The 115,343-nt window shown below is 48.9% G+C and carries 105 protein-coding genes, 1 other RNA gene and 3 pseudogenes (2 of these 109 only partly in view); 41 read left to right on the plus strand and 68 right to left on the minus strand.

Translation table 11 applies throughout. The features are described from left to right. Positions 1-681, minus strand: partial view of a DUF2189 domain-containing protein gene (locus tag ACJJIZ_RS03860; RefSeq protein WP_444915255.1) — the 5' portion only. Its footprint begins 15 nt before the window's first position; only the first 681 of its 696 coding nucleotides appear in the window; its start codon is at positions 679-681; its stop codon lies off the left edge, out of view. A 222-nt stretch (positions 682-903) separates the two neighbouring features. Between ACJJIZ_RS03860 and ACJJIZ_RS03865 the strand changes: the two genes are divergently transcribed. Together ACJJIZ_RS03865 and ACJJIZ_RS03870 are read left to right on the plus strand one after the other, a co-directional pair. Continuing rightward, complete coding sequence (locus ACJJIZ_RS03865) at positions 904-1,527, plus strand: DUF2939 domain-containing protein (RefSeq protein WP_413663689.1); 624 nt, start codon at positions 904-906, stop codon at positions 1,525-1,527. Then, the gene (locus tag ACJJIZ_RS03870; protein WP_413663688.1) at positions 1,518-1,895 is read left to right on the plus strand and encodes a DUF2237 family protein; all 378 of its coding nucleotides are present in this window, start codon (positions 1,518-1,520) and stop codon (positions 1,893-1,895) included. The genes ACJJIZ_RS03865 and ACJJIZ_RS03870 overlap by 10 nt, the downstream gene beginning before the upstream one ends. A 98-nt stretch (positions 1,896-1,993) precedes the next feature. Here ACJJIZ_RS03870 and ACJJIZ_RS03875 read toward each other — a convergent pair whose 3' ends face one another. The 13 genes from ACJJIZ_RS03875 to ACJJIZ_RS03935 all read right to left on the minus strand — a co-directional run bounded on the left by ACJJIZ_RS03875 (position 1,994) and on the right by ACJJIZ_RS03935 (position 17,718). After that, the gene (locus ACJJIZ_RS03875) at positions 1,994-2,986 is read right to left on the minus strand and encodes an AgmX/PglI C-terminal domain-containing protein (protein ID WP_413663687.1); all 993 of its coding nucleotides are present in this window, start codon (positions 2,984-2,986) and stop codon (positions 1,994-1,996) included. A gap of 1 nt (position 2,987) precedes the next feature. Further along, positions 2,988-3,509: an ExbD/TolR family protein gene (locus ACJJIZ_RS03880; RefSeq protein WP_413663686.1), complete on the minus strand. Its 522-nt coding sequence runs from the start codon at positions 3,507-3,509 to the stop codon at positions 2,988-2,990. Positions 3,510-3,521: 12 nt separating this feature from the next. Beyond that, positions 3,522-4,034 (minus strand): biopolymer transporter ExbD, encoded by a 513-nt coding sequence (locus tag ACJJIZ_RS03885; RefSeq protein ID WP_444915256.1) that lies wholly within the window; start codon positions 4,032-4,034, stop codon positions 3,522-3,524. Between the two features lie 11 nt (positions 4,035-4,045). Then, positions 4,046-4,711, minus strand: a complete 666-nt coding sequence (locus ACJJIZ_RS03890) for a MotA/TolQ/ExbB proton channel family protein (RefSeq protein WP_108734861.1) — start codon at positions 4,709-4,711, stop codon at positions 4,046-4,048. Positions 4,712-4,904: 193 nt separating this feature from the next. Beyond that, positions 4,905-5,174: a hypothetical protein gene (locus tag ACJJIZ_RS03895; RefSeq protein WP_444915257.1), complete on the minus strand. Its 270-nt coding sequence runs from the start codon at positions 5,172-5,174 to the stop codon at positions 4,905-4,907. Positions 5,175-5,176: 2 nt separating this feature from the next. Further along, positions 5,177-5,824 (minus strand): tetratricopeptide repeat protein, encoded by a 648-nt coding sequence (locus tag ACJJIZ_RS03900; protein ID WP_444915258.1) that lies wholly within the window; start codon positions 5,822-5,824, stop codon positions 5,177-5,179. Continuing rightward, on the minus strand, positions 5,811-8,675 hold the full coding sequence (locus ACJJIZ_RS03905; protein WP_444915259.1) for a tetratricopeptide repeat protein: 2,865 nt from the start codon (positions 8,673-8,675) through the stop codon (positions 5,811-5,813). The genes ACJJIZ_RS03900 and ACJJIZ_RS03905 overlap by 14 nt, the downstream gene beginning before the upstream one ends. Further along, positions 8,668-10,638, minus strand: coding sequence for an ATP-binding protein (locus ACJJIZ_RS03910; RefSeq protein ID WP_444906965.1), 1,971 nt, complete (start codon positions 10,636-10,638; stop codon positions 8,668-8,670). The genes ACJJIZ_RS03905 and ACJJIZ_RS03910 overlap by 8 nt, the downstream gene beginning before the upstream one ends. Before the next feature lie 6 nt (positions 10,639-10,644). Beyond that, positions 10,645-11,169 carry an AraC family transcriptional regulator gene (locus ACJJIZ_RS03915; protein ID WP_444915260.1) on the minus strand — a complete coding sequence of 175 codons (525 nt, stop codon included), beginning with the start codon at positions 11,167-11,169 and terminating at the stop codon, positions 10,645-10,647. A 116-nt stretch (positions 11,170-11,285) separates the two neighbouring features. Beyond that, a complete protein-coding gene (locus tag ACJJIZ_RS03920) occupies positions 11,286-12,284 on the minus strand; it encodes an FAD:protein FMN transferase (protein WP_444911732.1) in 999 nt (332 codons plus the stop codon). A gap of 12 nt (positions 12,285-12,296) precedes the next feature. Then, positions 12,297-13,868 (minus strand): hypothetical protein, encoded by a 1,572-nt coding sequence (locus ACJJIZ_RS03925; protein WP_413663678.1) that lies wholly within the window; start codon positions 13,866-13,868, stop codon positions 12,297-12,299. A gap of 100 nt (positions 13,869-13,968) precedes the next feature. Next, the gene (locus ACJJIZ_RS03930; protein WP_444915261.1) at positions 13,969-16,488 is read right to left on the minus strand and encodes a LamG domain-containing protein; all 2,520 of its coding nucleotides are present in this window, start codon (positions 16,486-16,488) and stop codon (positions 13,969-13,971) included. A 3-nt stretch (positions 16,489-16,491) separates the two neighbouring features. Then, a complete protein-coding gene (locus ACJJIZ_RS03935; protein WP_444915262.1) occupies positions 16,492-17,718 on the minus strand; it encodes a hypothetical protein in 1,227 nt (408 codons plus the stop codon). Positions 17,719-17,943: 225 nt separating this feature from the next. Between ACJJIZ_RS03935 and ACJJIZ_RS03940 the strand changes: the two genes are divergently transcribed. From ACJJIZ_RS03940 to ACJJIZ_RS03965, 6 genes are read left to right on the plus strand one after another with little or no spacing between them, the layout of a single operon-like run. Further along, on the plus strand, positions 17,944-20,559 hold the full coding sequence (locus ACJJIZ_RS03940) for an HzsA-related protein (RefSeq protein ID WP_444915263.1): 2,616 nt from the start codon (positions 17,944-17,946) through the stop codon (positions 20,557-20,559). 3 nt (positions 20,560-20,562) lie between these two features. Then, entirely contained in the window at positions 20,563-21,420 is an 858-nt protein-coding gene (locus ACJJIZ_RS03945) for an outer membrane beta-barrel protein (protein WP_444915264.1), read from the plus strand. Next, a complete protein-coding gene (locus ACJJIZ_RS03950) occupies positions 21,390-22,043 on the plus strand; it encodes an outer membrane beta-barrel domain-containing protein (RefSeq protein WP_444915265.1) in 654 nt (217 codons plus the stop codon). Before ACJJIZ_RS03945 ends, ACJJIZ_RS03950 begins: the two co-directional genes overlap by 31 nt. 30 nt (positions 22,044-22,073) lie before the next feature. Further along, positions 22,074-22,550: a TlpA disulfide reductase family protein gene (locus ACJJIZ_RS03955; RefSeq protein WP_413663672.1), complete on the plus strand. Its 477-nt coding sequence runs from the start codon at positions 22,074-22,076 to the stop codon at positions 22,548-22,550. Between the two features lie 4 nt (positions 22,551-22,554). Further along, complete coding sequence (locus ACJJIZ_RS03960; RefSeq protein ID WP_413663671.1) at positions 22,555-22,770, plus strand: DUF4266 domain-containing protein; 216 nt, start codon at positions 22,555-22,557, stop codon at positions 22,768-22,770. Then, positions 22,706-23,917 (plus strand): DUF3570 domain-containing protein, encoded by a 1,212-nt coding sequence (locus tag ACJJIZ_RS03965; protein ID WP_444915266.1) that lies wholly within the window; start codon positions 22,706-22,708, stop codon positions 23,915-23,917. The genes ACJJIZ_RS03960 and ACJJIZ_RS03965 overlap by 65 nt, the downstream gene beginning before the upstream one ends. 73 nt (positions 23,918-23,990) lie before the next feature. Here the strand turns inward: ACJJIZ_RS03965 and ACJJIZ_RS03970 are convergent, their stop codons facing one another. After that, positions 23,991-24,290 carry an antibiotic biosynthesis monooxygenase family protein gene (locus tag ACJJIZ_RS03970; RefSeq protein ID WP_444915267.1) on the minus strand — a complete coding sequence of 100 codons (300 nt, stop codon included), beginning with the start codon at positions 24,288-24,290 and terminating at the stop codon, positions 23,991-23,993. Beyond that, positions 24,290-24,628, minus strand: a complete 339-nt coding sequence (locus ACJJIZ_RS03975; RefSeq protein ID WP_444915268.1) for an NIPSNAP family protein — start codon at positions 24,626-24,628, stop codon at positions 24,290-24,292. Before ACJJIZ_RS03975 ends, ACJJIZ_RS03970 begins: the two co-directional genes overlap by 1 nt. A gap of 89 nt (positions 24,629-24,717) precedes the next feature. Between ACJJIZ_RS03975 and ACJJIZ_RS03980 the strand changes: the two genes are divergently transcribed. Next, complete coding sequence (locus ACJJIZ_RS03980) at positions 24,718-25,410, plus strand: ArsR/SmtB family transcription factor (protein ID WP_444895806.1); 693 nt, start codon at positions 24,718-24,720, stop codon at positions 25,408-25,410. An 8-nt stretch (positions 25,411-25,418) separates the two neighbouring features. Here the strand turns inward: ACJJIZ_RS03980 and ACJJIZ_RS03985 are convergent, their stop codons facing one another. Further along, positions 25,419-25,859 (minus strand): DUF998 domain-containing protein, encoded by a 441-nt coding sequence (locus ACJJIZ_RS03985; RefSeq protein WP_444916184.1) that lies wholly within the window; start codon positions 25,857-25,859, stop codon positions 25,419-25,421. A gap of 407 nt (positions 25,860-26,266) precedes the next feature. Between ACJJIZ_RS03985 and ACJJIZ_RS03990 the strand changes: the two genes are divergently transcribed. Then, entirely contained in the window at positions 26,267-27,655 is a 1,389-nt protein-coding gene (locus ACJJIZ_RS03990; RefSeq protein WP_444915269.1) for a pyridoxal phosphate-dependent decarboxylase family protein, read from the plus strand. Between the two features lie 201 nt (positions 27,656-27,856). Then, positions 27,857-28,873: an alpha/beta fold hydrolase gene (locus ACJJIZ_RS03995; protein ID WP_444915270.1), complete on the plus strand. Its 1,017-nt coding sequence runs from the start codon at positions 27,857-27,859 to the stop codon at positions 28,871-28,873. Positions 28,874-28,943: 70 nt separating this feature from the next. Here the strand turns inward: ACJJIZ_RS03995 and ACJJIZ_RS04000 are convergent, their stop codons facing one another. Next, entirely contained in the window at positions 28,944-29,729 is a 786-nt protein-coding gene (locus tag ACJJIZ_RS04000; protein ID WP_413663664.1) for a DUF2884 family protein, read from the minus strand. Between the two features lie 184 nt (positions 29,730-29,913). Between ACJJIZ_RS04000 and ACJJIZ_RS04005 the strand changes: the two genes are divergently transcribed. Continuing rightward, positions 29,914-32,307 (plus strand): zinc-dependent metalloprotease, encoded by a 2,394-nt coding sequence (locus tag ACJJIZ_RS04005; RefSeq protein ID WP_444915271.1) that lies wholly within the window; start codon positions 29,914-29,916, stop codon positions 32,305-32,307. 51 nt (positions 32,308-32,358) lie between these two features. On the opposite strand, the gene ACJJIZ_RS04010 is transcribed toward ACJJIZ_RS04005, so the two are convergent. From ACJJIZ_RS04010 to ACJJIZ_RS04020, 3 genes are all read right to left on the minus strand, one after another. Beyond that, the gene (locus tag ACJJIZ_RS04010) at positions 32,359-33,195 is read right to left on the minus strand and encodes a transglutaminase domain-containing protein (protein WP_282930871.1); all 837 of its coding nucleotides are present in this window, start codon (positions 33,193-33,195) and stop codon (positions 32,359-32,361) included. Between the two features lie 4 nt (positions 33,196-33,199). Then, positions 33,200-33,430, minus strand: a complete 231-nt coding sequence (locus tag ACJJIZ_RS04015; RefSeq protein WP_108734840.1) for a DUF350 domain-containing protein — start codon at positions 33,428-33,430, stop codon at positions 33,200-33,202. Between the two features lie 317 nt (positions 33,431-33,747). Further along, positions 33,748-34,041 carry a putative quinol monooxygenase gene (locus ACJJIZ_RS04020; protein ID WP_282930872.1) on the minus strand — a complete coding sequence of 98 codons (294 nt, stop codon included), beginning with the start codon at positions 34,039-34,041 and terminating at the stop codon, positions 33,748-33,750. 201 nt (positions 34,042-34,242) lie between these two features. Here ACJJIZ_RS04020 and ACJJIZ_RS04025 point away from each other — a divergent pair, with 201 nt between their 5' ends. Continuing rightward, entirely contained in the window at positions 34,243-35,196 is a 954-nt protein-coding gene (locus tag ACJJIZ_RS04025; protein ID WP_444915272.1) for a LysR family transcriptional regulator, read from the plus strand. A 127-nt stretch (positions 35,197-35,323) separates the two neighbouring features. On the opposite strand, the gene ACJJIZ_RS04030 is transcribed toward ACJJIZ_RS04025, so the two are convergent. Together ACJJIZ_RS04030 and ACJJIZ_RS04035 are read right to left on the minus strand one after the other, a co-directional pair. Continuing rightward, positions 35,324-36,826: a S8 family serine peptidase gene (locus tag ACJJIZ_RS04030; RefSeq protein WP_444915273.1), complete on the minus strand. Its 1,503-nt coding sequence runs from the start codon at positions 36,824-36,826 to the stop codon at positions 35,324-35,326. A 1,857-nt stretch (positions 36,827-38,683) separates the two neighbouring features. Further along, positions 38,684-39,082, minus strand: a complete 399-nt coding sequence (locus ACJJIZ_RS04035) for a globin (protein ID WP_444915274.1) — start codon at positions 39,080-39,082, stop codon at positions 38,684-38,686. 590 nt (positions 39,083-39,672) lie between these two features. Between ACJJIZ_RS04035 and ACJJIZ_RS04040 the strand changes: the two genes are divergently transcribed. The 3 genes from ACJJIZ_RS04040 (at position 39,673) to ACJJIZ_RS04050 (ending at position 43,088) form a co-directional block, all read left to right on the plus strand. Then, positions 39,673-40,836, plus strand: a complete 1,164-nt coding sequence (locus ACJJIZ_RS04040; RefSeq protein ID WP_444906980.1) for a phosphoglycerate kinase — start codon at positions 39,673-39,675, stop codon at positions 40,834-40,836. A gap of 89 nt (positions 40,837-40,925) precedes the next feature. After that, positions 40,926-41,990: a class II fructose-bisphosphate aldolase gene (gene fba, locus ACJJIZ_RS04045; RefSeq protein ID WP_444915275.1), complete on the plus strand. Its 1,065-nt coding sequence runs from the start codon at positions 40,926-40,928 to the stop codon at positions 41,988-41,990. A gap of 114 nt (positions 41,991-42,104) precedes the next feature. Beyond that, positions 42,105-43,088, plus strand: a complete 984-nt coding sequence (locus ACJJIZ_RS04050; protein ID WP_282930879.1) for an alpha/beta hydrolase — start codon at positions 42,105-42,107, stop codon at positions 43,086-43,088. A 468-nt stretch (positions 43,089-43,556) separates the two neighbouring features. Here ACJJIZ_RS04050 and ACJJIZ_RS04055 read toward each other — a convergent pair whose 3' ends face one another. The 8 genes from ACJJIZ_RS04055 to serA form a co-directional block, all read right to left on the minus strand. Continuing rightward, positions 43,557-43,997, minus strand: coding sequence for a DUF6326 family protein (locus ACJJIZ_RS04055; RefSeq protein ID WP_413663655.1), 441 nt, complete (start codon positions 43,995-43,997; stop codon positions 43,557-43,559). Beyond that, positions 43,994-44,725 carry a DUF4386 domain-containing protein gene (locus tag ACJJIZ_RS04060; RefSeq protein WP_444915276.1) on the minus strand — a complete coding sequence of 244 codons (732 nt, stop codon included), beginning with the start codon at positions 44,723-44,725 and terminating at the stop codon, positions 43,994-43,996. The genes ACJJIZ_RS04055 and ACJJIZ_RS04060 overlap by 4 nt, the downstream gene beginning before the upstream one ends. Positions 44,726-45,165: 440 nt before the next feature. After that, positions 45,166-46,392: an MBL fold metallo-hydrolase gene (locus ACJJIZ_RS04065; protein ID WP_444895816.1), complete on the minus strand. Its 1,227-nt coding sequence runs from the start codon at positions 46,390-46,392 to the stop codon at positions 45,166-45,168. Positions 46,393-46,485: 93 nt separating this feature from the next. Further along, positions 46,486-46,935, minus strand: coding sequence for a cupin domain-containing protein (locus ACJJIZ_RS04070; protein WP_444895817.1), 450 nt, complete (start codon positions 46,933-46,935; stop codon positions 46,486-46,488). Positions 46,936-47,073: 138 nt separating this feature from the next. Continuing rightward, entirely contained in the window at positions 47,074-47,856 is a 783-nt protein-coding gene (locus tag ACJJIZ_RS04075; protein ID WP_444915277.1) for a LytR/AlgR family response regulator transcription factor, read from the minus strand. Continuing rightward, positions 47,853-48,929: a sensor histidine kinase gene (locus ACJJIZ_RS04080; protein WP_444915278.1), complete on the minus strand. Its 1,077-nt coding sequence runs from the start codon at positions 48,927-48,929 to the stop codon at positions 47,853-47,855. Before ACJJIZ_RS04080 ends, ACJJIZ_RS04075 begins: the two co-directional genes overlap by 4 nt. A gap of 51 nt (positions 48,930-48,980) precedes the next feature. Beyond that, positions 48,981-49,889, minus strand: coding sequence for an EamA family transporter RarD (rarD, locus tag ACJJIZ_RS04085; RefSeq protein WP_444906985.1), 909 nt, complete (start codon positions 49,887-49,889; stop codon positions 48,981-48,983). Positions 49,890-50,089: 200 nt separating this feature from the next. Then, positions 50,090-51,337, minus strand: a complete 1,248-nt coding sequence (gene serA, locus ACJJIZ_RS04090) for a phosphoglycerate dehydrogenase (RefSeq protein ID WP_444915279.1) — start codon at positions 51,335-51,337, stop codon at positions 50,090-50,092. Positions 51,338-51,487: 150 nt separating this feature from the next. Here serA and ACJJIZ_RS04095 point away from each other — a divergent pair, with 150 nt between their 5' ends. From ACJJIZ_RS04095 to ACJJIZ_RS04125, 7 genes are all read left to right on the plus strand, one after another. Then, positions 51,488-52,150, plus strand: coding sequence for a fumarylacetoacetate hydrolase family protein (locus ACJJIZ_RS04095; RefSeq protein ID WP_444915280.1), 663 nt, complete (start codon positions 51,488-51,490; stop codon positions 52,148-52,150). Between the two features lie 84 nt (positions 52,151-52,234). After that, complete coding sequence (locus ACJJIZ_RS04100; RefSeq protein ID WP_444915281.1) at positions 52,235-53,746, plus strand: aldehyde dehydrogenase; 1,512 nt, start codon at positions 52,235-52,237, stop codon at positions 53,744-53,746. 268 nt (positions 53,747-54,014) lie between these two features. Next, positions 54,015-54,413 (plus strand): hypothetical protein, encoded by a 399-nt coding sequence (locus ACJJIZ_RS04105; protein WP_444895822.1) that lies wholly within the window; start codon positions 54,015-54,017, stop codon positions 54,411-54,413. 96 nt (positions 54,414-54,509) lie between these two features. After that, the gene (locus ACJJIZ_RS04110; protein WP_444895823.1) at positions 54,510-54,821 is read left to right on the plus strand and encodes a putative signal transducing protein; all 312 of its coding nucleotides are present in this window, start codon (positions 54,510-54,512) and stop codon (positions 54,819-54,821) included. Continuing rightward, positions 54,763-55,254, plus strand: a complete 492-nt coding sequence (locus ACJJIZ_RS04115; RefSeq protein ID WP_444915282.1) for a VOC family protein — start codon at positions 54,763-54,765, stop codon at positions 55,252-55,254. The genes ACJJIZ_RS04110 and ACJJIZ_RS04115 overlap by 59 nt, the downstream gene beginning before the upstream one ends. Positions 55,255-55,395: 141 nt before the next feature. Further along, the gene (locus ACJJIZ_RS04120) at positions 55,396-55,782 is read left to right on the plus strand and encodes a SpoIIAA family protein (protein WP_444911712.1); all 387 of its coding nucleotides are present in this window, start codon (positions 55,396-55,398) and stop codon (positions 55,780-55,782) included. An 89-nt stretch (positions 55,783-55,871) separates the two neighbouring features. Continuing rightward, complete coding sequence (locus ACJJIZ_RS04125) at positions 55,872-56,630, plus strand: TerC family protein (RefSeq protein WP_444892256.1); 759 nt, start codon at positions 55,872-55,874, stop codon at positions 56,628-56,630. A gap of 62 nt (positions 56,631-56,692) precedes the next feature. Here the strand turns inward: ACJJIZ_RS04125 and ACJJIZ_RS04130 are convergent, their stop codons facing one another. From ACJJIZ_RS04130 to ACJJIZ_RS04170, 9 genes are all read right to left on the minus strand, one after another. Next, entirely contained in the window at positions 56,693-57,145 is a 453-nt protein-coding gene (locus ACJJIZ_RS04130; protein WP_444915283.1) for a phosphate-starvation-inducible PsiE family protein, read from the minus strand. Between the two features lie 55 nt (positions 57,146-57,200). Then, positions 57,201-57,797 (minus strand): lipase family alpha/beta hydrolase, encoded by a 597-nt coding sequence (locus ACJJIZ_RS04135; protein WP_444911710.1) that lies wholly within the window; start codon positions 57,795-57,797, stop codon positions 57,201-57,203. A 213-nt stretch (positions 57,798-58,010) separates the two neighbouring features. Then, the gene (locus ACJJIZ_RS04140; RefSeq protein WP_444915284.1) at positions 58,011-58,940 is read right to left on the minus strand and encodes an alpha/beta hydrolase; all 930 of its coding nucleotides are present in this window, start codon (positions 58,938-58,940) and stop codon (positions 58,011-58,013) included. Positions 58,941-59,040: 100 nt separating this feature from the next. Beyond that, the gene (locus tag ACJJIZ_RS04145; protein WP_444915285.1) at positions 59,041-59,868 is read right to left on the minus strand and encodes a DUF5694 domain-containing protein; all 828 of its coding nucleotides are present in this window, start codon (positions 59,866-59,868) and stop codon (positions 59,041-59,043) included. A 260-nt stretch (positions 59,869-60,128) separates the two neighbouring features. Next, a complete protein-coding gene (locus tag ACJJIZ_RS04150) occupies positions 60,129-60,590 on the minus strand; it encodes a YccF domain-containing protein (RefSeq protein ID WP_282930898.1) in 462 nt (153 codons plus the stop codon). 214 nt (positions 60,591-60,804) lie between these two features. Further along, positions 60,805-61,329 carry a nuclear transport factor 2 family protein gene (locus ACJJIZ_RS04155; protein ID WP_444915286.1) on the minus strand — a complete coding sequence of 175 codons (525 nt, stop codon included), beginning with the start codon at positions 61,327-61,329 and terminating at the stop codon, positions 60,805-60,807. A 559-nt stretch (positions 61,330-61,888) separates the two neighbouring features. Next, a complete protein-coding gene (locus ACJJIZ_RS04160; protein ID WP_444911706.1) occupies positions 61,889-62,125 on the minus strand; it encodes a hexameric tyrosine-coordinated heme protein in 237 nt (78 codons plus the stop codon). A gap of 82 nt (positions 62,126-62,207) precedes the next feature. Further along, positions 62,208-62,585, minus strand: a complete 378-nt coding sequence (locus tag ACJJIZ_RS04165; RefSeq protein ID WP_282930901.1) for a PH domain-containing protein — start codon at positions 62,583-62,585, stop codon at positions 62,208-62,210. Positions 62,586-62,816: 231 nt separating this feature from the next. Beyond that, the gene (locus tag ACJJIZ_RS04170; protein ID WP_413663635.1) at positions 62,817-63,743 is read right to left on the minus strand and encodes a LysR family transcriptional regulator; all 927 of its coding nucleotides are present in this window, start codon (positions 63,741-63,743) and stop codon (positions 62,817-62,819) included. 160 nt (positions 63,744-63,903) lie between these two features. On the opposite strand from ACJJIZ_RS04170, the gene ACJJIZ_RS04175 reads away from it, so the two are divergent. The 3 genes from ACJJIZ_RS04175 (at position 63,904) to ACJJIZ_RS04185 (ending at position 67,723) form a co-directional block, all read left to right on the plus strand. Then, a complete protein-coding gene (locus tag ACJJIZ_RS04175; protein WP_444915287.1) occupies positions 63,904-65,349 on the plus strand; it encodes an NAD-dependent succinate-semialdehyde dehydrogenase in 1,446 nt (481 codons plus the stop codon). Positions 65,350-65,475: 126 nt separating this feature from the next. After that, the gene (gene aptA / locus ACJJIZ_RS04180) at positions 65,476-66,789 is read left to right on the plus strand and encodes an omega-aminotransferase AptA (protein WP_282930904.1); all 1,314 of its coding nucleotides are present in this window, start codon (positions 65,476-65,478) and stop codon (positions 66,787-66,789) included. Between the two features lie 349 nt (positions 66,790-67,138). Further along, complete coding sequence (locus ACJJIZ_RS04185; RefSeq protein ID WP_444915288.1) at positions 67,139-67,723, plus strand: HdeD family acid-resistance protein; 585 nt, start codon at positions 67,139-67,141, stop codon at positions 67,721-67,723. A 96-nt stretch (positions 67,724-67,819) separates the two neighbouring features. Here ACJJIZ_RS04185 and ACJJIZ_RS04190 read toward each other — a convergent pair whose 3' ends face one another. Beyond that, entirely contained in the window at positions 67,820-70,558 is a 2,739-nt protein-coding gene (locus tag ACJJIZ_RS04190) for a M1 family metallopeptidase (RefSeq protein ID WP_444915289.1), read from the minus strand. A 128-nt stretch (positions 70,559-70,686) separates the two neighbouring features. Further along, on the minus strand, positions 70,687-72,237 hold the full coding sequence (locus ACJJIZ_RS04195) for a CocE/NonD family hydrolase (protein WP_444915290.1): 1,551 nt from the start codon (positions 72,235-72,237) through the stop codon (positions 70,687-70,689). A gap of 326 nt (positions 72,238-72,563) precedes the next feature. Here ACJJIZ_RS04195 and ACJJIZ_RS04200 point away from each other — a divergent pair, with 326 nt between their 5' ends. Then, positions 72,564-74,066 carry a hypothetical protein gene (locus ACJJIZ_RS04200; protein WP_444915291.1) on the plus strand — a complete coding sequence of 501 codons (1,503 nt, stop codon included), beginning with the start codon at positions 72,564-72,566 and terminating at the stop codon, positions 74,064-74,066. A 227-nt stretch (positions 74,067-74,293) separates the two neighbouring features. After that, the gene (locus ACJJIZ_RS04205; protein WP_444915292.1) at positions 74,294-76,501 is read left to right on the plus strand and encodes a transporter substrate-binding domain-containing protein; all 2,208 of its coding nucleotides are present in this window, start codon (positions 74,294-74,296) and stop codon (positions 76,499-76,501) included. Between the two features lie 64 nt (positions 76,502-76,565). Here ACJJIZ_RS04205 and ACJJIZ_RS04210 read toward each other — a convergent pair whose 3' ends face one another. Together ACJJIZ_RS04210 and ACJJIZ_RS04215 are read right to left on the minus strand one after the other, a co-directional pair. Next, the gene (locus ACJJIZ_RS04210) at positions 76,566-77,627 is read right to left on the minus strand and encodes a Kelch repeat-containing protein (RefSeq protein WP_444915293.1); all 1,062 of its coding nucleotides are present in this window, start codon (positions 77,625-77,627) and stop codon (positions 76,566-76,568) included. Between the two features lie 51 nt (positions 77,628-77,678). Continuing rightward, positions 77,679-78,116: a GNAT family N-acetyltransferase gene (locus tag ACJJIZ_RS04215; protein WP_444915294.1), complete on the minus strand. Its 438-nt coding sequence runs from the start codon at positions 78,114-78,116 to the stop codon at positions 77,679-77,681. Between the two features lie 459 nt (positions 78,117-78,575). Between ACJJIZ_RS04215 and ACJJIZ_RS04220 the strand changes: the two are divergent. Continuing rightward, a pseudogene (locus ACJJIZ_RS04220) lies at positions 78,576-78,719 on the plus strand (helix-turn-helix domain-containing protein); the annotation flags it as partial. 67 nt (positions 78,720-78,786) lie between these two features. Then, entirely contained in the window at positions 78,787-79,458 is a 672-nt protein-coding gene (locus ACJJIZ_RS04225; protein ID WP_444916185.1) for an IS630 family transposase, read from the plus strand. Between the two features lie 243 nt (positions 79,459-79,701). Here the strand turns inward: ACJJIZ_RS04225 and ACJJIZ_RS04230 are convergent, their stop codons facing one another. The 8 genes from ACJJIZ_RS04230 to ACJJIZ_RS04265 all read right to left on the minus strand — a co-directional run bounded on the left by ACJJIZ_RS04230 (position 79,702) and on the right by ACJJIZ_RS04265 (position 89,404). Further along, positions 79,702-80,634: a NosD domain-containing protein gene (locus tag ACJJIZ_RS04230; RefSeq protein ID WP_444915295.1), complete on the minus strand. Its 933-nt coding sequence runs from the start codon at positions 80,632-80,634 to the stop codon at positions 79,702-79,704. Between the two features lie 463 nt (positions 80,635-81,097). Then, positions 81,098-81,814: a M1 family aminopeptidase gene (locus ACJJIZ_RS04235; protein WP_444915296.1), complete on the minus strand. Its 717-nt coding sequence runs from the start codon at positions 81,812-81,814 to the stop codon at positions 81,098-81,100. After that, entirely contained in the window at positions 81,814-82,281 is a 468-nt protein-coding gene (locus ACJJIZ_RS04240) for a gluzincin family metallopeptidase (RefSeq protein ID WP_444916186.1), read from the minus strand. Before ACJJIZ_RS04240 ends, ACJJIZ_RS04235 begins: the two co-directional genes overlap by 1 nt. Positions 82,282-82,739: 458 nt before the next feature. Further along, positions 82,740-84,080: an omega-aminotransferase AptA gene (gene aptA, locus ACJJIZ_RS04245; RefSeq protein WP_444915297.1), complete on the minus strand. Its 1,341-nt coding sequence runs from the start codon at positions 84,078-84,080 to the stop codon at positions 82,740-82,742. Positions 84,081-84,314: 234 nt separating this feature from the next. Further along, positions 84,315-84,878: a phosphoribosyltransferase gene (locus ACJJIZ_RS04250; RefSeq protein ID WP_413663623.1), complete on the minus strand. Its 564-nt coding sequence runs from the start codon at positions 84,876-84,878 to the stop codon at positions 84,315-84,317. Between the two features lie 11 nt (positions 84,879-84,889). Then, positions 84,890-86,251 (minus strand): NCS2 family permease, encoded by a 1,362-nt coding sequence (locus ACJJIZ_RS04255; RefSeq protein ID WP_413663622.1) that lies wholly within the window; start codon positions 86,249-86,251, stop codon positions 84,890-84,892. Position 86,252: 1 nt separating this feature from the next. Next, a complete protein-coding gene (locus ACJJIZ_RS04260; protein ID WP_444915298.1) occupies positions 86,253-87,038 on the minus strand; it encodes an outer membrane protein OmpK in 786 nt (261 codons plus the stop codon). A gap of 758 nt (positions 87,039-87,796) precedes the next feature. Beyond that, complete coding sequence (locus ACJJIZ_RS04265) at positions 87,797-89,404, minus strand: ABC-F family ATPase (RefSeq protein ID WP_444915299.1); 1,608 nt, start codon at positions 89,402-89,404, stop codon at positions 87,797-87,799. 502 nt (positions 89,405-89,906) lie between these two features. On the opposite strand from ACJJIZ_RS04265, the gene ACJJIZ_RS04270 reads away from it, so the two are divergent. After that, positions 89,907-90,323 carry a VOC family protein gene (locus ACJJIZ_RS04270; protein ID WP_282930918.1) on the plus strand — a complete coding sequence of 139 codons (417 nt, stop codon included), beginning with the start codon at positions 89,907-89,909 and terminating at the stop codon, positions 90,321-90,323. A gap of 75 nt (positions 90,324-90,398) precedes the next feature. Here ACJJIZ_RS04270 and ACJJIZ_RS04275 read toward each other — a convergent pair whose 3' ends face one another. From ACJJIZ_RS04275 to ACJJIZ_RS04290, 4 genes are all read right to left on the minus strand, one after another. Beyond that, positions 90,399-91,319 carry a DMT family transporter gene (locus ACJJIZ_RS04275; protein ID WP_444915300.1) on the minus strand — a complete coding sequence of 307 codons (921 nt, stop codon included), beginning with the start codon at positions 91,317-91,319 and terminating at the stop codon, positions 90,399-90,401. Continuing rightward, the gene (locus ACJJIZ_RS04280; protein WP_444915301.1) at positions 91,319-91,906 is read right to left on the minus strand and encodes a cysteine hydrolase family protein; all 588 of its coding nucleotides are present in this window, start codon (positions 91,904-91,906) and stop codon (positions 91,319-91,321) included. Before ACJJIZ_RS04280 ends, ACJJIZ_RS04275 begins: the two co-directional genes overlap by 1 nt. An 87-nt stretch (positions 91,907-91,993) precedes the next feature. Further along, a complete protein-coding gene (locus ACJJIZ_RS04285) occupies positions 91,994-93,520 on the minus strand; it encodes a cryptochrome/photolyase family protein (RefSeq protein ID WP_444915302.1) in 1,527 nt (508 codons plus the stop codon). Positions 93,521-93,552: 32 nt separating this feature from the next. Next, positions 93,553-95,112 carry an ATP-binding cassette domain-containing protein gene (locus ACJJIZ_RS04290; RefSeq protein WP_444915303.1) on the minus strand — a complete coding sequence of 520 codons (1,560 nt, stop codon included), beginning with the start codon at positions 95,110-95,112 and terminating at the stop codon, positions 93,553-93,555. A 349-nt stretch (positions 95,113-95,461) separates the two neighbouring features. On the opposite strand from ACJJIZ_RS04290, the gene ACJJIZ_RS04295 reads away from it, so the two are divergent. The 3 genes and pseudogenes from ACJJIZ_RS04295 to ACJJIZ_RS21970 form a co-directional block, all read left to right on the plus strand. Then, a complete protein-coding gene (locus tag ACJJIZ_RS04295) occupies positions 95,462-95,839 on the plus strand; it encodes a glycine-rich domain-containing protein (protein WP_444915304.1) in 378 nt (125 codons plus the stop codon). Positions 95,840-95,889: 50 nt separating this feature from the next. Further along, positions 95,890-97,028 (plus strand): IS3 family transposase gene (locus ACJJIZ_RS04300; RefSeq protein ID WP_444905442.1). Its coding sequence is split into 2 segments (ribosomal slippage): positions 95,890-96,139 and positions 96,139-97,028, totalling 1,140 coding nucleotides; the frame shifts between segments, so codons are not numbered across the junction. A 43-nt stretch (positions 97,029-97,071) separates the two neighbouring features. After that, positions 97,072-97,380 (plus strand): annotated as a pseudogene (locus ACJJIZ_RS21970) (UCP032817 domain-containing protein); the annotation flags it as partial. 39 nt (positions 97,381-97,419) lie between these two features. Here ACJJIZ_RS21970 and ACJJIZ_RS04305 read toward each other — a convergent pair. The 4 genes from ACJJIZ_RS04305 to ACJJIZ_RS04320 all read right to left on the minus strand — a co-directional run bounded on the left by ACJJIZ_RS04305 (position 97,420) and on the right by ACJJIZ_RS04320 (position 103,299). After that, the gene (locus tag ACJJIZ_RS04305) at positions 97,420-98,616 is read right to left on the minus strand and encodes a CaiB/BaiF CoA transferase family protein (protein ID WP_444915305.1); all 1,197 of its coding nucleotides are present in this window, start codon (positions 98,614-98,616) and stop codon (positions 97,420-97,422) included. Positions 98,617-98,669: 53 nt separating this feature from the next. Then, on the minus strand, positions 98,670-99,818 hold the full coding sequence (locus ACJJIZ_RS04310) for an acyl-CoA dehydrogenase family protein (RefSeq protein WP_413663612.1): 1,149 nt from the start codon (positions 99,816-99,818) through the stop codon (positions 98,670-98,672). A gap of 105 nt (positions 99,819-99,923) precedes the next feature. Beyond that, positions 99,924-102,080 carry a 3-hydroxyacyl-CoA dehydrogenase NAD-binding domain-containing protein gene (locus ACJJIZ_RS04315; protein WP_444915306.1) on the minus strand — a complete coding sequence of 719 codons (2,157 nt, stop codon included), beginning with the start codon at positions 102,078-102,080 and terminating at the stop codon, positions 99,924-99,926. Between the two features lie 10 nt (positions 102,081-102,090). Then, the gene (locus tag ACJJIZ_RS04320) at positions 102,091-103,299 is read right to left on the minus strand and encodes an acetyl-CoA C-acetyltransferase (RefSeq protein WP_444915307.1); all 1,209 of its coding nucleotides are present in this window, start codon (positions 103,297-103,299) and stop codon (positions 102,091-102,093) included. A gap of 385 nt (positions 103,300-103,684) precedes the next feature. Here ACJJIZ_RS04320 and ACJJIZ_RS04325 point away from each other — a divergent pair, with 385 nt between their 5' ends. After that, a complete protein-coding gene (locus ACJJIZ_RS04325; protein WP_413663609.1) occupies positions 103,685-104,929 on the plus strand; it encodes an OmpA family protein in 1,245 nt (414 codons plus the stop codon). Positions 104,930-105,022: 93 nt separating this feature from the next. Here ACJJIZ_RS04325 and ACJJIZ_RS04330 read toward each other — a convergent pair whose 3' ends face one another. After that, complete coding sequence (locus ACJJIZ_RS04330) at positions 105,023-106,057, minus strand: AraC family transcriptional regulator (RefSeq protein ID WP_282930930.1); 1,035 nt, start codon at positions 106,055-106,057, stop codon at positions 105,023-105,025. 364 nt (positions 106,058-106,421) lie between these two features. Here ACJJIZ_RS04330 and ACJJIZ_RS04335 point away from each other — a divergent pair, with 364 nt between their 5' ends. Continuing rightward, a complete protein-coding gene (locus ACJJIZ_RS04335) occupies positions 106,422-106,754 on the plus strand; it encodes a helix-turn-helix domain-containing protein (RefSeq protein WP_444915308.1) in 333 nt (110 codons plus the stop codon). A 25-nt stretch (positions 106,755-106,779) separates the two neighbouring features. On the opposite strand, the gene ACJJIZ_RS04340 is transcribed toward ACJJIZ_RS04335, so the two are convergent. From ACJJIZ_RS04340 to rpiA, 3 genes are all read right to left on the minus strand, one after another. Then, complete coding sequence (locus tag ACJJIZ_RS04340; protein WP_282930932.1) at positions 106,780-107,157, minus strand: DUF4168 domain-containing protein; 378 nt, start codon at positions 107,155-107,157, stop codon at positions 106,780-106,782. A gap of 313 nt (positions 107,158-107,470) precedes the next feature. After that, entirely contained in the window at positions 107,471-108,097 is a 627-nt protein-coding gene (locus tag ACJJIZ_RS04345; RefSeq protein ID WP_444915309.1) for a transglycosylase SLT domain-containing protein, read from the minus strand. Positions 108,098-108,114: 17 nt separating this feature from the next. Continuing rightward, entirely contained in the window at positions 108,115-108,786 is a 672-nt protein-coding gene (rpiA, locus tag ACJJIZ_RS04350; RefSeq protein ID WP_282930934.1) for a ribose-5-phosphate isomerase RpiA, read from the minus strand. A gap of 207 nt (positions 108,787-108,993) precedes the next feature. Between rpiA and ilvA the strand changes: the two are divergent. Continuing rightward, positions 108,994-110,511: pseudogene (ilvA, locus tag ACJJIZ_RS04355) on the plus strand (threonine ammonia-lyase, biosynthetic); the annotation flags it as partial. A gap of 244 nt (positions 110,512-110,755) precedes the next feature. Further along, the gene (locus ACJJIZ_RS04360) at positions 110,756-110,893 is read left to right on the plus strand and encodes a hypothetical protein (protein ID WP_192879435.1); all 138 of its coding nucleotides are present in this window, start codon (positions 110,756-110,758) and stop codon (positions 110,891-110,893) included. A gap of 93 nt (positions 110,894-110,986) precedes the next feature. On the opposite strand, the gene ACJJIZ_RS04365 is transcribed toward ACJJIZ_RS04360, so the two are convergent. The 4 genes from ACJJIZ_RS04365 to ACJJIZ_RS04380 form a co-directional block, all read right to left on the minus strand. Beyond that, positions 110,987-111,565 (minus strand): 5-formyltetrahydrofolate cyclo-ligase, encoded by a 579-nt coding sequence (locus tag ACJJIZ_RS04365; RefSeq protein WP_444915310.1) that lies wholly within the window; start codon positions 111,563-111,565, stop codon positions 110,987-110,989. Positions 111,566-111,593: 28 nt separating this feature from the next. After that, a non-coding RNA gene (gene ssrS / locus ACJJIZ_RS04370) (6S RNA) lies at positions 111,594-111,774 on the minus strand. A gap of 85 nt (positions 111,775-111,859) precedes the next feature. Then, on the minus strand, positions 111,860-112,189 hold the full coding sequence (locus ACJJIZ_RS04375) for a cell division protein ZapA (protein WP_413663605.1): 330 nt from the start codon (positions 112,187-112,189) through the stop codon (positions 111,860-111,862). After that, complete coding sequence (locus ACJJIZ_RS04380; protein WP_108734784.1) at positions 112,189-112,392, minus strand: TIGR02449 family protein; 204 nt, start codon at positions 112,390-112,392, stop codon at positions 112,189-112,191. The genes ACJJIZ_RS04375 and ACJJIZ_RS04380 overlap by 1 nt, the downstream gene beginning before the upstream one ends. A 208-nt stretch (positions 112,393-112,600) precedes the next feature. Here ACJJIZ_RS04380 and ACJJIZ_RS04385 point away from each other — a divergent pair, with 208 nt between their 5' ends. From ACJJIZ_RS04385 to ACJJIZ_RS04395, 3 genes are all read left to right on the plus strand, one after another. Further along, entirely contained in the window at positions 112,601-113,155 is a 555-nt protein-coding gene (locus ACJJIZ_RS04385) for a UPF0149 family protein (RefSeq protein WP_413663604.1), read from the plus strand. Next, on the plus strand, positions 113,155-114,507 hold the full coding sequence (gene pepP, locus ACJJIZ_RS04390; protein WP_444915311.1) for a Xaa-Pro aminopeptidase: 1,353 nt from the start codon (positions 113,155-113,157) through the stop codon (positions 114,505-114,507). The genes ACJJIZ_RS04385 and pepP overlap by 1 nt, the downstream gene beginning before the upstream one ends. 64 nt (positions 114,508-114,571) lie before the next feature. After that, on the plus strand, positions 114,572-115,343 hold the 5' portion of the coding sequence (locus ACJJIZ_RS04395) for an FAD-dependent monooxygenase (RefSeq protein WP_444915312.1). Its footprint extends 467 nt past the window's final position; 772 of the gene's 1,239 nt are visible here — the first part of the coding sequence; its start codon is at positions 114,572-114,574; the stop codon falls past the right edge of the window.

Here is a 115,343-nt window from a genome sequence, read left to right on the forward strand (position 1 = left end):
GGGGGCGCCGAAGACCTGACGGTAAGCAACGCCGTAAGTCGCAAAAATCCAGGGAAGGGCGAATATTAATCCTATGAGGAATAGAAGGCTGCCTGCAACGTAAATGACCATCATTACCAGCAAAAGGCCAAAAAAGGCGAACCAGTTTTTGGTGATGGCTTTACGTGAAGCCTCCATAGCCTGCCAGGGACCCAGGTTGTGATCTACGATAAGCGGCAGGGCCATCATATAGGCGACTGAAAGATAGATACCGGGAATAAGTAACAGGTAAAAGCCAATCGAAACGAGGAAATATAATAAAAACATTGCCAGGCCAAGGGGCACGATTTTATCGAAATAGGAGAATACCTCGGTGGCGCTGGTTTTTTCTCCTCTGGCAATCTTTATACTTACCATCATAGAACCTGCCATAAGAGGGGCAACGATCACTATTACGGCGATAGGCGCTAAGATGACTAGGAATAGCATGCCTGATAAACCAGCAGCCGATGATATAGAACCCCACATTAATGCCGCTAGGATGAGCATTATTGCGGATGCGCCCAGTGCGTAAAGAATAAAACTAAGCCATATAGTTCCCATATTGCTTAGTGATAATTGCCACCCTTCACTGAGGGCTTCACCGAGAGAAAACGAATAGTCCCCTGCAATCCCCTTCTCTACAGAGCCGAATTCCTCCATTTCCCGCGTACTCGCCAAATCGGCTTTTGGTGCCGTATAGATGTCACTCATCCTGTTAGCTGTCCTTATTGAGATTTAGATTATTAATGGGGTGCAGAGTCTTGGGAGGGAAATATCTCATAGGCAGGAGTGGCGAACAATGCCACGCCAATACATTGGCAAATTAGGTGATACATCTTTCTCAGCATAAAATCCCCGGGGAGTGACTAAGGAATAGAATTGATGAAAAAAATACTGTGGATGAGCGGCCTGGTTTTGGTGTTGATTACCGCTGGGTATGTCGCCTTGCCGTTTTATTCCATCGAGCAATTGCAGCGTGCGGCGAAAATGGCTAAATCCGATCAGCCGCAGGTTAGAGCTGAGAGTATCGACACGTTAGAGCGCTATGTCGATTTTCCTGTTTTACGTGACAATTTAAAGATCCGCTTACAGCAGCAACTTAGGAATTCTCTAAGTAACTCTATTCCTCAGGAATTTGATGAATTACTCAGTGCTGGTGCAAATTTCTTTATGGATCCACTTTTACAACAGTTTATTACTCCTGAGGGCATTGCCGACCTTCTTCGTGGGGGAGAGGATCTGGAGGCATTTCAGCGGGAAATTTATCGACAGGGTGGTGAAACACCGGATATTTCCGAGAATGAGACTTCTGCAGCGGAAGAGAATGAAGATTCCTGGCAGCGCATGGGCTGGCATTTTACCGACCTCAATCATCTGAGTGTTGAATATGGTGAGCATGGTCGGCCTGAATTGCGCATGTTGATGCAACGCAATGGTCTGCGCTGGCAGCTGGTGGACATTCAGCTAATTGGTGATAGAAGTGGAGAGAGTCAGGAATGGAGATAGAAAATTCAGTCAACGTCTTTGGTGATCCACTGGTGCCTTGTAGCCTGGACCCGAAGACAGGCTTCTTTCGCGATGGCTGCTGTAACACCTGTAAAGAGGATCTCGGTTCTCACACCGTCTGCGTTGCCGTGACTGATAAGTTCCTGGAGTTTTCCCGCAGTCGCGGCAATGATTTGAGCACACCGGTAGAGGAGTTTAATTTTCCCGGTTTAAAGGAAGGGGATCGTTGGTGTCTCTGTGCCGCGCGCTGGCTTGAAGCGGAGAAATTGGATATGGCACCCCGGGTATTTTTACAGAGTACACATGTGAAGGCGCTGGAAATTATTCCTATGCAAACATTGCGTCGCTATGCGCTGGATTTGCTTTAGTTGATTGGGTGGATCAGCTTCTTGCCCACCTATTAACGCCCTTCAAATGGCGGCACGTCCCTGTGTCGCCACGCTACAAACAAGATAGCTATCGGAACTTAAGAAGGCAGGAAGTCGATTGAGTAGTTCTTGGTAGTACTCTCAACGTTGGCAGAACCAAAATTGATCATGCGGATTCTCGCCAGCAACTTGCGTTCAAGTGCCGGGTTATTGAGCTCGCTCTCTACCAGTTTGATCGACGCGATAGCACCATTCGGTGCGATCACCAACTGTACGGTGAGTCTTCCCTGCAGAGTTGGGTCCCTGCGCAGCGCGCGATTATAGATTCCAATAATGGCCTCTTTATTGGCTTCCATAACACTGCGAATGGAATCGTCGGTACGTATGGATTTTTGCCCTCGGGCCTTGGCCACCGCTTCTTTGGCTGAACCCGTTGCCTGGGTACTTTGTACTCGGGTGTTCTCACGTCCGGCCAGTGAGACACCACCGGTATCCCGACTTACTCTACCGGCGGCAACGCCGCCACTGGAGGCTTTTGACTTATCCGCGATCATACTGCGTTCTATTTTAGTGGCAGTAGCATTCCCCGAGCTGAGCTGGCCCCGGCTAATATCCGATGTATTAAAACTCTCGCGCATATCCAGCAGATCATCGGCGAGTGCATTCAGACCGCTATTGGCCGCTTTCTCCCGGGCCTGCTGTACCTTGGCAACCGGGGGATTTTCAACCTTGCGCGGCTTCTCCACAGGCTTGGGCTTGTCGGGTGTTTCCGCTTTCTTTTTGGGTTTCTCTTCGGGCTTTTTCTTTTCCTCGGGCTTCTTTTGCTCTTTGGGTTTCGGCTTTGGCTTGGGTTTTGGCAATTCCTTTTTTTCCAGAATCACTTTGGCCAGCTGTGGTGGCACCCTTTCGGCCTGTTCCCGGGTGAGTTCGGGTACTGGCGCCAGTGCAACGGCAATGCCACTGATGGCCAGGGCTATCAGGCCACCGCGCAGCAATTTGATAAAGCGCTGATCCTCCTCTCTTGAGGCGGACCAGGGAAGCACTGTTTCCTGTAGTTGCCAGGGGGCGTAACTAATGGTTGCTGTACTCATATCAGGATTCCACCCCCGAGGGATCTTCCGGCGCTGTTTGTTCTACGGCGAAAGACATATCGCGGAAGTCTGCGGCTGCGCAGGTGTGCATGATCTGCTTCAGCAACTCATAGGGAACTTGTTCATCACCTAAAATAGTCACTGCTCGGCCCAGAGTTTTCTGGGCTTCGCTCAGCTCTCCCGCTCGTTCAGCACGGTATTTAAGCTCTGTTACCAGGGCTTCAATATTCTCTGCGCTGGGATCGATGTCATCGATGCTGGCGATAAATCGGTCCCCGACAAACAGCTGTTTATTGTTGACCCGCACTACAGTAGTCACCTCGGGTTTCTGTTGTGAGGTGGACTTGGGCAGTTTTATGGTTTTATCAGTCTGCAGAACCTGAACATCACTGGTTGAGTTCACCAGAAGGAAAAATACCAGGATGGTGAAGATATCCATCAGTGATACCAGGTTCAGTTTTGACTGCTGCTTTTTTTGCCTTTGCCTGCGCTCTTGCAGTTTTGCGGCTGCATTTATCTTCATAGTTTGGCCCCGCTATTTTGTCTGCTCCGGTGCATCGCCGAGAGATATCTGGGGGAACAGTTCTGCATCAACAACAGATGCGGCCACTACAGCCCGGTAGCTGCGTGCAGTATCCATGGCGGTGACCAGAGTTTTGTAAGGCGTTCCCTTTTCTGACAGGATCACCAGATCATCTTTGTCGATAGATTTTTCTCGCAACTGCCGTTTTATCTGCTGTAAAACGATAGATATCGTGGCGAAATCCGGTGAGTTTTCTTCGTGTGGGATGCGTTTAACCCGCTGCCCAGCGGGATAATTGATATCGACATACTGCGTGCGCAAAACGAGTTCGAGCTGGCGGTTTTCCTCCACACTGCTGGAACTTCCATCGCTGATACCCGGCAGGTTCAGCTTGAGCACGGAGATATGGGAAAACACCATATTTAGCAGTAGCACAGGAACCAAAATGGTCATCAAACTCATAAACGAGGTGATATCGAGTTCCGCTTCCTCATATCCACGCCGGCGAATATTTATGTTCAGCATGGCGGTATCCCTTAGCTGTTAGCGGTGCGTTGTTCCGCTTTCTGTGGGCGTCCCATGGTCAGCAGATTAAGGAATTTAACCCCGGCCATTTGCAAACTATCGACAATCTCATTGGTTTTATTTTGTAGCATTGAGTTAAACAACAGCAGGGGAATGGCAGAAATCAAACCGAATGCTGTAGTGTTCATCGCTACGGAAATACTGGTGGAGAGCATGGTCGCTTTTTCAGATGGGTCGGCACTGGCTACTGCAGTAAATGCAGCAATCAGACCCATAATAGTGCCGAGTAGGCCCAGCAGAGTGGCAATATTAGCGAGAGTGGCCAAGTAACTGGTGCGTTTTTCCAGACGGGGAACCGCTTCGAGAATCCCTTCCTCAATAGCCAGGGCAATATTTTCCTCGCGCTTGGCAAATTGCAAAGTGTTGATGCCCGCTGCGGCGATACGGCCCATTGCTGCATCGTTGTCTCGGGCCAGCTGCAAGACACTTTGATAGCTGCGTTTTTGCAACATGGGCAATACTTGTTGATACGCCTTTTTATTGGCATTCCGCGCGCGTGATAAAAATATCCAGCGCTCTACTACCATTGCCAGTCCGATCACCAGGACTACCGCAATTGGGTACATGAAGGGTCCGCCATTTTGGAAAAAACGCAGCATCGCTTGAGTGAATTCCATGATTTAATTCTCCACAGATAAAGTTATAAATTTGTAGTGCAAAGGGAGAGCGATTGAGTTCCCACCCTTGGTGTATAAAGAGGGCCGCGGGACGTTGAAGCCTGCTGCGGCGGTTCCATGTCTTCGCTGTATAAATTCAGCAGCGCCGCTTCCATACGCCGCAAAAAATTATTTTTTATTTTGATGGGTCGGCCTAATCGGTTTTTTCCTGTTCAGCTTGTAACAGCTTTATTTCCCGCCGAAATTCCGAATATTCCTGATGTTCAAATACAGAGGAGAAAGTTTGCGGCAGAACGCTGTCGAGCCTTTGTAAACTGTCGGCTTGCTTCCAGGGAATGATATATAAAACCTTAGGTTGTTCTTGACTGCCAATTACGGTGGACTCCAGCGTTGTTATTTCCTCTGCTGTTGCGCCATATGCAAAGATAGACAGGCTCAGTATGAGCCTAGAAAATAATTTCATTGTTAAAGTCTCCGCTCCAGCTCGAGTATCCATGCACTGAGCAATTTATCCTGTTCAGTACCGGAATCTTGCGCTGCCATATAGTGCTGAAGGGCGCGCTCGGGTTGTTGCAGGTAAAGGTCGTAGAGGATTCCCAGGTTGCGGTGTGCATCGGCATAGTGTGGCCAACGCTCTATGGCCGCGTTGTAGTATTGCTCCGCATCTTCGAACCGCCCCCGGTCACGCATCAGCGCGGCGAGACGATTCCAGGCAAATACATTGTTATCGTTTACAGCAATGGCCTGTAGAAAGCTGCGCTCGGACCCCTCGTATTTCTCGCCGGAATGCTGCACGATTGCCAGGTTAAGCCAGGCTCCAGACAGCTCCGGCCACTTTTCGGTAATTTGGAGCAGTTGCGATTCAGCTGCAGGTAAATCATTTGCCTGAAAATTCTGGCGAGCCAGTTCCATCGCCGCACGGGCCTGTTGCGGTACCCTTTTAACATCTCGCAAGTAGGGATTTTCTGTCAGTTGTTGCGCGGTGTCACTATCTGCGGGCGATATCGTCTTTTGCAGACCGCTACATGCGGAGAGTAAAAAAAACAATAGCGCAGTAGTGAATAACCGTGCGATTGAAGATATTTTCTGTGCGCTCAATTCAGTGCAGTGCATCACTCCACTCCAGGGTTTTTTCTTCTTTTTTGTAGCGTGCAGGTAGCAGCTCTCCCAGTGAGTGGAAGCTGCGTTTAACCCAGTCGTCGTAAATACCTTCAACCGTGCGCTGGATATTGGCCTCGTGAAGCTCTATGGACTTCTCCTCAAAGGGATAGGCCTGTTCCTCCAGCAGAATTTCGTATTGTTCCAATTCCAGCTCGTTCAGGTTTTTAGGGCGCTGTGAGTCCATCAGGTCACGGCTGAGCTGTCGGTACACTTCCGCGAGGCGATAGTTTGCTTGAGGGGTGAATTCTGCGATGCCAAACTCCAGGACTTTGCGGTAATCCGCCACGGTAGTTTGCATGGCCCGCTTTTTATTAGCGAGACTGGTCTTTAATGGCAAGCGCAGTGCCAGTTCAGCAAATTTCGCATAACTTTGTTCCGCCAGTTCACTTTGAGAATAAGCGGCCAGGTAACGCCCGCGGGGTGACTGCAGCGAGTTCTGTGCAAGTTGTTGTAGCCAGTAATTCCGCTTGGTGGGCTTTTTAGTCTGAGCGTAGATTTCGACCAGCTGAAATTGCGCTTCCAGACGTTGCTCAGCGGGCTCTGGCCACAATTTGCTGTAGTTGCGATAGCTTTCAATAGCCCTGTTGTACTCACCGGCTTTTTGCAGGTTTTCTGCAGCCATAAACAGGGATTGACGGCGAACTTCCCGATCCGGATCTGTAGCGGCTAATTGCAGTAATTCTGAGGCGGCAGCCGCCGGCATTTCCAGAGCTTCAAAGATAACGATGGCTTTGGCAGCCAGTGTCGGCGTCAAGATATGCGCGGGATAAAACTGGCGGAAATCAGCGAGTTCTGTGCTGGCGCGCTGCCACTGCCCTAATTGAATAAGAAAATTAATCGCATCATATTGGGCGGTGGCCGCAACCTCTGTGCGCCCGCTATCGCGGATACGCAGCAGGTGATTGAGGGCTTCCTCACTGGGAGCGGCATCCTCACTCTCGCGCTGGGCCAAAATGATTTCTGCCTGGCGATAGATGGATAACTGCAATTGGCGCAATGCGTCTTTGCGCAGCTTATCGTCTGGCTGGTAGCCGAGCGCGCGGGTATAGGCAGCCTCTGCCTGGGGATATTGCTTCAGGGAAAAATGGCTGTGGGCCAGTATTATTGCAATACTTAGTTGCTGTTGCCTATTGGCTGGCGGTTGCCATTGATCGGCGTGCTCGGCAGCGGCGATGGCTTCGGCAAAGCGCGATTGTTGTAACAACTTATCGGCAGCGGCCAGCTGTACTGGCAGAGCTCTCGGGTCTTGGGGCCAGCTCTGTGCAAATTTCAGGCTCGCTTCGATATTGCGATCGAGCCACAGGATTTTCTGTTCCGACTCTTGATCCGGAGTTTGTTCATGCACTCTGGCTGCACTGAGGATGGCTCCGTAGCCGGCTTCGGCAGCATACTTGGGATCTTGGTATTCCCAGGCTACCTGGCTGTAAGCGCGCCAGGCGGCGGGGTGATCTGCAGCCTGCTCAAGACACTCTGCCATTAGGAAAACCATGGAGGGCGTGCGCGGGTCTTGTGGAAAAGTCTGCGCGTATTCCCGATATAAAGCAGCGGCACTGCGATAGGCACCCAGTGATTGTGTGCTGACAAGGCGGCGCTCTTTCACTTTACTTGCGGGCAGCTTTGCCACCTGCTGAGCTAATTCTTGTGCGCGGGCGTGGTCAAATTGGGCCAATTCGTACAGCCATGGTTGCAGGGTTTTGGCTAATTCCTGCTGCTGAGTTTCATCTGCTGCTTGCCAGTAATCACTGTTCACACCATAGCGCCGTACAAAGTCCCGCTTCGTCGGCAGAACTTCTTTATGTAGTCTCCCCGCTTGCAAGGTTTCGACGGCGAGAAGATGGAGCTGTGGGGCCTGTTGGGTTTGCGGGTAGTGATTTACGAATTGTAAAAAGGTATCGGCACTGTTGCGGAACAACTCTTTTTCCCGATACCAGGTGCCGAGTGCGCTGTATAGTTGGTGCTGATAGGGACGTGGCTTTCCATCGAGGTTAAAAGACTCAATGGCTTCAGCGCCGCCCAGGTAGCTGAAGTTTAATGCGAGCCCACGCAGGCTGTCTTCACGCAGGCGCTGTCGTCCAACAGGGAGCTCCTCTTCTTGTTCCTCGCTGTGCAAAATATCCAGTGACTGGAGAAAAATTTCTGTGGATGCGCGGTAATTGCTCGATTTAAATTCTGACCAAGCCAGCATATAGCGAGCATTATCCGTAAATGGACTCGGCCCCTGCTTGAGCAATGCTCGGAAGTCTCGGGCGGCGCTGGGGTAGTCTTTGCGGTTAAATGCCGCTTCGCCACGGCGGAATAACACTTCGCCAATAAATGGTGAATCCGGTGAGCTGCCAGCAATCTTTTCCAATGCCTGTAAGGCTGCAGGCATTTCCCCATCCAGTGCCCGGGCGCGAGCTAAGCGATAGAGAATATAGTCATCTTTCGGACGCTGTGCGGATAGGCTCTGGTAATAATCGACCGCGCTGGAGTAGTCGACAATAGTGTCAGGGTTGTCGGACTGTTCTTGCTCCAGTCGCTCCATTTCCAAGTCCGCCAGGCGCAGATGGATTTGCTGCTGAACCTTTGGGTCGGTATGGCTCTCCAGTGCTGTGCGGTAACTTTGCACCAGGCTTTCCAGCGCGGCAGCGGTTTGTGCGGGCGGACTTTGCGGCGCCTCTTCCTGAGGGTTGGGGGCGGTAGCTCGGGGCAGGTCAGCGAGGGTTTGTACCGGCTGATTGCCACAGGCTGTCAGGGCACAGCAAATACCAATAGCCAGGGAGCGCAGGGTAAACACAGCAGCCGGATGCGGGGCGTTATTCATTGTCTGAGGCCCCGGTATTATCCGTGTCACTGTCAGCCTGAGAGGCTGCGGGGATCGCCTGCATTTCAGCGTCTTGCAGACGTGCGATAGCCAGTCGTGTGTGGGCCATATAATTGTGAATTTGCTGCTGCTCTCTACCCAGCTGAGCGATAACCTCTCGGCGTAGGTCGGCTTCAATTAATTCGCTGGCTCGACCTATCGCCGCTTGCTTAGCTGGAATTTCGTCACCGGCGGTGACCACCCGATAGGCTAGTTGGCGAAGTTGTGGCCCCCGCTGTGCTTCGGTATCTGTTTTCTTGCGTTGTTCCCGCCCCCTGCGTAACTGCTCTTCGAGCAGTTGTAGGGATTTTTGCTGCTGCCACAACTTCTCGTGATACTGTTCACTGGCTTGCCAGAGCAAAATCCCCCGGGCTTTCGCCAGGGTTTCTGCTTGTTGTTGGCTGGCCTTGCCGCTGTGCTGGATTTTTTTAAGACGTTCTTGAGCGCCGGTGAGAATTTCCAGTAATTCGAGGCTTTCACTTTGATCATCTGGAGTGGCGGTGGTCGACAATAAAGTGAGTGCGTCGCGCTCCTGTTCAATATCCTCGAGAGCTGCCCTCAAATGATCATATTGCTGTGTTGCCATCTGCAATTGCTGGTCAAACTGGGCGCTATTGTAGTTATCAATAATCGTTGTACGGCGCAGGTGACGCTCTTCGATAAGGTCGGCAAATTGGGGTAGTTTATCTTGCCAGGTCTGTAGGACCTGGGTGAGCTGCTGCAGATCGCGCAGCTCGGTGAGCCGCAATTGGAAGTGGTCACTTTGTAGGATTGGCCGCAGAAAGTGTTGGTTATCGCGCAATAGGGGAGAGGCCTGGGCTAGTTGTAACCAGCCATAGCGCCAAGCCTCGCGCTGAACAGGATCATAGGCCAGCGGTTCCGTCGCCAGGTCTTGCTGTAACTGGTGTAACTCAGTGAGCGTTTCCAGGTAATAAGCTTCAGCGCTTTGATATGCTCTGAGGGCTACAGAGCGATTTTCCAGTTTTTCGTAACCATAAGGCAGGGCTACCATCGCTTCCCGTGCGGCGGGACTGTAGCGGTGTTTATCCAGTAAAAATTGCAGTGCGTCTATGCCCGCTTGGTAGTCCTCACCATTGATAGAGGACCAAGCCATTCCCAGGAGTGCGCGAGTTGCCCAGGGCGTGTTGAGGCGAACCCTGGAAAAGGCTTCTTTAGCTGCGCTGTGTTGCTCTGCAAGAGCCAGGGCGTACCCCATACCAATATGGGCTTTATCAATGAGTATGGGAATTTCAGATGAAGGAATATCAATTGTTTCTGCAAAATCAACAGCGACTTGATATTCGTGAATTGCTGCAGGCAATTGGCCGGACCTGGCAAAGGCAGCGCCTAAGTTGATATGTCCCAATAACTTTTCCGCAGGGTATAAATCGCTGGTTTCCAGTAATTTTTGAGCCGTGGTGAGGTCTTTATTGCGCAGCGCTAAGTTGAGAGGTAGAGAGGACTCCTCGGCAACCCCTGACTTTTCCAAGTGTGCTGCTGCGCTGACAAAATCACCGTTCAGGTAATTTAATTCGGCCAGCTTTAACCAGGCAGTGCGGCGATATTTTGGCGCAGCCTCGACATTACTCTGCTGTTCAAAAAGTTCAGCTGCTCGTCTATGTAAACCAAACCCTAGGCTGATCCCGCCCTCTATCAATGCGGCGTTATCCCTGTGAATTTGAATTGAATCCCGCTGTTGAGCAACCAGCAGTGTGCTCAGGGCATCAAAGTAATTCCCTTGAAAATACTCGTAAAGCGTAGCGCCATAAGCCAGGTCTTGAGCCCTTTGGTATTTTTGTGGGGCTCGCTGCTCATTGCTGGGACCGTTTGTTTCGGCCACAGTATCAGCTTCCTGAGCGCAAAGGTTACTTGCGGCAAGGATGAGCGCCAGGGATAGGGTGCGGGTAAAAGATGGGTAGTACATGGCTAATCAGGGCGTTGGCCACTGCACCAACTCAAACTCCGGCTGTTGTTTTCCGGAGTTGTCTGAGATAACCAGTTCAATAACGGCGGGCTCATCACCTTTATTCAATTCCAACTTGGCTGCCCGCTTGTATTCGCGCCCTTCGGGCCCAAGGCCAGTTATAAAAGCAGAAATAGTGTAATCACCGGATTTTAGGTTGCCTTTGTAAAGCGGTTGAATACCACCGCGAATCAACGCTTCCCGCTGATGCTCCGTATACAGATGACTTGCACTTAACTTGTTATCGATGTGTAGCTTTACTGCATCCAAAGTAAAATAGTGGCCTACATCCATAGACACATAAAAGGCGATTTGGCTCTGTGCGGGATAGAGCAAATCTTCTTCAAGAATCAATAAATCCCTGTTTAATTTAAGTACATCGCGCTTTAATTCTTCCAATTTCTCCGCAGAGAAATCGCTTTCCTGAGCCTGCACAAACGCAGAGCCTAAAAGGCCGATAAATAAAATAAAGCACTGAAAGGGGCGTCTCATGGCAGACCTTTTGATAGGAATTGGCATTATTCTTTGGTCGGCGCAAATTATGTCAGGGGATCAACGATCTGATGTGATCTTGTTGGCAAATTTTCTATGAAGATAAAACGGATTACTCAAAGATTCTCCAAACCGCGACTGAAAAACAACTTCCGGTTACTATCTATAACTACTGCTTCAAATTGGGGCAATCGATTAATAAGTGCCAAGCCTTTCTCTTTTCCCAGAACAAACACACTGGTAGAAAGGGGGTCGGTATCAAAGCCGCGGGGGCCAATAATGCTGACACTAATCAACTTATCAGTGTCTTTTGCAGAAGTTTCCGAGGGTTTTCCTGTGGATGGATTAAAAATATGGTGCACTCTATCCTGCTGCTCATCAATAAAATAACGCTCGTAATCACCTGAGGTAGAGATAGCAATATCACGCAGGGGGATAACCGCAGCATTCTTACTTTTTTCACGGGGGTGGCGAATACCCACTAACCAGGGTTGCCCCTGTTTATCTCCCAGCATGCGTGAATCGCCACCGGCACTGACACTGGCGCAGCAAATGTCTGCCTGCTTGAGGATCTCAATTGCCCGATCAACCGCATAGCCTTTGGCAATTCCCCCTAAATCTATTTTTGTGTTTTCGTGGCCAAAACGGAGTGTATTGGCCTTTTTATTCAGTTTTAAGTGACGGTAATTCAACGCTTCTAACAACGAGTCCGTTAGCTGGGCGTCTGCCTGTTTCTGCTGGCGAAAATCATAGTGCTTGCCCAGGGTGGCGTAGCTGATATCGAATGCACCATCGGTGAGCTGACTAAACCAAAGGGATTTATCAATCAGGTTGGTGAGCTCTTTAGAAATATTGACGTTTCCCCGGCCAGCTGTGCGGTTAACGAGTGATAGTTCACTGTTTTCCTTATAGGGCGAGAGCTGATCGTCAAGTCGATGAAACTCTGCCATGACCTCTTCAATAAGGTGCTCGGCTTCAATGCCGTCCTCGTGCCAAAGTTGTAGGCGAACCTGAGTTCCCATAATTGCACGTTCAGCGTAGTGCCATTCGGCCATCGAAGGAATTGCGCAAAGTGTGGCACTACACAGTAATAGCAATTTAAAAAAGCGGAACATCACTTATCCAAGTTAAATAATGGGGGCGAAGGCAGTCATACTGTCTTGTAAGTTACTATCGCCGAGACCGTGATTCGGAAATAAGGTTGAGAAATTACCTTGCTCCCCGTGCAGGGCCATATAGTTGAGTACTACAGTTTCCACCAATAAATTGACGTTGTTAGCGGCGGGGGTGGATGTTGTTTCTACATCACCGGAGCTGCGCATATAGCCGAGTTGCTGGTGGATCGCCTGTTCGTCCGCCGTGCCACCGAGTAATTGTGGTCGGCCCGCCGGGTTGTATACCAGGAAAAATGAGGCGGCTGTCTGTTGATCATCGCCAGTCCAGACGCCTTTGCCACGGCCTTCTACCGAGTCGTCCAGCATTCCGTTGGAGAAAACGGAACCATCACTAAAAACGTAAATCATCAGGGGCTGGTTGCGGCGGGCGGCATACTCCAGGCAAGCGCCAATACAGCGCCCAGCGCGCAAATCGCGAATCTCTCCTGTGGCGCGGTCGCCGGTATGGTAGTCATAGCCACCCATGGTAATAGTGCCTGCACCGGCATATCCATTGACGACCAGCTTCATCACTGAGGCGGTCTTTTGGAACTCTCTGTCTCCACTCAATTCTGAACTGGTAAAAACACCGGATGGCCCGACGATATCAGGATCGGATTCGGGATTTAAATCGGCAGGGTTGCCAAAGCGATCAGCCAGGTCAGCACTTTTCATATAGCCGCAACGCACCAGGTCTTTAATGACTGCATCGGTGCTGACTTTAGTATTTACGTTGCTGAGTTTCGCTTCGGAGATACGGTACATGGACTCCATCACTGCGACAGTGTCCTCCTGACTGAGCAGCCCCACCAAGTCTCCTACATCTACAAGGCCGGTAACGTCGGAAGAGCGATCCACTTTGGTGGGGCGAACTTCGGGGTTGATCATGGCGGAAGGAGCCATGGAGTTACCACCGGAATCACTGGAGCTGGAGCCGATCAGGGCCAGCAGGGAACCGTTTGCTCCCGCCTGGTTAATACCGTACATGGGATTGTGTGGGTTGTTGCCGGTATCATTTTCCGAGCGAGCGGGAATAACCGCACCGTTGGTCGCCGATGCTGTGCCAGCAGCGATTTTTTCCAGAATGCCTCGCAACATGCCGCTGTCACTATGGAAGGCGAGACCCAGGTCAGTATTGATAAATTCATCACCGAGGGAGGGAACCATGTCCCCGGGGAGGCCTTGCTTGTTGTAGCCGGCTGTGCCGAGAAAATCCATTTGTCCGCCCTCTTTACCTACCAGCACATTGGAGCCTGCGATATTGGCGCCGCCGGCGAGATCGAAACAAATAAAAGGAATTTTACCGGCACCGAATGCACTGACGTCACAGGGGCCGCCATTGGTTTTTCGCAGTGCTTCCAGGTCCGAGGAAAGGGCTGCATGGGCACTGCGGGGATTGGCAAACAAGCTGAAGACAGAACCGCCCAGCACTGTTCCCATACCCGCTCGGAAGCCTTGAGCGAGAAAGTCGCGGCGTGTTACCGGGCGGTGGTGGTCCGGGTGCCGTAGGGGCTGGTCCAGATCAAAGTGTTTTTTCTTGCTCATAATATTCCCGGATATAGTTTTCGGTGTGCCGGCTCTTTATTGTGGAGGGGCTTTACCGGCGAAAGTTTTGCCGACAAAGCCGCTAGTCTTTTTTATGCGATCAGTGAATCAGGATCATGGCACTGCCCATGGCGGCAGCACATACGGCTTTCACCGTAGTTTCTGTGCGACCTGAATCGCAGCTGCTGCCACAGGCGGTCATGGTGTCGATAAGCGTATCCAGTTCTGTCTCTACAGAGGCCAGGTCCGGGGCGCTGGCAAGCTGCGAGACGCTGCCGTCATGCCAGTTCATCTCGTGGCCAAGCAAACCTTCCATGAGCGGATCAATTATCTGCGCGCGTTTGCTGGCGCTGTCGAAGGCGGTGTCTGCGGAAGCGCTGAAGTCAAATCCACTGAAGTAGCTGCTGCGCTCACTGGAGTCCACCAGGGTGCTGCAATACTTCACTGCCAGCTGGGTAATACCCATTTGCTGTGCAGCGAGAAATCCTTCAATGTCACTTTCAACCGGAAGCTGGCGTTTCACAGTTTCCCAGGTTTCATAAATATCCGGGTGGGACATGGAGACTCCGGTCGCCTGGGACAGGCTTGCATGGATTTGTTCAAATCGGCGCAGACCTATGCGCGATTGCGCTTCCAGATCAGCGGCATCCGCAGGTTCAGCTGGAGTGGCCTCAACCCGGTTATAGGTTTCGCTGCCGATTTTTTCGAAGGTCAGGAAAAATTCATCATCGAGGGGGCCCTTATCCAGAGTGATAATGGTCCCGAGCCTGGAAAGCTGCTGGCCCTCACCTGCTACGTAGCTATTGTCGACTGCAGTGGATAACTTGGACCAGGCCTGGCCCACCTCCGCTTCGCGGCCATTAATACCGATACGCATTCCCTCAATGGCGATTCCAGATGGATCGACACTGTCGTCGAGGCTGACAAAGGTGGGTTCACTAAACAGATAGGCATAATTATCAAATTGCTGCACAGTAAACATGACATAGCTTTCGGCAATGCCTGTGTGCTCTTCAACTTTGAATAACAGCAGATATTTTTCACCGACGCCGACTTCGTAGTTGGTAGCAATATCCTCTTCCGATAGGGCGCGGGAGTGAATTGCCAAAAGGCGAATGGAGCCTTCCCAACTGTTGCCGTTACTGACTTCGCTGCCTACTGCGAGAGCAAAGGTATCGTCCCAGGTAGAGAGTAAACCGGATTCACTTGGGTCTGGCTCCCCGGTATTTGCACCGTTAACGTAAAGCTTGCGTCCGTTAATTGGATCGTAAGTGGCCACCACATGCTGGAGACTGGCTTGTACAACCTGGTCGGCATCATCGGTTGCCAGGGCAGGCATACCGTCCGCATCGGTGTTGTCATTGCGGTTTTGCACGGTGTAACTGTATTGATCCTGGCCGAGAGTGAAGTTGCGAATATCATCGCCACCGGAATAGGTGACGATACGCGCGGGCCCATCCTGTGAGACGTTGGCGGGTGCCGCCCAGATTTCAATTGAGTATTCACCGGTGGCTGTGAGGGTATCGTAAAGTTTGCTGCTGGTTGCAGTAGCCCCCTGTGCTTTACCCCCCTTCAATTGCAGCCCCCAGGAGTCGATCCACTCCACATCGCCAGATAGGGCGAGATCAATTGCAGGGTTAACTCCGGAGGTATCGTAGGCAGTGGTGCCGCTGCCAGTTTTAAATTCATAGAGAGCAATTGCATTGCTCTCTATACGGCCGCCACTACTCGCAACAATGCCATCTGTGAGGCGCAGTGCCTTACTGATAACCCAGTCGGGGTCTACCTCGGTGACACTGATAGTGTCGGCAAAGGCTTGGATCGCATCGGTCATTTCCGCTTCGTTATCTGAGCAGTCATCCCAGCAGTTGTGAAATTCACTGCCCAGGCGCACAGAGAAACGGGAGTCGGCCGGAGAATCCAGGTTAATTTTACTGACCGCAGATGCGTAGGCGAGATCGACATCAGAGCTGGCAAAGTAGGGGGTTTGTGCCGTTGTCGCATCTTCACTGTGACAGTTGGCACAATAGCTGCGCAACAGAGGGTAAACTGTAGTGCTAAAGCTGCCGCTGGATTCGGGGAAACTTTTACTGGCACCCACCTCACGCTCGACAGGTGCGACAAGGGTGATTGTATTGCTTAGGCCGCCGCTAGCCCGAGCCCATTCCTCGATATAGTTGGTAATAATTTCCGCACAGGCATCATCGCTGGAAAGCCAACAATTGTGCCCACCACCAACCTTGGTTACCAAACGGGATTCATCGGGAACTGATAAGTTAATTAACTCACGCCCGGCATCGTAGGCAGCATTGATATCATCGCCGCGGACAAAATGTGGGCTCTGGTTATTTTCAATATGACAGCTGCCGCATCGATTTGTCGCCGCCAGGTTATCCCAGATGTACTGTTTATATTGATTGACATCATCGGTTTCAGGATCCGGTCCGGAATAGGCAGCGGTGCCATCGTTGTCGCTGGTATCCGGTTGGCTTTCGGTGCCCTCTCCACTGCCACCACTACAGGCACTGATTGCCAGGGCAGCACAAAACAGTGAAGCGATACGAAGCGTGCGAACTATCAGTGTATTTTCTATCACTGGGAGACTTTTATAGGTTTTCATTTTTTAATCTCCCGCGCAGTAAACCGCAGTGTCTGCGTATACCTGCTTAAGTTTGTAGCCGGTATTGCTGAAGTCATCGGTAATAGTTTCGATTCGGTTGCGGTCGGTAGAATCTTCCGGCTCGCGCAGACAAACTTGGCGAAACACCTTAGTTACTTGGCATTTGGCGAAAGCTCGGCTGTTAGACAACTCCTCTCCCAGGGATTTGATGCCGTTGCCGTTGCCGGATAAGGTGTCGCTCCAGCCCAGATGCATATTTATGCCCTCGCGCCAGTAGTTAACCCAGCTGTCGTCGGGAATAATAAAACCGTGGGGAAAATTGCCGCTGTTGATCAGGTTTTTGGCCTTAACACGGCTGCCGGTTTCTGGATCTATATCACCGGCTGCGTTGTAATCCAGGGATCCCTCTTCTCCATCGGGATCATTGTCTGCATCGTATACATAGTCGTAGTAAGCGAATGCCTGTGCCATGGGGTCCATGCCACTGTGGCAACCGATACAGTTATTTTGGAATACCCGACTGTCGCCACCTGGGCTGCGGCTTACATCCTGGCGAATACGATCCGGTGAGCGGGAAGTATCCTGCACCTGCTCCATGTCGTTACACAGGTGATTGAGCATGGTAAAGCGAAACATGGCGCGATTGGTTCCCGCACTAAAAAAAGCCTTGGCGGCGGCGCGGCTGGTAAGAATGCCGGCGGTGGCATCTGCGGGGAGACCATTGAGAGAGGATTGGGCTTCCTGCACCAGATTATCCTGCAGGGAATAACCCCCGGCTTCCAGTGTCTCGTAGTGGTCATTATTTCCCGTGTTGTAGGAGGGCAGGCCAGAAATATCACCGGTGTAGAGAATATTTGCCGAGAGCAGTTGGCGGAAGTCCATATCGTCCCGAACTATGCCGATTACCGTCGCAGTGTAATCATTTAATGGTTCAAATACGTCCTGCTCCTCATTAGTCCAGGGAGTGGCCAGATTTTTTAGAGTGACATTATAGAAGGCGTCATTCTCCATTGCCGTATACGCCGCAGCGGTGGGATCACCGTTTTCTATATCCTCTGCCATATCCAGCAATACACTCTCGCTAGGAATGGTTCCGGTGATGCGGCTGTGAATTTGGAGAGCCTGGTCCTGCGATGCTGATAGGGCAGAATTACTCCACAAACCTACTCCGAGCAGTGCGGTTACCGTGGTGAGCCGGAGTACACGCGCTCGAGACGAATTATTTTTCATTGGACTATTTTTGTCGGTGAGATCACTGGGATGTGGCAAAGCAGTCTAAAAGCAGATTTCAACAATGTCAGAATGACTTTCAATATTTGCGTCCCAGTTGGCAAACTTTTTGTGCGCAACTTGCGAGAATTAGCCTCAGCGGTCAAAGCCGTATAAAAAAGTTCTTAGGCTAAGAGCACAAAAAAGGCGTGTGCTGCTCGTGCCAAACCCGGGTGGATAACAAAAATGAAATGTTTGCGTGCGCTACCGCTTTTGCTATTGGTGACGGCCTGTAGTGGCGGTGGCAGTTCCAGTGGTGGTGAAGACCAAGCCGAAGATCCCGTGGTGGAGGACTATCCTGTTGCTTTTGTACTTCGTCAATTAAGTAGTGACGATGATGGCAGCCTCCTTCAGGATAATATTTATGAGCCCGGGGAATTTTTTGCCGGAGCTCAACTGATTTTAAAAGAGCGTGCAACCGCCAGTGCTGCAGAAACTGTCATTACTGCAAATATATTTGACGGTGATTACGATGTAAAAGATCTGAATACTTCAGCAGATGGCAGCCAGCTTATATTTGCTATGCGGGCACCGGAAATAGAAGACGCTGATGACGATGAGCAGCCTACCTGGAATATTTGGGTATACAACACCGAAACAGAAGAACTCAATCGGGTAATTGAGTCAGATTTAACTGCTGAAGAAGGCCAGGATATCGCTCCCGCTTTTTTACCCGATGGGCGCATTATTTTTTCTTCTACCCGCCAGCGGCGCTCCAGAGCTCTTTTACTGGATGACGGTAAACCGCAATTCTCGGCCCTGACTGAAAATCGAGAAGAGCCGGCATTTGTACTCCATGTAATGGAAGCGGACGGAACCGATATCACGCAGATATCGTTTAATCAGAGTCATGATTTAAATCCAGTTGTACTGAGCGATGGACGGATTCTGTTTAATCGCTGGGACAATGCAGCAGGTATCGATAAATTAAGCTTATATACAGTAAAGCCAGATGGTTCTGACCTGGCGGTTTATTACGGTTATCACAGTCAAAATACGGGTACAGAAGAGACTGAGGCCGCCTTCAATCGACCGCACGAAATGCCGGATGGCCGCCTTTTGGTAACGTTGCGCGCTCCCTCTGGGCTCACTTATGGTGGCGATCTCGTGACTATCGATGGAATTGTTTATAGCGAAGCCTACAGTGAGCCGGAGCAAAGTGGTGAAATGGTCGGGCAGGCTTCTATCACTGTTGGAGAAGTCACTACCGACGATACTATTTCTCCCCATGGTACTTTTGCTTCCGCATGGCCATTCTACGATGGGACAAGTCGTTTGTTGGTAACCTGGAGTGAATGCCGGGTTATCAATGAAGAAACCGAGCTGCTGGAGACCTGCCCGGATACTCTTACCGAAGACGAAGAAGTTCAATTGGCAGACCCACTCTACGGCCTGTGGATTTACGATTATATCGCCGGTACCCAGCTTCCTATTGTGGTTGTGGAAGAGGGAGAAATGATATCCGAAGGGGTTACTCTGGAGCCGCGCACTGAACCCACCTATATTCCAGATCCTGTCCCGGGAGTCGATGTCGATGCGGATCTGGTGGAGGAATCTGTCGGAATCCTGGATATTCGCAGTGTTTATGATTTTGATGGTGAAGATATTGCCGGAATCGAAACCTTGGCGGACCCCGCCCAAACCACAGCAGATTTGCGGCCTGCACGATTCCTGAAAATTTCCAAGGCCGTGGGCATTCCCGATGATGATGTTCTGGACTTTGATGGAGCGGCATTTGGCCGCAATGGTAATCAGGGCATGCGTGAAATATTGGGTTATACCCCAATCCAGCCCGACGGTTCCGTAAGGGTAAAAGTTCCCGCAGATATGCCCCTGGCAATATCCGTTGTCGATGCGGATGGAAAACGCATTTTCGATAGTCATAACAACTGGTTACAACTACAAGCGGGTGAAGTGCGCAGTTGTAACGGTTGTCATACTAGCGATAGCGAAGCTCCTCATGGCCGCACGGATATGCAGCTGGAATCAGCTTGGGTTGGAGCACCGACCTCGGCAGCACCATTTGCCAATACTGAGCCCGCGCTACTGGCGGAAATGGGCGAGACTATGGCTCAATTATTGGCCCGTTATATTGGTGAGGCTGAACTTGAAGGAGATCTGCACTTTACCGATTTATGGACTGATCCTGCGGTACGGACTAAGGATGATGAGTTATTGCTTTCATACGGTGATTTGAGTACGGATGCACCGGTGGAATCCACTTGTTTAACAGAGTGGGAAAGTAATTGTCGAATCGTCATTCACTATGAACAACATATTCAGCCGCTCTGGGATTTCCCCCGTGAAGTATTGGATAGTACAGGAGCAGTAATAGCTGATTATACCTGTACAGTCTGTCACTCTCCTGTTGATGCTGCTGGAGCAACTCAAATACCCGATGGGCAATTAGATCTCACAACCTCGGCTTCCTCTGTTAATGATGCTTGGTTTGTTTCCTATTCCGAGCTGGTGGCCGATCGCGCTGAATTGGAGTTATCCAGTGGGGTGCTAACACCGCGGCTTGTACAGGAATTTGATGATGATGGAAATCCTGTTTACGAGGTTGATGAGGATGGTGAATTAGTTCTCGACAGTAACGGTGATCCGATTCCGGTAATGGTTACCGTCAATATTTCCTCTCCCTTGACGAGCTCTGCTCTTGAGAGCTCGTTTTTTTCTCTCTTTGAAAGTGGTGGCGCACATCAAGGGTACTTAGAAGATGCCGAGTTGCGCTTGATTGCCGAGTGGTTTGATATTGGCGCTCAATACTATAACGATCCTTTTGCGGCGCCGGCAGATTAAAGCATGTTGAAGTTACACCAAAATTCTATTGGCAGTTTCGCGGTATTTGTATTGCTGCTACTTTTTTCTGGGCAGGCTTCTTCTGGACAAACTTTGATGGAATCTGATTCTTCAGATGATACCCCACAAGAAGAATTGGTTGAGACTGAGACTGAGACTGAGACTGAGAAAAAATATAAAGGCCTTGAGGATGCAGAGCCGGTTACAGTCGGTAATGCATTTATTAATATTTACCGAGGCCCGGGGCGCGGTTACCCGATATTCTATGTCGCTGAGTATGGTGAACAAATTTGGCTGCTTAAACGCCGCACCGACTGGGTAAAAGTGCTTACTTCACGCAATAAAAGTGGCTGGGTAAAAGTTGACGACTTACGTGAAATCTACGGAGAAAATGGAGAAATTGTTCGAGTTCCTCTGCCGGATTTTTCCGATGTTGACGACGGTTACTTTTACCTAGGTATGAATTACGGTGATTTTGCTGGAGCGGACTCCCTGGGAGTTAGCCTGGGCTACCAATTTACTGCCAATCTAGCTACTGAAATACGTGCAACCCAGGCGGTAGGTTCCTATTCAGACAGCCAAGTCTATCAGGTAGCAATGGTCCACCAGCCATTCCCACATTGGAAAATATCCCCTTATTTTGTTTTGGGAGCTGGGATAAATATTACCTCTCCAAACGCAACTATCGTTGCCACCGAAGATCGGCAAGATACAACGATGTTGGCGGGCGTAGGGTTGCGTACTTACTTATCGCGCCGTTTTGCCATCAAGGCGGAATACACGAATCACTACTTGCTTACTACGCAGGAAAATAATCAGGAGATAGTCGAGTGGAAACTTGGTTTCGACGTATATCTGTAGGCTCCGCGGCACTTTCCGCATTGGTGGGGACCCAGGTATGCAGTGCTCAGCAGGATGATGAAGTACTTGCGGATATTGTCGCACCTGAACTGGAACGGCGAGAGATACGTGACGCCCTGATAGATAGTGAAAATATAGAAATTGGTTTGTTTGCTGGTGTTATCAATGTCGAGGATTTTGGCTCAAACTCCCTGTACGGCACTTCAGCGGCCTACCATATCAGCGAAGATTTCTTTATAGAGGCCACCTATGCCCAGACTGAGTTGGGAGAATCCAGCTTTGAAAGGTTGAGCGGTGCCGCACCACTACTGACCGATGAGCAGCGTGAACTCAGTTATTACAATACCTCTGTGGGCTGGAATATTTTCCAGGGTGAGTATTTTGTATTTGATGACTGGGCCTTTAATGCCAATTTTTATGTTGTGGGAGGTGTGGGAAATACCTCGTTTGCTGATGAGGAGCACTTCACTTACAACTTTGGTGCAGGAGTGAGAATGCTTGCCAACGATTGGCTCGCGGTGCGCCTTGATGTTCGCGACCATGTTTTTGAACATGAATTATTTGGCGAGGCCCAAGTCACCAATAATCTGTCTGCCCAATTGGGACTTACCATCTTTTTTTAATTGATCATCAAAAATAACAAGGACTCTTCCATGAAATACCTGGCTGCTTTCCTGACGCTGCTTTTATCGATGTCACAGGCTTCCGCCGCAGAGCCCTCTAAGGATTTTACCTTGAGTTCCAACCAGGGTGGAAATTTGAGGCTTGCAGAGCAGCGCGGCGATGTCATTATGCTGAATTTCTGGGCTTCCTGGTGTGGCCCTTGTCGTCAGGAAATGCCGCTGTTGGATCAGTTACATGCTCGCTATGAAGCTGCTGGCTTCCAGGTTTGGGGAGTCAATGTGGATGCACAGCGTAAGGATGCGGATTCACTATTAGCGAAAATCCCAGTGGATTTTCCGATTCTTTTTGATAGCAAAGGGGAAGTGAGCAAAATGTATGGTGTTGCCGCTATGCCCAGCACCGTATTTATTGATCGTGATGGCAACGTTCGCTATATCCATAAAGGTTATCGTGACGGGGATGAAGCTGCCTATAAAAAAATGATCAAGGAATTGATTCGGGAGTAGTGTCATGCGTGCACTATTGCTAGTTTGCACTTTCTTGATGAGTACAGGTTGCACTGTTAACCCGTGGATTGCACCCTACGAACGGCAATTTCTTGCGGATCCTATTATGGGGTTTGAGCAGGATCCGGTAGCTGCTCGCTATATGAATCACGTGTATGAAGCTCGCGAAGCTGCGCGTGGAGCTGAAGGAGGCAGTGGAGGTGGATGTGGCTGTAACTAAGCTTCTATCTCGCTTGGGCGGGTTGGCATTTTTAGCACCGCTCTCTGCCGTGGCCGCAGTGCTTCCCGAAGAGCGGGCAGACAATATGTATCACGCCTATAGCGGTGGTGGAGTGACCATTGATGGGCCTTCAGTGTTGATTCGCCAGAATGTTGGCAACAATGTTTCTCTGTCTGCCAATTACTATGTGGACATGATTTCCGGAGCCTCTATTGATGTGGAGGCCACGGCCAGTGAGTATTCGGAGCAGCGGGATGAATACTCCTTGGGTGCTGATTACCTTGTGGATAAAACTACCATCAGTGTGGGGTACACCAACAGTTCTGAGAATGACTACGAGGCACAAACCGTTGCTTTCGGCATCAGTCAGGGTTTCTTTGGCGATTTAAGTACTATCGACCTGCGGGTTAGTTACGGAAGTGATGATGTGCTCCGCAATGGCGACGATAATTTTGCCGAGGAAGCGCAACACCGTCGCTACGCATTTAGTTGGAATCAGATTCTCACGCAAAAGCTGATTGCAGAGGTGAGTGTCGAAACTGTGTCGGATGAAGGGTATCTCAACAACCCTTATCGCAGTGTTAGGTATCTCGATGAAGCATCTGGAACAGGGTTTAGCTATCAGGCCGAGGTTTACCCCAGAACTCGCAACAGTGATGCGGTTGCCCTGAGGGCCAAATATAGATTGCCCTATCGCGCAGCGATTAAAGGGGAGTATCGACACTATGCGGATAGTTGGGGAATCGTTGCAGACAATGTAGAGTTTCGCTATACCCATCCGTGGAAAGAACAAGACGAGTGGGTTTTTGAAGGAAAGATCCGTTACTATCAGCAGAGTAGTGCAGATTTTTACAGCGACCTTTTTCCCTATCTCAACGCTACCAACTTTCGTGCTCGTGATAAGGAGTTGAGCAATTTCACAACCTTGGCCCTTGGCCTGGGAGTGTCCTATGAGTTGCCACGGCGCTGGTCTCTATTAAATCGCAGGAATACAATTAATCTTTACTGGGATCATATTCTATTTGACTACGATGACTTTCTCGATGTCACGGTACACGGTTCAGCGACATCTATCAGTCCCGGTGACGAACCGGCTTATAGTTTCTCTGCCAATGTAATTCGATTATTTTGGTCGGTCCGTTTTTAGGAATGGGGGCCTCTGCGTTCTGTTTTTCAGAAAATAGTGCAGAGGCTCAATAATTTTAGCCAATGTTGATTGATTACATAGAGTAATCCCGAAGAATTTTTCCAATCCTTATACGATAGTTATCAAATAATTTTTTTTTGCCCAGATGTTGTGCATCACAATGTGCCTTGTGATTTTTCCAATTCACTACAGATTCTTCATCCCGCCAAATTGAGAGTGACAGAACTTTTCCTGGTTGATTGATGCTTTGGAATCTTTCGACTGAGATAAATCCATCAAAGTCGGCCAGGTGTTCTTTTAGGTCCGCTGCAACGGCCAGATACCTGTCTTTTCCTGAAGGCTTTGGTGTAACTTCAAATATGACGGCAATCATCACTGATTTCCCTGTGGGAGCTTCAGGTAGGTTTTCGGCACAGCCTTTAAAAAGCTGCGCTTCTCTTCAAGGATAAACTTCTCTCTCATCGCAAACTGGAAATTCTCACTGCCCTGAGGAGACTGCTTCAGCAGTTTTCGATATTGTTCATAGTGAGCCAAGCTGTCAAAGTTAATAATACCAAAGGCCTGAAAGTTGGTGCCCTCAGAAGGTAGAAAATACCCTAATAGCCGTCCACCACAATCTGGAATAATTTTGCCCCAGTTCTCCGCATACAGACGGAAAGAATCAACCTTAAACGGATCGATCTTGTATTCAATAAAGCAGGTTACAGTCATCAAAGTTGCCTCTATTCATAATTTGCTGGCATTCTAGATGGTTTAATTTTCTATACTTCGGTGTTCAGCGAACTGTTGCGAGGATAACCATGGAACCTGACATTTCGGTAATATCCAGTTTGATTGGGGATCGGGCGCGCTCAAAAATATTGATGGCGCTTATGAGTGGAAAAGCACTGACAGCAACAGAGTTAGCCTGTGAGGCTGATGTGACTGCACAGACTGCAAGTAACCATCTTTTCAAGCTGGTAGATAGCAAGCTGCTGATAGTTCGCAAGCAGGGTAGGCACAAGTACTTTCAGCTGGCGAGTCATCAAGTTGCCGAAGCGCTAGAGGCACTGCTCAATCTGAGTAGCACCCTGGTACCTCAAAAAGTTACCACTGGGCCCACAGATCCAGATTTAAGGAAGTCCCGCATCTGCTATGACCATTTAGCAGGAATGGCTGGTGTACTATTGTACGAGGCCCTATTGGCTAGTGAGTTGCTCTCTGAGCAATCACAGCAAGTTTCCTTGACCAAAGAGGGTGAAATATTTTTTCAGGAACGAGGAGTAGCCGTAGCTAGTTTTAAGCAGCGTAAGCGCCCGGTTTGCAAGTCATGCTTAGACTGGAGCGAACGAAAAAGCCACCTTGCAGGCAGCTTGGGTCAATGGATACTCGAAGATGCCTTGGCAAAGCAGTGGGCGGTAAGAAGAGCGGACTCCAGGGCGATTACTTTCTCCCAGAAGGGGCTTTTACTGTTCTCGAAGCGTTATCAGATTGATCACTCCAAGTTGCTATAAATTATTTGTCAGCTCGTTATCAGATTAAAGGAAAGCCCCGTTAACCATATCAACTGTGCTCCATAGCTGAGACGTTGGTGCAGACCGGGGTTGGTTTTTTCTTCGTAGGCTTTTTTTAAGGTAACAGTAAAATAGATAGAAGCGAGCAAGCAGGCTGTACTAAATAGCCTGAATTCTATTGAGAAGTAACTACTGAAAGTACTTAGCAATGGCGCAATGAGTAAAGACAACAACATAAGCATCCCCGCCCAGGAGTGTATCTGGCATTCAAGACTAGGGGTTTTTGTATAGGGATCTGCATCCATAGGAAAATAACCCGCAACCCAGGTTCCAATACCGTGGATGATAATTAAAACTCCAATGATGGTAAGTACAACTGGGGCCTGTTCAATTTGAATTATATCCAGGCCAAATAAGAAGAATAATATGCCAAGTGGGTAGTTGTTAATGAGGGGGAGAGCTTCTGGGTTGGGCTTCCAACGGCTCCTAGTTCGCTACAGAATTGTCTTGAATGGCTATAGCCAGAGTATTTTGCTCCTGCCAATGTAACACCTACAACCATCCATACCAGCGAGATAAACCCCAAGTAAGCAAACACTGTATGAGCCCCGACTGGTTATGTTGGGGCAGAAGATAGCACTAGATAAAAAGTCCTTTCAAGTTAATCCTTGTCTTCAAACGTGCCAGGTTTATTGCTATTTCAACTTTATCTAAAAGCGATTCTTGCCATAAAGATAGGTGTTTTTGTCCTTATTGTTCGTATCGTTTTAATTAATTTTTTATTAGTTTAAGTCTAATAGAGTAATTAATTTTTTATACTAGATCAGGTGCTGGAAAAGGAGTTGAGGGGACGAAAATGGATAATAATGACAGCAAAAATTTTTCTAATGCCATAGAAGTACTATCCCTGGCAGCGCGGTACGCTGAGGAGTATGTTTCCGATATTCGCGATCGCCGCGTAAGTCCGTCCGCCTTTGATATTGATCAAATGCAATTTTTTAACAGCGACTTGGCCCGGGCTGGGGAACCGGCAGAGGCTGTTGTCGAGAGCCTGCATCGTTATGGTTCTCCGGCAACAGTTGCCAGTACCGGTGGGCGATTTTTCGGATTGGTGGTAGGTGGGGCTACGCCAGCTTCTATGGGCGCGGCGGTAATGAACGCCGTTTGGGACCAAGTGGCGGTTCTGGAGGCGTCAGCGCCTTCTGCAATTTATCTGGAGCGTATTGCGGCAAACTGGATATTGGAATTGTTAACCTTGCCGGTGGAAAGTAGTGTGGGTTTCACCACAGGGTCATCTATGGCCAATATGGTATGTTTGGCTGCTGCGCGAAATATGCTTTATCAAAAGTTAAATATTGACCTGGCAAAAAGCGGGCTAGCCGGTGCGCCGCCACTACGTATTGTTGTTTCTGAACAGTCCCATGTCACAGTTCACAAGGCGCTCTCTATTCTTGGATTTGGTATGGACCAGGTGATTAAAGCGCCCTGTGATGAACAGGGGAGGGTGCGTGCAGATACTTTTCCCGAGGTTGATGAAACCACCATTATTTGCCTTCAGGCGGGCAACGTAAACTCCGGCAGTTTTGATCCGTTTGCAGACATAATTCCCGAAGCTAAATCCAAAGGTGCCTGGGTACATGTCGACGGTGCCTTTGGTTTGTGGGCAGCGGCATCTCCAGCGAAATCAGTGTTGACTACTGGAGTAGAACAAGCAGATTCCTGGGCTGTAGATGCTCATAAATGGCTAAATACGCCTTATGACTGCGGTTTGGCAATTTGTCGAAAGCCGGGGTCTGTACACAATGTGATGACAACCCAGGCGCCATACTTGCAAGTGGGATCGCTGGTGCCCCCCAAGGATATGGTGCCAGAATTCTCACGTCGGGCCAGAGGGGTGGAAGTGTGGGCGGCGATTCAGGAGATGGGCCCGAAGGGAGTAGCGGCGATGATTGATCGCTGCTGTATCCATGCCCAGCATCTGTGCGAAGGCTTGGCAGAAATGGGCTATGAGATCCTTAACGATGTAGTGTTAAACCAGGTGGTGGCAACTATTGGCACTGCGGAAGACATTCAAGAGATAGTCAGGACCATACAGGAGGAGGGCGTATGCTGGTTTGGAACTACTACCTGGAGAGGAAAAACGGCCCTGCGTATTAGCATCTCTTCCTGGGCGACTACCGATAATGATATTGCCCTCACCCTGGATGCTATTTGCCGGGCGACGGAGGCTCAGATGTCCAGATAACCCTTTGTGTGACATGAAATACTAGAGGCCTTCTAAAGTAAATAGCACTTAATATTTGCATTTTTTAGGTTAGGCAGGGATATTGGTGAATTACTAAGAGGTTTTCTTTTTTCTACCTTTGGGTGTAGCAGCCAGTTTCAGTTGCGAGCGCCGTCTATCCTTGTTGAATGGGCGCGGATCTGGGCCATTATTTTCAAGCTTTTGCTTGCGGTATTACTATTTCCGCCAACTCAGCCACTTTTTCAGCGGATAAAGGTGAGGGGCTCGGGTAGAACGATGACTTTTTGGCTGGTTTTAATTCTTTTTTTAATTCTACTCTGGCTTCTGTGGATGGCGTTTTGTAGTCCCAGTTTAAGTCGCAATGAGCTACTGAAATTCTCTTTTAATCAACTTACGCTGGCTGGTGGTTTATCCGTTAATTATCGCGAGATGGGGCCTGTTGATGGCGTTAATATACTTTGTCTTCACGGTGGTGGTGATTCACTGAGCGCCTGGAATGCCTGGGCGACAAAATTGGCAGAAAAATATCATGTTATTTTGGTGGACTTACCTGGGCATGGATTGACCGACCCGTTACCAGGAGGCACTTATACACCTAAGCATTTTGCCGATTTTATTGCAGAATTTGTCGCAACCCTGAAACTTAGGGACTATGTGATCGCTGGCCATTCATTTGGTGGAAATGGGGTTTTACGCTATTTAACAGGACATCCGAATATACCCAAGGCCGCTATTCTTGTCTCTCCCGGTGGTTATAAATGTGGCAAGGGACTGGAAATGCCTGCTGGTATTGCTCGATTTGCCACCAGCCATTGGGGGCGAAAAATGGTTGCGCACATTGGTAGTCGTGGATTATTGAGAAAAATGCTGGCTTCCAAATTTTTCTACAATCCGCAGGCTCTGCCGGGGGAAATGTTGGAACGAATCTATTTGCTTTCCCGCTATGAGAAGAACCGCGGTACAGCGATCAATTTGGTTGCTAATGCCACAATCAATTTCCAGCCGTTGCCGGACTTGGAGACTATTAAAATTCCAGTTTTATTTATCTGGGGGGCAGAAGATCAAATTATTCCCTTGTCCGTAGGAAAGTATTTCTCTGACAAGTTGCCTAATGGAGAGTTAATCGTGTATCAGAAGATGGGGCATATGTCCCATGTCGAAAATGCTGAACAAAGTGTCACCGACGCAATGGAGTTTTTGCAGCGTCAGGGGCTGTGACAATACTGTGAAAAATTTAAAAAAGAGGCCGCAGTGCGGCCGAGTTTGGGGGGATGAAAATCAAGAGGGCCTAATTGATGACAACCAGGCCGGCTTTCACTATGTCGTAGTGACTGAGTTCTGGTACCTGCTGGTGTAGGTCGCTTTCCAGTCGATCGATGGATTCCAATTGTGTACACAAGCGGTTTGCAGACTGCTCAATACTTTTACCGCGCTGTTCCAGTAAGCGCTCCGCCTCTTCAGTGGCCTGTTCTTCAATGCTTTCCCCGCCGGTAAAGGCAGCTTTGAAGGCATGCCAGGCAATAGTCCCCGCGGACTCCATAGCGAGGCGTTCGATACGGGGTTCAAACTCTTCAGAGATGGTTTTCTCTATATAGTTACCCATTTCCTCGTTTCCCAGCTGGTAGATTTCGCCCTCTCGATTGAGGCGGTCCTCAGTGCGCTGGATCAGGTCGGCGGAAAACTGTTGGAGTTCGAGGATATCCGGGTGGTCCGGCCCGGCGAGGGTGCTGATGGCAATGGATAGGCCATCCATTGCAATATCGACCGCCTCAAGGGTGAGTACCAGTGTGTCGCGACCGGCGATGTGTAGCTGTTGGCGGTATTCCTGAAGTAGTTGCTCCTGCTGAGAATTGAGGGACAGCAACTCACCATCCACTGATAGCTGGTTGGGCAGCTGAAATGTCACCAGTTTTCCGTCTTCCCCATCGACGGTAAAGAAGTCCGGGCCTACTTCAATAGCGTAATTCGTAGACACTGTGCAGGTGCTGGTATCGACATGAAAAGAATCGTGGGCCATTGCCTGGGTACTGATACCGAGGCCTATCAGGGTTGAAAGTGCGATTGGCTTCCACATATGCCGGTTTCCTATTGTGTGTCTTTTCAGTGTGACGCGCCTGAGTCGCCGAACAGATGCAGGCAGCTTGAAATATTTTTCATTTTTTCCTGACGCAGGCCCAGGGAGTGATGGCCAGGCGTGGATGTTCCAGCGGGTATTCTGTATTTTTAGCCCATAACACTTAATAAATTGAGGGTATTCAATGTCCATAAGCAGGCACATTGCCGCACTGTGCTTCTTGATAGTCAGCACAATGGCACAGGCCGGGAGCATCGCGGAGTACACTGCAGGCATGCATAGGCACAGCGGCTTCCACGACTTTTACTGGGACGAGGCTAACGGCCGGGTGTTGCTGGAGATCGATGAGTTTGAGCGCGAGTTGCTCTTGCTCACCGGGCTGGCCCAGGGACTGGGTTCAAACCCTGTGGGCCTGGATCGGAACCAAGTGGGTGAGAGCCGCTTGGTGAAGTTCCAGCATTCGGGTAATAAGGTATTACTGCATCAGGTGAATCTGAAATACCGTGCCCAATCAGCAAATGCGGCTGAGCGCCGCGCGGTTGAGGAAGCTTTCGCTTCGTCCGTACTCTGGGGCTTCAAGGTGCTTGCTCAGAGCGATAAGGCAATACTGGTGGACTTTACGCCTTTCCTGCTGAGCGATCAGCACGGCATTGCTACACGTCTCAAGGGCGCAGAGCAGGGCAGTTACAGTGTGGATAAGAGCAAGTCAGCAGTTTATCTGCCCCGCACAAAAAACTTTCCCAAGAACAGTGAGTTTGAGGCCCAGTTAACTTTTGCTGGATCAGCTCCGGGAAACTATCTGCGCGAAGTGGTTCCGACCCCTACATTGGTGTCCCTGCGCCAGCATATCTCCCTGATTGAATTGCCAGATAACGACTATGAGCCCCGCCGTTTTCACAGCCGCAGTGGCTACTTCCCGTTCGCTTATCGAGATTACGCTACGGCGATTGAAGAGCCTCTGGACCAGCGTTATATCTACCGTCATCGACTGGAGAAGAAGTCGGGTAGCGATGAAGTTGTGGAGCCGATTGTTTACTACGTAGATTCCGGAGTGCCTGAGCCGGTGCGCAGCGCCCTGATCGAAGGGGCGAGCTGGTGGGACCAGGCATTCGCTGCAGCAGGATTTAAAAATGCGTTTCGCGTAGAGATTCTGCCGGAGGGCGTCGATCCTTTGGATGTTCGCTATAACGTGATCAATTGGGTACACCGCTCCACTCGCGGTTGGTCCTACGGTTATTCGGTTTACGATCCCCGCACCGGCGAAATTCTAAAAGGCAATGTTACCTTGGGGTCCCTGCGTGTTCGCCAGGACTTTCTGATTGCTCAAGGGCTTGTACAGCCCTACCGCGGCGACACCGTCAGTACTGAGCAGCTAAAGAATATGGCCCTGGCCCGTATCCGTCAGCTATCCGCTCACGAAGTAGGCCACACCCTGGGGCTGGCGCACAACTTTGCTGCCAGTAGCGAAGAGCGCGCTTCAGTAATGGATTACCCGGCTCCGCTGGTCTCTCTGCTGGGAGGTAAGTTGGACCTGACAGATGCCTACGCCACTGGCATCGGCAGTTGGGATAAGTTGGCGGTTCGCTATGGCTATGGCGAGAGCGATGATGAAAAAAGTTATCTCGACAGTGTTATCGCTGAGGCCGGGGAACAAGAGTTGCGCTTTATTTCAGACCCGGACTCTCGCACCATCAATAATGCTCACGCAGTTTCACACCTTTGGGACAACGGCACCGACCCATTGACGGAATTCCAGCGGATGGTCGACTTGAGGCGTCATGCCCTGGATAACTTCTCTGCGGCGGCAGCGCCGTTATCCGCGCCCCGCTCTGACCTGGAAGAGACCCTGGTGCCTGTGTACTACGGTCATCGCTACCAGGCGGAGGCTGTGGGCAAATTGATTGGTGGTTTGGACTATGACTATGTCTACAACGGTACCGATCAAAATAGCTATACCCTGGTGCCCGCAGAGCGACAACAGCGGGCAATTGATGCACTGCTGGATACACTTTCGCCGCAGTTTCTCACCTTGCCGGAGCAGGTCTTGCAGCTGATTCCGCCCAAGTCCTATGGCTACGAACGTACTATCGAGAGCTTCCCCTCATATACGGGAGTAGCTTTTGATGGGGTGGCTCTGGCGGAAGCGGCTGCTGGGCATACGCTATCAATCCTGATGGACCCGCAGCGCGCGGCGCGAATGAATCAACAGAGTGCCCGCAGCAGTGAGGTACCGGGGTTTGCTAGCCTATTGCAGCGCTTGAGCGCACTGGCTCTGCAGGGTGAGGGTTATACCGGTCTGCAGGCGAGTGTGCACCAGCGGGTTAATCATGCCTATATCGAGCAGTTGATGTTACTGGCCAGTAATGCAAAGGCAGACGAATCAGTGCGGGCCAAAGCGCATTTGGAGCTGGCAAAACTTCTTCAGGAAATTGGTTCTATGCGGCTGTTTGGCGATGATCCTGAGGGCTATAGTGCGCACTATTACTATGAGGCACAGCGCATCGATGCCTTTAAGCAGGGCAAGCTGGAAGTAAAACCTGGTGCGGTTAAAGCGTTGCCGCCAGGATCTCCGATCTGATCTGAAACGGATAAAAGGGGGTGGGCTGTAAACGCTCACCCCCTTTGGGCATTAACCGCGAATAAACTGGGACTTCTTTACCCAGTGATTTCCTCGGTACTGTCGAGTGGGGGTTGGGTTTTTCTTCGCCCAGAAAAAGTGGCGGTTAAACTGAAATTCCGCATCGTAACCCTCCGCCAGCGCTGCCAGGGGCATGGCTTGCCAGCTGGTCTGGCGGCGTTTGCTGGTTGCCTCCAGCAGGTACTCTTGATCGTTCAAGATGGCCACTACCCAGGCGTGACCCTGACCTTTATGGGTTCCGAGTGCCACCCGCGCATCAACTCCCAATTCGATCAGCCAATCTGCCAGTAAAATAGCGTGGTCTTCACAGTCACCCCGCTTTTGGTAATAGGCCTGCCGGGATGTTTGCCAAATGTCTGACAAACCGGCGTATTGCAGGTGATCGTATTGGTACTCTTTATTCATAGCCAGTGTATAAAGAGGCACCCAAAGCTGTTGAGTCTTAAAGGGCTTGAACCCCACCAGGTAGCTGTTGGCAAAGTGGTGTTGCTGGTCCAGTCCCCGGGCGGAAGCTGTCGCCGCCTCAATTCCCTGCCAGTTCCACACTGAGACATGAGCGCTCTCTTCCAGTGAGCGTTTGTCGACTACTTTCTGGATGGTTTTTTCTTCCAGAGGATAGCGGGTACCCACCACTCGCACTACTCCTTGTTGTGAGTCCACAATACTGGCTAACTGACTGCCGCTGCTACCAAAGCTCCGTAAATTATCGGAAAGGGGGATTTCCGGTGTGCTTTTAGTTGGCGGCTCCTGTGTATTAGCTCGCCGTACAAGTTCAGGAGTGATCAGTGCGAGGGAAAGTATCAGTGTGATAGCCAGCCACTTGCGCATAGTGCTATCCCTTGAGGCCAAAGGAAATAATGATGGCAACAAATATCAATATGGTTGATGCAAATATAGATACGGCGATATTGCCATTTTTTAGCTCGCCTTCGATATCTACAGAGCGAAGCAGTTTCTTATCAATGGTAATCAGTGCGGTGATACCAATAAATAACGCTAGCAGCGTATAAATCAGGTTAATTCCCAGGTTAAACAGGGTTGCCGTTAAAAATTCCAGTTCCATAAATCCTTCAGGCTAATTATGTTTATTAGTGACTGTTAATGGAATAATTTAAGCATAGGGCCTGATTGAGTGCAAAGGATGACCAACCCAGATAAACCGGCAGATGAATTCACAGGTGATTATCAACCTTAATCGGCAATCCGGACTTGTTGATTAGTATTTTATTTGGCTGGGTTGCTATTGGGGGATAGCTCTAGACGAAGAGTTGCTGCGCCGAAGAGCTTTTACGCTTAAGTTACCGGGAAAGCCTTTTGAAGAAGTGTATTTATTAGCTCGGTGTTATCCAGGCGGGAACCTGGATAACGCACCGAGTTTGATTAGTTATCAATCTCGGTCATTTCATTCAATACAAACTCTTCAACGGCGCCCTCGGTTGCCTTCATATAGTCTTCTAGGTGCTTATTGTTCATGTGGGTTTGCCACAGATCGCGAGTTTCCCAATTTTCATAAAACAGGAAGTGTGCAGGATTATCATTGTCCTGATGAAGGTTGTAATTAATGCAACCAGCTTCTGCTCGTGTTGTATTAATGAGTTTTAACAATTCAGATTTCACCAGGTCAATTTTGTCGGCCTTGGCTTTAATGTTGGCAACGATAGTGAGCCTGCTCATGTGAACGCCTCTTTGTTTCAATATGTGTTGGATTAAGGTTTGTACTCTTTTCCTTGATCCTTTCAGAGGAGACCTAGTGAACAGCTTAGCTGTCTCCTGGGTAAGGACTGGGGTGTCGAGCTGATGAAGTCATTCTAGATCTAGATTGCATCGCTAGAAACACTATAATCTTTGAATCTTTATCAAAAATATATTGAAAATATGCAGCTTGAAGACTTGAGGGTCATTATTAAAGTGGCCGAGTTTCGCAGTATCACTGCAGCCGCCGCCAGTCTCGACTTACGCACTGCAACTGCCAGCGCAGCGATCAAGCGTGTGGAGAGCGCGCTGGGAGCGGACTTGTTTATTCGCACTACGCGGCAATTGCGGCTATCCAGTGCTGGGGAAAGGTTTATTCCCAAATGTGAGGAGGCCCTCCTGACTTTGGACCTCGCCCGGCAAAATCTCAAGGAAGACAGCGGTCAGATAGATGGCGAGCTTCGCATAGGTGCATCCTCGGACCTGGGAAGGAACCTCGTAACTCCTTGGTTAGATCAATTGTTGCAGGAGCACCCGGGGCTGAGTCTAAGAGTGAATATCAGTGATAGCCAAGTAGACTTTTACCGGGATCCTGTGGATATCGCGTTGCGCTACGGCCCCCCAGCGGATGCCAACCTGTATGGTTTTAAGATTTGTGACGTGCCCCGTTTATTGTGTGCAACCCCGGCCTACTTACAGGAAAAGGGTTCCCCGAAAACACCGGAGGATCTCTCCGCACATAATGGCCTTTTTTATCAGCTTCACGAGATTGTGCACAATAATTGGGAATTTTTTCGGGGCGAAGAGATATACAAGATACGTATGTCTGGGAACAGGTCGTCAAATGACGGTGACCTGGTGCGACGTTGGTGTACCTCTGGCTATGGACTTGCCATTAAGTCATGTCTGGATATGTCTGCGGATTTACTTTCCGGTCAGGTAGTGGCCACCATGCGAGACTATAAACCCAAGGCGACGGAGCTATGGTTGGTATCTCCGGGGAGGCAGTCAATAACACCGACGGTACGATTAGTGCGCGACACTTTGAGAGAACGGTGTTCGGGGGTTTTAAAGCAGCTGCTCGCTGAGGGATTACTCTCTGAGAGCGATTTCAGTACGGGGGTGGATATATCTTGAGTCCCAAATAGTTTCTTAACCCTGTGGCTATCTATAAAAACTCTCAACAGGTTTTTCTCGGTTCTGGCAAAGGAAAGGGGAGCTTTGCTCCCCTTTCTTATTTAAGCCCTAGTTAATCCGAATGGGATCAGGAGCCGGAGCAGCCGTAGGTATCCAGGTAGTCATAGGCTGCTTTTGCCTGGACGAGGCCGTAGCCGTAAGCATTATCTCTTCCCGCATCACCGAGATCTTCCGCTGTGGCTGTAAGGGCGTTGCGGATCTCCGTATTGCTACAGTTGGGGAAGTGGCTCCATACCAATGCGGCAACACCGGCAACGTGTGGGGTAGCCATGGAAGTGCCATTGAAATATTCGTAGCTTGTAGCCTCATTTTCCAAATCTACGCTGGCACTCAGCTGCGTGAGTAGAGTTGCACCATCAGTGTCAGAAATACCAACCGAGGGAATAGTGGTTACAGTATCGCTCAGGGTTGCGCTGGAGAGTAATCCCTCTTCATTGTTGTAAATAATCGCTCCGATACCACCACCGGACTCACAATTTAAAACTTTCTCCGCAAAGCTGATATTGCCTCGCGCAATCAGGCAAATCTTACCTGCCGCACTGGTGCAAGCGGATTCAGCCGTACCACAGTCTTCCATTGAACCGGTGATTGCACCAGCTGGGGTGCCTGATATTGGGGCTGATTCGATGTCAACACTGCCGACGGTTAAGCTAGAGATTCTGCCAGTGTCGGTGGGAACAGAAGATAGAACCTGTACTCCGGGGGCGGAAAGTTCTACCTGGTCAGTCTGCTGAGAGGAGGACCAGATAGCTTTATCGCTATCGATAGCACCGACGGATACAACAGAGGAGTATGAGGCTGGGTAGGAGTGCGCAGTGTTACCGTCGTTTCCGGCTGCCGCGATGGACAGGATTCCCTGGCGATTTAGATTGTTAAAGGTTCGTCTTTCGAGGAAGTTGGCACTTTCACCGCCCAGACTCATATTGATGATGTTGGCACCATTGTCGGCACAAACCTCTGCGGCTGCCATTAGGGAGGAGGAGTAGGCCCAGCCGTCGCCATCAAACACTTTTACAATATGCAGGTTAATATTACTGCTGGGCATCACGCCAACGACACCGGTACCATTATTCATCGCAGCGATAGTGCCGGCTACATGGGTGCCGTGACCGCTTTGATCTTCATACCAGTTACCTGCGCCGCTTGGGTCACTGGTACCAGTGACGGCGTTTCCGGACAAATCTTCGTGAACCAGATCGTAGCCGGAATCAATAATACAGACTGTGCGGTTGCCGGCCTGAGTATCACCTAGTTGATCTGCCTGCACCATGGTGATCCCGTAGGGGGTTTCCTGGGACATCGGATACCGCTTAACGTCTTCTTCAATAAAAGCAACATCCGGGTTCGAGCGCATTTCTTTTAGGGTTGTTGCAGACATATGTGCTGCCATCGCATTCTGGCGGCGTATTTCAATAGCCTGTCTTCCGCCTCTCTTCTTCATAAAAGACTTAACGGATTCGCCTTTTCCCTGCTTGAAAGTCACGATATAACGCTTGTCCTCAGCAGTGGCGTTGCCGGTCACGGCGAGCGCTAAAATGCTGGCTGCAAATACAGACAAGGATTTATTCATTGGATGCTCCTGAAGATTTCTATGTTTATTGTTGCTTTTGTCGACGTTCTAATTTCAAGTTTTTTGGTTGTTGATATTTACTTGAGCGTCGAAGAGGGGAATTTATCAGGCTTTTCTTGTCGTATGAATAATTATTTTTTATATTTTTAATTATGAGGTTGTTTTTATTATATAGATGGCCGGTATGATTGCTTTGGCAGGCGAGATGAGGTGGGGCAGCTATTTTCTTAGAAGGTGCTTGGTGTGGCTGGCCGAGAATAGTCATTTACAGGGACAATATGGCAGTTGAAGTACCTAATAAGGCTCCTTCTGTGATAGGTTGAATTGCAAAGAGGTTTTCCTGGAAAAAATTTTAGCCGAATTAAATTGGCCAGAAGAAGGCAAAGCTCATCTTCTATCTCTCCTTGCTTGAGGGTAATGGATAAATTTTTTACCATTTCTATTTCGATGGACATGCTCCATGTCAAAATTGAAGTTCTGTTTTATCTTGATGGGAATTCTGATTAAAGGATGTATTTGGTAATGTTGTGTATGAATTGAAAATATTTTCAGTTTGTAAGTTTTATTGATACAGCATTTCCTGTAATTGGAGTGCCACCCTAGTTGGCTATGATTATGGTGGCTTCGGTATGGGGTGGGATGCATCAAGGCGAATAAATTATTCATTGAAGTTCTTGATTTTCATTTTTAATTCTATTCTTTTGCTGGGAAGTGCCAATCTAAGAAAAGTGTTAGCTGGTTGAGTTTGACGGGATTTTTCGGAGAAATGTGCGCCATTTGTTCTGGAGAGGTGTTTTTTCTCTGGCCAAATTTGTTAATTGGTTCAGTGGTCGATTGCTATCTCCTGTGGTGGCTCTATATGGTTGTGCAAACGTTTGTTGATTGGTTCTCATAATTTTATTTTTGTTTAAAAATATATTTTAACTTGTTTACTTTGGTGATTTTTCTATAGTATAAAAAATTCTCTTGAAAAGTATTTGTTAATTGGAGAGTTTTATGAAAAGTTTATTTTCAGCGCTTGTTTTTGGTGTTTTGTTGAGTGGGAGTGTTGCTACGTTAGCTTCTCTTCCCGAAGAATTGCAGTGCATGGTAGATTGTAGAGAGAGTGGGTATGGCACTGAGTACTGTAAGGCGTTCTGTAATTACTGAATTTTATCGAAGGTAGTTAAAATGGCCGCCCGAGGAGATGCCGGTCTTGGGTGGCTATTTCCATTTGCTTTCAATCTTATCTGGATAAAATAATATTCGATAAATATTTGCATATCTTAAAGTTGATAGCTGATCCTATACTAAGATTGATGTTTTTATTATCCTAATTTCATCTCGGGTCTTCTTTAGCTGTAATGTAAATAATTTTTATAATTTTATTACGTGTTGGCGGGCGGTTTGAAGGCGGGTCTATATTAAAAGTTTTTGTATGGCTTTCTATATGACTCGGAGAGTACTTGTCATTGATTGTTACTATAAGATCTTTCTTCGCGTAAATCCATATGAAGACTTGTGGTAACAGGCCTCAAGAAATGTCGCCCCCAGCTTTGGGAAGGTTCACTCTGTACAGTAGCCATGCTGGCTGATTTGAAAAAACACCATACTTTCGTATTATCTTGGTTTTTTCGCTACTTTATTTTAGATATCTAGTGCAAATTTTATAGATACATTTTCTTTCATGGGGTAGTTACAGGTGAGCATTTAATAATTTATATCCCAGGTCGGGAGTGTAGCCCTATGCCGGCACTAGGTATGCCTTTATATTAAAACTATCAAAAGGCCCGACAAAAATGGCTGGCTTAGGGCTTAGGGCTTAGGGCTTAGGGCTTAGGGCTTAGGGCTTAGGAAATTAAACTTGGAGTCCGAGCATTAGTATGCTTGACGTATAATTTCAATGCCTGGGAGGATTGCTCGGTTCCAGGCGGCTTCAATTTCGGGGGAAAATTCCTCGTCGTGCTGCCTAATAGTAGCGAGCAGGGCGTCGAGCCATAGGCGATACCACTCTGGGCGGATATTATAGCCATTGCGATCGTGGCTTTTACCCAGAGCGCGCAGCTTGGTGTCTGGCATGCCGCGTGAATAGAGCACCAGCTGCATAATGCCATTACGCAAAAGATGGCGCTGGGCCTTCATATCTGTATTGGCAAAGAGCTGACGAATGTCTGTAGAACTTCCCATAAATCGATCATAAAAATCCACAAAAAATTGTTCTTTATTACAGCAACGCCCATAGCTTTGGAAAACGATATCACTATCCGTTGGTTGCATCGTTTTGTTTACCTCTTATCTTGGCCACCCTTGGTTTTTACAATTGAGCGGCCTCTGTGATTAATGTGCATTTTGGAGGGGGGCGGCGATTCTATCGATCGAGCTTGGGTGCGGGAAGAGTAATTTGACTGTAAATGTGTGTTATCTGGCGTAATTAAAAAGTAGTTCTCAACCGGCGAATTGCTAAATCGCCATTGTCACTTTGGGCTCCAATCAGCTTTCTCCTCATCGCTAGATGCCGATCGTGAGCCCCTCAGCATATGTATGGACCCTTATAGCTACTTAAATAGCGGGGCGATTGCGGCAGTATCATCAGAAAATCTAAAGTTGCTATAAAGCTGTTTGAAAATTGGCTCCAGGTGTCATCTTGAATAGGAGTGATTGCTCGCTTACAGCGCAAGTCAAGGGCGATAAGCATCGACTACAACTGATTATATGACCCAGAAGACAGTAACAACTGCGCTAATAATGCGTAGATTGGCTGTTATAACAACGTATTCCCCTGTTTTTAATATCGGCATCGATAGGTTCCAGTTGATATAATCGCCGCCCACATTTTTCAGTTAATCGAAGTAGAAGAGGATTGGCTAATGGCGGTCAAACTGATGGCAGATCTCGATCTCGCTGGTAAGCGCTTACTTATCCGTGAGGACCTGAATGTACCGGTTAAGGACGGTCGTGTAACTTCCGATGCACGTATTCGCGCGGCACTACCGACGATAAAAGCCGCTATCGAAGCCGGGGCTAAAGTGCTGTTGATGTCCCATCTGGGGCGCCCCACAGAGGGGGAGTACGCGGAAGAATTCTCCCTGGCCCCTGTTGCTGCACACCTGGGTGAGCTGTTGGGCCGTGATGTGGCGCTGGTCAAAGAGTGGCGCGATGGCGTTGAACTGGCCGATGGGGAAGTTGCCCTGCTGGAAAATGTACGTTTCAACAGCGGTGAAAAAAAGGACGATGAGTCTCTGGCAAAGGCCTATGCGCAATTGTGCGACATCTTCGTGATGGATGCCTTTGGTACTGCCCACCGGGCCCAGGCTTCCACCCATGGTGTGGCTAAATTTGCCCCGGTTGCTTGCGCCGGCCCTCTGTTGGCTGCTGAGCTGGACGCATTGGAGAAAGCCCTGGCTGAACCGGCGCGCCCGCTGGTTGCTATTGTTGGTGGTTCCAAAGTTTCTACAAAATTGACGGTACTCGAAAGCCTGGCTGACAAAGTCGATCAGCTGATTGTTGGTGGTGGTATTGCCAATACCTTCCTGGCAGCCAGCGGCAAGCCAGTGGGCAAGTCCCTTTGCGAGCACGATCTGGTAGATACCGCCAAGGCCCTGATGCAGAAGTGTGATATTCCTGTGCCAACTGATGTCGTCACAGGTAAAGAGTTCAGTGAATCCGCCGCAGCGGAAACCAAAAGTGCCGATGCTGTGGTTGAAGACGATATGATTTTTGATATCGGTCCGAAATCCTCCGAGCAACTGGAAGATATTCTCAGCAGTGCGAAAACCATTATCTGGAATGGTCCTGTAGGTGTGTTTGAATTTGACCAGTTTGGCAACGGTACCGAGCACCTCTCTAAAGCCATTGCCGAGAGCGCAGCGTTTTCTATAGCTGGTGGCGGTGACACCCTGGCGGCTGTGGATAAGTATGGCATTGCCGACAAGGTTTCCTATATCTCCACGGGTGGCGGTGCCTTCCTTGAATATGTTGAAGGTAAGAAGCTTCCAGCGGTCGCTATACTGGAAAGCCGCGCACAAGACTAAATAACGAAAAATAAGGCCTGTCGCAATTTGCAGGCAGGTCATAAAAGCAAAAATACAAATACTACGAGTAGACGAGAAAGGAATTAATTATGGCTCTTATCAGCCTGCGCCAAATGTTGGACCATGCCGCAGAGCATGGCTACGGTGTACCCGCATTTAATGTAAACAATCTAGAGCAGATGCGTGCGATTATGGAAGCGGCCAAAGAGACCGATTCTCCAGTAATCGTTCAAGCTTCTGCGGGCGCCCGCAAGTACGCCGGCGCTCCCTTCCTGCGCCACCTTATCCTTGCGGCTATTGAGGAGTTCCCTGAGATCCCGGTAGTTATGCACCAGGATCACGGCACCAGCCCCGCCGTTTGCCAGCGCTCTATCCAACTGGGCTTTAGCTCAGTGATGATGGACGGCTCCCTTGAGGAAGACGGCAAGACCCCGGCTTCTTACGAGTACAACGTAGATGTCACCAAGCGCGCGGTGGATATGGCCCACGCCTGTGGTGTTTCTGTTGAAGGTGAGCTGGGCTGCCTGGGTTCCCTGGAAACCGGTATGGCTGGAGAGGAAGATGGTGTTGGCGCTGAGGGCAAGTTGTCCCACGACCAGCTGCTGACCGATCCGGAAGAGGCCGCTGACTTCGTACAGAAAACCAAGGTGGATGCCCTGGCAATTGCCTGTGGTACCAGCCACGGTGCTTACAAGTTTACTCGTCCGCCCACAGGGGACATCCTGGCCATCGACCGTATCAAAGAGATTCACGCTCGTATTCCAGGCACCCACCTGGTAATGCACGGTTCCTCTTCTGTACCCCAGGAGTGGCTGGCTGTAATCAATGAGTTTGGTGGTGAGATCCCGGAAACCTACGGCGTTCCTGTTGAGCAGATCTGTGAAGGTATCAAGCACGGTGTGCGCAAGGTCAATATCGATACCGACCTGCGTTTGGCCTCGACTGGTGCCACACGTCGCTTCCTGGCTCAGAATCCATCTGAGTTTGACCCGCGTAAGTTCTACAAAGCCGCTATGCAAGCGATGAAGGAAATCTGTATCGCTCGTTATGAGGCGTTTGGCACTGCTGGTAATGCCAGCAAGATTCGCCCTGTTAGCCTCGATGTTATGAGCGAACGCTACGCTGCCGGTGAGCTGGAGCCGCAAATCAAGTAACAGTCTTCCACTGTTGCGAAGAGGTGGGCTCTATGCCCACCTTTTTCTTTTCAGGTTGTCTTTCCCGCTACGATATCACTACCCCTACCGCCAAAATGCAGTACCATTGCACTAATGGATACTTTGCAAGACCTCAGCACCTACGATAATAGCCCGGTAATAAAGCGCCCGGACTACTCGGCATTGCGTCAGAAGTTGCCTGAACTGGATTTCGGCGCTGACGAAACCCCTCTGTGCAAAGAGCTGCGGGATTATCGTAATTTTTACGATTTGCATTTTCCCCGAGCCCATAAGACCGGAGTCGGCACTTTTAAAGTTGCCGGATTTGAATTGGTTTCACAGTATTGGATGGTCGAGAATCCCAAGGGCACCTTGTTTATTTGCCATGGCTATTTTGATCATACGGGTATTTATGGTCCGGCAATCCGCTTTGGCCTGGAGCGGGATCTCAATGTAGTGATTTTTGATTTCCCCGGACATGGTTTATCCAGTGGTGAGCGTGTAGCTATCCATACTTTCCTGCAATACCGCCAGGCGTTTGATGGACTGTTGGAAATTGCGCGAAATAAGTTGCCCGGGCCCTGGCATGCAATGGGCCAGAGCACCGGTGGCGCTGCACTACTGGCCCATCTGCAATACAGCCGCTGGCAGCCTCTGGATAAGGTCTTTTTGTTGGCTCCCTTGGTAAGGCCGTCAAACTGGGCCTGGCTAAATCGCTGGAAATATTATGTGGGCCGCCTGTTTATCCGCGAACCCGGCCGGGCCTTTACGATTAATACCCACGATGTGGAGTTTTCTCGACGTCAGGCACTTAGGGACCCCCTTCAATCTCAATCAATCTCTATGAGCTGGCTCAGGGCGATGGTGGATTGGTTGCAGACATTTCCCCGCACGGCACGTAACCCGCGCCCGATCCTTTTGGTTCAGGGAACGGATGATAAAACCGTTGATTGGCGTTATGGTCTTCATGCTGTTCGGAATCGTTTTCCCAATTGCCACCGGGTATTGATACGCGGTGCCCGGCACCAGATGATTAACGAAACCCAACCTTATCGCCATCAAATATTAGCGGCGATGGATGAGTGGTTAACCAAATAGGCTGTGAGCGATAACTTGTATCGCTCAACTCGCAGAGTTTTGACCTGCACTTTTCACTCGGAAAGCCTTAGCGAATCTACTTAGGGAGCCTCTGAATAACTCCGTGATACCTCTGGCATACAGAGCGGTTCACAATCAAGGCGCGGCTTCGCAGGAATGTCTAGACCTTTCAATAAGTCGCAACGCGGAGTGTGAGTCGCTCTGTAAGCCCCGAAGGGCGGGCCTTGAAGGCCACAGCTGCTGCGTTGCAGCTCTTGCAAAGGACTAGGCCATTCGCGGCTAGCTGCGCCTAACATCTGCAGCCTTCAAGACCCGCAGAGGCATTACGGAGTTATTTAGAGGCTCCTTAGTTAGAAGAAATGAACACTCTGTAAATTTCACCGATAAGGTCGAAGACGCCATCCATGCCTTATGCGGCGGTGCCCAAGTACAATATGTTCTTTCCTTCTCCTTTGGTCAAAAACTCTATTAATACTCCTCATGAGGCCAGCGCCAAGCCAGCCAAATAATAGCTAATTTGAGAATAATCTCGATAAATCCCAGATAGAAGTAGAAATACCAGGTGGACATTAAAAATGTTACAAATAAGAAAATAATGAAAGCTGAGGATGTAATAATATTTATCCAGCGAGAGATAGATGGTTTAAGTAATAAAGTAAGGGCAACCATAATACAGGGGAGTGACACAATGATTGATACAGTAAGTAGTGACTCTTGTGTGACCGCTCCAAATGGCCCGAACCCCTCAATTATTCTATCTATTTTTCCTGTCCTAAATAGCCCAAAGAAATCCCCATAGATGTAAAGTAGTACTACTGAAGCCCATAGCCCGGCTATTTTAATCTTAACATCTATATGACTGTCAGTGAGCTTGGTCGATGTGCTCTTTAAGTTGTCTTTATCGTTCATGACATTCCCTCGATCTTACTGGTAGATAACTTTTGATTTGATTCGGTAATAGTTGGTGGAGTTCTAATGCCCATAATTAGTAACCATAGACAGGTTCCGATCTCCCCTAGAGAGGCGGGTACTCTAATAAAAGCGGGGATTTGATATTCAGGGAAAAGTAAATTTGCGCAGAACCTTACTAAATAGCTAAGGCATCCTGCCATTAACAGTATGCCCAGTATTTTTGGTAGAAAGTTTGATTTGTAGACCAGGTATCCGAAAGGAAGTAACCATAATCCCCAGAGAGCATGGATTATTTGGATTCCGTTACTATACGATTTTAATAACAATAATACCTGGGTATAAATTTGTTCTTTTTCAAAAGTTAGGAGATATTCTGCTCCGCTAAGAAGTGTGAGAGCATCAACTTTGTTAACTATATTGAGTAGAGTAAATGGAATACTGGTGAGAGAAAAAATAACCATTAACAACGCACATCCTCTATTTACAGGTGCAAGTGTGCGATATAAAGCTAGTGGCAGTATTGAAAATAGTATATAGAGAAGTATCCCGCCTAAAATTCCTAATCTATATAGAAATTCATATTCCAGGATGTTTTGCGCTGTTAATGATGCATTTTCCCACGCTGTGGGAATTTTAGAAGGCACATATACTAAAGAAAATATTCCCAACAATATAGTAAGTAAATAAATAAGCCCAGAAAGTCTGGCATATTCTTTTTGAGTCATTTTATATCCTTGTAAAATCAAATTGACAGATAGAGAGCCAATAGTCGGTTAGGTCCTAGTCGCGGTACCCATATAAAGGGGACTGCGATGAAATTCCAACCACGGTAATCAGCTGGAATTTCATAAGAAGAATATGGTCAGCAAAGACGTACTTATGGTGTTGTTCCGTTGTGAATAGAGGTAAAGATTCTGTATCGCTAACGGTACTGAGACTATTGGGTGTGCGGTACTAGCTATTGACGCCATGGTGGTCTCTTTAGAGTCACTGTATGCAAAGAAACCTATTGGAATATTGAGTTGTGCGCTACCCAGCTAGGCATAGGCTGCGGAAAGCGTGGTTTGAAGTGCGGAATAGTGAGATAAGTGATTTGGGATGGTATGGCCATCCAGAAGCTTTGTGAGTCGCCAACCGTATGCGGCTCACACTGTTTAGCCTGCTGTTAATCGGGTTGTTGACTGGCTTTCTTGGATTCGGAGGGACTCGGTGTGGAGGCTGGCTTCTTGCGGGGTTTATCACTTTTCTCCGAAGTCTGTTTTGCACTTGTGGGAACTTTGTTAGTAGGGTATTCAACCTTACAGGTACCCTGTCCATTGTCCGATAGCACAATTTCATCCAGGTCATCCATTACCCGAATTGGGCCCGAATAGAATTTACGCATTCCCTTAATAAAGCCGATCTTGTCAGCTTCAGTAACGGGGGGTGGTATTAGGTGTGTTAAGGCAACCGATTTTACTCCCGCTTTGGTTGCCATCTTGGCAATGTCCAGAGTATTGGAATGGTAGTGGATAATTTGATTTGCCTTCTCATATCGCAAACGAGCGCGACGGTTATCCCCGGTTTGCTTCAGCTTGCTGATGTATTGGGCATAGCTGAGAGCCTCAGAAATCAGTAGATCGGCATCCCGTTCAATTGGCTCTAGCGCATCGAAAACATGGGTATCACCAGTAATGATGACTTTACAGGGGCCAAAACGTATCTCGTAACCAAATGCGGGAAAAACCGGTTCGTGATGTACGGCAAACACAGAGACATAAGTATCCCTGTGGTGCCACACATCTTGTACGACCTCGCTTTGATCCCCGGCAATATTCACTAGGTGGGGAGTGGCGACCGCTAGGACTGGATCGAGAATTCCCTGCCTATTTGCCGATCGAAAAAGGATGTCCGGCCCAAAACTCTTGTTAATTCCATCCAAAATGCGATGGATGCCGTAGGGTCCGTAGACATTAATAGGCGAGTCGGCACCAACAAACCAGGACTCGTTGATCACCATGGCCAAACCACCAAAGTGATCCGAGTGCCAGTGGGTAATAAAAATGGGGTCCAGCTGGGCGAGGTTAAGGCCGAGCTGGCCAATTCTTGCTGTAGCTCCTTCGCCCGCATCGACGAGGAATAGTTTCCCACTGCTGCGAATAGCAACGCAGGCGGGATGGCGCAAGTATTGATAGCCCGGATCTGGCGTGCCAGTTCCACAAAAGTAGATGTGCATTTTGCCATCATCTTCCACATAAGGTGGGTAACGCTTCAGAGATTCAGGCTGCTCGGCCAGGCTTGAAATCGCGAAAAACACCCCGAGGGCAAGAGTGGCAAATATATCAACGATCAGTCGCATGGTTTTATAGATTCCAGTCGGTGCGGAAAATACATACCAAGGATATGCAGACATTTTTAAACGTACAAAAAAATGATTAACAATTTTGGTCAAGTATGTAGATGACGTGGACTCATGCCTTGTAAAGGATCAGGATTTAGGCTGCTATTAACTTAGTTTGTCATCAGGATTTTTATAGATGGTGGTTGGCTGTCCTTCCAGGCCGGAGTAAAAGAGAATAATAGTTACCGGAGTATCACCATCATTACGCCCATAATGCCATTTGTCGGTAACTTCGATAAATGCCTTACCTGCCCCCAGAGTAAGCGTTTCCTTCTGTCCTGGAAGTACAATGGTTAAAGTGCCCTCTGCTACATAGACACCATTTAGCACTGGATGCTTGTGTACGGGCATCTGTTCGCCCACCGGGATAGTAACGCTAACAATCGTTAATTCCGGTTGCCCCGGTTTCATTTTTGGTAGGGAATGTCCTTCCCAGTCCTTTGTAGAGGAAACTAGAGTTTCAAACTTTACGTCGTTGGTTTTGTCCTGGCCAAATATATTTTCCGAGATAAATGCAAGTGTCAGAATGGCAAGGAAAAGCAGGTGGCGGCTCATTGAACTTTCCGGCAATCTTATGGAGATTTATGTAATTCTCGTTCAAGAATTAATGCTGTCCAATAAATTCGGGATAATCTCTACGGACCTACGTCGGAGAAAAAATTGGCTTTTAAATGCCCCCTACTAAAAAACTGATTACATTTGGCGGAATAGATGCAAGTAACGCCGGCTTACGGGGAGTATTTCTTCCCTATTTAGCAGGGTAATTTGAGCGGTATCTCCGTCCCTTATTACATGGCGAACGGCCTTTAAATTGACGACAACAGAGCGATGAACCTGGGCAAAGAGTTCGGGGTCAAGTTGGTGGGTTAGATCCTTTAATGGCGTGCGAATACAGGCTTCGAGATTGTTATTGCCGGATTCGCTCCAGGCGACCAGGGTATACTTCTCATCTGAACGTAAATAGTGCACATCTTCTACCGGTATCATCCGCAATTGCTGGCCTATGGAAGCGCGAATCCAGCGCAGGTATGGTTTGTCTTCCTTGGATTGAAGCTGTCTCGCTAATTGCTCGAGTAACTCCTGTTGATGATTGACGGGTTTGCAACTGCTGAGCCTTTCCCTAAGCCGCTCGGCGGTATCGGCGAGCCGCTCAATCTCTACCGGTTTTACCAGGTAGTCCAGTGCACCCTGGCTAAAAGCTTCCACGGCGTAGTTGTCGTATGCGGTAACGAAAACTAAATGGGCCCGACGCCCGATACTCTGGGCTGCCTCAATACCGGACTTTCCCGGCATATGGATATCCAGAAAACAGATATCGGGCTGCTTTTCTTCAAATAGTTTTACGGCTTCACGACCATTGCGGGCCTCCGCAACAACCTTCAGCTCCGGCCAGACACTTTTGAGTTTGCGGACCAAAGACTGGCGCAGCAGTGGTTCATCGTCAGCTACTAAGGCGGTGGTGGGCGTGGCACTCATATTTGCTCCTTGGCGGGGAATAGCAATTCGGCACAAAGACCTGTGGGCTGTTGGTCGATCAAACGCAAGCCTGCACTATCGCCATAGGTCAGTTGTAGCCGCTCTCTCAAAGTTGCCAACCCTGTCCCGAGACTGTTGGAATTGTCCTGGATGCCGATACCGCTATCGGTGACGGTGGCAATACAGAGGCCCTGTTCCAGCTTTATTTCAATATCAATGCGTCCCCCTTCCTCACTGGGGTCTATGCCATGGCGGACGGCATTTTCAACCAGTGACATCAGAGACATGGGCAGGCAAGACTGACTTCGCACCTCGTCATCAGCGTTGATAGAAAATTCCAGGCGATCCGGCATGCGCATTTGCATCAGGCCCAGGTAAGCCTGTACCAGAGTTAGCTCTTGCTCGAGGGTACTTTGCTCCGACTCAAGTTTCGGTACTGCGGCGCGCAGGTAGGCAATCAGGTTGTTCAGTAGTGCGGGTGCCTGAGGGGATGAAGACTCTACCAGCTCTTGTACATTGGCGAGTGTATTAAATAAGAAGTGTGGGGCCACCTGGGATTGCAATAAACGCAGCCGCGCATTGAGCGCCTGGTGCTCCAGGGCACCCCGCTGCCGTTCAAAAAGTTGCGCCTGCTCTCGTACAGCAATATCCCGCTGGCGCAACAGCGCAGACATAGCGAGCCAGGGCCCGAATAACATGCCGGTCACCGCTATCAGGAGAAAACTCCAGTGTCGGCTGTGGTCCTGCCAAAGTGGAAGTGCCCCCGGTTTTGTCAAGGCAGGGGACAGGATTAGCAGCGATAGTGGAATAGAGATTGCCACACCCACCACCTGTATTACCCAGCGAGGTAATCGTTGAGGCAAGTTGCGCGGCCATTGCTCGAACAGGCAAAAAGTAACCAGTGCTGATATGGCAGCTGTGCTGGTTTGCAGTAGGAGCTCTGTATAAGTACCTTTCCAGCCGAAGCTGAGTAGCAGGGTCCAAAGCAGAGTAGCGAGCAAAACAGTCAGCGACCGCTGCCTGCTGGGTAGCAGTCGCACTTGAGCTGGGTTGGCTGTCGGCGAGTAATTCATGATGGCCGCCTTCGGTTAATTTAGGCGGCCATTCTTACACAGGTTTTACCGTTAAAGCGCTGCCTTACCTTGTAGATGCAGCTTTCTCCGCTGTGCCAACGCATCGACAGAGTAGAGCGCTAGACCCAGCCAGACAAACATAAAGGTGGTGAGCTTTTCTTCGCTGAAAGACTCGCCCAATACCTGGGTGGCGACCACCAGCATCAGTGTGGGGCCGATGTATTGCAGGAAGCCCAGTGTAGATAAGTTGAGCCTGCGCGCGGCGATCGTAAACAGCAGCAGGGGAACCAGGGTAATGGGGCCCGCAAAGAGCAGTAAGCTGTTTAACTCCAGGTTGTTGTTCAGCAAGTTGCTGGTGGGGCTGTCGCTCCAAAACAGGTAGATTACGGCCACTGGCAATATAAAGAGAGTTTCCACCGCGAGGCCGGTAAGGCTTTCCACTGGGGCCTGCTTGCGGGCCAAACCGTATAGCGCAAAGGAGCAGGCCAGGAACAGGGCAATCATCGGTATGCGACCAAACTGCCAAAGCTCATAGGCAATGCCGGTAGCGGCCAGCGCTACAGCGATCCATTGCAGTCGCCGCAGTTTCTCACCCAGGAACAGGACGCCCAGCAAAATATTGATCAGTGGATTGATGTAGTAACCCAGGCTGCCCTCGAGCAAATGGCCGTTATTGATCGCCCAGATAAACACCAGCCAGTTACCGCCGATCAATACCGTGGTCAGGGCCAGCATCCGCATCTTCTTGCCATCGCGCAGGGTGGCCAGAAAGTCCGGCATTTTGCGTACAATCAGCAGAATACCAATAGCGAGTACCAGCGACCAGATACTGCGGTGGGCAAGGATTTCCGCAGCGGGAATATCCTGTAATTTATTGAAGTAAAGTGGCGCCAGCCCCCAAATGAGGAAGGCGGAAATCCCGGCGAGAAGGCCGGTTGAGGCGGAATCATTACTACGCAAGGGAGCACCTGCTGTGGATAACTCTGGCTTTGATTCAGGGGTGGCACGTGGATGTGGTCACCTGGGTCTGAAGCAAAAGAATAGGTCTGGCCATTGTAGAAGCGGTGGCCGGGGGGGATCAATCTTTTTTACCGCGAGGAAGGCTCCGATTGGCGTGTCATTGGCGGGTATTTGTGGGTACCCGCCAACGACCGAAAGGCTTAGAAAAGCACGCGGCAGCGCAGGGTGCCGGGGATACTCTTCAATTTTTCCAGTGCCAGATCAGAATACTCTGCGTCCACATCGATCACTACATAGCCCACTGTTTCATTGGTTTGCAGGAACTGTGCGGAGATATTGATGGCATTTTCTGAGAACACCTGGTTGATAGCGCTCAGTACACCGGGCACATTCTTGTGAATATGCAGCAGGCGGTGGGTATCCAGGTGACCGGGCAGTGCTACTTCCGGGAAGTTAACAGAGCTGGTGGTGGTGCCGTTATCGGAGTAGTGAGCGAGTTTCTCCGATACTTCTGTACCGATATTCTCCTGGGCCTCCACAGTGGAGCCACCTACGTGAGGGGTCAGCAGCGCCTTATCGATTCCGCGTAGGGGAGAGACGAATTCGTCGCTGTTGCCACGGGGCTCAACCGGGAAGACATCGATCGCCGCACCGGCCAGGTGATTGCTCTTCAGTGCTTCTGCCAGGGCATCAATATCTACCACAGTGCCGCGAGAGGCGTTGAGGAGAATACTGCCGGGCTTCATCTGTGCGATCTGCTCGGCGCCCATCATCATTTTGGTGGAAGGCAACTCTGGTACATGCAGGGAGACCACATCGGATTCCGCCAACAATTCCGGAAGTGAGTTTACTTGGGTGGCATTGCCCAGCGGCAATTTGGTAATCACATCGTAGAATCTGACTCGCATCCCGATAGCTTCGGCCATAACAGAAACCTGGGAGCCGATAGCGCCGTAGCCGATAATGCCCAGGGTTTTGCCACGGGCCTCATATGAGCCCACCGCTGACTTCTGCCAGCCGCCGCGATGACACACTGCGTTTTTCTCTGGAATACCGCGCAGCATAAAAATAGTTTCTGCAATAATCAGCTCGGCAACGCTGCGAGTGTTGGAGTAGGGCGCATTAAATACCGCGATACCCAGTTCCGTCGCCGCCTGTAAATCCACTTGATTGGTGCCGATGCAAAAACAGCCTACGGCTACCAGCTTGGACGCGTGTTCCAACACTTTGCGGGTTAACTGGGTACGCGAGCGAATACCGATAAAGTGCGCATCGGCAATTTTCTCGATCAATTGATCTTCAGGCAGGGAGGTCTTGAGGTACTCCACATTGGTGTAGCCTCGGGAGTTGAGTAAGTCGACGGCGGACTGGTGTACGCCTTCCAGCAACAGGATGCGGATTTTATCTTTTTGCAGGGACTTCTTTTGATCGGAACTGTGCGGAGCCATAAACTATCTCTTCACTGAGTGCGAATAACAGGTGCAAAGTGCTTAGATCACTTCTTCGGGGGTGCCGCAATTTTGGCGAAGGCGCGATCATAGCACATGCAGCCTCCAAGGCTTTATTCGAAATTTCTATCCTAACTATCTTGTTTATCTATGTACCAACATCAATTTACCTGTGGCAGTGAAGTACCGTTTGGTTTGGGGAAGGTTGTCTGTGTGGGGCGCAATTACGCAGACCACGCGGCCGAGTTAAATAATCCGGTGCCAGAAGAACCCCTGCTATTTATCAAGCCGGCAACAGCCGCGGTACCTATGGCAGACACCATCCATTTACCAGCGGGGCGCGGCAGTTGCCACTTTGAAGGGGAGCTTGCCCTGTTGATTGGTAAGCGCTTGAGTAATGCCAACGTGGCAGAAGTCCCCGGGGCCATTGCTGGCTTGGGCCTCTCCCTGGATTTAACTTTGCGCGACCTCCAAACGAAGCTGAAAAAAGCGGGACATCCTTGGGAAAAGGCCAAGGGGTTCGATAAGTCATGCCCTCTTTCTCCCTTTGTGAAACTCGATTGGTTGCCGGACTGGGACAAGCTCAGCTATTCCCTGTGGCTGAACGGTGAACTGCGCCAGCAGGGTAAAACCGAAAATATGCTGACACCAATTCTCGATCTGGTGGCCTATGTCAGCAGTTACTTTACGCTCGAACCCGGTGATGTGGTTTTGACGGGCACACCGGCGGGAGTGGGCGAATTACACCACGGCGATAATCTGGCGATGCAGTTGGAAGTTGATTGGCTGCGTGTGGAAACGCAGGTGGCCTAGTTTAGAATGACTTTAGCCCTTTGATTTGTGATCACATTTTCGATATAACCGGGAAAACTATCTCCAAATTAAATGAGGTGTGTCATGTCAGCGAAAAAAAATAATGTCCCCCAAAACCTGCAGGAATGGCAGGCTCTGGCGGCCTCACTGAAGATCGAGGGCCGTGCCTTTATCAATGGCAGCTATGTCGATGCCCTCTCCGGTGAAACTCGCGCCACTTTTAATCCCGCAAATGGTGAAGAGCTGGCGCAAATTGCCAGTTGCGGTCCAAATGACGCGGACTTGGTGGTAAAGGTGGCTCGGGAAACCTTCGAGTCTGGCGTTTGGTCGAAAATGCCGCCAATGCAGCGCAAAAAAATTATGGTGCGCTTTGCAGAGCTGATTGAAGAGAATCTGGTGGAAATTGCCCTGCTCGAGAGCCTCGATGCGGGTAAGCCGATTGGCGATACCATGGCCGTGGATGTCCCTGGAGCGGCCACTACGATTCGCTGGAGCGGTGAAGCAATCGACAAGATTTACGATGAAGTGGCCCCGACCGGCCCCGGTGAGCTGGGCTTGGTTACCCGTATGCCTCTGGGGGTGGTGGCCGCCATTGTGCCCTGGAACTTCCCTTTATCCACCACCGCCTGGAAACTGGGGCCGGCCCTGGCCACCGGCAACAGCGTTATCCTGAAGCCCGCGTCTAACACACCGCTGACAGCGATTAAGCTGGCGGGCCTGGCTAAGGAAGCTGGCCTGCCGGATGGCGTGTTAAATGTGCTACCGGGACCGGGAAGTAGCTTGGGCAAGGCCTTGGGCCTGCATATGGATATCGATTGCCTGACCTTTACAGGTTCCACCGAAGTAGGCAAAACCCTGACCGAGTACTCAGGTCAGTCCAACCTCAAGCGTACTTTCCTTGAGCTCGGCGGTAAAAGCCCGAATATTGTATTTGCCGATGCAGATCTGGATAAGGCGGCAGAAGCAGCGGCCCTGGCCATTTTCTACAACCAGGGGGAGACCTGCACCGCCGGATCGCGTCTGCTGGTTGAAAAATCTATTGCCGATGAGTTTATTCAAAAGGTGGCTAAAGCGGCAGAGTGCTTTAAGCCCGGGCATCCTCAAAACCCAAATACCCGTATGGGTGCCCTGATCGACCGCAGCCAGTTTGATACGGTTGAATTTTACGTGGCCAAGGGCCTGGAGCAGGGTGCCCAATTGGTTTGCGGCGGCAAACCGGTAGATGAAGTAGCAGGCGGTTACTACTATGAGCCAACGGTATTTCGCGGTGTCACCGGTGACATGACGATCGCCCGTGAAGAAATCTTTGGCCCGGTACTGTCTGTTATCGAGTTCGATACAGAGGAAGAAGCACTCGCCATTGCCAATGACTCAATCTACGGCCTGGCGGCGGGTATCTGGACCAATAACTTAGGTCGCGCCCACCGTATGGCCCGGGATATATACGCCGGCTCTGTTTGGGTAAATAATTATTTTGGCGGTGATATCACCGTACCATTTGGCGGTTTTAAGCAGTCTGGAAATGGCCGCGATAAGTCGCTACACGCGCTGGATAAGTACTGTGAACTCAAGTCCACCTGGATTGATTTGAGTTAGCTTCTCAGCTTTGAGGGCCGGATTCCCGGTCCTCATGCATTTTTCCCTCTCACCCCGGAATTGCCACTAGACATACAGGGCTCCGGTGTAGTCAGTGTTTATCTCCCCCTACCTTAATACCAGCTGCCGGATCGACGCGCAGTGGATTTTCTGGCGTGAATTATCTAGTCAGCTATACCTAACTTATTGCCCTGAGAAAAGTTTGGGCGACATTTTCAGGATATGAGTATTCCAGTTCACGAGTTTTATAGCGTGTAGGGGTGCTGATTTGAACAAAACTACCGTTCTATTTGTGGCTTTAAGCGCCACTGGTGCGACCTATGCCCATGCTGAAAAAGCGCCAGTTTTTGGCGAAATAGCAGGGCTTGTTAGCGCAGAAAAAATTTATACGAGTATGTCTCACAATAACAATCTCAAGCAGAGGCAAAGAGAGTGGATCAGGCTATTTGTCAATCGTGGTGATCAAGTCAGAAAAGGGCAGAAAATTGCTGAGCATCGCAATAGAAAAGGGAAAGTTGTCCTTGAATATATTGCCAATCGCTCAGGCAGAATTCTATTGACCAGCCGTTCAGCAGTTGACTCCGTAGAGTCTATTCTGGAGATCATTACGGTTGGAGAAGAGAAATACTGTGAATATGAAAATTGTGGTTTGATTGGTGTGCGCTGAGAATTTTCAGGAATTGCCTGCTTGGCAGAAGCAGGGTTTGTTTGCAGATTAATAGCTGTGTAATCTGGGGATTCCTGATATTTGTGCGGCCCAATTATGAAACTTATTTATACCCATGAAAACCGTTTGTTGGTTGAGTTGGCAAAGAGTCGACTTGAAGTTGCGGGAATAAAAACACGATTAAAAAATGAATATGCCCAGGGGGCTACTGGTGAATTAGCCCCCAACCAGGTTTGGCCAGAATTATGGTTAGAGCGTGACCGCGATTTGGAGCGAGCCCGACAGGTCCTGGCTGAGGCTGAGGTGGATTCGAATAGCTGGTTCTGCCAGGCATGTGGGGAAGATAACGGTGCAGCTTTTGACTACTGCTGGCAATGTGGAGAACCCAAGCCAGCAGGAGCTGACTAAAGCGGAGTTTTGTGGGTCGCATATCACAATGCAAGTACTTCTCAACATTGATGTAGATGACTTAAACCGGGCGATCAATTTTTATCGAGATGCATTGGGCTTCTACGAAGGTCGCCGCCTGGGAACGGATATGATTGAGATGCTCGGTGGCACTGTGCCTATATTTCTACAGCAAAGGGATTCGGGGATCTGGCCGATAAACAGTAAAAAAAATATAGGTAGCTATGATCGGCACTGGACGCCGGTAAATATGGATATTGTTGTAGAGGATTTGCTTCTGGCAATAGAGCAGGTGGTCGATGCTGGTGGACAGATACAGGGTGAAATCCAGCAAAAAGAATGGGGAGTTAAGTCTTCATTAACTGACCCCTTTGGAAATGAGTTCTGTCTGTTACAGTTTGATGGCAGTGGTTCTGATACTATCAGCTTGTAAGAGAGTAGCTATTCAAATACTTAAACCTATCACCTTTCAATTAATATGATCTTTTTATCTTAACTCATGAATTCATGGCTTTTTCGATGATTAAAGTATGGATTATGTAGTGATAATTTGTAAAAGATTTACAGGTGTCTTATGACTGTTACGTCCCATGGTGTGTCTATCGGTTTGGAACAGAAATCCGATTATATTTTCCTTACTGTGAAGGCCCGTGGTAAGTTGACCCATGATGATTACGAAGCCATGGTACCAATGTTGACCGCAGCAATAGAAAAAGTTGAGCACCCAAAGATAAACGTATTTATGGATGCTCGAGAATTGGAGGGGTGGGAGCCTAGGGCGGCTTGGGATGATTTTAAGTTGGGTATTGAATACGGCCGGGAGTTTAACCGGGTTGCCGTACTTTCAGATAAACGCTGGCTAAAAGTCGCCGGAAAAGTAGGTAGCTGGTTTATTGGTGGTGAATATCGAACATTTGAATCAGAAACTGAGGCGAAAGCTTGGCTGGAGGAAGATACCTAGATTTTGAAGTGATAAAGCCAGAATAGAAAAATAAAGTATTTGTCCATTAAAGGTTTATTAAATAATAAATTATATAAGGATTAGACCGTATGTTTGAGTGGATAGCCAGCCCTGAGGCCTGGATAGCATTGGCCACGTTGGCGGCGCTGGAGATAGTGCTGGGCATCGATAATATTATCTTTATCTCCATTTTGGTTGGACGGTTGCCTCCAAAACAGAGAGAGCCCGCGCGCTTTATTGGTCTTACCCTGGCAATGGTGACCCGGTTGGCTCTGCTTTTCTCTATTGTATGGATTATGGGCTTGGTCGAGCCACTATTTAGCATCTATGGCATGGAAATTTCAGGGCGCGATATTATTTTGGTTGGCGGAGGACTGTTCCTAATCGCTAAAGCTACCCATGAAATTCACAATAGTCTCGAGGGTGAAGAGGAGAGTGCATCCTCGCTCGGCAGTGCGGGATTTTGGATGGTGCTACTACAAATTGCACTATTGGATATTGTCTTTTCCTTGGATTCTGTAATTACCGCTGTCGGATTGGTCGACGAGATCTCAATCATGGCAATAGCGATTATTCTGGCGGTAATCGTTATGTTGGTAGCGGCTAAACCAATCGGGGATTTTGTTGATCGTCATCCTACCGTGAAAATGCTGGCACTATCCTTCTTAATTATGGTGGGCTTAACTCTGGTGGTTGAAGGGTTTGATGTCCATGTACCTAAAGGATATATCTACTTTGCCATGGCGTTTTCAATGGCTGTGGAGTTCCTCAATTTGCGTATGCGCAGCAAGAAAGTCCGTAAGACCCCACCGGTAAGGTTACATCACGCTCTACGTGAAGATAGTTAATATAGTGAGAGGGTGGAGGTGTTCCTCCACCCCGGATTACTGTCTGGTTTGCAATAGTACCCTTAGTTACTATTTTTTAGCTTCAATATTAAGTAAGTAAGGCCCAGCGCGAGAGTGGCAGTAGATAACCCCAAAATCTCGCCAGCATTGACCTTATCCAGATCTAAAATAATAAATTTTCTGGATAAAGCCAAAATAGCAATAAGTACGACAACTTTGGTTTGAATAATACTCTGTTGACGTGTAACTACATATTGAAGTGTATGGCTAAATTCCAGTGCAATCAGTAAAGTAATAATCTCGCCAAATATTGTTTGAAATACCTTGTGGTCCAGAGGGTCCTGCATGCCCACCAGTAACATATTGTATACAGAATATCCCAATCGACTGATCGCGACTATTACGATTACAACAATAATAAAAGTCAAAATTAAGGCAATCAGGCTTTCAAATTTTCGATAGTAGTTGTGAATTGCCTTATCTGTAATCGAAGTTTTTTCTTCTGGGCTGTCCATGCCTTACTTCTCGTTAAACTCATAAAATTAAAGCTAGTTTCTGTCAGTGAGCTTTTTAATCCAATCCTGATTTAATTTCCTGTTTTAGTAATGAAATTACCTTGCTACTTAGCGGCATCATTCGATGTAGTATCACTGGAACTTCGTAGGATGTTCCCAAGCCCAGGATAGCACTACTATGGGGCATAATGGTTATGTCATAGGGTGTCCAGATTGAAGCCGGTTCGGTAACCTCCAATTTTTGAATGCCTAAGTTCAACGCGCGTAAAAAATCACTGCCGATCCGCAATTGTTTCCCACCTTTGTAAGGAAGAAAGTTTGCCCAGTAACTACCATGGTGGGGAGAGGAAATTGATATAAATTTATGCACCCGCTCCAAACCATTAAGGGCTTGTAAATAATACCGAGCGATTATCCCTCCCATACTGAATCCCACCAGGGTACAGGTAGTTTCTTTATCTACGATGTGCTCCAATTTTGCGAGAAGCTGGGACGAAAGGTGTTCCATACCATGCCAGCCGGAGTTATAGCGTAGGTGGATATAGTGTACGTCATAATTTTCGGCAGCTAATTCGTGCTGCATTCTAAGTAAGGAGGTTCCTCGATCAAAAATTCCAGGTATTAAAAGAACAGTTCGGCTTTTACGTTTCATTCTTGTCGCAGGAGAAGTGATGCGTTAGGAAAAGCTTCAATCGCAATAGTTATTTGTCTGCCAAAAACTATTGGAAGCTTGATAGAGAAGTGTAGTTGCAGAACTATTGTTGGATACCACAAAGTAACAAAGTAGTCTCAAGGGATAAGTTGGAAAGCCGGCAACTATGTCTTTTATTTATATAGATGCCGGTATCTAAAATAGAAAAATAATTTAAGCGTCTGTTTGAGGGTTTCCAAATAGAAATATTAATATTTCATCGAGTCTAGAATTCCATGATTTCTCATCATGGGCATGACCCTCAAATACTTGGGTTTGCCAATTTGAAGAGGAATACCCTTTCTGGCGCATAATTTTATCCACAGTCCGTTGCAGAGGTGGGTAATAAGCATCCAGGGTTTCTGTACCATGGTCAAAATAAAATCGGTGACTTCCAGGCTTAGGTAAATTTGCCTCTAGATAGTCGCGAATAGCCTTAGCTATCGGTAGTTTGTCGTCGGGGTTAATCCCTGGCCAATGGGTGGATATAGCTGCAGCCGTAGAGAACACTTCGGGGTACTCTGTGACCGCATAGAGTGATATTAATCCCCCCATACTCGCGCCGGCAATAAAGGTGTCGCTGGGATCACCACTCACAGCGTAATGACTATCAATATAGGGTTTAACCTTGGTCACCAAAAATTGTAAGTAAAGATCCCCGCGCAATTCGGCTTGGTTAAATGGATGTTGGACCTGTGAAGCTTCTTTAGGCAAAAAACTCCGAGCTTTCTGGGGGAAGTAGTCACCGTGGCGAAGTGTCTCAATGTTATCGATAGCGACAACTATGAAGGGACGTACCTTCTTTTCTGCTATTAACCGAGAGGCGACTTCATCCATGCCCCACTCCTGACCATTCCAGGTGGTTTTACTGTCGAACAGCATCTGTCCATCGTGCATATAAAGGACGGCATAGGGTTTCTGTGTAGGATATTGATCAGGCAGCCATACATGAATTGGGCGCTCAGCAAGTCCTTCCAGTGTCAGGGAGGGAAGTGTTTCAAGCTTTCCTGCCGATACCTGTACTTCTTTAGGGGGTTCTTCAGCTGTACACGGTGGTATTAGACTGAAAAGAATACCGAATAATAAGGTCTTATAGATATCCATAGCGCCCTGCCTTTGGGGTGTAGATAAAGTTCTACTCTATCTATAAAACCAGTGGCAGGGCTCCTCCCCCTAAGGGGCTGACTTTGGTGTTGAGCCTTCTTTAGAAATAACTGCGGACATCCCAGGTTTCACGTTTATCATCCAATTCGAGCATCGGTCTCATTATAGAGCTATGCCCCTGTCCACCGAGAACGAAAACTTTGGTACCCGGTTGGGCGACGGCTTGGATATTGGCATACATACGGAAGTTTCTGGACCACCATTTGGAGGATAGATCGGCACCGATAAAGTTATCACCCTGGCCAATGTCATTGAGCATTATATAGGAGCCTACGTTTATTTTATCTTCAGTGGGGTCATTGTGCTTGTCCAGAATTTCCTCCAATGACAGTGAGGCATGCATCTCATTAAATCGAATGCCCCAAGCCTTCAAAAATTCATCAGTTATTTTTTTTCGCTCGGGCGAATTACTTTCTAGATAGGATAAAAGTTCGCCATAGGGGAGATCTTGGCTAGCATCATAGCAGATGACTTTAGGCAGGCCGGCCTTCTTGGCTACTCTGAATCCCAGCTGTTCGCTTTCTCCTCTATTTAGCTTGTGCTCACCCTTGACATATTTGGCAAAGCGCTGATTAATTTTACTTTCGTCATTGGTGTGGCATTCCAGAAGAACATGTGTTGGCGAGTCGGCGGCAATCCGTGAGGATAGGTCCTCCAAATACCTTTGACTTTCTTCGGTATAAACATCAATAACTTGTGTTTTCACCACATCTTTACTGGGTTTGCTGAAGTGGGTAAAGTGAAAGCTACCAAAAAGCATAACTTGTGCGGGTTCTGTACTTTCTACTGGCTCTGCATAGGCACTTAGACCAACAAGTCCCAAAGAAAGCATAATTGAGCCAGTGATTTGTCTTGTTAGGTTTTTCATTTAATATCCTTATTTTATTATTTAGCTTCTATAGTTTGGCTAGGTACTACACGAAATGAATAAGTTTGAATTTGACAGCGATAAAACAGCTTAAAATTTAATGCTTTAAATTGGTAATGCCTGCTTATAACAAGATAAAAAAAGTGATTTTTCTGATCTGAAAAATTTTTTATTAATTTATTGCGGTGGGACTTGAGAACTCAGGGCTATTTTAGTAATAGCCCCAAGTTGGTACGGTATCACTGTTAATGTATGTTTACTTAAGTACCACTTCTTAATCTGGTCACTTCAACATCTGCATTACGCATTTTAGCTGAATGGGCTACTTCCTTGCTGACAATAGTCTTTCCTATCGGAGAGAGTGAAATTGCCGCAAGCTTAAGGTGCTGCAAACCAAAAGGTATACCAATAATGGTAATAAAACAGGCAATAGCATGCAGAAGGTGGCCAATAGCAAGCCAGATACCAGCCAATAGGAACCAGATAATATTTCCGACTAGACCAAAGCCACTTGTCCCAATATCACCGCGCAGGGTGAGTTCTTCTCGGGAAATTGCCTCCTTACCGAAAGGGAAAAAGGAAAATTTGCCGATTACAAAGCAGGCTCTTCCCCAGGGAATACCAATAATACTGATAAAGGCAATCAGCGAGCAAAACCACCAGCAGAGTCCCATAATGACACCGCCAAGGATAAACCAGAGGAAATTTCCAAGTGTTCGCATAACTACCCCTACCAATTCGGTAAAATATATTAGTGAAAACGGTAATCTACTGATGTTACCGCAAATCCTAATCGCTATATCATTTATTTAAATTACAGTAGTTAGACGCAAGTCCTCACGTTTTAGATTCAGTTATGGATACTTTCCTCAGTCTGAGCGTGACCATTTGGTCAGTCTGAGCGTTGGCTTGGATTTTGTCCTTTGGGTATGAAGGTTACGGTATCAGCTCATTTGCCGGAGCATTACTATTTAGCAAACGATGACATTGACTACTTCCTGTTACCGGTAGACCTGACTGCAATATACCCAATTGATCCAAGACAGTCGCTTGGTCCCAGTAAATATGCTCAGAGCTGATTTTTCTATTGGAGAAGCTAATAATTCCCACATGGGGGACTGATAGCTTCTTCCCTGTTGCTTCGATACCAGGTGCGAACCAATCCATACGAATAGAATGGGTAAAGTGAAGAATAAACTCATCCACTAAGCTGTCTTTGCCCACGATGCGGGAAAGAAGCTGTAAATTTATATCCGCTGGCATTTGAGGAATAAATATATCCCTATAAAATTTTCGTAAGGGTTCTTTTCCCGTTGCGCCGGTATTAACCGGTACATGAATTAATACGGGATTTTCTGTCATGGTAGCAATTGCGGCGTCGGCATCTTTTAGATCGAATTCGGCCTCGGTATGGGTTTCCCAAAGTTGAATTAAGTACTTTTCATCGTCATTGTATTCCATCTCATTCACCTTCCCATTTGAGGCGCAATATTACTGGTCGTTGAGTTAATCTATCTTGTGCCAAAGACAGTATCTCGATGTTTATAAATATCAATAAGGTCGAGAGCGTCAACAGTGAATATGACGATCTTGCAGCTACCTATAGTGATGGCTAATTTTTAGTACAAAATCAGAGTGTTTGTAGTACTAAAAGACTATAAATTATTGAAGAGGAGATGAAGGAAAATTTTTTGAATGTTTGCAGATCTAGGGAGCCTCTGAATAACTCCGTGATACCTCTGGCTTGCAGAGCGGTTCACAATCAAGGCGCGGCTTCGCAGGAATGTCTAGACCTTTCAAGAAGTCGCAACGCGGAGTGTGAATCGCTCTGCGAGCCCCGAAGGGCGGGCCTTGAAGGCTACAGCTGCTGCGTTGCAGCTCTTGCCAAGGGCTACGGCCATTCGCGGCGAGCTGCGCCTAACATCTGCAGCCTTCAAGGCCCGCAGAGGCATTACGGAGTTATTCAGAGGCTCCCTCGAATGCGTTACCCGTTCTACAAAGATAACGCATTCTTAATCCTTTAGCCGCGCCAGTAATTATTGGCTGCTGCAACGGTTTGGAAGTTAATGGCAACAACCTGAGAGGAGGCGATCAGGCTATCTGCATTTTCCTCATAGGCGGACCTCAGCTTACCCCGTACTTCATCTGAAGGCTGGGTATATTTTACTCCCATCCTGGATAGTTTCATTGCAAGTTCAAAGCCTTGTTGTGCATTTTCAGTAATTAGGCTTTCTAACCAGATTTGCGACATGGACATCCCTCTCTACTATCGGGTTGATTGATAAAGTTGTGGGAGCTGCTGAGCCCCCGTTATTTTGTGTATTTACTAAGGGTTGAATTCAGTCCAATATGTATTGGCTGATATATTTGTTGAACTGAATAAGATCGAAAGAACCTCTTATTTCGAACCTTACCTTACCGATCTCGCTTAAATAAACTTCTATTTCACAGTCCAGGTCAAAAGTGCCAGCGGTCTCAACAGAGAATGCCTGGATCTTGCTGAAAGGCAAAGAGGTGTAGTCTACTTTTGAGCCGGTGATACCCTGAACATTGGCGGCAATAATGCGTTTGTTGGTGAAAACTACCTGATCGCGAATAGTTTTAAAACCTGCAAAAATAAACTCCCCCTCGATCAGGAACTTATTAAAGTCATCCCTGGATTCAGAGATATCTATAGGCTTGAGTTTAAATACTGGTGAGTTTTTAAAATCTATCACGGGTTATCCCTGTAATTCTATTGGAGGAGGAGATTACCACTGTGGCGCATTAAGTTACAGATGATTTACTTTTTGGTTGTGTTTTTATGTTTAAATTTATTTAATTATTATGACAATTTCCACAGTAGAGGATCGATCATAAGTAAAAGGTAATTTTTGAAATTCTTATCTCTCTATTTACTGGATTCTTGACTCGATTATTTCAGTATCACTAGGGATAAATAGCAGTGGCTATATCTGTCTATTGATTTGCAAGGCTCCCAAAAAAAGCTGCACAGCGGGATGAGTTGCTGCACTTTTCTTGAAGGTGACAGCATTTTGTATTTGGTAGTGAAACTTCTCCGGCAGCAGGGGGAGCAGGGTTCCTTCCCCGACATATCTGCGGGCCAGGTATTCCGGTAGGAAACCCACAAAGCACCCAGAAAGTATCATCGCCAACCTGGCTGCCATATGGTTGGCTGTGGATCGCTTGGGAAACAATCGATACAGGTGCGCCGCGCCAGAGAGAACAGTATGACTGGGCGCAGCTAACTCCTGCTGGGTGAGTAGCTCCTCATCAATAGCTGACACCTGGGCACAGGGGTGGCTGTTACTGCAATAGAGAATCGATTGGTGATAAAACAGGGGTTGGTACTCCAGCCCCGGTCGGCGTGAGTGCAGGGGGTTGATACCGATATCGGCGCGGCCTGCGAGGATTTCCAACTCGAGTTCCTGAGGGGCGGCCAGTTGTACTTCCAGGTGGAGTTGCGGGGCCTTCTCACGCAGTTGGGTGATAGTTCCGGGCAAGTTCAGTTGCGGTATTTCCAATACATCGTCGGGCATTACCAGGCGCAGGGTACCGGTGAGTTGGGATTGGATCGCATTGACCTGGCTTTTGAAGGTATCCAGGTGTCCATCGAGCTCCAAAATAGCCCGATACAAGGCCTCCCCCTCCGGGGTCAGTTTGAAGTCGGCCCTGCCTCGAGAGCGCAAGCACAACTGCATACCCAGCCGTGTCTCCAGGTCGGAGATATGCACACTGATCGTGGAGCGGCTGATATTCAGGGTGACTTCGGCAGGGGTGATGCCTCCGGCGTGCACAACCTCGCGGAAGACGCGCAGCAGGCGCAAATCCATATCGCTGAGGCGGCCTCCCAGGGCGTTTTTGGTTTTGCTCACGGCTGCACTTCCAGGTTGTTTCCGGCGCTGCGGGCTGCGGATTTGATTAAAGTTTGATAAATATAAACTTTAGTTGGAAAAATACTACTATTCTCCTCCATCAGCTGCGGCCAGAATCGCCGCATACTACTAATAACATCTATTTACTAGGAATTTCCCTGTGAAACTTGCAAATTCGGACCTGTTGAAATTTCAGAACTATATAGCGGGCGAATGGCGTGACGCTGCCGCCACTGTAGATGTATGTGACCCGGCAAATGGCGAGCTGCTGGGCCGTGTGGCCGACGGTACCGCAGAGGATACTGAGGCGGCGGTGGCGGCTGCCAGTGAAGCCTTCCCCGCTTGGAGCCGCCGTACAGCCGGTGAGAGAGCTGCGGTGCTCAAGCGCTGGTACCAGCTGATCGTAGATAACAGCGATGACCTGGCAATGATCCTTAGCCTGGAGCAGGGCAAGCCGGTAGCGGAAGCGAAAGGTGAAATTATCTACGGGGCTTCCTTTATTGAGTGGTTCGCGGAAGAGTGCCGCCGGGCCTACGGCCAGACAATCCCGACCCACAACCCGGCCATGCGCCTGAATACCATCCGCCAGCCGGTGGGTGTGGTGTCCTGTATTACTCCCTGGAACTTCCCCAATGCCATGATCACCCGCAAGGCGGGTCCGGCACTGGCGGCGGGCTGTACTGTGGTGATCAAACCGGCCCTGGAGACGCCACTATCTGCTCTGGCGCTGTGCCAATTGGCGGAAGAAGCGGGCCTGCCCAAGGGGACTATCAATGTAGTTACCGGCAGTGATTCTCCGGGAATTGGCAAGGTTCTGACCCAAGATCCCCGTGTGGCCAAATTCACCTTCACCGGCTCCACTGCTGTGGGCAAGCTGTTGATGTCCCAGTGCGCCAGCACCGTGAAAAAAATGTCCATGGAGCTCGGCGGCAACGCGCCGTTTATCGTATTTGACGATGCGGATATGGATACCGCAGTCAGCGCCTGTATGGCGACCAAATTCCGCAATGCGGGCCAGGTGTGCGTGGCCACCAACCGTATTTACGTGCACGAATCCGTGCACGATGAGTTTGTGGAAAAGCTGCGCGAGCAGGTTGCCGCCCTGAAGATCGGTCACGCTACCGATAAAGGGGTCAATATGGGCCCGATGATCTTCCGCAGGGCTGTGGACCGGGTTCAGGGGCTGGTACAGGACGCGGTTGCGGCCGGAGCAAAAATTGAAATTGGCGGTGAGCAGCTGGCCAATGGCGATAACTTTTTTGCGCCAACCATCCTCACTGGAGTTACCGATACCATGCGTATCGCCCAGGAGGAAATTTTTGGCCCTCTGGCGGCGGTACAGAAGTTCTCCGATGAGGAAGATGTGGTTCGCCGTGCCAATGAAACGCCCTACGGCTTGGCGGCGTACGTGATGAGTGAAAACATTCGCCGTGCCAATCGTGTGGTAGAGGCGCTCGACTACGGCATGATTGCCTGTAACACCGGAGTGTTCTCCACCACTGTGGCACCTTTCGGTGGTGTTAAAGAGTCCGGCATTGGCCGCGAGGGCGGCGTCGAGGGTATGGCCGAATTTTACGAGACCAAATATTGCTGTTTCGGGGCCTGAGCCCCGGTCTGAACACAACTGGCCTGCGCTTGTCCTAGGTGACAAGCGCCCGAACAGATTTTCGGGAGCCTGTGGCTCCCCTACTTAAGAGTTTGAAACTTCAGGGAACTTGCGGAGATTAATACTATGTCTGAGATGCAAACCGATGCTTTCTGGATGCCGTTTACCCCCAACCGCACCTTTAAGTCTGCACCGAGAATTGTAGAGCACGCCGAGGGGATTTATCTCACGGAGAAAGGCGGTCGCCAGGTTATTGATGCGACTGCGGGTTTGTGGTGCAGCAATGCGGGTCACTGCCGTTCTGAAATTGCAGAGGCAATTTACCAACAGGCAAAAACACTCGACTACAGCTCTATTTTTAATTTTGGTCACGAGTTGGGTTTTGAGTATTCCGAGCGTCTGGTAAAGCACACTCCCGATGGCCTGGACCATGTGTTCTTCGGTAATTCCGGTTCCGAGGCAGTTGAGAGCGCCCTGAAAATTGCCCTGCAATACCAGCGTGTACGCGGCAAGGGCACTCGCACTATGTTTATCGGCCGTGAGAAGGGTTATCACGGAGTAAACTTCGGCGGTATTTCTGTGGGCGGTATTCCTCCTAACTACCAGGGTTTTGGCCAGCCGGTGAAAGCCAACCATATGCGCCACACCCTGGATATCGAGCGCAATGCATTCAGTCGTGGCCTGCCGGAGCACGGTATTGAGTTGGCTGAAGACCTGGAGAGACTGGTAGCTTTCCACGGTGCCGACCAGATTGCCGCTGTGATTGTTGAGCCATTTGCCGGTGCCGGCGGTGTGGTATTGCCTCCCAAAGGCTACCTGCAACGCCTGCGGGAAATCTGTGATAAGCACGACCTACTGCTGATTTTTGATGAAGTCATCTCTGGCTGGGGCCGTACCGGTTCTGCATTTGCCTCCACGGAGTTCGGTGTAACCCCGGATATGATCACCTCCGCGAAGGGGATTACCAATGCCACAGTGCCCCTGAGTGCGGTATTTGTCAGCGACGAAATTTATAAAACCGTGATGAATGCGGCTCCCGATGGTGCGGTGGAATTCTTCCACGGTTATACCTACTCAGCACATCCGGTTGCCTGTGCGGCGGGTATGGCGACTCTGGATATTTACGAGCGCGAAGGCCTGTTGACCCGCGCTGCCGGTGAAATTGGCCAGCACTGGGAAAATGCCCTGCATAGCCTGGCTGACCTGGACAATGTGATCGATGTGCGCAATTACGGTTTGGTCGGCGCTATTGAGTTGCGCGCGCCGCAGGATCTGAAAGGGAAATACGGAGCTAAAGTCTCTGGTATGGCCTGGGAAGCTGGAGTGATGGCCCGTGGTATTGGCGATGCCCTGTGTATGTCCCCACCGTTGATTATCGAGAAGCACGAGATCGATGCTGTTGTGGATAAACTGCGTGGCGTGATCGGCGCTCTGGCCTGATTATGCTATTGCGGCAGCCCGTTTGGGCTGCCGTTCTCTCCAAATTACTCTTGTGCCAGAAGGAAAGAATACACTTCTCTCGAGACGCGCTGTGTATTCTCTCCTTCCTGCCTTATTAGTTTTCTCCCTTCCTCTCCTTTCATGACCCGCAGGGCAGTTTGCATAACTTCCCTATTGTCGTTTAGAGCTACACTGAAAATAGTGGCCTGCGGCGCGGTCACAGTCTTTGCAGAGTCGACTGCCTGGCCGCGCTCGTAGGCTGCCTTTAAAAACCGCCGGGGAAAAATTCAATTCCCTGATGGTAAGGGACTCTTCAATATGGAAAGTTACTCAACCTGGGGACTTTTCTATGCCCGCTGACACTCCTCCCCTGGCGACCGGACCTATTTTGCAGGTGTTGTCTGCAAACTGGTGGCTACTCCTGCTGCGCGGTATTGTCGCGGTGATTTTTGGCGTGCTGACTTTTGTCTGGCCGGGATTGTCCCTGTTGACCCTGGTGCTGCTTTTTGGGGTTTACGCTTTCCTGGATGGTATTTTTTCCCTGGTTGCAGCGGTGATGGGGCGGCATAAGTCCACTCCACTGTGGTGGTTGATTGTCTCGGGGCTGATCAGTTTGGCCGCGGGAATTGTGACTTTTATTTTCCCGCAGGTTACCGCTTTAGTGTTGGTGATTTTTATCGGTGCCTGGGCCCTGGTGCGGGGTATCTTTGAAATTGTCGGTGCTGTTCGCCTGCGCAAGGAAATTGATAACGAGTGGCTGCTGATCGCCATTGGTGTTCTCTCGGTGATTTTCGGAATTGCAATTTTAGTCAGCCCCGGGGCCGGTGCTCTGGCGTTGCTCTGGGTAATCGGTGCCTATGCGATTATTTTGGGGCTGCCATTGATCTGGTTATCTTTCCGACTGCGCAAGCATAATAAATCCGCTTCTTCATAACCGTTTAACTCAAATACGCTCAGTAATAAAAAAGGCCGGTATTACTTAGTAATACCGGCCTTTTCGAATTGCTATTTAAATAACAACTTCTGTTTTTTATTGCTTAGCGGCGAGATTGACTGCCTTCGGCAATGCCCCCATTAGCGCTTTGCCTTTTTTCTCCAGTGCCATACACAGCTGGATTCGCTCCTCGGCTTGCGCGAGGCTGCGCTGGTACCCGGGGGCTAAATCACCTTGCTGGGCAAAGAGTTGTTGCAGTTCGCCCAGGTGCTGTTTATCGCAGAAGGCAGCGGCAAGTGATGGGGTGCGGCGGCGGATCTGGGCCGGAATCTTATCTACTACCTTGTCAAAGTTCTGTTGCAGCCACTCCCAGTGCTGTTCCTGAACCCTGGGCTGGGCCAGGGCGTAATGGATCAGGCCAAATGATTCTCTCGGCCCCATTTCGTCGCTGAGCGCTAATGCTTGAATGGTTTCCACTTGCTTGGGATTGTTGCTGGTACCGATGGCATTGGCACTGGCATTTTCAAAGCGGGGATCATCCAGCTCGGCGCGGACTTTGATCAGGTGTGCGAGGAAATCCTCCCCCGCATCCTGTATTGCCACACTCAGGGCTGCCTGGTATAGGTCAGAGCTTAACGCCTTCGCATCCCGTTCCTGTTTAAAGCCGGTAAAGGCGGTTGCCATTTCCTGTAACTGCTTGCGCGAGTCAGGATCTTCTGCAACTTGTGCCATAAAGGTTAGCAGGTCGCTGTGCAGCATCTGCTGGTCGCTATCACTGCTATTGGCGCTGCGATTTAGTATCGGCAGGTACAGGTTCTGGGCAAAATTTAGGAATGCAGAGCGCTGGGATTCAACCAGGTAGTTATCCCGGTACTTCTGTAGGTAGCGCAATGGCATGGTGATAACCTGGCGCTTGTCCGCCATTGCGGATTTGCGCACTACTTCCAGCAGTGGTGCCGCAGTGAGATTGCCGGCCTCGAAAGCTGAGAAGGCGCTGTCGATAATGGACAGCTGTTCAGTGGCAGAGAACTGGGCAAACTGTTTAATCAGTGCCTGCCACTGCGTCTTGGGAAGGTTCCAGCGGTAGTAGCCGCTGCCCTGAGCATTGGGCATTACCCAATTTGGGCAGGCACCGCCGGTAATCTCCAGGGTTTCCCTTGGCTCAGTCAGGATCTGGCACTGCTGCACGCCGCTATCGGTGCTGAAGCAGAAGGGGATGCTCCATTTATCGCTGGCGTCGGCGATAGGGGAGCCGAGTGGCCTGTAACGGCTCTGCTGAACCACTAGCGAGGCCTTGCCGTCGCTATTGCAGTCCATGGAGATATCCAGTTGTGGAACCCCTTTTTGCTCGACAAAACTGCGGAAAGTCTCGGTCAGTTCCGGGGTGTTGGTTTCCTGGCCGATCACTTTGTAGAAGGGTGGTGAGTCGGCCACGCTGTCGGAGAAGGTTTCCAGGTAACGTCCCAGTGCCGGGCGGAAGTTTTCCGCTCCGAAATAGGTGTCCACCATGTGGATAACGCCCAGGCTCTTCGAGTAGGTGATCGAATCGTAGGCGTTGCGAATATTGTTGTTGTCCGCGATGGGCTCACGAATGGCGCGGGTGCTGGCCAGGGAGTCTAGCTGCATGGCGCCGATCGCATAAGTCGCTGCGTTGAGGTCGTGCCCCTCTTCAGGTTCCATAATGGTGAGGGCCAGCGCCTCCCCCCAGGTAGCAAAACCTTCCTTCAGCCACAGGTCGTCCCACCAGGGAGGGGTGACCTGATTGCCAAACCACATATGGGCAATTTCGTGCGCATGAACTTCTACGAGAGCCAGGCGGGTGCCGGGAGCCGGGTTGTCGCCCACCAGGATACGCTGTTCGCGATAAGTAATTGCCGCAGACAACTCAGTAGCGCCACTGGGCCACTGGGGGGCGGCAATAATGTCCAGCTTCTTGAATGGGTAGGGGCGTTGCAGCTGGGTCTCGAAGGTCTCCACCATTTTGGGGGTGATATCGAGGATGTAGTTCATATCCTCACCGCGACCTTTACGGGCGAAGCCGCGCAGGGGTATGGGGTCTTTGCGGTACTTGCTCGGCGGTATGGCTGGGCGCTCAACCTCGTCAAAGGGACCCACTGACAGGGACAGCAAATAGGTGGACATGGGGGGTGTGGTGGCGAAAGTAACTTTCTCCATACCGTCACCTGCCGTTTCGCGCTTGAGCACGGGTCCATTGCTAATCGCAGCGTAGCCTTCAGGAATGGTCAGGCTGACACTAAAGGGGGCCTTCAGGCCTGGTTCGTCAAAGCCGGGTAAATACTTGCGGGCTTGGATCGATTCAGATTTTGCCAGGGCATAGGCATCGCCCTGTTCTTCGACTTTAAAAAGCCCGGCCAGGTTGCGGTCAAACGCAGCGCTGTAGTCGATGTGCAGTTTGAAGCTGCCAGCATCGATCTTCTCTGCAAATTCCACTGCGGCAACACCACTGTCCAGTACTTCCCGGTATTCAGCCGGAATCTGGCGGCCGTCATCGAGTTGTGCGTAGACTTCTCGTACATCCAGGTTTTTGCCATGCAGCCAAATATGTCGGGCACTTTCTGCCAGCTGGATATCGATATCCACCTTGCCAGTGAAGGTGTCTTTGCGTGGGTCCAACACCAGGTCCAGCTGATAATCCAGGGGGGTGGTTCCCTCTGGTAGACGCCCTTCGGGAGCCTTATCAAAATCGAGGCCTTTAGCTGCGACTTCCTGGGCAGTACTGGTTTTTGCCGGTTCCGATGCTTTTTCTGCGGGGTTACAACCTGCTACTGAGAGCAGGGCCGCAGTGAGCAGAGTGAGCGGGATATTCTTTTTCATGGTAGGGGGAGCACTCAGCCAAAAGACTGATTGTACCGATTGGAGAAAAATTACGCGATGCAAATAGATGGGCTGAGGGGAAGGTGGGAGGAAACCCGGCAGTGAGCGCCGGGTTTCTGCGGGGAGACTTACAGATGCGGTACGGTCAGGCTAGAGACCTTGCTGCTACTGTAGGGCACGGTGATGGTGTAATTGGTATTTTCCGGCTTCTGGTAGATATAGCCCTGAGTATCAATGGCCAATACCACACGGTGGCCAACGGGGACATCGTAGCTGGTGGTGAAAAAGTCCACTTCGAACTTTTGTTTTTGCCCAGACTTGTCTGAATGCAGGGTAATGGGGGCGTGAGTTATCAGGCGTCCCAATCCCAGCGGACCCACATCGTAGAGGTGCACGTTGAGTTGTACTTCTTTTTTGCTGGGTTCCACCCACATTTCCAGTTTGGGTTCGCCGCGAATCTTCAGGGTTTCCCACTGAATCGGTGATTTGTACTCAATGGCGTAGTAGCCGTTGATAGCGATCATGGGCGCGTAAACGGGGATACCGAAGCCTTCCAGTGCATCGGAAACCAGCGGGATACCGGTGCCTGCAAAGGTATCTGAGCCGCCGTGGAATTCATTACTCCAGCTCCAACCGTCGTACTTGTCGCTCTCCATTTTTGCATTGTTGAACATGGTAAAGCGTGGCTGCAGGTACCAGGTGGTGCTTTCGTCTGTTACCGGGTAGTCCTCGAATTGCTCCAGCTCATTGCTGATACGCACAGTCATATCCACCTTGGGTTCGGTGTCGATCCCGTTGTCCTCGCCTTTTAGGTGGTGGTCGAACCAGCGGAAACTGGTGGACCAGATATGGCCGTTGTTACCGGTAAGAGTCTCGGTAATCGCGTGGGTGCCGGGGTTTAGCATGAGTTTCTTGGGCCCTTCGAGCAGGGAATAGAAATCGGTCATGCTATTCGGTTTAAACAGGTAGTCGGCGAAATTATTTGAGAGCAGTACCGCTGTGCCGTTTTGATTAATTTCGTCCACGTAACTCACCGCGGAGCGCTGCGCGCCGAAAGTGATTACTTGTTCCATATTTTCGCCATCGCGCAGGTTGCTCCATACCTGCTCGAGTTCAGCTTCTTTCTGGAAAGCGGTAGTAACAAGCAGCGTGCCCCATACCAGGTTGACGGTTTCATTCGGATACAAAGCTTCCACTACATCTGCCCAACCGGATAGCGCAGCTACTGCATCGACGCGTGGGTGCTTGGCGGCACTCAACAGTGAAATTCCGCCGCCGTAGGAAATACCGGCCATACCCAACTTACCCACCGGGTAATTGGTTTCCAGCCAGTCGATCAGGACTCCCACATCGTTAAGGCTGTTATCTCCAGCGACGTCAACAAGACCTCCCGAGTGCCCAAATCCCCGGGTGGAGTAGCTGAGCACCAGGTAGCCGTTTTCCGCAAGCTCTTTGGCCTGGAAATGGTACTGGTGCTTCTCCAGCCCCCAGCTATTGGTAAAAATAACGGTGGGGTAACCTTCTGCTGGTGCGGGAGTCTCCGGGATAAATAAGTTCGCATCCAGGACCGTACCGTCAAAAGAAGTAATATCCACGTCGGCGATGTATTCCGGTGCCGACCAGGCATGAGCAGACATTAGGGCGCCGCCAAGCAGCGCCAGTAGTGGCTTGGTATTCATTAGTTTTCTCTCATCTGATGAAATCATTATTATTTTTTTGACCAGGATTTCCTCCTTGGTCGACCCCGTACTATAGGAGTTCATCCTAGTTTTGTACGCAAATAGGGCTAAATTTGAGACGCTTGTCTCGCTTCTTGTCGCAATCTACTCCAGAAAACTCTCTGCAATCAGCTATCTATTCTGTGTCTTTTGGGTCACATAAAAATGGGGTAAAAGCCATTTTGCGATCAAATTGATCTTTTTTTGATCGGTAAAAACCGGTACTGTGTCGTCTTCGCTAATCGGCTAGGGAGGGCTTCAGCAACAATGACCCGGTGGCCCGAACTATGGTTTCTCGTTCAGTTGTTCTATTAGTACTTTGTTTCGGATTTATCGCTTCAGCTTACGCCGCGCCACGTGGTTTGGGGGAAGTGACCTGGTACGAAGTCGACAGTGATAATTTTCGCGTGATTACCGATGGTGATCCCAGCGCAGTCAAAAGTCTGGTAGCAGACTTGGAGCGCTATCGCGCAGTGGCCTTGGAGTTACTCGATGCAGACCCAAAAAGCGAGCGATTAACTATTTATGCGGCCGCAGACCGGGACACCTATGCAAACCTGGTGGGTGTTGAGCTGGCGGATATGACCAACGGTTTGTTCGATACCTCTGCGGAGGGTAACTATGCCCTGGTAAACCTGGATGGTCGCAGCGTTGAGAGGCAGCTCAAAGCGCGCGAATTCCTGTTCCACGAATACACCCATTTTCTGAGCTATAACGGCAACACTACCCACTACCCCTATTGGTATAGCGAGGGGTTTGCTGAATTTATGGCAACCATGTCATTCCCGGAAAAAGGCACCTACAAAATTGGCTCCATTCCCAGCGAACGGGCCATGACCCTGATGTATACCGGGCTTATGCCGCTGGAAGACCTGTTGCGCGCGACGGTGTACAACACCGATGCGGAGGAAAAGGCGGATGTCTATGCCGGAGGTTGGATTCTGTCTCACTGGTTGATGATGAAAAGCGGCAAGCAGGATAGTTTCGATAATTTCGTCAAAGCCTATAACGATGGCGCCGACCCAGTACTTGCCCTGGAAGAAGCGCTGGGGATGTCGGTGAAAGAAATTGAAAAGGCCTATGTCGCCACTTATAAGGCGGATAGCTTTGAACATTTTAGTGGCGCTATCCCCGCGGACTTTAAAGAGGCCAGCCCTACGATTAAACGCCTCAGCAAAAGAGAGTCGGTGAGTATCCTGGCTGGATTTATCGCCCAGTCCGGTTACAACCTGCTGGCCTTGGATGAGTTGATTGAGTATGCCTACAGCACGGGTATTTACAGTACTGAGTTGGCTGCGATTAAAGCGAGTGCCGATCTGCGATTGGGTAATTTCCCCCAGGCCAGCCATCTTTTAGCCAGTGTCCCCACTAAGGACCGAGGCCAGCTCTGGTACTTGAGTGCCCATGCCTGGTTAACGGTTAATCAGCAGGCGGTGGCGCCCGGTATTAAGCGGGATCTTCGCAGCTTGAAAATGGCGCGGGAGGAGTTCGACTTCCTGGTGAAGGAAGAACCGAAAAATGCATCTCACTGGTTTGGCCTGGCGATGGCTATGGAGATGCTGGATTACCCCCGAGAGGAATATCTGGAAAAGCTGGAGCAGGCTTACAAGCGTGCCCCCCGTGAGCTGCATATTGCCCAGTGGCTGGCAGAAGAGCTCTACCAAAAGAAAGATGCGGAGTATTTTGCCCGAGTGGCGAAGCCGCTGATGTTCGAGCTTCCAGACGAGGAGCAGAACAAAGAAATAAAAATGAGGTTGGCAGAGCTGAAGGGCAAACCCAAGTCATCATAGCAACCATAAGAGCGCTCACTGAATAAAAAAGGCTTGTCACTCTGTGTAAGAGACATCCGACATTCGCCAACGTATATTTGCCCGGCAATTGACTTTGCCGGGCTTTTTTTTAGGGGATAATTTCCCTGCAAACTGGTACGATTTCTGTAACAGCGGCAATTCCATATTGTGAAGCATAGCGAGCGCGTTAAGGGTAATGCTTCTCATAGAATAAGAAAGGGTGCACTGTGAGCAGAAAACGGTTTTTCGTTATATTTCCGCTATTTGTCTTAATATTGCTGCTTGCCGCATGCGAGAGTAATAGAGATCCTGTTGTAGAAAACTCAAAGGTTTTAACGGAATCTCCCCAACAACCGATACCAACGCCGCAGAATAAACAGCCCGCAAAGCCACAATTTGAAAATTATGTAGAGCAGGGAGATTTGCCAGCCTTGTTAGAGCGAGGTGTATTACGCCTGTTGGCCCCAAGGGGCCCCCAGGAGAGCGCCTTACCACGAGAAGGACTACCTGCAACAGAGTGGCGAAAACTTGCGGAAAATTTTGCTCGTAGCCGGGGATTAAAGCCTCAGTGGGTTTACGTAGATAACTTTTCCGATTTAATTCCGGCGGTTATTGATGGACGTGGGGATGTAATCGCCACCAATTTTTCCCGCACCGAAGAACGCAAGTTATTACTGGGTTTTACCCGCCCATTACAATATGTTGATGAGTTGCTAATTACTCATAAAGAGTTCGAGGTGGAAGAGGCTGTGCCCTTACAAGTCGTGCTGCGGCGGGGCAGTGCATTTGCTGAAACCCTGGAGCAGCGAGCCGATACGGAAAATTACAGAATCACTTACCTCGATAAGCCGGTTGCAACCAGCGAGCTTATCGCGGCTGTAGCAGCGGGTGAATATCCCGCAACAATTATTGATAGTAATTTGGCCGATGTACTTCTAACTGATTACCCTCAACTCACAGCCACCACAGAACTCGATTCCCGCAGGCCTATCGCTTGGGCTGTACGCAAAAATGCTATCGCTTTGAGGCGTGAGTTGAATGAGTTCTTTACAGCAGAATTGGTATTGGCCAGTCAGAACCGAGAGCAGCCACTGAGAGATTGGCAGGCGATAAAGGAGAGCGGAACTTTAAGGGTGCTTACTCGCAATCACCCCGCTTCCTACTTTATCTGGCGCGGTGAGTTGATGGGGTTTGATTACGATCTGCTAAGGAAGTTTGCCCGTGACCATAAATTACGTCTGAGCATGGTTGTGCCCGATAAAGACCAGGATTTGGTCGAGGCATTGAATGATGGAATGGGAGACATGATTGCTGCATCCCTAACTGTTACCGAGGCTCGCCGCCAGCAGGGATTGGTATTTTCCAAGCCTTATATGACAGTTACGGAACAGGTAGTAGCCGCAAAATCAAATGTGCCTGATAAAGAGCTGCCCCTTCCAGAGAACCTGCTTTCTGGGCAAACAGTAGTGGTTAATCCCACCACGAGCTATCACGAGAGTCTGGTCAAAATAATGGAAAAGCAGCACGGGCAAGATATGGTGCCGCTACAGATCCATCGTCTAAAAAGCGCTACCAGTGAGTTTCTTATTGATGCAGTAGCCAGGGGTATTTTTCCCTATACCGTAGTTGACTCACACTTGGCCGCCATTGAAAGCACTTACCGGGATGACTTTACTGTAGTGGGGGAGTTGCCAGGGGAGCGAGATATCGCCTGGGCCGTTCGAACTGGCCAACCGGAATTACTGGAACAACTGAATAACTTTCTGAACAAGCACAATCGGGACCTGTTCTTTAACGTTACTTACAATAAATATTTCAAGGAGCAAAAGCGTATCCTACAACATCAAGGGCAGCGCCTGCGCAGCACTGATGAACTATCGCCCTTTGATCCCATAGTAAAGAAATATACTGAGGCTACCGATCGGGATTGGCGTATGGTGGTTGCGCAGATGTATCAGGAGAGTCAATTTAACCCCCAAGCTCGCTCCTTTGCCGGTGCTCAGGGCTTGATGCAGGTATTACCTCGGACTGCACGACAGATGGGAGTTAACAATTTGTATGATCCTGAAAACGGTATCCGCGCAGGTGTATCTTATCTGGGGTGGTTGGATAAACGTTTTCCTGAAAATATACCCCTAGAGCAGAAGATCTATTTTACCCTGGCTGCATATAATGCGGGTCACGGCCATGTCAGGGATGCCAGGACGTTAGCCCGACGACTGAAGTGGGACCCTAACCAGTGGTTTGGCCATGTTGAAGAGGCCATGTTGCTGTTGTCCCAGCCTGAATACTATCGCGATAGTCGTTTTGGTTACGTGCGCGGCAGGGAGCCAGTTAATTATGTGCGTGAGATACGGGATAGATATATTGGATATTTAGGAGTTGAGCGCCATCAGAACTATACAGATATTGATGGCGGCATTGCTCCCGATTAATTAATGCATCCCATCAGTGGGCCTCTGCAAGCCAGAGGCATTGTGGGTTTTTATTGATTGCCCTTTAGCTCCAGCGCAGCTGTATTGCGGAGGCGAGAGTTTCTTGCGGCCCAACTTTAGAGGCTCCACCAATCAAGTAGAGGCTTTCTCCTAGGGCTACTGCTCCGTGACCGTGCCGTGCCTGGGGCAACTGACCCTGATTGTTCCAATCATCTGTGACTGGATCGTAAATCCAAATATTGTTAAATGCTGTACCAGTCTTCCAGTTGCCATTGGGGCCAAATGCCTCACCGCCGGTAACTATTAATTTATTATTTAATGGGGTTGCTGTGAGCCCGGCAACAGCTTGGGGAAGGGGGCGGATCTTTTCCCATTTATCCAGGCTGGGGTCATAAACTTCGGCATAAGTTAGATTCCCGGCCTTGCGACCATTGTCGCTAACCTGGCGGCCACCAACAACATAAATTCTGTTATTTAAAGTTACCCCACCTGCGGAGTTTCGCTTGATACTGGCTGGTGCTGCTTGCTCCCAATGATCTCCTCTTGTAAGCACATAATGAGAATTGGTATCTCTATTTTTAGACTGTTCGTTGGGGGCCTTACCGCCAATGACATGGATGTTCTCCCCAATATTGGTGTAAATAGATTCAGCCAAGGGCCGGGGGAGAGGGCTGGTTTCTATCCAATGCTTATATTCGCTGGATAGTTTATAAACGGTATTTCGGGCTTGCCAAGCGCTATCAGAATCGCCAAAAAAACCACCGATGCCATATAGGCCGTTGGAGTTACTGGCCATACCGAGGTGATGCCTTACCTCAGGTAAATTGGGCCCATGCCTCCAGTTTTGTTCCCTTGTAGAAAAGATATGTGTTTGTTTAGTTGGAGAGAGACCGAAGAAAACTGCCGCATCCGATGGGATAAATCCCCCTGCTACATAGATCTCACCAGAAAAGACTGCGGGGTAAATCTCCTGTAAAGGCATTTCCAGGCTGGGAAGACTTGATATAGATAGACTGGAATTAGCCTCTTTAGCGGTTAGATTGACTCCACCGAAAGTAAGGGAAGCTAAGCTGGAATATTTAATAAAGGATCTTCTGGATAGCGCCATGGTAACAAACACTTTCATACTGACTGATAAGGGATACCTATTGACTATAATTTTTTACCTAAAAATAGGCTAAAAAGGGTCATTTTTATAGTGACTGAAAGGGGCGCAATCGTCAAATCCATAACGGCGATAGAGAGCGATTGCGAGAGCAAAAGCTTCAGCGCGACCTGTCTCCAACTTTATCTCTTTATATTTACGTTGCTTTGCCTCCTCCAATATTCTTTCTATCAAGGCGCGGGCAACGCCTTTGCGCAGGAATAGAGAATGAGTTTTCATGGATTTTATTTCGCCCAAATCAGGGTTGATCTCTTTTAGGGCACCACAGCCGGCCAAAACTCCATCAATTCTCGCTCCCCAAAAGGTAATCATGGGGTCATTTAACTCATCAGGATTTAGTGCGTGAGCGCTCCCAGGTGGGGAATGTCGGTACATTTCCCGTAGATGAGCTTCAAGAAGATTGTTAATGGAACCGTCAGACAGGTCGTCTAATTGTACTGATATATACATCTTTATTTGATTGTCTTTCTTTTTAAAACAATGGTTTAAATAGGAACGCCCGTTAAACTTTTAGGCTTTGAAATGTCACTGTAGCAAGATTTTTAGAGAAGGATAAGTATAAGTTGACTGGTGCAATAGATATGCTTTATTAGGGGGCATAGAGATAAAATATATATTTTTTTGCACCGTTTTATTGCGCGTAATACCCAGCCAAAAGCCTGGTAAGGGAAACTAAGGGCTGGATATTGCCCTTAGTTCAACATTAATAGCTAGTTTAAAGAAGATTTAGAGTAATCGCTTCCCGATATTGATACAGCGTTCACCGGAGTAGCGATGATTTTTTAATGCTTTTACCAATATGGGCTTAAGTTGTGGTTTTTCTTTCACTAGCTCGGCGACCTTATAGTTCTGTATAATGTTCGAATGAATATTATTGATGCATGAAGATTACCCGCTTCCGCTCAGGAGGAGAAACGTCGAACTGCGGTAAAGCTTTGGAAGAAATCGGAGCCTACAGTAGAAATTGCAAGAACACTGGATGTTTCCAGCCGTGCTGTGCAAAATTGGATTAAGGCTTACAAATTTGACGGATTCGAGGCATTAGCCGCTTAAAAGCGCGGCTATTTGAAAGTGGTGAATCGCAGCCTAACGGCAGAGCAAGAAAAGCAGCTTCAAAAAAATCGTAGCTGAACAGCTCAAACTTAACTATGCTCTGTGGACTTGTAAGACTTTCATGGAGCTAATCGAACGTGAGTTTGGCATAAAAATGTCAATTCGAACGGTCGGTGATTATCTGAAGCGCTGGGATTTTACACCTCAGAAGCCCGCCATACGCGCCTATGAGCAAAACCCCAAAGTAGTTAAAAAATGGATGGAAGAAGACTATCCATATATTAAACAACGTGCCAAAAAGGAAGGTGCAGAAATTTACTGGGGTGATGAAACGGACATTCGCAGTGATTGTCAGCATGAACGCGGCTATGCGCCAAAAGGAAAACCACCCATTGTGAAGTTAACCGCAAAGCGAGCTTCACTCAACATGATCTTAGCGATTACAAATCAAGGGACAGTGCGCTTTCAAATTTACGAAGGAAGCATGAATGCCGACAGATTAATTGGCTTTCTTAAGCGATTAATTAAAACCGCAGGCAGAAAGGTTTACCTCATTCTAGATAACCTTAGGGTACATCATGCCCGAGTGATTAAAGCTTGGCTGTCAGAGCATGAGGATGAGATAGAAAAATTTTATTTGTCATCGTATTCACCTGAATTGAACCCAGATGAGTATTTGAACTTCGATCTTAAAGGGGGTGTATATAGTGGGATTCCAATACAATTCAAAAAAAGTTAGAAAAAACTACTTTCTCACATGAGAACGCTACAGAAGAAGCCTGCGCGCGTAGTTTCCTACTCTAAGCATAAGGAAATTTAATATGCAGCATAGATGAACTATTGGGCCTCCGGGTTAATAGTAAAGAAGTGATACAGAATTCTGAACACTACCGCCAGAGGCTATGTATTAATTAATGCATTCGTTAAAAAGTGGAGAATTAGAGTTTGAGCAGAGCGATCACTCACTATGCCCAAACTTTAATTAATCCAAGCAGGCTGGATCTGAAGTAACAAAAATATTTCCCGCCCATACGTTACTACTACTGCAGTCTAGATCCAGAGGTGAAAATAAATCAAAAATACCATTATCAATTGCTGTATTCGACACAATTACATTTTGAGTAGCATTTAAGTCGAGCAGATAGATGCCATAAGATGTATTGTCACTAGCTTCATTGCCAGTAATAGTATTATTGTCAGCATCGTATATTTCTATACCCACGTTATTATTGTTTATAGAATTATTGACGACTGTAGTAAATTCACCCCTAAGCTCAATCCCTGCTTCGTCATTAGAATCTATTGTATTTAAAACAACGACATTAAATGATCCATCAAGATCAATCCCATCTTCAGTATTTAGTATTTCATTACCAGAAATAAAGTTAGCATCTCCATCAAGTTCGATACCTTCATCATCAACCGTATCAATAATATTATTAGTGATTATGTTGGAATTTGAACTGGATCCAATATCTATTCCATCATCATCGGTATTGAAAGAGGAGGTATCGGTTACTGTATTGAAGCTACTATTGATAACAATGGCATCATCATCTGAGTCAATTATATTGATTGTAGATACTCTATGGCTTCCAGTACCCTCTATCTGTATGGAGTCAAAACACTCCTGAATATCACCATTGCTGAGCCTGGCTGCAGTACCCGTTAAAAGTATCCCATCACCTGTCGCGTTTACACACATTAAAGTGTAACCACCCATATCAAGGCGGCCCGAAGGTCCCTCAATAGTAAGAGATGGGTTAAAAATAGTTGAATCACAGGATAGGTCTTCTGTGAGAGTTTCCGAGGTTGTGATAACGTCGCCACAGCTAACGGCACTGGCAACTATGGGGACGGCTAATGTGCCAATTAAAATCGTCACTGAGGTAAGATGCATTGCTGTACTTTTCATAAGTTTTCACTCACGTTCTTGTAGTGATATGAATAGCTGTAAACATTAATCAAAGCTCAAATAAAAAAATAACAGAAAAAATCTAGAACTAATTACTACAAATCCATGTAGATAAAATTTCACTCAGGGGTCAATATGTAAAGATTCTGGCAGGTCTGAATCTTCTTCAAAAGTATCGATTTGAAATAAATTGGCTCCATTTATTTCGATAACTTATTAAGTTTTTTATGAAAATCCCTGATATTATATAGCAGCCAAATGGTCCATCCGGAAGGTAATGTTATTTAAAGAAATTGTTCATCCTCACTAACGACCTGATCCTACCCACCAACGACGGACACACTCTTATGCGATAAACTATGCAGCAGAGGTGCTCTAGACAAGATCAAATAAACCAACCAAAACCGCTCGTAAACAATACTCAGAGGAGTATAGAAAAGATGCCCTGGCACTGGAAACTGGCCTAAATTGTGGTGAGGCCGGCCTGGTAAAGCCAATGTTGCTGCCAGGAATTAAGATCTTTGTCCGCAGCTTTGCCCAGGTGGTTGATAAAGTCATTGAGGGTTGAATTGTCGTAAGACAAGGCCTTTAAGTAATTATTGACGCCTTTGCGAAATTCTTCTTTGCCCAAATAGTAGGGCAATTGCTTGAGTACTGAGCCGCCTTTGCCATAAGTAATTCCATCAAAATTGGCAAAGGCTTCGTCAGTATTGTTGACTGGTAGTTGAATAGCGTGGGTAGTGGGGCGTTGATCAGTGTGGTAAGCCCATTGCTTGGCACCTAAGTAATAGTTCTCCCAAGCGGTAGTGAATTCGCTATTTTCGGCTAGAGCCAGATTGGCCGTGTAAGTGGCAAAGCTCTCATTGAGCCAAAGGTCATCCCACCAATTCATGGTGACCAAATTACCAAACCATTGATGGGCCAGCTCATGGGCAATAACATTGGCGAGGCGCATCCGCTGGGCCTGGGTCTTTTTTCCTCGGGATATGTAAGAATCGTTAAATGTTACAGCCCCAACATTTTCCATAGCGCCGGCGTTAAAATCAGGTACTAGTATTTGATCATATTTTTTAAATGGATAATCAATTTCAAAGTAGGGCTGAAAGAATTCAAAGGATTGTTTGGTGAAGGTAAACCAGTCTTCTGTTTTTACGTAATTTGCCAGGCTCTGTCTTGCCATTAAGCGAAGGGGAATATCTCCTGCCTTGTCTTCCCAGATGTGGTAAGGACCTGCATGTAAAGAGAATATGTAAGATGAGAATTTCTTGGTTTGAGGAAAAACCAGTGGTTTGATTTTCTTTTCTCTTCTACTCTCTCCTCTCTTTCCGCGATAACTACTACCCAGTCTTTTGGAGCCTTTACATCCAGGGTGTAGCGTGCTTTCAAATTGGGTTGGTCAAAATGTGGGAATAGGCGATTGGCATCATAAGGTTCAAAGTCTGTATATAAATAGACCTTTTCGTCTTTGGGGTCTTTAAAGCGATGTAATCCTGAGCCATTGTTAGAGTATGGGTGTTGATAATTTACCGTAATCGTGTGGGATTTTTCCGGTAGATTTTGATAATCAATAGAAATAAAGTAGTTGTTGTACTCAAATGGAACAGATCTTCCATCGACCTGGATTGAATCAACCGCATCACCGGAAATTCGATAGTGAGCGGCTGTTCAGGTATCTTTCTAAAATTGATATCTGCGTGCACAATTCCGGAGAATTTCTTAGCTTGACTATCCAGATTGATGCTCAGCCGATAGTCCACTTCAGCAATTTGCTGAAGGCGAGTGTCAGCATAAGATTCTGAAAGTCCTGGAGCTGTGGTTCTAATAGGAGATGAATTTTTTTTGCTGGTGAGCTTATTCCTTGCTCAGTAGTTCTTTGCTCACAGGAACTTAATAAAATACCACATAGAATCGCTATAACTACTTTGTACTTTAGTAGTACCTTTGTAAGGCTAGTATATTTGTTTATGGCGTTATTTTTTATATAGGGTTATTGAATTACTATTTGCGATTTACTTTGTATCATTAAAGATAGCTAGGCGGCGATATAAATTTTCCGTATCAGGAGGGGGAATCTTTTATACAGAGTGAGAAGGAATAGGTTCTGGCTACTGGCCGTTTGCGACCTCAGTAATTGATTCCGCTAATGCGTTGATAACTCCGTCAATCTCCTCTGCCTGTGCTATAAATGGGACGCCGATTTGCAATGTGTCGCCGCCGTAGCGAATATAAAAGCCTTTTTCCCACATCTTCATAGCAATTAAGTAAGGCCTGAGTAATGGCTCATCCGGAGCTGATTCGATTTTCAGGCCTGCGGCAAGTCCACAATTACGAATATCTTCTATTAACGGTAATCCATTGAGTTGATGGATATGGTCTTCCAGGATATGGGCAAGCTCCGCAGATCTCTCAAATAAATTTTCTTTCTGTAAAATATCCAGTGTCGCCAATGCCGCTGCGCAGGCTAGTGGGTGCCCAGAGTAGGTATAGCCGTGGGGAAGCTCCAGTTGGTATTGAGGTCCTCCATTTTCCATGAATATCTCGTAGATATCTTGACGCACAGCCACAGCGCCCATGGGAACAGCGCCATTTGTAAGTTGTTTGGCTGTATTGAGCATATCCGGGGTCACTCCAAAAAACTCTGCTCCGGTGGCTTTCCCCATGCGCCCGAAAGCGGTAATAACTTCATCAAATATCAACAATATGTCGTATTGAGTGCATATCTCCCTAAGGCGGGGGAGATAGCCTTTTGGTGGGGGCAATACCCCCGCAGACCCGGCTACGGGCTCGACAATAACAGCGGCAATGTTTTCAGAACCGTGCAGTTTGATAAGTTCCAGCAACTCGTCTGCCAGGAAACTTCCCTGTTCAGGCTGTCCTTTAGCAAAGCGGTTGTAGGGTAAAAGGGTGTGGCGAAGGTGGTCAGAATCTAAAGATGAGCCAAAGATTGCTCGATTAGCACTAATACCGCCCACACTAAGACCGCCAAAATTAACTCCGTGATAGCCTTTCACGCGTCCGATGAATTTTGTTTTCCCTGGAGCACCCATCTTCTGCCAGTAGGCTCTAGCTATTTTTAGAGAGGTTTCTGCGGATTCAGAGCCGGAGTTTGTAAAGAAAATACGATTGAGCCCCATGGGCATCATCTGGCTGACACGCTCCGCTAGTTGGAAGGCTCCCGGATGGCCATATTGGAAAGCGGGAGCGTAATCCAGAAGGGCTGCTTGCCGGGTAATGGAGTCAATAATCTCCGGACGGTTGTGTCCGGCACCACAGGTCCACAAGCCAGAGAGACCATCGAATATGGGGCGGCCATCAGCACTACGGTAATAGCAGCCGCTGGCTGAGGTAATAATACGGGGATCTCTTTTGAATTGGCGGTTCCCGGTAAAAGGCATCCAGTAAGCATCGAGCTGCGATTTACTAAGTCCCGCTGATTTGTCGTTCATTTTTATTTTCCGACATTTGGCCTTATCGCATTAATTTTGGACCAACTTTTCTACTTTATAAATTGATTCTCACTAACTTTAGTTTCATAAGTGGGATTTATTAATAGAGTATTGAAGTATTGCCTATGGCAGGAGTTGAGTGCCGGGGGAGGGTTTGCCGGAATGGCCTGAGGGAGAGAGGGAGATGAGAGGAGAAAGAGAACCGGGGGCATTAGCCCCCGGTAATATTGCTGATTAAACAGCAGTGGCGATTCTGTCCACATAGGGGGCGAGTTCTGGTTTGTTCTCCAGAATCTCCTGCCGGGACAGACCGTCGATCTCGTGGGGGAATACCAACCACTCTTCGGTCTTGTGGATAAAGTAATCCGGCTCGCGCTTGGCCTTGTTGTTCTTCGGCTTGTAGTAAGGGGTCGCGATACGAATCTCCGGTGTGTTCTTCTTACAGGCAGCGCGCAGGTCTTCGATAGTTTGCTCAATACTCAGGCCAGAGTCGTGCACATCGTCCACGATCAACAGGGAGTCGTGGGACTCCAGGCGCTTGATCAGGTAGTTCAGGCCATGCACGCGCACTTTCTTGTCGCGCTCACCGATACCGAGATAGGAGGAAGTGCGGATAGCGATATGGTCTGCATCCACTCCCATCACGTGCAGCAGCTCTTGTACAGCGATGCCCACAGGAGCGCCACCGCGCCAAACACCGACAATATAGTTTGGGCGAAAGCCGTCCTTATAGATTTGCTCGGCGAGAGCATAAGAGTCTATCAGGAGCTGCTGTGCGCTAATAAAGTGCTTTTTCATCAATGTACCCCTCAGAAAAAGGCAAACTTGGCAACAAAGAGTGCCGCTAACACGTAGACACTGATGCTGACGTCTTTGCTACGTCCGCTCAGCGTTTTAATAACTGCATAGGAAATAAAGCCCAGGGCGATTCCGTGCGCGATCGAGAACGACAAAGGCATCATCACTGCGGCGATTACTGCCGGTGCGGCCTCGGTAATGTCATCCCAATCAATAGATGACATACCGGAAGTCATCAGGACGCCAACATACAGCAGAGCACCTGCGGTTGCATAGGCCGGAATCATACCGATTAGGGGCGAGAAGAAGGTCGCCAACAGGAATAGCCCGGCGCAAACCACAGCGGTCAGGCCTGTGCGACCACCGGCGGTAATTCCCGCAGTACTCTCTACATAACAGGTAGTAGTGGAGGAGCCCAGTACAGAACCAACAACAGATGCGGAACTGTCGGCCATCAGGGCTTTGCCCATTCCAGGCAACTTGCCATCTTTATCCAGCAGTTTGGCGCGATCAGAAACGCTTAACAGGGTGCCTGCGGTGTCGAACAGGTCGACAAACAGGAAGGCAAAGATCACGCTGATCATGCCTACTTCGAAGGCGCCAGCGATATCCAGCTCCAGGTAAGTCGGTGCCAGGCTGGGAGGTGCGGATACCAGACCGGTGAACTCTACCTTACCAATTGCCAGGGCGATGACGGTTACCGCAAGGATACCGATCATCACTGAGCCCAGCATACGGCGGTAGGACAGCGCCACAATAATAAAGAAGCCCAGTGCTGCCAGGATTGCCTCAATTGACTTGAGGTCACCCAGGGTTACCAGAGTAGCGGGGCTGGCCACAACGATACCGGCACTCTTCAGGGCAATGATCGCCAGGAACAGGCCGATACCCGCTGCCAGGGATTGTCGCAGGGAGAGGGGAATACTATCGATAATCCACTCTCGCAGCTTGAAGATACTGAGCAGCAGGAAGATTACCCCTGATATAAACACCGCACCCAGGGCTACTTGCCAGCTGTAGCCCATTTCACCGACGACAACGTAGGCGAAGAAGGCATTGAGGCCCATACCTGGCGCCAATGCGATGGGGTAGTTGGCGTAGAGCCCCATAATCAGGCAGCCAATAGCGGCTGCAAGACAGGTCGCCATAAACACAGCGCCTTTATCCATACCCGCTGCAGCCAGGATATTGGGGTTCACAAAGATGATGTAGGCCATCGTCAGGAATGTGGTAACGCCGGCAATCACTTCCCGGCGAACATTCGTCTGGCGCTCTGAGAGCTTGAACAACTTCTCCAGGAATGAGGCATTGCCTCCCACCTGCGGGATGTCGGACCCTGGGGTCGCCGATGTTTGGATATCAGTGGGTTTCATATCAGAAGTGGTACTTTACTAGCAGGTTAACGTTGCGCTCGTTGGAATCGACACCATAAGTGCCATCTTTGATTCCGAACTTGTCGTTCCAGTGTACGTACTCAATACCCGCGTACAGGGTCTTGGGTTCACCCCAGGCGGCGCCGGCATCCCATTTCAGCTGGGAGGTAAAGTTAGTGCTCGGATGTGAATCTTCAGAAGCACTGGTCCAATCGATAAATCCGTCGTAGACAAAGCTGGCATCACCCAGGGTAAAAGGCATGGCCCAAACCAGGGTCAGCTGCTCGTTGCTGGCCTTGTCATCGTTATCGCGGTGGTAAACATTCGCCTGTACAAAGGAGAAACCGGGAACCGCGAGATCAAAGCCCACACCTGTCAGGTAATTGGTGAAGTGGGGGCCTGTGGCCGTCAGGTGATCCGGGTCATCCATATTGCCTATCTCCACAGTTGTGGCGACAAGCACATCGGTAACCGGTCCGAAAGCCAGCTCACTGCCGCTGAGCTTGCCTAAGCTCAGGCGGGGAGAGATCTCACTATACAGCTCATTGGAGCCATCTTCCGAGTCCAGGTAGTCGGCAAAAATAAAGAGGTCACCCCAGCTGTGGCCACTGGCGTGCTCGAAAGTTACTACGGATCTTTCAGAGTCATCCGTGTTGAGGCTGTAGTTAACCTCGTAATCGCGGCCGTAAAGAAGGCTCAGGCTGTTGTCACTCCAGGTCATCTCAGCTTGGGCAGCTACGGACAACAGGCTAGAGGCCAGCAGTAGCAGGGGCTTGGTTGGTTTCATTCTATTACCTCTGTTACAGCGACAGGCGAATTTCGCACTGGCGGCCGATGAGAAAATCGGCAGTTGGTTAAAAAATAGTCGCGGAATGTACCAGAACTTAACCCCTGTTTTCCAGTGTTTTTTCTCGGGATTTACGCTTTTTTCCGAGCTTTTTAAGTAACTCTGCACCAAAAAAACACGCTTGGGGAAAACGAGATACTCATTTGTTGGTTAGCGATGGGTTGGTGTAGCAAAAAAGTATTGCTTGATTGGTTTGATAGTAGGGAATCGCTATATTGCAGGGGCAAATTAGGTAAATAGTCCAGAAAGTCGGCATCTGCTCTCCAGTGGTGCTTGCACAGGCAACATGAATACTTTTGGTGCTTTAAGGGGTCGCGATAGATGTTGTTTAACTTTGATGACACTGGAAGTCATCCGCTTGGTAGCAGAACAAGGATGGTTGAAATGTATCTTCTGAGCGCCTTCCTTATATAGGCAGGCATCGGCCTGAGGTCGATGGTTATAGTTGGGAAAAGTAAATCGACTTTTAACCTGTATAAAAATTATTTGGCTGTTTGGTTTTTTTGCTAGTTCGTAGGAAATTGGCCCAGGAAGGAATCTGGATGGATTGCAGTAGCGGGGGGCGACTTTAGGGGGACGCAGGTAATGCCTACCGAGCCCCGTATTATCTGGTGGTGATTGGTTACACTTGCAGCTTTTGAGACCTGGGGCGAGTATTGTTATCGCCCCAATATGCCTTTTCCGATTCGAGTTTGGAGTCAGGCTACCTGCTGTTCTGTACCTGACTGGTGCGCCAGGTATTCCTCGTAAGTGCCTTGAAAATTGATCAGTGCTTGGTCTTTGATTTCAATAACTCGGGTTGCCAGGGATGAGACAAACTGACGATCGTGACTCACAAAAATAAGTGTGCCCTCATATTTCTCCAGTGCCTTGTTTAGGGCTTCGATGGCTTCCATGTCCAAGTGGTTGGTTGGCTCATCCATGATGAGCACATTGGTGTCCATCATCATTAGCTTGCCAAACAGCAGGCGATTTTTCTCGCCGCCAGAGCAGACCTTTGCCTTTTTATTGGCATCATCTGCGGTAAATAATAGTCGGCCCAGAATACCCCGCACGGCCAGATCATCGTGCTTGGGGGTGCGCCATTGGGACATCCACTCAAATATTGTCAGGTCACCATCAAAATCTGCACTACTGTCTTGCGGACAGTAGCCGATAGCGGCATTTTCTGACCACTTGACGACTCCGCTGTTTGCTTGGATCTCATTGACAAGACAGCGCAGGAAGGTTGTTTTACCAACGCCGTTCTCACCGATAATTGCCAGGCGCGCACCGGCTTCCAGCAGCATTTCGCCACCTTGAAATAGCGTTTCACTGTCAAAACCATGGGTAAGCCCCTCAAGAGTCAGCGCCTGACGGTGCAATTTTTTACACTGGTTAAACGTAATATAAGGGCTGACCCGACTGGAGGGTTTGATTTCGTCCAGCTTGATTTTTTCCATCTTCTTCGCGCGGGAGCTGGCTTGCTTGGCTTTGGATGCATTGGCAGAAAAGCGGTTCACAAAGCTCTGTAGCTCGTCCAGTTCGGCACTTTTCTTGGCATTCTCTGCGTGAAGTTGTTCTTGTATTAGCGTGGAGGCCGCAACAAAGTCCTCATAATTGCCGGGGAAAACCCGCAATTCACCATAATCTATGTCGGCCATATGGGTGCAGACAGAGTTCAGGAAGTGGCGATCGTGGGAAATGATGACCATTGTGCTTTTGCGTTGATTCAGTACATCTGCCAACCACTTGATGGTGTGGATGTCCAGGTTATTGGTCGGCTCATCCAACAATAAAATATCCGGGTCGGCAAATAGCGCTTGGGCGAGTAATACACGCAATTTCCAGCCGGGAGCTACCTGTTTCATCAGGCCAAAATGTAGGGATTCGTCGATGCCAGCTTCAAGCAGGATTTCTCCCGCACGGCTCTCTGCACTATAGCCATCCAGCTCAGCAAATTGGACTTCAAGCTCGGCTACACGCATGCCGTCTTCTTCGCTCATTTCCGGTAGCGAGTATATACGGTCACGTTCCTGTTTAATTTCCCACAGGCGGACATCTCCCATGATGACCGCATCGACGACGGTGTACTCTTCAAATGCAAACTGGTCTTGGCTCAAAGTACCCAAGGTGCATCCAGGCTCAATGGATACGTTGCCGGCCGAGGGCGCCAAGGCACCACTCAAGATCTTCATAAAGGTTGACTTTCCACATCCATTGGCCCCGATAAGGCCATATCGGTTGCCATTGCCGAACTTTACAGAAATGTTTTCAAACAGTGGTTGGGCACCAAACTGCATGGTGATATTCGCGGTGGAGATCAAGAGCGTATTCCTGAGGATTACAAATGGGCTCTGGTAAGCCAGTTTCGCCAAAATAGGAGGCGTGATGTGGGGGCCGCACTATAAGGATTTGGCGCTGAAGTGTCGAGGAGTACGTTCAATAACTAAGCAGTTTCTCCGCGGGTTCGATATTAGAGATTGAAATATATATGTTAAAGTGTACTCCTAGGCTAGGAGGATATTCCATTTCGGGGTGGGGTGCGATGATATGCATCTGTATACTCCCTGAGTTCGGGCTCTTTAGCTAAAGCTATGGGCCCTAATATTAGGAATATTCCCGGTATAAGTTGCCAGCGCGTAAAGCGGCCACTTTTATTTAAATAATTAACGGGATCACTTGATCTTATTTGTATCCTTTGGGTGGCTCCGACGGCAAAGTAAATGTTAATGCTGTTAGGGGGGAGGGTTGAAGGGCTAATGACTAGCAGATGTCAGTCAATCAATTTTTGATCTCTATGAGGAGCTAGCAAAGGCTGGAGGCTATATGAAATCGAATTGTTTGCACCTTGCGATTCCGGCAGGGGACCTGGAAACCGCCAAGAAATTCTATTGCGATGTCTTAGGCTGCAAGACCGGCAACAGTGAAGAAGGTCGCTGGGTAGATATCGACTTTTGGGGTAACGAACTCACCCTGCACCAGAGTGAGGAGAAGCTCCCCAATGTTCGCCACAAGGTGGATATGGGAGAAGTGGCTGTTCCTCATTTTGGCATTCACCTGCCGGAAGATGAGTTTCAGGCACTAAAAGGCCGTATCGAAGCTGCCGGGCTGGAATACCTGGACAAGCCTTACCGTCGCTTTGTCGGCAATGAATACGAACAGGAAACCTTTTTTATCGAAGATCCAAATGGCAACGTTCTGGAAATGAAAACGATGGTTAATCCTGAACTGATGTTCAAGTAATCGTCTGGGCCCTGCAGATAGTTGAATCTGTAGGGCTGGGTTTCTCCGGCTATTCCTAGCCCTCCCTTATCCTTGCTAAGAATGCGATGCCTTAATCTGGGGTTGAGTTCTGATTGCCTGAATAATACCTCCTATTACTATCAGTAAGCTGCCGGCATAAGTATTCCAGGTTGGGAGTGTGTTATAGACCAACCAATCCAATATGCCGGAGAAAATCAGGCTTGTATATAAATAGGGAGATAAGCTGGCAGGTCTGTTTACCCGACGATAGGCTTTAGTGCGTAAGGATTGATTGCTGATTGTCGACAGGCTAAAAGCAATAATCACAATCACAAAACTTACCGAGTCCGATAGAGATACCGCGACTTTTGTAAGCTCCCCAAGATTTCCTTCAATCAATAAAATAGCAAGCATATAGAGGCTGGATAGGCCGAACATCTTGGTGGTTGAAGATATCGTATTTTGCTTCTTTGAAGAGTGGTGCATTACAAACTGTGAACAAGCTCCAAAGAAGCCCGATAGCAGGCCCACTATCATATAGCTATCAAAGCCAGCAATTGGCTTCAATATAAAAGCAACGCCGATAAAGCTGATTAAACAGGCCGCTAGTGTCTTCTTTTTTATCGGATCCTTTTTGGCAAACCGGGTAATAAAAGGGAGAAATAAACCTGACGTTGAAAATAGAAGGGCGGCGACAAGTAGAGAGCCTTTGGACAAATAATAAAACAAGCAATACTGAGCGAGACAAGTGAATAACGCCCTTGCACCATCAATCCTATCTATTCGATGAGTCACAGGGTTTTCATCGAAAACAACGAGGCAAATCCAGGTTAGGATTAAAAATGGGGCAAAGAAACGAATAAAGACCACCAACGATAAGGAGCTAAAGGTAGTTAGTTCTTTACCAAATAGCCCGGTTAGCGACATACAGCTGGCCGCCAGAATTGCGGTAATGACACTGAGGGCAAATTCTCTATTGGAAATACGGGTATTCATTATTTACTAGCACCCTCACTAGCAATAATCTCATCGACTGCTTTTACACTGGCTATCTTCGTGAGGAAGTTCAGGCTATTCTGTTTATTGTTTTCCGTGTCAGACTCACAGGCATCTGAGGCAATGAGTACTGAAAAGTCTCTATCGTGAGCTTCCCTGGCTGTCAGTTCGACTGTATTTTGTGTTGATACCCCACAGAAAATAATCCTTTCTATATTGTGGCTAGCAATAAGCACTGGGAGTTCGGTCCCATAGAAGCCACTGACACGCCTCTTATAAATAGATATATCGCTATCAGTGATATTGAGATCATCAACAAAAGCAGTGCCCCAGCTTTTCTGACGGAGGGCGCCTATATCTTTGATATAGCTGAAGAGGGGAGAGTTAGAGGAAGATTCCCTGTAGTCGGTGGAAAAAGCGACCCTGATATGGCAAATAAGATGACGTCGTGCTCTTCCCCACGCAAGGAGTTTATTGGTGTTCTCAATAACTCTATTCTTATGGACTCTTGGGGCCGCTGCTGATATTTGTCCCTTTGGATGACAAATATCGTTGATAAAATCGAGGGTAATGATTGCAGTCTTCATGACCAGAGTCTATTGAGGCGAGTATTGGCTCAGTTTAGTAATGATTAAGGAAGTCTTCGATAAATGATTTTATGATTTATATAGAGATTACGATTTTTTTGTCATAAATTGCTTTGCCCTTTTTTTTATTGCTGTCACTTCACTCTTATCAAGCTTATCCAAAAGGCTGAACATCATTGTCATTCTATGATTGCCCTCTAGTATTTTTCTTTTTTCAATTAAGAAATTCCAGTAGAGGCTGTTAAATGGGCAGGCCTTCTCTCCAGTTCGTTGTTTGACGTCATAAATACAGTCGCTGCAATAGTTGCTCATTTTGTTGATATAGGAGCCACTACTAATATAGGGCTTTGTTGCAACCAATCCACCATCGGCGAACTGGCTCATTCCCCGGGTGTTAGGCATTTCAACCCACTGAATAGCATCTATGTAAATACCGAGATACCAACTTTCCACCTGGTCAGGGTCAGTTTGTGTTAGTAGCGCAAAATTACCGGTAATCATAAGCCTTTGGATATGGTGAGCATAGGCATTTTCCAAGCTATTCCTGATAGTGTTGTGAAGGCAGTTCATGGACGTTTTGGCATCCCAGAAAAAATCTGGCAAATTATTTTTATTCTTCAACTTATTCTGATGCTCATAACTGGGCATAGACATCCAGTAGACACCGCGCATATATTCTCGCCAGCCCAATATTTGGCGTACAAAACCTTCAATCTGGTTAAGTCCTATTGAAATTTTTCCATCTTCCCAAGATTTTATCGCTGTATCGATAACCTCTTTTGGAGATATGAGTTTACTATTTAGGGAGAAGCTAATTCGGCTGTGATAAAGAAAGGCTTCATCTGGATCCATTGCGTCCTGAAAATCGCCAAAATGAGCAAGTAGATGTTTACAAAAATGACGAAGTAGTTTTATAGATTCCTCCCTGCTGGTTGGCCATATAAAATCCTCTGGATCAATCTCTCCAATACTCTTAACTCCAGACTTTTTTATACGGGATAAAGTTGAAGTGACATTACTTGTTATTTTTCCCTGCTTGGGTTTGCCCAGCTTTCCATTCCATTTTTTTCTATTGCTTTGGTCGAAATTCCACTTTCCCCCTTCAGGTTTTCCATTGTTCATCAGAATGTCATGCTTCTTCCGCATATAATGGTAGAAGCTTTCCATAAGTAGAGATTTTTTCCCCTGGAAGAAGTCTGCCAGCTCTTTTCGGGTGGTCAAAAAGTGCTCAGTGTCGTAGGCTTGAAACTCTATTGATAGTCTCTTCTCTAGTTGTAATAGTTGCTGATCTAGTCGGTACTCATCGGGAAGTTGGTACTCAAATTTTTCAATTTTGTGTTTTCTAATAATATCTTCGATATTTTTTGTAAGGTTTTGTTTGTTGTTTTTATTGTCTATTCGATAGTAGATGACATTACAGCCCCTATTTTTAAGCCACTCTGAGAAAATCTGCATAGCTTCAAAAAAGGCAACGATTTTTTGGATATGGTGAACAACGTAATCGGTCTCTTGGCGCATTTCAGCCATAAAGTAAATCTTATCCTCCTGGTTACCTCTAAACCAGGAGTGTTTTTGGTTCAATTGATCTCCTAATAGCAAGCGCAGCGTTTTCACATCTCACTTCCTTTATTTAGGTCTTAATATGCCTATAGATAGATCCTTCTATTCACTCCCACATTTTCTACAAAAGTAGAGTCATGGGAGATCAATAAAAATGTTCCGGGGTATTCTACCAGCGCAGTTTCTAGCGCTATACGCGACTCCAGATCCAAATGATTGTCCGGTTCGTCCAGTAGTAGCAGGTCTGGTGCCTCAGTGCCACGAGTAGCGGCAAGTAAAGCAACCTTTAGTCGCTCCCCTCCACTTAAAGTATTGGTAGAGCGAAGTGCAGAATCACCTCGAATATTCATTGTGGCTAGGGCTGTGCGCCAGAAGTTGGTATCTTTATCAGGGTGCAGGCGGGATAAAGTCTCCAGGGCAGATAGATTTCCATTTAGTTGTCTTAGGTTCTGATCCAGATAAAAACAGCTGCCAAAAGTTTTACACAAACCGCTGCGAGGTTTAACTCGACCAGCAATGATCTTTAGTAGCGTTGTCTTTCCGCTACCATTGGCGCCACAAATATGCCAGCGATCGCCACTGTGCATGGTAAGTGATATGGGATCACTCTGAATACCGTAGGGCAGTTTGAGATCCTCAACATGCAGACGAATACCACCCGTTAGCCCTGTTTTGCTAAGTTGCATATTTGGGAGCTTATGACTCTTATAGTCCTTTTGGCAACTTTCTAAATCTAGCTTTAACTTATGGTGCTGACGATCCAGGTTTCTAGTCAGCTTGCCTAAACTTTGCCCTGCACGATCTTTTTTCGCATCTAGTAGCGATTTACATTGGGAACCTTTTAACTTCTTACCCTGGTTTTTTCTGGTTGTAGTTTTTTCAGCAGAACTTTGCTTAAGTTTGTTTAGGCTTTTTATATTCTTTTTGGTACTTTCAATTTTCTTTTCTACAGACTGTCTCTGTATCTCTTTTTCTTTCTTGTAGTGTGAATAGTTGCCACCATATGTGCGTATTTTTCCTGAATCTAGTTCCACTATCGTGTCAGCTTGTTGGAGTAAGCTTCGATCATGACTGACCATTAGGATTCCGGCAGAATGGTTTCTAATTTTCTGCTGTAACCATTTTCTACCGTCTGAATCTAGGTGATTACTAGGCTCATCCAGTAGCAGATAGTAGTTTTTATAAGAGAAGCCATTGATTAAAGCCAGTCGGATTCTTTCACCGCCGCTAAGATTGTCGATAGGAGTGTCTAACGTGAGATTTATTCCGGCGCTGTATAAATGCTGTTGCCAAATTGTAGGTAGCTCCCATGAATCTGAGACACGTATCAGATCTTCGTCACTCTGATTGCCAGATTCAATACGTGAAAAACAGTCATAGAGGCCCGTAGGGTCGAATATATCTACAATTCTCTTGTTGGAATTGCTGCTCACTTGATCCACTTTAAGGTAGTCCGTATACCAAGTAATACTTCCCTGTTCAGGCTTTAGTTTCCCAATCAAAGCCTCTAAAAAAGTCGATTTTCCACTGCCATTATTTCCCACTAAGCCAGTAAATCCAGAATGGAAGTCAAGATGGATCCCCTTAAGTAGAGATTTCTCAGGGACGTTTAAGTAAAGATTTTTTATAGAACAAATGCTCTGCATGTCACCCTCCGGTAGTCGGAATGGGTGGCGCAATACCATGATCTTGAGAGAAAGTTGTAGAGAATGGAGTACGCCACTTGCACGGGAATTGATGGCCTCTTAAGAAACCGGTTTATCTCCAGTGTGTGCAAGGCTTAATTCATTGGCGTAGATAGCTCCAAAAAGAAAAGTTGTTAAGTGTTAGCTTAATAAAGATTCAAAAATACTTCAAGCCCCAACCTAAAAGCGCTCACTTGGTACTCTCAACTCTTAAAATAGAGTGGTATAAGAGTATTATTGATATTACATTGAGATGATGCATTTTTACGACTTGATTTAGAGCAATAAGTGTTTATAAGCGGGGGTTACTATGGTATCTGAAGGTTTTATAGCAATTTGTCTATTGATCGTAAGTACTATGCTTTTTTTCTTTTACCGAAAATCACAGCGGGAACGATTTTTAAGAGACTATCAATTCCATCCGTCTCTCAAACAAAGAGTGAAGAAAAAATACCCTCATCTCAGCAACAAGCAGCTGGGTATGGTACTCGATGGGTTAAGGGAATATTTTATTATCTGCCAAACGGCTGGTAGACAAATGGTCGCTATGCCATCTCAAGTGATTGATGTCGCTTGGCATGAATTTATATTAAGCACACAGATGTATCGAAATTTTTGTAATAAATCTTTTGGACACTTTCTGCACCACACACCCAATGAAGTTATGCCAGATAGTGTAGTGGTCTAATCCTTCCGGACACTTCGCTAAGATGGTAAAACTACCAAGCGAGGTGAAGTATGACAACAAAAGGTACACGTCGGCATTTCAAGCCGGAATTTAAGAAAGACGCCGTAGCGCTAGTCTCTGAGCAAGGGTATTCAATTTCTAAAGCAGCAGAGGCTGTAGGAACAACAGCCAATAACCTGCGACGCTGGATAAAGGAACAGAAGCAGGAAGAAGACGGTGTGAGGTTGGATGTAGGCGAGCGCGCAGAATTAGAGCGATTACGACGTGAAAATAAGCAGTTGCGGATGGAGAAAGAAATCCTAAAAAAGGCCAGCGCCTTCTTTGCGAAAGAAATGAAATAAAGTACAGCTTTATTGAAAAACAGCAAGGCAGCTTTCCTGTTAGGGTGCTCTGCCGGGTAATGCAGGTAAGTAAGACTAGTTATTACGATTGGTGTTGCCGTGGTAATAGCTCAATAGATGCTCAAACATGGCAACTATGCCATCGTTTGAAGGCCCTATTTGCAGAATCTAGACAGAGTCTCGGAAGTCGTCGGTTAATGAAGCTGTTACGTAAAGAAGGCTTTGAAGTCGGGCGCTATCGAGTCCGCAAGCTCATGAAAAAGCTAGGCTTGGCAGTAAAGCGCAAGAAGCGATTTACACTGACGACAGACAGTAAACATCACCTGCCTGTCGCAGAGAACCTTCTGAATAGGGAGTTCTCACCGAGTGCTAAAAATCAAGTTTGGACGACTGATATTACATATATTTGGACTTCGCAGGGCTGGCTGTACTTGGCGGTAGTGATTGATCTCTATTCGCGCCGGATTGTTGGTTGGCATCTAGATCGCAAGATGGAAACGGCCCTGGTAACTCGTGCGTTGATGATGGCTGTCAATTTGCGTACGCCCCCAAAAGGTCTCCTGCATCACTCTGATCGTGGCAGTCAGTATGCCAGCCATACCTACCAAATGTTATTGAGTCAGCAGGGGATGGTGTGTTCAATGAGCCGTAAGGGAAATTGTTGGGACAACGCACCGACTGAACGTTTCTTCAGCAGCCTGAAGCGGGAGTGGTTAACGGGAAACCTCTATCCGACAAGGGAGGATGCGGTAGCAGATGTAAGAGCCTATATTGCTTATTACAACTCACGCAGAATACATACAACACTGGGAGATCTAGCCCCTATCGAATTTGAGGAATGTGCTTAAAGAAGTGTCCGGCTGGAGTTGACCACAACATAGGGATACAGCTAGTGAGGGGATTAAGAGAGTGTGGCGAATTGCTTGTGTTCGTAGTGGTATAAGTCCTTCCAAGCCAAAATCGTTACCTCTGGTTTTCTCAATTGATAAAAAGTTGGGGATTAAAGATGGATTTCATTATTCGCTAAACTGTCGATCGAGAAATAGTCCCGCTGCGGATCACTGTGCCAGTCACATTGGTTGTGCCGCGAGCTGTCAAGGCGGAACTTCCGGCAGTGCCTTCTCTGGAATTTGGGGTGGCGGCTCCTCTTCAGACTCTGGAGGCAGCTGCGGCGGGGGCTGTGGTGGAGGTGGCAGCTAAAGGTAGCTATCACTGCTCTAGCAACCCTGTTCAAGGTGATTAATGAGTGACACCCTGAACATCGCAAAGCTCTTCAATTTCTTCAGCGCTAAAGCCGAGCTCACCCAGCACAACGTGATTGTGTTCTCCCAGAGCTGCCCCTCGGTTAAATAAGTGGGGCTTTTGGCCGTTAAATCTAAAGGGCGTGTTGATCTGTTTAATGTCTCCATTCACAGAGCAGATCATCTCTCTGGATTGGATAAGATCGCTATCAGCAGCTTCTGTAAAATTAAGTACGGGTTCAATACACGCATCAATATCCTGAAATATATCAATCCATTCTTTCTGGCTTTTTGTGGCAATAATTGCTGCAATATCTTTCTTAAGTGTTTCTTGTTGTCCGTCTTGGATAATGCGAGCCAGCCACTCCTTTCGGCCTATTTTTGTTAAAAATTGCTCAGCAAATTGTGGCTCTAAACTTCCCACAGAAAGATAGCGGTTATCTGCCGTGCGATAGTAATCATAATAACTTCCACCGTTTAGCAGTTCGGATTCCAGCTTGGGATCGGTATTTAAAGCCAGTGCATTGGCCCCACTAATTGCGTTTAACGCGAAACTACAGTCCGTCATACTGATATCGATATAACTGCCTTCACCGGTTCTCTGACGATGATATACCGCAGCCAGTATCGACATAACCGCATGGTGTGAACCGCCGGCGATGTCTGCTATCTGTGTGCCGCTCAGGCAGGGGCCATGGTCACGGTTGCCGGAATAGCTGGCCAGGCCAGATAGTGCGAGATAATTGATATCGTGCCCGGCACGTTGCTTTAATGGTCCAGTCTGGCCATATCCGGTAATCGAACAGTAAATAATGTCTGCGCGCTGTTGGCTTAAGCTTTGGTGGCCAAGGCCCAGCCTATCCATCACTCCGGGGCGGAATTGCTCGATCACAATATCGTATTGCTGAAGCAGTCGGTGAATCACCGCTTGCGCCTTTGGATTTTTTAGATCGATCGCCAGGGAGCGTTTGTTGCGGTTAATGGTTGCGTGGGCGGCGGATAGGGAAGCCGTGTCATCGACTAAAGGGGGAAAGCCCCGTAGTAAGTCTGGCCGTGTGGGAGACTCGATTCTTAGTACTTCTGCGCCCAAGTCTGCCAATAACATAGTGGCATAGGGACCGGGAAGTAGGGTAGAAAAGTCGAGTACTTTTAGCCCCTCAAGAGGGGCGCAGTGATTCTTCGTTTGTTGTTTCACTTTTTATTTCATTATTTTAATTGAGAACAGAAATTTCAATCTAGCACTTTAATTTAGTCATCGCGGAGGAGGTCTCGGGAAATAATTAATTTCATAATTTCATTGGTTCCGGCATAAATACGTGCTACACGAGCATCGGCCCAAGACCGGGCGATGGGGTATTCCCACATATAGCCATAGCCGCCATGTAACTGAACACATTCATCCAAAAGTTTGCATTGGAAATCTGTACTCAATAATTTTGCCTTTGCTGCAGTTGCAACGTCGAGTTCCTTTTTATAGTGAAGCTCTAAGCAGCGATCGATAAATACCCGAAGAGCGGTTAACTCACTATCCAGCTCAGCCAGCTTGAATTGTGTATTTTGGAAGGCAGAGATGGGTTTGCCGAAAGCCTTGCGATCCCGTACGTAATCAATCGTCCATTGCAGGGCTGCTTCTGCATTAGCTATTGCATAAATTGCCACACTTAAACGCTCTTGAGGCAATTCCTGCATTAAATAAATAAATCCCTGTCCCTCTCCACCGAGAAGGTTTTCCGCAGGGACTTTGACATCATCAAAGAACAGCTCTGAAGTATCCTGGGCCTTCATGCCTATTTTTTCTAGGTTACTGCCTCTCTTGAATCCAGGGCTATCTGCTTCCACAAGCAGCAAACTGACTCCAGAGGCCCCCTCGTGAGGGTCGGTTTTGGCCACGACAATAACCAGGTCTGCCTGCTGTCCATTGGTAATAAAAATCTTGGAACCATTGAGCAGATAGTGATCCCCTTTGCGCACGGCTGTGGTTCTCACGCCTTGGAGATCCGATCCGGCACCAGGTTCGGACATGGCGATAGCGGTAATCATCTCACCACTAATGCATTTGGGAAGGTACTTTTTCTTCTGTTCTTCCGTGCCGTAATTAATAATGTAGGGCACTGCAATATTAGAGTGCAGGCCCCAGCCAATACCGGAAAGTCCCGCTCGGGCTACCTCCTCATCAATAATGGAGTTGTAGCCATAGTCCAGCCCCAAGCCACCATACTTTTCGTCAACTTGCGGACACAGAAAGCCCATTTCTCCAGCTTTATTCCACAGTTTACGATCTACCTGACCATCTTTTTCCCACTGATGGTGGTAGGGTACAGCTTCATTCTCTAAAAATTTACGTAAAGTTTCTCGAAACTGTTCGTGATCTTCGTTGTAAACAGTTCTTGGTACCATCCTTACACCACCGCATTTTATTACTGAAAAATTGAACCAGTGTTTTGATTGGCGATGTAAACAGCAAGACTTTAAAAGCCTGTTTACATCGCTCAAACCCCTGGGTTAAGGGTTGTCCGCCAGAGCTTTTCCTGACTCTGCCAGATCCAGCAAAATTGCTGGCGGGGCAAATCGATCTCCATAGGCATCAGCCAGTTGCTGGGCGCGTTGGGTAAACGCTTTCAGGCCAAACTGGCTGATGTATTGCAATGCACCACCGGTCCAGGGTGGGAAGCCGATTCCGAAGATAGAGCCAATATTGGCATCGCGTACGCTGCGTAGCACATCCTCTTGATAACAGCGAAGTGTCTCCAGAGCCATAATAAACAGCAGCCGTTCCTTCACATCTTCTATCGGCAGTGCCTCTTTGGCGGGAAACTCCTTCTCAAGGCCACTCCATAAGTGCTTTTTCCCGCCCTCAGGGTAAGTATAGAAGCCGCCACCTGCGGCCTTACCAGCGCGACCCACTTCAAGCATTCGGTCGATCACTCCGTCGGCGGGATGCGTGGGGGCGGGTTTACCCTCTTTTTGCAGGTCGTTGATGGTCTGCTGGCGTATCCGGCTCATCAGCGTTAGGGAGACCTCGTCACTAACAGCTAGAGGGCCGACTGGGAAGCCAGCTAGGGCCGCGGCATTTTCAATGGTGGCGGGATTAACCCCTTCGCTGAGCATGCCGATACCTTCATTGGTAAAGCAGCCGAATACCCTTGAGGTGAAGAAGCCACGGCTGTCGTTGACAACGATAGGAGTCTTGCCAATCTGCAATACAAAGGCGAAGGCTTGGGCGAGAGTCTCATCACTGGTTTGCTCCCCACAGATAATTTCTACCAGTGGCATCTTGTCGGCAGGGGAGAAGAAATGTAGGCCGATAAATTGCTGGGGACGGTCGGAAGCTTGAGCGAGCCCAGTGATCGGCAGTGTCGAAGTATTGGAAGCAAATACTGCATTTTTCGGCAGCTGTGCTTCGGCTTCCTGGGTAACTTTACGCTTGAGTTCCCGGTCTTCGAAAACTGCTTCTATCACCAATTCACAATCAGCCAGGTCGGTATTGCTGTCTGTGGGCGTGATACGGGAGAGGATCTGATTGACCTTGTCCTCGGTAATGCGACCCCGCTGTAAGCGTTTTTGCAGGGATTTCTCTGCATATTGTTTGCCGGCTAAGGCACCTTCCATGGATACATCTTTTAATACGACATCAACACCTTTATTGGCACAGGCGTAGGCAATGGCTGAGCCCATCATGCCGGCGCCGAGTATGCCAATTTTTTGCATGGGCGACGTTTTATGATCGCGGGCGGCGGCGGGCAGTGATGCTCCGGCTTTGACTTCGTTGAGTGCAAACCAGAAAGTACCGATCATGTTTTTGGCAACCTGACCGCAAGCGAGGCCTACAAAGTGTCGGGACTCAATTCGCGTAGCAGTTTCGAAGTCGACCCTTGACCCTTCGACGACGGTTGCCATTATCGACTCTGGGGCCGGCAGACATCCCTTGGTTTTTTTCTCCAGCATTGCTGGGGCGATCATCAGTAACTGCGCATTTTTAGGGTTCTTTGCGTCCCCTCCCGGCATCCGGTAATCCGGTTGATCCCAGGGCTGAGCAACAGGTTGCTCACTATTCTCTCGAATATAAGAGACAGCCTTCTCTAGTAATTCACTTTCACTGGTAACGAGCTGATGTACCAGACTGGCTTTGAGAGCCTGTTGCGGCCTCACCTGTTTTCCTTCCAGTAAGTAGGGTAGAGACTCCTGGATGCCTAAAAGGCGGGGCATACGTACACAGCCGCCACCACCAGGTAGTAAGCCTAATGTGACTTCAGGCAATCCCAGTTTTATTGCGGTGCTATCGATAACAATGCGCTGATGGCAGCTGAGGGCGATTTCCCAGCCACCGCCCAAAGCTGTGCCATTAATCGCAGCAACGACGGGTTTACCCTGGGTTTCCAGCCAGCGCAGGTTGGCTTTCATTGATTCGCAGGATTCGAAGAAAGGCTTAGCTTCTTCAATTTTTGCCGCAAATAAAGATTTGAGGTCGCCGCCGGCAAAAAAGGTATTTTTTGTGGAGCGAACAATAATTCCAGAAAATTCTTGCTGCTTGAGTTGTTCAACCGCTGCGCTCAGCGACTCGGTAAAATCCCGATCCATCACATTGGCTGAGGCATTGGGGTTGTCCATGATCAGGTGGACAATATTGTGATCGTCTTTTTCCAGGCGAATGGATTTCATAGTCTGCCCCCTAAACTCTTTCGATAATGGTTGCTACACCCATACCACCGCCCACACATAGTGTGACCAGGCCGTAGCGAAGTTGCCGTTGTTCCAGCTCATCCAGTACTGTGCCGATCAGCATTGCACCGGTCGCGCCGAGGGGGTGGCCCATAGCGATTGAGCCGCCGTTAACGTTGAGTTTTTGTGGGTCCACGTCTAACTCGTGTTGGAAACGCATCACCACTGCCGCGAAGGCTTCATTCACCTCAAAGAGGTCAATATCCTGCACCGTCAGGCCTGCGGCCTTCAGGGCTTTGCGAGTGGCGGGCGCGGGGCCTGTGAGCATGATAGTAGGCTCAGTGCCCACTACCGCAGCGGAGACAATACGGGCGCGGGGGCTGAGCCCAAGATCCCGCCCGGCCTGTTCACTGCCGATCAGCAGGGCGGCTGCGCCATCGACGATGCCTGAGGAATTTCCCGCAGTGTGAACATGGTTGATTGATTCGACCTGTGGGTAACGGGATATGGCAATGCTGTCGAAGCACAGGTCACCCATCCCGGCAAAGGACGGCTTGAGTTGTGCCAGGGCCTCTATGGACGCATCTGGGCGCACCAGCTGGTCGTGATCGAGAATGGTCAGGCCATTTTGGTCGCGTACGGGAATCACAGATTTTTCGAAAGCACCGCGCTTCCAGGCGGCTGCCGCCTTGTGCTGAGAGTCCAGCGCAAAGTTATCCACATCCTCGCGGGAAAATCCGCCGAGTGTAGCGATCAAGTCCGCGCCAATGCCCTGGGGTGCAAATCCAGTATCTATTGCTGTACGTGGGTCCATCGCCCAGGCGCCGCCGTCGCTGCCCATGGGCACCCGCGACATGGACTCTACGCCTCCGGCCACTACCAGATGCTCCCACCCGGAGCGAACTTTGGTAGCGGCGAGATTGACCGCTTCGGCACCGGAGGCACAGAAGCGATTTAGAGTTACGCCACCGATATCCCAGTCCCAATCGGCAGCTAAAGCTGCAACTTTTGCGATATCGGCACCCTGATCTCCGATCGGTGTAACACAGCCCATAACGATGTCGTCCACTTTGGCAGTGTCGAATCTATTGCGGGTCTGTAATTCTTTCAGGAGATCTGAAAGCAGGGTGATAGGTTTGACTTCGTGAAGGGCACCGCTGGATTTGCCTCTGCCCCGCGGGGTGCGGATAGCATCGTAGATGTAGGCTTCGGTTGGCACGGTTTTAGCCTCTTTTTATTTTATGGTTTCGCTTATTACCATAGTGCGGTGCAGCTTGGGTTCAATGATAAAAATTGCCACGGGAGATGACTCAGCTTCCAGGTACTACCGAAAAATTCCTAGTCAAATATCTTTTTATTTATTCCAAATTAACCTAACCATGTGGAGGTACTGCCGTACACTCAAGTAAGGCGCCTAAATCTATTGAAATTTTGGCACGGTAAATTGGCACTTAAATTATCTTTGCGGCTGGAGGAATCCCATGTCAGGCAGGGTAATGGGTGATACAGGGCAGCTGAGAAAAATTTGAATGGGTAACACACAGGTGACCCCGGACAAATAAATGTACTTTGACGGTCCCTGAGGTGGTGAGCGAGGTTTGGCTATGGCGGATAATGTTTTGGATATGGCTACCGGCCAATTGGGCTCCGGGGGTATTGATGCGCTGACAAAGGCTTTGAATTTGCCGGCAGGGCAAGGTGAAGCTGCACTCTGCTCAGGTGTTGCTTACATACTGGCTGGTATGTTGAACAGGGCTAGTAGCAAGACGGGAATGGGTTATTTATTTAATTTAATTTCTGAAAGTGAAGCGCTGGATTTGTCTAAATTTGCCACCGCTATTTCCTCACCAGAAAAGTTGAAGTCAATTACAGACATCGGTGAGAAAATGCTGGAAAAAATTTTCAGCAGTCGTAAAAAAGAGGTCCTGGAAGTTGCAGCGAATAATTTGGGGAAAGAGGGCGGAGATCTATTGAGTGTATCCGCACCGATAGTTACTTCGTTGATGCAAAGCCAGGCCAAAGTTCAAAAAATGGATGTTTCCGACTTGGCTTCATTCCTGATTGGGCAGCGGGAGCATTTACAGGGGTATATACCGGATAACCTTCTCCAAGCAATCGACGTTCCAGATTTTGGGAAGCTGGGAGACGCTCTGGTTACCCATGGCCACGCCAAACCCCAGGAACCTCGGGCTACAGCAATTCAGGGGCCCGAAGAAAAACGTAAACCGGTTAGTTTCAGTAGCTGGTTTTTTCCTTTGCTGTTGGTACTTGTGGTTCTCTACGCATTGAATATGTGTATGTTGAAAGGGAAAAAGGAAAATTCAGAAAGTAATCCTTCCATGACTTCCCAGGAAGCGAGCTTTATGGAGTCCGCTTCACAGCCAGTAGGGGATTCCCCCCTTGAGAAAGCGGAAGAGGAAGCGCAACTGGGTCCCGATAACTTTTCCAGTAATTTGCGTGATTACCTCAAGAGCTTTTCAGACAATCCCGACCGGGAATTTCCCATGCGGGTGAACTTTGAAAAGGGAACCGCAAAAATCACCAACCCTGCAGCTGAGGATATCGATGCTCTGGCAAAAATCATGCAGGACAACCCCAACTTAACCATTGCGATTGAAGGGCATGTTAAAGGTGAGGGCAATGAAATTGCAGAGCAGGAAATTTCCCAAGAACGTGCGGATGTAGTGAAAGAGCTTCTACTGAAGAAGGGGATAGCGGCAAACCGTATCACTGCAACAGGAATGGGCTCGGCTAAGCCTGTAGCGGAAGATATGTCAGAGAAGAGGGACCAAAAAGCCCTCAATGTTGAGCGAGTTAGTATCCGGGTAGTGACAAACTCTCAGGAGTAGCCGGGATACGGGAATCCCTTTAAAGGATATTTGCCAAGGTGGATTTCATTTATAAAAAATCCCGGTCTTTTGACCGGGATTTTTAGTGTCGCCTTAACTACGGAATTTATCCCTGTAAGCTCCGGGAGCTAGCCCTGTCCACTTTTTAAATGCGCGATTAAAAGCGCTGGGTTCGGAAAAGCCCAGGCGCTCGGCAATTTCAGCTACAGCGGTTTCCTGTTGTTTTAACTGGTAAACCGCCATATCCCGTCGAACAGAGTCTTTAATATCCTGCCAGCTGTTGCCCTCCTCTTTGAGGCGGCGGCGCAGTGTCTGTGGAGATGTGTACAAGCGTGCGGCGACATCATCCAGTGACAGATTTTCGATACTGTTTTGCTGTTGCAGCATACGGCGAATACGACCGGTGAAACTGTGGTCGGATTTGTATTGGGTCAACAGGCACTCGGGGGCGCGGGACAGGAAGTCTGCCAGCTGTTGCTCATCGCGTACCAGGGGCATTTGCAAATAGCGAGTGTTAAATACCAGGCAGGTTTCACCTTGGTTAAAGTAGTGCCTGCAAGGGAACATATCGCTGTAGTCTTCGTTGTAGTCGGGCGGGGGAAACGCCAGAAGAACGCGCTCTAATAAAATGGTACGGTCGATTAGCCAGCTAAAAAAGCGCAACCAGATTACCGCGATAGATTCGACGAAAATTTGGTTGGGCAATTTTTTTTCATTGGTGTGGTGAATGATCAGTCGAGCTTCTTCACCATCCTCGACCAGCTTGATGTGCAAGTCGTCACTCACCATGCTGATAAAGCGGCTGGAGCGAAGCAGGGCTCGGCGCAGGTTGGGACAGGTGATACAAGCGTGCCCCATCATGGCAAAAGTGCCCGGCAGCCAAGGGCGCGCCAGGAATCCTCCTGACTCATCGTTCAGAAAATCCCACTCAAGGCGTAACAAGTTGGCCATCTGCTCCCGGCCAACGCGGCTATCGGGATCATCTAGCTGGGCGGGGGCGATTCCGCTATCGATGAGTAGTTGTTGGCAGTCCAGTCCGGTCGCTTGTGCGCCAACCAGATGGGCCTTTACCGCAGCGGCGGGAATACCTAGCCCCGCTTCGCGGAGTTTGGGGTTTTCATTGTCCACTCTTTCAGCCTCACAATTATTTTCTGTCTGCTGCTGTATTACGGTATGGATTATGCGCAAACAGAGAGAGAAAGTCAGGCTTCTGCTTAATTTATATGCAACTGCCTGTGCTTTTATTAGTGGTGACAGTTTCGAAATTGATGGGCTTATGGAATAAAAGTTGTCTATTTCTGTCTTTTAATGTGTATTTTTTGCGTTAACGACTGAAAATCCCAGTTTTGCTCTCAACAGTTTTCTATGCTTGATCCTCTGTGGACTGACAGTTCTTTTAAAGTTTGATAGCGATAGTGAATCACTATTTCCTCGACCTGTAAGTCATATTCGTCAACAATAGGAAAAATTCCGTTAGTGAAGGACTGGTCAAATGTCACCGACGTCTGTTGCAAGTCTGTTAAACCCGACCATCTGCCGGCGAATGTTGATTGCTTACCTGATCGAGCATATTCCGCGTCCCAATAATCCTACTTTGGAGGAGGCAACTGGATGGCCTCGCCGTACGGTGCAGGACATTATTGCGAAAGGATTGCCGGGGCATGGCACAGTTGTAGAGTTCATTCAGGAAGGCGTGCGCCATAATGACGGCTACTACCTGCTGCGTGATTGGGGATCTTTTGACAAGAATTGGGTGAAAACCAATTTGCCGATTATTTGCCAGGTGTTAGGTGTAAAGCTGGATTTGAGTGACGCAATGAGCTGATCAGAGCGCCACTCACAAAGTTGGATTACTGCTGTGGCGCGTGGCTTTGCTGAAGAATTTTGTTCACTTTCTCCAGTAGGGCGGGATTCGATTTAATGCTGTTGGCAATTTCCTGGTATTTGGTTTTGGAAAGGCCGGCTTTTTCAATTGCGGCGATCATTTTTCCCTGTGCTTCTTTGTTGATCGCTTCCGCTTCCTTGATATCGGCAGCCGCTTTCAGTTTGGGAGCGTATTCTCGACTCAGCATCACGATAGAGCGATAGGCGTTGGCAAATTGCTTGAGCTGCGGTTCGCTAAACGAAGCTTTGGGGGCGGTTGTTTGGCTGGTAGCAGGTTGTGCGAAGGTCATCGGCACGCTGAGTGATATTGCCAATACAGCCAGGTATTTCAAAAAGAGCTTCATCGGGCACTCCAAAAAGTATAAGGACGCTTTTGCTTCTCAGAGGGAGCACCCAGCGTCACGTTGGGGCTGTAAATTTATGCTTGTGGCGGAGCTTTAGTGACCTGTACCAAGTCTAAAGCGGGTAGCTATTAGTCTTCAGCGTAGTCAGTTTCTGGCGCCTTGTAGCGCCTTTTTCCGCCAGCAAGGAGAATTTTTCCTGGAGTGGTTGTGAGGTCATAAAATTTAGCGAGCGGCTGTCGCCGCTCATAATGCAGGAAAACTGCACCGGATTTAAACCGAGGTGGGCCTTGCGACTAACGGTCGTTGTGATCAGCTAGAAAATCCAGAGAAATTTCTTGCGTTTTTTCAGCGACTGTTCGCAGCTATTGAGTTGTTGCTGATATTTTTGCGCCCTGGCAGATACCTTGTGGGATACATTCTTTAGCCAGGCTTTATTCTGGAAAGTGCGCCGATTAAAACCACCGTGCCCCTCGTGGTAGGCGAGGTAAAGGCTGTAGGTGTCATTGGCGCGTATCTGGCACTGGCGTGCACTGGTGTTGTTATACCAGCCGATAAAATCGATGGCGTCGCCAAAATCATCCCGATCGGCACCGTAGTTAAAGGAAGACCTTTGGTAGTGGCGCCAAGTGGTCCCCAGAGCCTGGGGATAACCGTAGGCATCGGAAGGCCTCGGGCCGGGGATAAAGCCCAGGATCTTGGTGCGCGGGGGCTTGGCATCATGCACAAAACGGGATTCCTGGTGCATGATTGCCATCATCACTGCAATTGGAGAGCCCCATTTTTCCTCCGCGTCTTTTGCTTCGCGGTACCACTTCTTTTTTTCCTGGAAAATAGAGCAGACGTTGTCGAGATTACTTGGAGGTGCGGTTGCACAGCCGCTGCTCAGTGCAACAGCACTGAGCAAAACCAGCAGTCCGCATTTTTTATTTTTTTTGTGCATAACTATTTACGACATGTTTAAACGGTAATGGTCTTCACTCCGGCACTGGTGCCAAGCAGTAAAATATCGGCGGAGCGCTTGGCAAAGATACCGTTGGTCACCACACCGGTAATGTTATTGATGGTTTCTTCAAGGACAGTGGGGTGTTCGATACGCAGATTGTATACATCGAGAATGGCATTGCCATTATCTGTGATCACACCTTGACGATAAACCGGATCACCGCCCAGTTTAACCAGCTCCCGGGCAACCAGCGAGCGTGCCATGGGGATAACTTCAACCGGTAGGGGAAACTCTCCCAGGACTTTTACCCACTTGCTCTCATCGGCAATGCAGATAAATTCTTCAGAGCAGGCCGCCACGATTTTTTCTCTAGTCAATGCAGCACCACCACCTTTGATCATTTCAAGGGCCGGATTCACTTCATCGGCACCATCCACATAGAACTGGATGCTGTCGACGGCATTAAGCTCATAAACGGGAATGCCGTGGGATTTGAGTCGCTGTGCGGAGGCTTCAGAACTGGCCACAGTACCGTCAAAGGTACCTTTGATCTCCGCCAGGTAATCGATAAAGAAGTTAGCTGTGGAACCGGTACCTACGCCGACAATGGAATTGTCCTCCAGGCGCGGGGCGATATAGTCGATAGCGGCGCGAGCTGTCGCCTGTTTCAATTCATCCTGGGTCATACTCTGGATAGTTTCCTTTGCAATTATTTCGCCTTAATTTGTATCTGACGATAAAAAAAAGCGCGTCTGGTTGTTTTTTGTGGCAAATGTGCTTCTCAAGGCTTAGACTGTCATGCCGGTGCTGCGCTTCACACAGGGCCTTTGTAACCCTGCTATTAGTCTACGCTGAGTCGCGCACAGTAATTAACCGCTACGGCCGTCAAACACGTCATGCCCAAGTCCTATATCAAGCGCATTTTAGACGCACGTATTTACGATGTCGCTACCGAGACGCCATTGGAGCAAATGCGCCAACTCTCCCATCGGTTTAACAACCGGATTCTGTTGAAGCGCGAAGATCTGCAGCCGGTGTTTTCCTTCAAGATTCGAGGGGCATACAACAAGCTCCTGCAGTTGCCCGCCGAGGAGCGGGCCCGGGGAGTGATTGCTGCATCGGCGGGTAACCATGCCCAGGGGCTTGCCCTGAGCGCTGCCCAAATGGGAGTGCGCGCCACTATAGTGATGCCCAAAACCACCCCGCAAATTAAGGTGAGTGCTGTGCGCATGCGCGGTGCCGAAGTCGTGCTACATGGGGATACTTTTGATGAAGCGGCGGCGAGGGCTCGCGAGCTGGTTGAAGAGCGGGGGCTGGTATTTATCCACCCCTACGATGACCCCGATGTAATCGCCGGCCAGGGCACCGTGGCTATGGAGATGCTGCGACAGCACTCGGGTAACCTGGACGCGGTGTTTATTCCGGTCGGAGGGGGTGGTTTAGCTGCGGGTATGGCCGCCTATATCAAATATGTACGTCCGGAAACCAAAGTCTACGGTGTAGAGCCGCAGGATGCTGCCTGTCTGGAGGCCGCGCTGAAAGCCGGCGAGCGCGCTCGGCTAGCGGAGGTGGGCTTGTTTGCCGATGGTGTTGCCGTTGCACAAATCGGTGAGGAGACCTTCCGGGTTCTGCGCGAAACCGTGGATGGGGTTATCACTGTTAGTACCGATGAAATCTGTGCGGCCATTAAGGATATATTCGAGGATACACGCTCTATCGCTGAGCCGGCCGGGGCCGTCGGTTTGGCGGGGCTGAAGAAATATCTGGAGCAAAACGACAATCGCAATGGCACCTTCGCCACAGTGTGCAGTGGAGCCAATATTAATTTTGATCGCCTGCGCTACATTAGTGAGCGCACTGAGATCGGTGAAAAGCGCGAGGCGGTCCTCGCAGTAAAAATTGCTGAGCAACCGGGAAGTTACCTGCAGTTCTGCCGGGATTTAGGGGACCGCTCAATTACTGAGTTTAACTATCGTTTTGCCAGTGATAACGAAGCGCATATCTTTGTGGGTTTGCAGGTGGTATCTGAGGAAGACCGCAGCCAATTGGTCAGTCAGCTTGAGTCCAAAGATTATCAGGTTACCGATCTTACCGATAACGAAATGGCGAAACTGCATATTCGCCATTTAGTGGGAGGTAGAGTGCCGGGCTTGCCCGACGAAGTTATTTACCGCTTTGAATTTCCCGAGCGCCCGGGGGCCTTGCGCAAGTTCCTCGAGCATCTCGCCGGGCGTTGGAATATAACGCTGTTTCACTATCGCAATCACGGGGCAGCTTATGGGCGTGTTCTTGTGGGATTGCAGGTGGAGCCGGCAGCGAGGGACGAACTACAGACACTATTACACCAGCTTCAATTTCGTTTTTGGGATGAAACACAGAATTCGGCTTATCGGTTATTTTTGGGCGCTTAAACCATCGCTTCCCGATACCTGAGAAAGACGTCTCATTTATCGAAACGTGTATAGACTGCAAATCCTGTTTTGTCGAACTTGCTTGTCTAATTTTGAGACAAAAAACTCATAAAATATCCAATAAACGGTTACTATTACGCCGCTTCTTGAGTATTGTCTATTCGCGTGGAACTTTTGCTGTGGCTCTGGTCATAAGCGGGGCGAAACGCATATAAAAACAAAATTATCGTACAGGATGGTCCCAATGAAAGCCGATGCGCTGACAATCGCTGTGGTTGTCTTTGTCGCGGGCGTTCTGTTGAGTACCAGTGGTTTATCTGAGGTATTTTCTTCCGAAGCTGAACCGCCGGCTGCTCTGCAACAGGGAGTGGTTACCCGTTAGGCTGATGCCGGGGGGGCGCTCTGCCCACGAGCAAACACAAAAAAAGCCGGACACTGAGGTGTCCGGCTTTTTTTGTGCTCCACTACCCACTTTTTAGCGGCAGCGGTAAATCCTTTGCTCTGTAACCACCATATCCAGTGGAATATCCCAATTGTCTGTGGGCAGGTTATCCACACATTGTAGATGGTGCGCCGCGCCGATAAGTTGTGGTCCAGTGCCTGGTAATAACTGTTTGCGCTCAAAAGTCCGATCGTAGAAACCGGCCCCCATACCCAAGCGCGCTCCGCTGGGGTCGAAGGCGACTAGAGGAACCAAAACAAGATCCAGGAGCTTGGGAGCGCGGTAAGTTGTGCGCACAGGCTCCGGAATGCGATAGCGATTGCGAAAAGCCAAGGGTTCGCCTTGCCAACGCCTGAACCGGAGGTGGGGGTGTGGTTCTGCCGGCAGCTGTGGCAAATAAAAATGTTTTTGTGGAAAACGTTGCAGCAGATAGCGGACATCCAGCTCGCCATCAGTCGGCCAATAGATACCGACATGCACTGCTCGATTCATTTGTGGGATACGGCTCAGGAGAGTGATGGCTGCACGGCCATGCAAACGCTGTTGATAGGCGCTGAGTTCCCGTCGCCCCGCGCGCATACGGCGGCGCAGTTGCGTTTTGGTTTCAGTCATTGTGGGAAGAGAAGAGCGTGAAGAAATAGGGTACCCCGAGTGTGCGGCTGTAGACGGAGCCTTGAACCGTAAGGTTCAAGGTGGTGGGATCCGGAGTACATAAGGCTTTCCGCTACAAGGCGGACTTGCTCACCAGCACCCGCTGGAAACCACCGGGGTAAGATTATCGGCTCAAGGACATAGTCTGCTGGCCAACACCCCAGGGTATGAATCAATTATAACTTGTAGAGCGGGGGGCTGTTAACCAGAAATTTAAATGAAGTGACCGGTAGCAGAAAGTGGCTTCTTGTCACCTTACTCCTGAAGTTTTTCTTCCGAGTCTATTTCGCCCAGTGCACTTTGCACCTTATCAGTAAGCCGCTCCAACATTTCCTCTTGCAGGGGAATGGAGCTGAGCTCAGCTTTCGCCTGGATAAGCTCGTGGGCAATATTAAGCGCTGCCATTACGGCGATACGCTCTAAGCCGATGACAGTACCTGTTGCGCGGATGCGGGACATGCGTTCGTGTAGCAGGTGTGCCGAAGCCTGTAGTCCGGCACGCTCGCTTTCCGCGCAGGCGACACGGTACTCTTTATCGAGAATAGAAACAGTTACAGTTTCGGAGGGTGATGCGGTTTCAGACATCAGGTATCTTGCGTTAGCCCCTTAAGACGGTTAATCATAGCTTCTACCCGCGAGCGGGCGGCCTCGTTATTTTTTATCAGGCGCTGGCGTTCACGCAGCCAGTCGGCTTCCTGCCGGCGTAATTCACGATTGTCATCCGCCAATTGTTGACAGCGGGCAATGAGTGAATCCACGGTGCTTTCTAGCGCTTGCAGCTTATCCATATTTCCTGCATTTGAGGTCGACGTCTGAGTTCGCAACACGACAGACTGCGAGGGATTCCGCTACTATATTGCCGGCGTATTGGTGGGTCAATCGCTGCACCTGCGCGGACAATCACAAAATTGTCTCTTAATGCCTCAAATTCCCGGTTTGGCACCAGTGTGACGGCCGGATTGAAAAGCCTAATTTACAAAAAGCTGTACGGTAACCATGACTTCTGAAGCTAGCCGATTTGAACTCCTCGCCAACGCCATTCTCTCAGCTGGGGGGCAGGCTGATCCCAGTGAATTACACGGTTTTATCTGTGGCATTTTGGCGGCGGGCGAGCGACCGGACAAACAGCGTTGGCAGAATGAGCTGGCCGGATTGCTCGATGTGGAGGCGGTGCCGGCAGATCTCAATCGGGATTTTTTCCAGCTGACTGAGGAAAGCCACAAGCAGCTCGACGGCTCTAACTTCGATTTTCAGTTGGTGCTGTGCGATGACGAAGATGTTGTCTCCCGCGCTCTGGCGCTGGGTCATTGGTGCGATGGATTCCTGCACGGCTTTGGTGTCGGCGGGGCCCGGGAAAAATTGATGCCCACCAGTGACGAAGCTTTAAAAGATATTAGTGCCATCGCCCAATTGGATGCCGAACATGTTGAAGAGGGTGAGGAGACTGAGCTGCAACTGGTGGAACTGCAGGAATACGTGCGCGTAGCCGTACTCAATATATTTACTGAGGTAAAGGGTAAGGACTCCAATAGCGAGCCCACCATTCACTGATGTCTAAGACCCCGAAAACCACAGCGGGAATCAGTCGATCTGAGTACGCCCGCCGACGCAACCGCCTGATGGCAGAATTGCCCACAGGTAGTTTGGCAATCGTGTCATCAGCTGGGGAGCAACTGCGTTCCCGGGATACTTATTTTCCGTTTCGCCAGGACAGTGATTTTTTGTATCTCACTGGGTTTGATGAACCGGAAGCGCTGCTGGTTTTGGTGCCGGGACGAACACAGGGAGAAACCCTGTTGTTCTGTCGCGAGCGCGATGCGGAAAAAGAAAAGTGGGATGGCCCGCGCCTGGGGCCGGAGCGCGCGATGCAGCAGTGCGGCTTGAACGATGCATTTCCCATCGGTGATCTCGATGATATTTTGCCGGGGCTGCTAGAAGGGCGCGAGCTGCTCTATTTCCCCATGGGCCGCTACGCCCATTTGGATAAGCGAATCCGCAATTACCTGGAGCGGATTACCGCAGCGCCGGATACCGGGGGGGCACCGGAAATGGTCGACCTCGATTACCAGTTGCGGGAAATGCGACTGATTAAGTCGGCCCAGGAAATTCGCTTAATGGAGCAGGCGGCCAAAATCAGTGCCGAGGCACACAGCCGGGCCATGACCCGATGCCAGCCGGGCCTTTACGAATACCAGCTGGAGGCTGCCCTCCTGCATACCTTTGTCGACTCCGGAGCCCGGGAAACAGCCTATCCCACTATCGTTGGGGGTGGCGGCAATGCGTTGGTGATGCACTATTGCAGTAATAATGCCCAGTTGCGCGATGGGGACTTGGTGCTGGTGGATGCGGGCTGTGAGTACCGTGGTTATGTGGCCGATATTACTCGCACCTATCCGGTTAATGGTTCATTTAGCGGACCGCAGCGCGCACTTTATGAGATCGTTTTGGCGGCACAGCAAGCGGCGATTGAACAGGTTTCAGTGGGCAATCACTGGGACCATCCCCACGCTGCCAGTGTTGAGATAATCACTCAGGGGTTGGTCGATTTAGGACTGTTGCGGGGCGACACCCAGGGGTTGATAGAGTCTGGCGCTTATCGGCAGTTTTATATGCACCGGGTTGGCCATTGGCTGGGCATGGATGTGCACGATGTGGGTGATTATCGCATTCATGGAGCCTGGCGCCAGCTGGAAGCCGGAATGGTAATGACGGTTGAACCCGGAATTTATGTCCCGGAGGACGATGAGAGTATTCCCGCAGAATTTCGCGGGATCGGGATTCGAATCGAAGATGATGTCGCACTTACCAATAGAGGGCCTCAGATCCTCTCAGCAGCGGCTCCAAAAGCGATTGAAGATATTGAATACACCATGCTTCATGGACGGGACTTACTGACCCGTTAGAAGTGATTGTTGGATTGTTCGGCCAATAATATTTCAATGCCGAATAATCAAAGGGGGAATTGGGATGGGTGAGTCGGCGCGTAAAGTAGATGTGGCCATTGTCGGTGGCGGTATGGCGGGAGCCAGCCTGGCATTAATGTTGTCACATTTTTGTCCTCAACTCAGTGTGGCGCTCCTGGAGCAGAGAGCACTGCCGGATGCCGCTGCCAGTATTCAGTTGCCGAGTTTCGACACGCGAGCCACAGCCATTGCCGCAGGCAGCTTGCAGTTGTTTGCGGAGCTTGGACTCTGGCCTGCTCTGCAAGCCTATAGCGCCCCGATTGATCGTATTCATGTGAGTGACCGGGGGCATGCATTTGGCGCCGCCCTCTCGACCCGTGAGGGACAGGGAGTCAACTTTGAGGGCATTCTGGGTGCAGTGATAGAAAATGCAGCGCTGGGCCCGATTCTCCACAGTGCACTGACCAGCACTTCCACCCAATTATTAGCGCCGGCGCAGGTTACTGACATTACCATGACCTCTGCGGGCGCAAACCTGTTGTGGCGATCCGGTGAGAAATCCCCCGATCAGGCACTGTCCTGTGGATTGGTGGTCGTTGCCGATGGGGTGAACTCTCCCCTTTGCCGCCAGCTGGGAATAGAAATCAGCTCGGTTAAGTACCCTCAGAGAGCGCTCGTCGCTACGGTCGCTCTGCAACAGCCTCACCAAGGTGTGGCTTACGAGCGCTTCACTCGAATGGGGCCCATGGCACTTTTGCCGCTGCCAGATAGAGAAGGGCAGCACCGCGCGGCACTTGTGTGGGCTTGCGAGGAAGCAGAAGCTGAGCGTGTCGGTG

The organism is Microbulbifer maximicatervae (SeqCode) (assembly GCF_052467225.1).

Excerpts from the sequence above, each read along its gene's own strand:
- ACJJIZ_RS04190 (WP_444915289.1), bottom strand. The coding sequence starts at position 70,558 with ATGAAAAAGAATATCCCGCTCACTCTGCTCACTGCGGCCCTGCTCTCA.
- ACJJIZ_RS03905 (WP_444915259.1), bottom strand. The coding sequence starts at position 8,675 with ATGAATAACGCCCCGCATCCGGCTGCTGTGTTTACCCTGCGCTCCCTG.
- ACJJIZ_RS04385 (WP_413663604.1), top strand. The coding sequence starts at position 112,601 with ATGACTTCTGAAGCTAGCCGATTTGAACTCCTCGCCAACGCCATTCTC.
- ACJJIZ_RS04215 (WP_444915294.1), bottom strand. The coding sequence starts at position 78,116 with ATGTATATATCAGTACAATTAGACGACCTGTCTGACGGTTCCATTAAC.
- ACJJIZ_RS03915 (WP_444915260.1), bottom strand. The coding sequence starts at position 11,169 with ATGAGACGCCCCTTTCAGTGCTTTATTTTATTTATCGGCCTTTTAGGC.
- ACJJIZ_RS04030 (WP_444915273.1), bottom strand. The coding sequence starts at position 36,826 with ATGAATAAATCCTTGTCTGTATTTGCAGCCAGCATTTTAGCGCTCGCC.
- ACJJIZ_RS04150 (WP_282930898.1), bottom strand. The coding sequence starts at position 60,590 with ATGCGAACACTTGGAAATTTCCTCTGGTTTATCCTTGGCGGTGTCATT.
- aptA (WP_444915297.1), bottom strand. The coding sequence starts at position 84,080 with ATGAACGACAAATCAGCGGGACTTAGTAAATCGCAGCTCGATGCTTAC.
- ACJJIZ_RS03890 (WP_108734861.1), bottom strand. The coding sequence starts at position 4,711 with ATGGAATTCACTCAAGCGATGCTGCGTTTTTTCCAAAATGGCGGACCC.
- ACJJIZ_RS03955 (WP_413663672.1), top strand. The coding sequence starts at position 22,074 with ATGAAATACCTGGCTGCTTTCCTGACGCTGCTTTTATCGATGTCACAG.
- ACJJIZ_RS04155 (WP_444915286.1), bottom strand. The coding sequence starts at position 61,329 with ATGGAATACAATGACGATGAAAAGTACTTAATTCAACTTTGGGAAACC.
- ACJJIZ_RS03970 (WP_444915267.1), bottom strand. The coding sequence starts at position 24,290 with ATGATTGCCGTCATATTTGAAGTTACACCAAAGCCTTCAGGAAAAGAC.
- ACJJIZ_RS04250 (WP_413663623.1), bottom strand. The coding sequence starts at position 84,878 with ATGAAAAAGCACTTTATTAGCGCACAGCAGCTCCTGATAGACTCTTAT.
- ACJJIZ_RS03990 (WP_444915269.1), top strand. The coding sequence starts at position 26,267 with ATGGATAATAATGACAGCAAAAATTTTTCTAATGCCATAGAAGTACTA.
- ACJJIZ_RS04015 (WP_108734840.1), bottom strand. The coding sequence starts at position 33,430 with ATGGAACTGGAATTTTTAACGGCAACCCTGTTTAACCTGGGAATTAAC.
- ACJJIZ_RS04375 (WP_413663605.1), bottom strand. The coding sequence starts at position 112,189 with ATGTCTGAAACCGCATCACCCTCCGAAACTGTAACTGTTTCTATTCTC.
- ACJJIZ_RS04010 (WP_282930871.1), bottom strand. The coding sequence starts at position 33,195 with ATGCGCAAGTGGCTGGCTATCACACTGATACTTTCCCTCGCACTGATC.
- ACJJIZ_RS03930 (WP_444915261.1), bottom strand. The coding sequence starts at position 16,488 with ATGAAAACCTATAAAAGTCTCCCAGTGATAGAAAATACACTGATAGTT.
- ACJJIZ_RS04315 (WP_444915306.1), bottom strand. The coding sequence starts at position 102,080 with ATGAAATCCATTCGCCTGGAAAAAGACGATCACAATATTGTCCACCTG.
- ACJJIZ_RS04380 (WP_108734784.1), bottom strand. The coding sequence starts at position 112,392 with ATGGATAAGCTGCAAGCGCTAGAAAGCACCGTGGATTCACTCATTGCC.
- ACJJIZ_RS03865 (WP_413663689.1), top strand. The coding sequence starts at position 904 with ATGAAAAAAATACTGTGGATGAGCGGCCTGGTTTTGGTGTTGATTACC.
- aptA (WP_282930904.1), top strand. The coding sequence starts at position 65,476 with ATGTCTGAGATGCAAACCGATGCTTTCTGGATGCCGTTTACCCCCAAC.
- ACJJIZ_RS04340 (WP_282930932.1), bottom strand. The coding sequence starts at position 107,157 with ATGAAGCTCTTTTTGAAATACCTGGCTGTATTGGCAATATCACTCAGC.
- ACJJIZ_RS03875 (WP_413663687.1), bottom strand. The coding sequence starts at position 2,986 with ATGAGTACAGCAACCATTAGTTACGCCCCCTGGCAACTACAGGAAACA.
- ACJJIZ_RS04145 (WP_444915285.1), bottom strand. The coding sequence starts at position 59,868 with ATGAAAAACCTAACAAGACAAATCACTGGCTCAATTATGCTTTCTTTG.
- ACJJIZ_RS04310 (WP_413663612.1), bottom strand. The coding sequence starts at position 99,818 with ATGGTACCAAGAACTGTTTACAACGAAGATCACGAACAGTTTCGAGAA.
- ACJJIZ_RS04070 (WP_444895817.1), bottom strand. The coding sequence starts at position 46,935 with ATGAGCCGCCACCTGCTTTTCCTTGCCATTCTGACACTTGCATTTATC.
- ACJJIZ_RS04055 (WP_413663655.1), bottom strand. The coding sequence starts at position 43,997 with ATGAACGATAAAGACAACTTAAAGAGCACATCGACCAAGCTCACTGAC.
- ACJJIZ_RS04290 (WP_444915303.1), bottom strand. The coding sequence starts at position 95,112 with ATGCAGAGCATTTGTTCTATAAAAAATCTTTACTTAAACGTCCCTGAG.
- ACJJIZ_RS04325 (WP_413663609.1), top strand. The coding sequence starts at position 103,685 with ATGGCGGATAATGTTTTGGATATGGCTACCGGCCAATTGGGCTCCGGG.
- ACJJIZ_RS03940 (WP_444915263.1), top strand. The coding sequence starts at position 17,944 with ATGAAATGTTTGCGTGCGCTACCGCTTTTGCTATTGGTGACGGCCTGT.
- ACJJIZ_RS04140 (WP_444915284.1), bottom strand. The coding sequence starts at position 58,940 with ATGGATATCTATAAGACCTTATTATTCGGTATTCTTTTCAGTCTAATA.
- ACJJIZ_RS04035 (WP_444915274.1), bottom strand. The coding sequence starts at position 39,082 with ATGCAACCAACGGATAGTGATATCGTTTTCCAAAGCTATGGGCGTTGC.
- ACJJIZ_RS04270 (WP_282930918.1), top strand. The coding sequence starts at position 89,907 with ATGAAATCGAATTGTTTGCACCTTGCGATTCCGGCAGGGGACCTGGAA.
- ACJJIZ_RS04280 (WP_444915301.1), bottom strand. The coding sequence starts at position 91,906 with ATGAAGACTGCAATCATTACCCTCGATTTTATCAACGATATTTGTCAT.
- ACJJIZ_RS04130 (WP_444915283.1), bottom strand. The coding sequence starts at position 57,145 with ATGGACAGCCCAGAAGAAAAAACTTCGATTACAGATAAGGCAATTCAC.
- rpiA (WP_282930934.1), bottom strand. The coding sequence starts at position 108,786 with ATGACCCAGGATGAATTGAAACAGGCGACAGCTCGCGCCGCTATCGAC.
- ACJJIZ_RS04060 (WP_444915276.1), bottom strand. The coding sequence starts at position 44,725 with ATGACTCAAAAAGAATATGCCAGACTTTCTGGGCTTATTTATTTACTT.
- ACJJIZ_RS03925 (WP_413663678.1), bottom strand. The coding sequence starts at position 13,868 with ATGAGCAAGAAAAAACACTTTGATCTGGACCAGCCCCTACGGCACCCG.
- ACJJIZ_RS04100 (WP_444915281.1), top strand. The coding sequence starts at position 52,235 with ATGTCAGCGAAAAAAAATAATGTCCCCCAAAACCTGCAGGAATGGCAG.
- ACJJIZ_RS04230 (WP_444915295.1), bottom strand. The coding sequence starts at position 80,634 with ATGAAAAGTACAGCAATGCATCTTACCTCAGTGACGATTTTAATTGGC.
- ACJJIZ_RS04005 (WP_444915271.1), top strand. The coding sequence starts at position 29,914 with ATGTCCATAAGCAGGCACATTGCCGCACTGTGCTTCTTGATAGTCAGC.
- ACJJIZ_RS04365 (WP_444915310.1), bottom strand. The coding sequence starts at position 111,565 with ATGACTGAAACCAAAACGCAACTGCGCCGCCGTATGCGCGCGGGGCGA.
- ACJJIZ_RS04260 (WP_444915298.1), bottom strand. The coding sequence starts at position 87,038 with ATGAAACCAACCAAGCCCCTGCTACTGCTGGCCTCTAGCCTGTTGTCC.
- ACJJIZ_RS04135 (WP_444911710.1), bottom strand. The coding sequence starts at position 57,797 with ATGAAACGTAAAAGCCGAACTGTTCTTTTAATACCTGGAATTTTTGAT.
- ACJJIZ_RS04255 (WP_413663622.1), bottom strand. The coding sequence starts at position 86,251 with ATGAAACCCACTGATATCCAAACATCGGCGACCCCAGGGTCCGACATC.
- fba (WP_444915275.1), top strand. The coding sequence starts at position 40,926 with ATGGCTCTTATCAGCCTGCGCCAAATGTTGGACCATGCCGCAGAGCAT.
- ACJJIZ_RS04360 (WP_192879435.1), top strand. The coding sequence starts at position 110,756 with ATGAAAGCCGATGCGCTGACAATCGCTGTGGTTGTCTTTGTCGCGGGC.
- ACJJIZ_RS03880 (WP_413663686.1), bottom strand. The coding sequence starts at position 3,509 with ATGAAGATAAATGCAGCCGCAAAACTGCAAGAGCGCAGGCAAAGGCAA.
- ACJJIZ_RS03895 (WP_444915257.1), bottom strand. The coding sequence starts at position 5,174 with ATGAAATTATTTTCTAGGCTCATACTGAGCCTGTCTATCTTTGCATAT.
- ACJJIZ_RS04210 (WP_444915293.1), bottom strand. The coding sequence starts at position 77,627 with ATGAAAGTGTTTGTTACCATGGCGCTATCCAGAAGATCCTTTATTAAA.
- ACJJIZ_RS04345 (WP_444915309.1), bottom strand. The coding sequence starts at position 108,097 with ATGCACAAAAAAAATAAAAAATGCGGACTGCTGGTTTTGCTCAGTGCT.
- ACJJIZ_RS03885 (WP_444915256.1), bottom strand. The coding sequence starts at position 4,034 with ATGCTGAACATAAATATTCGCCGGCGTGGATATGAGGAAGCGGAACTC.
- ACJJIZ_RS04000 (WP_413663664.1), bottom strand. The coding sequence starts at position 29,729 with ATGTGGAAGCCAATCGCACTTTCAACCCTGATAGGCCTCGGTATCAGT.
- ACJJIZ_RS03980 (WP_444895806.1), top strand. The coding sequence starts at position 24,718 with ATGGAACCTGACATTTCGGTAATATCCAGTTTGATTGGGGATCGGGCG.
- serA (WP_444915279.1), bottom strand. The coding sequence starts at position 51,337 with ATGGCTCCGCACAGTTCCGATCAAAAGAAGTCCCTGCAAAAAGATAAA.
- ACJJIZ_RS04025 (WP_444915272.1), top strand. The coding sequence starts at position 34,243 with ATGCAGCTTGAAGACTTGAGGGTCATTATTAAAGTGGCCGAGTTTCGC.
- ACJJIZ_RS04065 (WP_444895816.1), bottom strand. The coding sequence starts at position 46,392 with ATGTCTGCATATCCTTGGTATGTATTTTCCGCACCGACTGGAATCTAT.
- ACJJIZ_RS03945 (WP_444915264.1), top strand. The coding sequence starts at position 20,563 with ATGTTGAAGTTACACCAAAATTCTATTGGCAGTTTCGCGGTATTTGTA.
- ACJJIZ_RS04275 (WP_444915300.1), bottom strand. The coding sequence starts at position 91,319 with ATGAATACCCGTATTTCCAATAGAGAATTTGCCCTCAGTGTCATTACC.
- ACJJIZ_RS04235 (WP_444915296.1), bottom strand. The coding sequence starts at position 81,814 with ATGGCAAGACAGAGCCTGGCAAATTACGTAAAAACAGAAGACTGGTTT.
- ACJJIZ_RS03975 (WP_444915268.1), bottom strand. The coding sequence starts at position 24,628 with ATGACTGTAACCTGCTTTATTGAATACAAGATCGATCCGTTTAAGGTT.
- ACJJIZ_RS04335 (WP_444915308.1), top strand. The coding sequence starts at position 106,422 with ATGTCACCGACGTCTGTTGCAAGTCTGTTAAACCCGACCATCTGCCGG.
- ACJJIZ_RS03960 (WP_413663671.1), top strand. The coding sequence starts at position 22,555 with ATGCGTGCACTATTGCTAGTTTGCACTTTCTTGATGAGTACAGGTTGC.
- ACJJIZ_RS03870 (WP_413663688.1), top strand. The coding sequence starts at position 1,518 with ATGGAGATAGAAAATTCAGTCAACGTCTTTGGTGATCCACTGGTGCCT.
- ACJJIZ_RS04020 (WP_282930872.1), bottom strand. The coding sequence starts at position 34,041 with ATGAGCAGGCTCACTATCGTTGCCAACATTAAAGCCAAGGCCGACAAA.
- pepP (WP_444915311.1), top strand. The coding sequence starts at position 113,155 with ATGTCTAAGACCCCGAAAACCACAGCGGGAATCAGTCGATCTGAGTAC.
- ACJJIZ_RS04185 (WP_444915288.1), top strand. The coding sequence starts at position 67,139 with ATGCCCGCTGACACTCCTCCCCTGGCGACCGGACCTATTTTGCAGGTG.
- ACJJIZ_RS04050 (WP_282930879.1), top strand. The coding sequence starts at position 42,105 with ATGGATACTTTGCAAGACCTCAGCACCTACGATAATAGCCCGGTAATA.
- ACJJIZ_RS04040 (WP_444906980.1), top strand. The coding sequence starts at position 39,673 with ATGGCGGTCAAACTGATGGCAGATCTCGATCTCGCTGGTAAGCGCTTA.
- ACJJIZ_RS03965 (WP_444915266.1), top strand. The coding sequence starts at position 22,706 with ATGAAGCTCGCGAAGCTGCGCGTGGAGCTGAAGGAGGCAGTGGAGGTG.
- ACJJIZ_RS04160 (WP_444911706.1), bottom strand. The coding sequence starts at position 62,125 with ATGTCCATGTCGCAAATCTGGTTAGAAAGCCTAATTACTGAAAATGCA.
- ACJJIZ_RS03910 (WP_444906965.1), bottom strand. The coding sequence starts at position 10,638 with ATGTACTACCCATCTTTTACCCGCACCCTATCCCTGGCGCTCATCCTT.
- ACJJIZ_RS04120 (WP_444911712.1), top strand. The coding sequence starts at position 55,396 with ATGACTGTTACGTCCCATGGTGTGTCTATCGGTTTGGAACAGAAATCC.
- ACJJIZ_RS04075 (WP_444915277.1), bottom strand. The coding sequence starts at position 47,856 with ATGAGTGCCACGCCCACCACCGCCTTAGTAGCTGACGATGAACCACTG.
- ACJJIZ_RS04125 (WP_444892256.1), top strand. The coding sequence starts at position 55,872 with ATGTTTGAGTGGATAGCCAGCCCTGAGGCCTGGATAGCATTGGCCACG.
- ACJJIZ_RS04200 (WP_444915291.1), top strand. The coding sequence starts at position 72,564 with ATGGTTTCTCGTTCAGTTGTTCTATTAGTACTTTGTTTCGGATTTATC.
- ACJJIZ_RS03900 (WP_444915258.1), bottom strand. The coding sequence starts at position 5,824 with ATGCACTGCACTGAATTGAGCGCACAGAAAATATCTTCAATCGCACGG.
- ACJJIZ_RS04295 (WP_444915304.1), top strand. The coding sequence starts at position 95,462 with ATGGTATCTGAAGGTTTTATAGCAATTTGTCTATTGATCGTAAGTACT.
- ACJJIZ_RS04095 (WP_444915280.1), top strand. The coding sequence starts at position 51,488 with ATGTACCAACATCAATTTACCTGTGGCAGTGAAGTACCGTTTGGTTTG.
- ACJJIZ_RS03920 (WP_444911732.1), bottom strand. The coding sequence starts at position 12,284 with ATGTTCCGCTTTTTTAAATTGCTATTACTGTGTAGTGCCACACTTTGC.
- ACJJIZ_RS03935 (WP_444915262.1), bottom strand. The coding sequence starts at position 17,718 with ATGAAAAATAATTCGTCTCGAGCGCGTGTACTCCGGCTCACCACGGTA.
- ACJJIZ_RS04195 (WP_444915290.1), bottom strand. The coding sequence starts at position 72,237 with ATGAATACCAAGCCACTACTGGCGCTGCTTGGCGGCGCCCTAATGTCT.
- ACJJIZ_RS04080 (WP_444915278.1), bottom strand. The coding sequence starts at position 48,929 with ATGAATTACTCGCCGACAGCCAACCCAGCTCAAGTGCGACTGCTACCC.
- ACJJIZ_RS04110 (WP_444895823.1), top strand. The coding sequence starts at position 54,510 with ATGAAACTTATTTATACCCATGAAAACCGTTTGTTGGTTGAGTTGGCA.